General features: G+C 41.4%; 102 protein-coding genes, 5 tRNA genes, 3 pseudogenes and 1 riboswitch. Of the genes and pseudogenes, 21 read left to right on the top strand and 89 right to left on the bottom strand.

The window, feature by feature from the left end:
• Window positions 1–120: 120 nt before the first annotated feature.
• The 18 genes from IEW82_RS12975 to IEW82_RS13060 form a co-directional block, all read right to left on the bottom strand.
• Window positions 121–1,005: a polyprenyl synthetase family protein gene (locus tag IEW82_RS12975; RefSeq protein WP_188694937.1), complete on the bottom strand. Its 885-nt coding sequence runs from the start codon at window positions 1,003–1,005 to the stop codon at window positions 121–123.
• Entirely contained in the window at window positions 1,002–1,265 is a 264-nt protein-coding gene (gene xseB / locus IEW82_RS12980) for an exodeoxyribonuclease VII small subunit (RefSeq protein ID WP_188694940.1), read from the bottom strand. Before xseB ends, IEW82_RS12975 begins: the two co-directional genes overlap by 4 nt.
• Complete coding sequence (gene xseA / locus IEW82_RS12985; RefSeq protein ID WP_188694943.1) at window positions 1,258–2,613, bottom strand: exodeoxyribonuclease VII large subunit; 1,356 nt, start codon at window positions 2,611–2,613, stop codon at window positions 1,258–1,260. Before xseA ends, xseB begins: the two co-directional genes overlap by 8 nt.
• 55 nt (window positions 2,614–2,668) lie before the next feature.
• Window positions 2,669–3,079 carry a transcription antitermination factor NusB gene (gene nusB, locus IEW82_RS12990; RefSeq protein ID WP_188694946.1) on the bottom strand — a complete coding sequence of 137 codons (411 nt, stop codon included), beginning with the start codon at window positions 3,077–3,079 and terminating at the stop codon, window positions 2,669–2,671.
• Window positions 3,080–3,267: 188 nt separating this feature from the next.
• Window positions 3,268–3,654, bottom strand: a complete 387-nt coding sequence (locus tag IEW82_RS12995; RefSeq protein ID WP_308422164.1) for an Asp23/Gls24 family envelope stress response protein — start codon at window positions 3,652–3,654, stop codon at window positions 3,268–3,270.
• A 48-nt stretch (window positions 3,655–3,702) separates the two neighbouring features.
• On the bottom strand, window positions 3,703–5,070 hold the full coding sequence (accC, locus tag IEW82_RS13000; protein ID WP_188694950.1) for an acetyl-CoA carboxylase biotin carboxylase subunit: 1,368 nt from the start codon (window positions 5,068–5,070) through the stop codon (window positions 3,703–3,705).
• Window positions 5,071–5,081: 11 nt separating this feature from the next.
• The gene (gene accB / locus IEW82_RS13005) at window positions 5,082–5,570 is read right to left on the bottom strand and encodes an acetyl-CoA carboxylase biotin carboxyl carrier protein (protein ID WP_188694953.1); all 489 of its coding nucleotides are present in this window, start codon (window positions 5,568–5,570) and stop codon (window positions 5,082–5,084) included.
• A 476-nt stretch (window positions 5,571–6,046) separates the two neighbouring features.
• Window positions 6,047–6,574 (bottom strand): SpoIIIAH-like family protein, encoded by a 528-nt coding sequence (locus IEW82_RS13010; protein WP_188694957.1) that lies wholly within the window; start codon window positions 6,572–6,574, stop codon window positions 6,047–6,049.
• A 3-nt stretch (window positions 6,575–6,577) separates the two neighbouring features.
• Complete coding sequence (gene spoIIIAG, locus IEW82_RS13015) at window positions 6,578–7,252, bottom strand: stage III sporulation protein AG (RefSeq protein WP_188694960.1); 675 nt, start codon at window positions 7,250–7,252, stop codon at window positions 6,578–6,580.
• Between the two features lie 3 nt (window positions 7,253–7,255).
• Window positions 7,256–7,918 (bottom strand): stage III sporulation protein AF, encoded by a 663-nt coding sequence (spoIIIAF, locus tag IEW82_RS13020; RefSeq protein ID WP_188694963.1) that lies wholly within the window; start codon window positions 7,916–7,918, stop codon window positions 7,256–7,258.
• Window positions 7,919–7,931: 13 nt separating this feature from the next.
• Window positions 7,932–9,125, bottom strand: coding sequence for a stage III sporulation protein AE (gene spoIIIAE / locus IEW82_RS13025; protein WP_188694967.1), 1,194 nt, complete (start codon window positions 9,123–9,125; stop codon window positions 7,932–7,934).
• 15 nt (window positions 9,126–9,140) lie between these two features.
• Window positions 9,141–9,530: a stage III sporulation protein AD gene (spoIIIAD, locus tag IEW82_RS13030; RefSeq protein WP_188695223.1), complete on the bottom strand. Its 390-nt coding sequence runs from the start codon at window positions 9,528–9,530 to the stop codon at window positions 9,141–9,143.
• 12 nt (window positions 9,531–9,542) lie between these two features.
• Window positions 9,543–9,749, bottom strand: a complete 207-nt coding sequence (gene spoIIIAC, locus IEW82_RS13035) for a stage III sporulation protein AC (protein WP_188694970.1) — start codon at window positions 9,747–9,749, stop codon at window positions 9,543–9,545.
• A 70-nt stretch (window positions 9,750–9,819) separates the two neighbouring features.
• Window positions 9,820–10,329, bottom strand: a complete 510-nt coding sequence (spoIIIAB, locus tag IEW82_RS13040; protein WP_188694973.1) for a stage III sporulation protein SpoIIIAB — start codon at window positions 10,327–10,329, stop codon at window positions 9,820–9,822.
• A 4-nt stretch (window positions 10,330–10,333) separates the two neighbouring features.
• Complete coding sequence (gene spoIIIAA / locus IEW82_RS13045) at window positions 10,334–11,257, bottom strand: stage III sporulation protein AA (protein ID WP_188694977.1); 924 nt, start codon at window positions 11,255–11,257, stop codon at window positions 10,334–10,336.
• A 1,076-nt stretch (window positions 11,258–12,333) separates the two neighbouring features.
• The gene (gene efp / locus IEW82_RS13050; RefSeq protein WP_188694980.1) at window positions 12,334–12,891 is read right to left on the bottom strand and encodes an elongation factor P; all 558 of its coding nucleotides are present in this window, start codon (window positions 12,889–12,891) and stop codon (window positions 12,334–12,336) included.
• 73 nt (window positions 12,892–12,964) lie between these two features.
• Complete coding sequence (gene aroQ / locus IEW82_RS13055; RefSeq protein ID WP_188694983.1) at window positions 12,965–13,399, bottom strand: type II 3-dehydroquinate dehydratase; 435 nt, start codon at window positions 13,397–13,399, stop codon at window positions 12,965–12,967.
• Window positions 13,400–13,448: 49 nt separating this feature from the next.
• Complete coding sequence (locus tag IEW82_RS13060; protein WP_188694988.1) at window positions 13,449–13,961, bottom strand: YqhR family membrane protein; 513 nt, start codon at window positions 13,959–13,961, stop codon at window positions 13,449–13,451.
• Between the two features lie 252 nt (window positions 13,962–14,213).
• Between IEW82_RS13060 and IEW82_RS13065 the strand changes: the two genes are divergently transcribed.
• Window positions 14,214–15,113 carry a DUF1385 domain-containing protein gene (locus IEW82_RS13065; RefSeq protein WP_188695226.1) on the top strand — a complete coding sequence of 300 codons (900 nt, stop codon included), beginning with the start codon at window positions 14,214–14,216 and terminating at the stop codon, window positions 15,111–15,113.
• 28 nt (window positions 15,114–15,141) lie between these two features.
• Window positions 15,142–15,531, top strand: a complete 390-nt coding sequence (locus tag IEW82_RS13070; RefSeq protein WP_188694991.1) for an SA1362 family protein — start codon at window positions 15,142–15,144, stop codon at window positions 15,529–15,531.
• Window positions 15,532–15,748: 217 nt separating this feature from the next.
• On the opposite strand, the gene IEW82_RS13075 is transcribed toward IEW82_RS13070, so the two are convergent.
• The 3 genes from IEW82_RS13075 to IEW82_RS13085 form a co-directional block, all read right to left on the bottom strand.
• Window positions 15,749–16,636, bottom strand: coding sequence for a patatin-like phospholipase family protein (locus IEW82_RS13075; protein WP_188694997.1), 888 nt, complete (start codon window positions 16,634–16,636; stop codon window positions 15,749–15,751).
• 511 nt (window positions 16,637–17,147) lie between these two features.
• A complete protein-coding gene (gene mntR / locus IEW82_RS13080; RefSeq protein ID WP_188695229.1) occupies window positions 17,148–17,567 on the bottom strand; it encodes a transcriptional regulator MntR in 420 nt (139 codons plus the stop codon).
• Window positions 17,568–17,851: 284 nt separating this feature from the next.
• Window positions 17,852–20,413, bottom strand: a complete 2,562-nt coding sequence (locus IEW82_RS13085) for a vitamin B12-dependent ribonucleotide reductase (RefSeq protein ID WP_188695002.1) — start codon at window positions 20,411–20,413, stop codon at window positions 17,852–17,854.
• Window positions 20,414–20,899: 486 nt separating this feature from the next.
• Between IEW82_RS13085 and IEW82_RS13090 the strand changes: the two genes are divergently transcribed.
• Together IEW82_RS13090 and IEW82_RS13095 are read left to right on the top strand one after the other, a co-directional pair.
• On the top strand, window positions 20,900–21,289 hold the full coding sequence (locus IEW82_RS13090) for a rhodanese-like domain-containing protein (RefSeq protein WP_188695005.1): 390 nt from the start codon (window positions 20,900–20,902) through the stop codon (window positions 21,287–21,289).
• Window positions 21,290–21,424: 135 nt separating this feature from the next.
• Window positions 21,425–21,501: transfer RNA gene (locus IEW82_RS13095), tRNA-Pro, on the top strand.
• A 593-nt stretch (window positions 21,502–22,094) separates the two neighbouring features.
• Here the strand turns inward: IEW82_RS13095 and gcvPB are convergent.
• From gcvPB to gcvT, 3 genes are read right to left on the bottom strand one after another with little or no spacing between them, the layout of a single operon-like run.
• Complete coding sequence (gcvPB, locus tag IEW82_RS13100; RefSeq protein ID WP_188695008.1) at window positions 22,095–23,558, bottom strand: aminomethyl-transferring glycine dehydrogenase subunit GcvPB; 1,464 nt, start codon at window positions 23,556–23,558, stop codon at window positions 22,095–22,097.
• Window positions 23,551–24,906, bottom strand: coding sequence for an aminomethyl-transferring glycine dehydrogenase subunit GcvPA (gene gcvPA / locus IEW82_RS13105; protein ID WP_188695012.1), 1,356 nt, complete (start codon window positions 24,904–24,906; stop codon window positions 23,551–23,553). Before gcvPA ends, gcvPB begins: the two co-directional genes overlap by 8 nt.
• Before the next feature lie 15 nt (window positions 24,907–24,921).
• Complete coding sequence (gene gcvT / locus IEW82_RS13110) at window positions 24,922–26,019, bottom strand: glycine cleavage system aminomethyltransferase GcvT (protein ID WP_188695015.1); 1,098 nt, start codon at window positions 26,017–26,019, stop codon at window positions 24,922–24,924.
• Between the two features lie 371 nt (window positions 26,020–26,390).
• Window positions 26,391–26,484: riboswitch (glycine riboswitch) on the bottom strand.
• 213 nt (window positions 26,485–26,697) lie between these two features.
• Between gcvT and IEW82_RS13115 the strand changes: the two genes are divergently transcribed.
• Window positions 26,698–28,383 carry a DEAD/DEAH box helicase gene (locus IEW82_RS13115; protein ID WP_188695018.1) on the top strand — a complete coding sequence of 562 codons (1,686 nt, stop codon included), beginning with the start codon at window positions 26,698–26,700 and terminating at the stop codon, window positions 28,381–28,383.
• Window positions 28,361–29,158 (top strand): YqhG family protein, encoded by a 798-nt coding sequence (locus tag IEW82_RS13120; protein WP_188695021.1) that lies wholly within the window; start codon window positions 28,361–28,363, stop codon window positions 29,156–29,158. Before IEW82_RS13115 ends, IEW82_RS13120 begins: the two co-directional genes overlap by 23 nt.
• A 78-nt stretch (window positions 29,159–29,236) precedes the next feature.
• On the opposite strand, the gene IEW82_RS13125 is transcribed toward IEW82_RS13120, so the two are convergent.
• The 10 genes from IEW82_RS13125 to IEW82_RS13170 form a co-directional block, all read right to left on the bottom strand.
• Window positions 29,237–29,443 carry a YqzE family protein gene (locus IEW82_RS13125; RefSeq protein WP_188695024.1) on the bottom strand — a complete coding sequence of 69 codons (207 nt, stop codon included), beginning with the start codon at window positions 29,441–29,443 and terminating at the stop codon, window positions 29,237–29,239.
• Window positions 29,444–29,480: 37 nt separating this feature from the next.
• Window positions 29,481–29,996, bottom strand: a complete 516-nt coding sequence (locus tag IEW82_RS13130) for a shikimate kinase (RefSeq protein WP_188695027.1) — start codon at window positions 29,994–29,996, stop codon at window positions 29,481–29,483.
• Complete coding sequence (gene comGG, locus IEW82_RS13135) at window positions 29,996–30,388, bottom strand: competence type IV pilus minor pilin ComGG (protein ID WP_188695030.1); 393 nt, start codon at window positions 30,386–30,388, stop codon at window positions 29,996–29,998. Before comGG ends, IEW82_RS13130 begins: the two co-directional genes overlap by 1 nt.
• Window positions 30,361–30,798 carry a competence type IV pilus minor pilin ComGF gene (locus IEW82_RS13140; RefSeq protein WP_188695032.1) on the bottom strand — a complete coding sequence of 146 codons (438 nt, stop codon included), beginning with the start codon at window positions 30,796–30,798 and terminating at the stop codon, window positions 30,361–30,363. Before IEW82_RS13140 ends, comGG begins: the two co-directional genes overlap by 28 nt.
• Window positions 30,783–31,112 (bottom strand): competence type IV pilus minor pilin ComGE, encoded by a 330-nt coding sequence (gene comGE / locus IEW82_RS13145; protein WP_188695035.1) that lies wholly within the window; start codon window positions 31,110–31,112, stop codon window positions 30,783–30,785. The genes IEW82_RS13140 and comGE overlap by 16 nt, the downstream gene beginning before the upstream one ends.
• Window positions 31,096–31,575 (bottom strand): competence type IV pilus minor pilin ComGD, encoded by a 480-nt coding sequence (gene comGD, locus IEW82_RS13150; RefSeq protein ID WP_188695038.1) that lies wholly within the window; start codon window positions 31,573–31,575, stop codon window positions 31,096–31,098. The genes comGE and comGD overlap by 17 nt, the downstream gene beginning before the upstream one ends.
• Complete coding sequence (comGC, locus tag IEW82_RS13155) at window positions 31,538–31,855, bottom strand: competence type IV pilus major pilin ComGC (protein WP_229672602.1); 318 nt, start codon at window positions 31,853–31,855, stop codon at window positions 31,538–31,540. Before comGC ends, comGD begins: the two co-directional genes overlap by 38 nt.
• Before the next feature lie 21 nt (window positions 31,856–31,876).
• Window positions 31,877–32,908, bottom strand: coding sequence for a competence type IV pilus assembly protein ComGB (comGB, locus tag IEW82_RS13160; protein ID WP_188695040.1), 1,032 nt, complete (start codon window positions 32,906–32,908; stop codon window positions 31,877–31,879).
• On the bottom strand, window positions 32,895–33,974 hold the full coding sequence (gene comGA, locus IEW82_RS13165; RefSeq protein WP_188695043.1) for a competence type IV pilus ATPase ComGA: 1,080 nt from the start codon (window positions 33,972–33,974) through the stop codon (window positions 32,895–32,897). The genes comGB and comGA overlap by 14 nt, the downstream gene beginning before the upstream one ends.
• 328 nt (window positions 33,975–34,302) lie before the next feature.
• Window positions 34,303–34,470, bottom strand: coding sequence for a hypothetical protein (locus IEW82_RS13170; protein ID WP_188695252.1), 168 nt, complete (start codon window positions 34,468–34,470; stop codon window positions 34,303–34,305).
• On the opposite strand from IEW82_RS13170, the pseudogene IEW82_RS13175 reads away from it, so the two are divergent.
• Window positions 34,403–34,546, top strand: a pseudogene (locus tag IEW82_RS13175) (IS1380 family transposase); the annotation flags it as partial. The gene IEW82_RS13170 and the pseudogene IEW82_RS13175 sit on opposite strands and share 68 nt — an antisense overlap.
• 664 nt (window positions 34,547–35,210) lie before the next feature.
• Here the strand turns inward: IEW82_RS13175 and IEW82_RS13180 are convergent.
• Entirely contained in the window at window positions 35,211–35,594 is a 384-nt protein-coding gene (locus IEW82_RS13180; RefSeq protein ID WP_188695047.1) for a Spx/MgsR family RNA polymerase-binding regulatory protein, read from the bottom strand.
• Between the two features lie 289 nt (window positions 35,595–35,883).
• On the opposite strand from IEW82_RS13180, the gene IEW82_RS13185 reads away from it, so the two are divergent.
• Complete coding sequence (locus IEW82_RS13185) at window positions 35,884–36,123, top strand: DUF2626 family protein (protein ID WP_188695049.1); 240 nt, start codon at window positions 35,884–35,886, stop codon at window positions 36,121–36,123.
• An 88-nt stretch (window positions 36,124–36,211) separates the two neighbouring features.
• Here IEW82_RS13185 and IEW82_RS13190 read toward each other — a convergent pair whose 3' ends face one another.
• The gene (locus IEW82_RS13190; RefSeq protein ID WP_188695052.1) at window positions 36,212–36,928 is read right to left on the bottom strand and encodes a class I SAM-dependent methyltransferase; all 717 of its coding nucleotides are present in this window, start codon (window positions 36,926–36,928) and stop codon (window positions 36,212–36,214) included.
• Window positions 36,929–37,013: 85 nt separating this feature from the next.
• Window positions 37,014–37,646 carry an MBL fold metallo-hydrolase gene (locus IEW82_RS13195; protein ID WP_188695054.1) on the bottom strand — a complete coding sequence of 211 codons (633 nt, stop codon included), beginning with the start codon at window positions 37,644–37,646 and terminating at the stop codon, window positions 37,014–37,016.
• Window positions 37,647–37,823: 177 nt separating this feature from the next.
• On the opposite strand from IEW82_RS13195, the gene IEW82_RS13200 reads away from it, so the two are divergent.
• Window positions 37,824–38,009, top strand: coding sequence for a DUF2759 domain-containing protein (locus tag IEW82_RS13200; RefSeq protein ID WP_188695057.1), 186 nt, complete (start codon window positions 37,824–37,826; stop codon window positions 38,007–38,009).
• Between the two features lie 137 nt (window positions 38,010–38,146).
• Here the strand turns inward: IEW82_RS13200 and IEW82_RS13205 are convergent, their stop codons facing one another.
• From IEW82_RS13205 to IEW82_RS13215, 3 genes are all read right to left on the bottom strand, one after another.
• Window positions 38,147–38,479 (bottom strand): hypothetical protein, encoded by a 333-nt coding sequence (locus IEW82_RS13205; RefSeq protein WP_188695060.1) that lies wholly within the window; start codon window positions 38,477–38,479, stop codon window positions 38,147–38,149.
• 632 nt (window positions 38,480–39,111) lie between these two features.
• Entirely contained in the window at window positions 39,112–40,302 is a 1,191-nt protein-coding gene (locus IEW82_RS13210; RefSeq protein ID WP_188695063.1) for a M14 family metallopeptidase, read from the bottom strand.
• 88 nt (window positions 40,303–40,390) lie between these two features.
• Entirely contained in the window at window positions 40,391–41,365 is a 975-nt protein-coding gene (locus IEW82_RS13215; protein WP_188695067.1) for an ROK family glucokinase, read from the bottom strand.
• 217 nt (window positions 41,366–41,582) lie between these two features.
• On the opposite strand from IEW82_RS13215, the gene IEW82_RS13220 reads away from it, so the two are divergent.
• Complete coding sequence (locus IEW82_RS13220) at window positions 41,583–42,464, top strand: hypothetical protein (protein WP_188695070.1); 882 nt, start codon at window positions 41,583–41,585, stop codon at window positions 42,462–42,464.
• Here IEW82_RS13220 and yqgO read toward each other — a convergent pair.
• The 4 genes from yqgO to rpmG all read right to left on the bottom strand — a co-directional run bounded on the left by yqgO (window position 42,461) and on the right by rpmG (window position 44,978).
• Window positions 42,461–42,664 (bottom strand): protein YqgO, encoded by a 204-nt coding sequence (yqgO, locus tag IEW82_RS13225; protein WP_188695073.1) that lies wholly within the window; start codon window positions 42,662–42,664, stop codon window positions 42,461–42,463. The two genes, IEW82_RS13220 and yqgO, sit on opposite strands and share 4 nt — an antisense overlap.
• Before the next feature lie 44 nt (window positions 42,665–42,708).
• Window positions 42,709–43,506, bottom strand: a complete 798-nt coding sequence (locus IEW82_RS13230; RefSeq protein ID WP_188695076.1) for a DUF92 domain-containing protein — start codon at window positions 43,504–43,506, stop codon at window positions 42,709–42,711.
• Window positions 43,494–44,057, bottom strand: a complete 564-nt coding sequence (locus IEW82_RS13235; protein ID WP_188695079.1) for a 5-formyltetrahydrofolate cyclo-ligase — start codon at window positions 44,055–44,057, stop codon at window positions 43,494–43,496. The genes IEW82_RS13230 and IEW82_RS13235 overlap by 13 nt, the downstream gene beginning before the upstream one ends.
• Window positions 44,058–44,828: 771 nt before the next feature.
• Window positions 44,829–44,978: a 50S ribosomal protein L33 gene (gene rpmG, locus IEW82_RS13240; protein ID WP_188695082.1), complete on the bottom strand. Its 150-nt coding sequence runs from the start codon at window positions 44,976–44,978 to the stop codon at window positions 44,829–44,831.
• Window positions 44,979–45,236: 258 nt separating this feature from the next.
• On the opposite strand from rpmG, the gene IEW82_RS13245 reads away from it, so the two are divergent.
• Both IEW82_RS13245 and IEW82_RS13250 read left to right on the top strand, forming a co-directional pair.
• Entirely contained in the window at window positions 45,237–45,428 is a 192-nt protein-coding gene (locus IEW82_RS13245) for a hypothetical protein (protein ID WP_188695086.1), read from the top strand.
• Window positions 45,429–45,442: 14 nt separating this feature from the next.
• Entirely contained in the window at window positions 45,443–46,000 is a 558-nt protein-coding gene (locus IEW82_RS13250) for an endolytic transglycosylase MltG (protein ID WP_188695087.1), read from the top strand.
• Between the two features lie 233 nt (window positions 46,001–46,233).
• On the opposite strand, the gene IEW82_RS13255 is transcribed toward IEW82_RS13250, so the two are convergent.
• The 8 genes from IEW82_RS13255 to IEW82_RS13290 all read right to left on the bottom strand — a co-directional run bounded on the left by IEW82_RS13255 (window position 46,234) and on the right by IEW82_RS13290 (window position 53,010).
• Window positions 46,234–48,375: a peptidoglycan D,D-transpeptidase FtsI family protein gene (locus IEW82_RS13255; protein WP_188695090.1), complete on the bottom strand. Its 2,142-nt coding sequence runs from the start codon at window positions 48,373–48,375 to the stop codon at window positions 46,234–46,236.
• Window positions 48,376–48,548: 173 nt separating this feature from the next.
• Window positions 48,549–49,841: an MFS transporter gene (locus tag IEW82_RS13260; protein WP_188695093.1), complete on the bottom strand. Its 1,293-nt coding sequence runs from the start codon at window positions 49,839–49,841 to the stop codon at window positions 48,549–48,551.
• 158 nt (window positions 49,842–49,999) lie between these two features.
• Window positions 50,000–51,283 carry a methyl-accepting chemotaxis protein gene (locus IEW82_RS13265; RefSeq protein ID WP_188695097.1) on the bottom strand — a complete coding sequence of 428 codons (1,284 nt, stop codon included), beginning with the start codon at window positions 51,281–51,283 and terminating at the stop codon, window positions 50,000–50,002.
• Between the two features lie 253 nt (window positions 51,284–51,536).
• Entirely contained in the window at window positions 51,537–52,145 is a 609-nt protein-coding gene (locus IEW82_RS13270; protein ID WP_188695100.1) for a superoxide dismutase, read from the bottom strand.
• Window positions 52,146–52,372: 227 nt separating this feature from the next.
• Window positions 52,373–52,447: transfer RNA gene (locus tag IEW82_RS13275), tRNA-Met, on the bottom strand.
• A 280-nt stretch (window positions 52,448–52,727) separates the two neighbouring features.
• Window positions 52,728–52,804, bottom strand: a tRNA-Ile gene (locus IEW82_RS13280).
• A gap of 2 nt (window positions 52,805–52,806) precedes the next feature.
• A tRNA-His gene (locus IEW82_RS13285) sits at window positions 52,807–52,882 on the bottom strand.
• 51 nt (window positions 52,883–52,933) lie between these two features.
• Window positions 52,934–53,010, bottom strand: a tRNA-Met gene (locus IEW82_RS13290).
• Between the two features lie 257 nt (window positions 53,011–53,267).
• Here IEW82_RS13290 and IEW82_RS13295 point away from each other — a divergent pair.
• On the top strand, window positions 53,268–53,795 hold the full coding sequence (locus IEW82_RS13295) for a DUF1189 family protein (protein ID WP_188695102.1): 528 nt from the start codon (window positions 53,268–53,270) through the stop codon (window positions 53,793–53,795).
• 55 nt (window positions 53,796–53,850) lie between these two features.
• Here IEW82_RS13295 and IEW82_RS13300 read toward each other — a convergent pair whose 3' ends face one another.
• Window positions 53,851–54,483, bottom strand: coding sequence for an NfeD family protein (locus IEW82_RS13300; RefSeq protein WP_188695237.1), 633 nt, complete (start codon window positions 54,481–54,483; stop codon window positions 53,851–53,853).
• 155 nt (window positions 54,484–54,638) lie between these two features.
• Here IEW82_RS13300 and yqfZ point away from each other — a divergent pair, with 155 nt between their 5' ends.
• Together yqfZ and ispG are read left to right on the top strand one after the other, a co-directional pair.
• Entirely contained in the window at window positions 54,639–54,968 is a 330-nt protein-coding gene (yqfZ, locus tag IEW82_RS13305) for a protein YqfZ (protein WP_188695105.1), read from the top strand.
• Window positions 54,969–55,139: 171 nt separating this feature from the next.
• On the top strand, window positions 55,140–56,249 hold the full coding sequence (gene ispG, locus IEW82_RS13310) for a flavodoxin-dependent (E)-4-hydroxy-3-methylbut-2-enyl-diphosphate synthase (protein WP_308422162.1): 1,110 nt from the start codon (window positions 55,140–55,142) through the stop codon (window positions 56,247–56,249).
• Window positions 56,250–56,304: 55 nt separating this feature from the next.
• On the opposite strand, the gene IEW82_RS13315 is transcribed toward ispG, so the two are convergent.
• From IEW82_RS13315 to IEW82_RS20060, 3 genes are all read right to left on the bottom strand, one after another.
• A complete protein-coding gene (locus IEW82_RS13315; protein ID WP_188695108.1) occupies window positions 56,305–56,880 on the bottom strand; it encodes a nitroreductase family protein in 576 nt (191 codons plus the stop codon).
• Window positions 56,881–57,513: 633 nt separating this feature from the next.
• Window positions 57,514–57,957 (bottom strand): DUF4190 domain-containing protein, encoded by a 444-nt coding sequence (locus IEW82_RS13320; protein ID WP_229672604.1) that lies wholly within the window; start codon window positions 57,955–57,957, stop codon window positions 57,514–57,516.
• Between the two features lie 84 nt (window positions 57,958–58,041).
• Window positions 58,042–59,415: a two-component system sensor histidine kinase NtrB gene (locus IEW82_RS20060; protein ID WP_229672606.1), complete on the bottom strand. Its 1,374-nt coding sequence runs from the start codon at window positions 59,413–59,415 to the stop codon at window positions 58,042–58,044.
• Window positions 59,416–59,620: 205 nt separating this feature from the next.
• Here IEW82_RS20060 and IEW82_RS13330 point away from each other — a divergent pair, with 205 nt between their 5' ends.
• Complete coding sequence (locus IEW82_RS13330; RefSeq protein ID WP_188695113.1) at window positions 59,621–59,890, top strand: DUF2624 family protein; 270 nt, start codon at window positions 59,621–59,623, stop codon at window positions 59,888–59,890.
• A gap of 257 nt (window positions 59,891–60,147) precedes the next feature.
• Here IEW82_RS13330 and IEW82_RS13335 read toward each other — a convergent pair whose 3' ends face one another.
• Complete coding sequence (locus IEW82_RS13335) at window positions 60,148–61,041, bottom strand: deoxyribonuclease IV (RefSeq protein WP_188695115.1); 894 nt, start codon at window positions 61,039–61,041, stop codon at window positions 60,148–60,150.
• Window positions 61,042–61,238: 197 nt separating this feature from the next.
• Here IEW82_RS13335 and vrrA point away from each other — a divergent pair, with 197 nt between their 5' ends.
• Together vrrA and IEW82_RS13345 are read left to right on the top strand one after the other, a co-directional pair.
• Complete coding sequence (vrrA, locus tag IEW82_RS13340; protein ID WP_188695118.1) at window positions 61,239–62,030, top strand: VrrA/YqfQ family protein; 792 nt, start codon at window positions 61,239–61,241, stop codon at window positions 62,028–62,030.
• Window positions 62,031–62,119: 89 nt separating this feature from the next.
• On the top strand, window positions 62,120–63,085 hold the full coding sequence (locus IEW82_RS13345; protein ID WP_188695120.1) for a 4-hydroxy-3-methylbut-2-enyl diphosphate reductase: 966 nt from the start codon (window positions 62,120–62,122) through the stop codon (window positions 63,083–63,085).
• 272 nt (window positions 63,086–63,357) lie between these two features.
• Here IEW82_RS13345 and IEW82_RS13350 read toward each other — a convergent pair whose 3' ends face one another.
• From IEW82_RS13350 to ccpN, 8 genes are all read right to left on the bottom strand, one after another.
• Complete coding sequence (locus tag IEW82_RS13350) at window positions 63,358–64,479, bottom strand: Nif3-like dinuclear metal center hexameric protein (protein ID WP_188695123.1); 1,122 nt, start codon at window positions 64,477–64,479, stop codon at window positions 63,358–63,360.
• Window positions 64,476–65,180, bottom strand: a complete 705-nt coding sequence (locus IEW82_RS13355) for a tRNA (adenine(22)-N(1))-methyltransferase (protein ID WP_373285723.1) — start codon at window positions 65,178–65,180, stop codon at window positions 64,476–64,478. The genes IEW82_RS13350 and IEW82_RS13355 overlap by 4 nt, the downstream gene beginning before the upstream one ends.
• A gap of 149 nt (window positions 65,181–65,329) precedes the next feature.
• Window positions 65,330–65,698 carry a c-type cytochrome gene (locus IEW82_RS13360; protein WP_188695129.1) on the bottom strand — a complete coding sequence of 123 codons (369 nt, stop codon included), beginning with the start codon at window positions 65,696–65,698 and terminating at the stop codon, window positions 65,330–65,332.
• An 825-nt stretch (window positions 65,699–66,523) separates the two neighbouring features.
• Window positions 66,524–67,642, bottom strand: coding sequence for an RNA polymerase sigma factor RpoD (gene rpoD / locus IEW82_RS13365; protein WP_188695131.1), 1,119 nt, complete (start codon window positions 67,640–67,642; stop codon window positions 66,524–66,526).
• 31 nt (window positions 67,643–67,673) lie between these two features.
• Window positions 67,674–69,461: a DNA primase gene (gene dnaG / locus IEW82_RS13370; protein WP_308422163.1), complete on the bottom strand. Its 1,788-nt coding sequence runs from the start codon at window positions 69,459–69,461 to the stop codon at window positions 67,674–67,676.
• A 14-nt stretch (window positions 69,462–69,475) separates the two neighbouring features.
• The gene (locus IEW82_RS13375; protein WP_188695136.1) at window positions 69,476–69,976 is read right to left on the bottom strand and encodes a YaiI/YqxD family protein; all 501 of its coding nucleotides are present in this window, start codon (window positions 69,974–69,976) and stop codon (window positions 69,476–69,478) included.
• A 177-nt stretch (window positions 69,977–70,153) separates the two neighbouring features.
• On the bottom strand, window positions 70,154–70,966 hold the full coding sequence (locus IEW82_RS13380) for a pyruvate, water dikinase regulatory protein (RefSeq protein WP_188695249.1): 813 nt from the start codon (window positions 70,964–70,966) through the stop codon (window positions 70,154–70,156).
• A 35-nt stretch (window positions 70,967–71,001) separates the two neighbouring features.
• On the bottom strand, window positions 71,002–71,625 hold the full coding sequence (gene ccpN / locus IEW82_RS13385; protein ID WP_188695141.1) for a transcriptional regulator CcpN: 624 nt from the start codon (window positions 71,623–71,625) through the stop codon (window positions 71,002–71,004).
• An 833-nt stretch (window positions 71,626–72,458) separates the two neighbouring features.
• On the opposite strand from ccpN, the pseudogene IEW82_RS20430 reads away from it, so the two are divergent.
• Both IEW82_RS20430 and IEW82_RS20435 read left to right on the top strand, forming a co-directional pair.
• Window positions 72,459–72,668 (top strand): annotated as a pseudogene (locus IEW82_RS20430) (IS1380 family transposase); the annotation flags it as partial.
• Window positions 72,664–72,879: pseudogene (locus IEW82_RS20435) on the top strand (transposase); the annotation flags it as partial. The pseudogenes IEW82_RS20430 and IEW82_RS20435, both read left to right, overlap by 5 nt.
• Window positions 72,880–73,330: 451 nt before the next feature.
• Here IEW82_RS20435 and recO read toward each other — a convergent pair.
• The 15 genes from recO to IEW82_RS13465 all read right to left on the bottom strand — a co-directional run bounded on the left by recO (window position 73,331) and on the right by IEW82_RS13465 (window position 84,841).
• Complete coding sequence (recO, locus tag IEW82_RS13395) at window positions 73,331–74,089, bottom strand: DNA repair protein RecO (protein WP_188695144.1); 759 nt, start codon at window positions 74,087–74,089, stop codon at window positions 73,331–73,333.
• A 16-nt stretch (window positions 74,090–74,105) separates the two neighbouring features.
• Window positions 74,106–74,246 (bottom strand): YqzL family protein, encoded by a 141-nt coding sequence (locus IEW82_RS13400; protein WP_188695148.1) that lies wholly within the window; start codon window positions 74,244–74,246, stop codon window positions 74,106–74,108.
• 93 nt (window positions 74,247–74,339) lie between these two features.
• Window positions 74,340–75,251, bottom strand: coding sequence for a GTPase Era (era, locus tag IEW82_RS13405; protein WP_188695150.1), 912 nt, complete (start codon window positions 75,249–75,251; stop codon window positions 74,340–74,342).
• On the bottom strand, window positions 75,244–75,648 hold the full coding sequence (gene cdd / locus IEW82_RS13410) for a cytidine deaminase (RefSeq protein WP_188695153.1): 405 nt from the start codon (window positions 75,646–75,648) through the stop codon (window positions 75,244–75,246). The genes era and cdd overlap by 8 nt, the downstream gene beginning before the upstream one ends.
• 19 nt (window positions 75,649–75,667) lie before the next feature.
• Window positions 75,668–76,030: a diacylglycerol kinase family protein gene (locus IEW82_RS13415; protein ID WP_188695156.1), complete on the bottom strand. Its 363-nt coding sequence runs from the start codon at window positions 76,028–76,030 to the stop codon at window positions 75,668–75,670.
• Window positions 76,031–76,033: 3 nt separating this feature from the next.
• Complete coding sequence (ybeY, locus tag IEW82_RS13420) at window positions 76,034–76,504, bottom strand: rRNA maturation RNase YbeY (protein WP_188695160.1); 471 nt, start codon at window positions 76,502–76,504, stop codon at window positions 76,034–76,036.
• A gap of 22 nt (window positions 76,505–76,526) precedes the next feature.
• On the bottom strand, window positions 76,527–78,719 hold the full coding sequence (locus IEW82_RS13425; RefSeq protein WP_188695163.1) for an HD family phosphohydrolase: 2,193 nt from the start codon (window positions 78,717–78,719) through the stop codon (window positions 76,527–76,529).
• A gap of 39 nt (window positions 78,720–78,758) precedes the next feature.
• The gene (locus IEW82_RS13430) at window positions 78,759–79,721 is read right to left on the bottom strand and encodes a PhoH family protein (RefSeq protein ID WP_188695167.1); all 963 of its coding nucleotides are present in this window, start codon (window positions 79,719–79,721) and stop codon (window positions 78,759–78,761) included.
• A gap of 154 nt (window positions 79,722–79,875) precedes the next feature.
• The gene (gene yqfD, locus IEW82_RS13435) at window positions 79,876–81,108 is read right to left on the bottom strand and encodes a sporulation protein YqfD (RefSeq protein WP_188695171.1); all 1,233 of its coding nucleotides are present in this window, start codon (window positions 81,106–81,108) and stop codon (window positions 79,876–79,878) included.
• A gap of 6 nt (window positions 81,109–81,114) precedes the next feature.
• The gene (gene yqfC, locus IEW82_RS13440; protein ID WP_188695174.1) at window positions 81,115–81,402 is read right to left on the bottom strand and encodes a sporulation protein YqfC; all 288 of its coding nucleotides are present in this window, start codon (window positions 81,400–81,402) and stop codon (window positions 81,115–81,117) included.
• Window positions 81,403–81,672: 270 nt separating this feature from the next.
• Window positions 81,673–82,104, bottom strand: coding sequence for a hypothetical protein (locus IEW82_RS13445; protein ID WP_188695177.1), 432 nt, complete (start codon window positions 82,102–82,104; stop codon window positions 81,673–81,675).
• 14 nt (window positions 82,105–82,118) lie between these two features.
• Window positions 82,119–83,102 (bottom strand): flotillin-like protein FloA, encoded by a 984-nt coding sequence (gene floA, locus IEW82_RS13450; RefSeq protein WP_188695181.1) that lies wholly within the window; start codon window positions 83,100–83,102, stop codon window positions 82,119–82,121.
• Window positions 83,103–83,534: 432 nt separating this feature from the next.
• Complete coding sequence (locus tag IEW82_RS13455) at window positions 83,535–83,978, bottom strand: GatB/YqeY domain-containing protein (protein WP_188695183.1); 444 nt, start codon at window positions 83,976–83,978, stop codon at window positions 83,535–83,537.
• A 16-nt stretch (window positions 83,979–83,994) separates the two neighbouring features.
• Window positions 83,995–84,168: a 30S ribosomal protein S21 gene (gene rpsU, locus IEW82_RS13460; protein WP_188498124.1), complete on the bottom strand. Its 174-nt coding sequence runs from the start codon at window positions 84,166–84,168 to the stop codon at window positions 83,995–83,997.
• A 274-nt stretch (window positions 84,169–84,442) separates the two neighbouring features.
• Entirely contained in the window at window positions 84,443–84,841 is a 399-nt protein-coding gene (locus IEW82_RS13465) for an acyl-CoA thioesterase (RefSeq protein ID WP_188695186.1), read from the bottom strand.
• Between the two features lie 74 nt (window positions 84,842–84,915).
• Between IEW82_RS13465 and IEW82_RS13470 the strand changes: the two genes are divergently transcribed.
• On the top strand, window positions 84,916–85,839 hold the full coding sequence (locus IEW82_RS13470) for a Na/Pi symporter (protein WP_188695190.1): 924 nt from the start codon (window positions 84,916–84,918) through the stop codon (window positions 85,837–85,839).
• A gap of 105 nt (window positions 85,840–85,944) precedes the next feature.
• On the opposite strand, the gene mtaB is transcribed toward IEW82_RS13470, so the two are convergent.
• The 9 genes from mtaB to lepA form a co-directional block, all read right to left on the bottom strand.
• On the bottom strand, window positions 85,945–87,291 hold the full coding sequence (gene mtaB, locus IEW82_RS13475) for a tRNA (N(6)-L-threonylcarbamoyladenosine(37)-C(2))-methylthiotransferase MtaB (RefSeq protein WP_188695193.1): 1,347 nt from the start codon (window positions 87,289–87,291) through the stop codon (window positions 85,945–85,947).
• Between the two features lies 1 nt (window position 87,292).
• Window positions 87,293–88,063, bottom strand: a complete 771-nt coding sequence (locus IEW82_RS13480; protein ID WP_188695197.1) for a 16S rRNA (uracil(1498)-N(3))-methyltransferase — start codon at window positions 88,061–88,063, stop codon at window positions 87,293–87,295.
• Window positions 88,064–88,073: 10 nt separating this feature from the next.
• On the bottom strand, window positions 88,074–89,012 hold the full coding sequence (gene prmA, locus IEW82_RS13485) for a 50S ribosomal protein L11 methyltransferase (protein ID WP_188695200.1): 939 nt from the start codon (window positions 89,010–89,012) through the stop codon (window positions 88,074–88,076).
• A 19-nt stretch (window positions 89,013–89,031) separates the two neighbouring features.
• Complete coding sequence (gene dnaJ, locus IEW82_RS13490) at window positions 89,032–90,165, bottom strand: molecular chaperone DnaJ (RefSeq protein WP_188695203.1); 1,134 nt, start codon at window positions 90,163–90,165, stop codon at window positions 89,032–89,034.
• A 179-nt stretch (window positions 90,166–90,344) separates the two neighbouring features.
• Entirely contained in the window at window positions 90,345–92,183 is a 1,839-nt protein-coding gene (dnaK, locus tag IEW82_RS13495; RefSeq protein WP_188695206.1) for a molecular chaperone DnaK, read from the bottom strand.
• A gap of 158 nt (window positions 92,184–92,341) precedes the next feature.
• The gene (gene grpE / locus IEW82_RS13500; protein ID WP_188695209.1) at window positions 92,342–92,953 is read right to left on the bottom strand and encodes a nucleotide exchange factor GrpE; all 612 of its coding nucleotides are present in this window, start codon (window positions 92,951–92,953) and stop codon (window positions 92,342–92,344) included.
• 168 nt (window positions 92,954–93,121) lie between these two features.
• On the bottom strand, window positions 93,122–94,162 hold the full coding sequence (hrcA, locus tag IEW82_RS13505) for a heat-inducible transcriptional repressor HrcA (RefSeq protein ID WP_188695211.1): 1,041 nt from the start codon (window positions 94,160–94,162) through the stop codon (window positions 93,122–93,124).
• A gap of 86 nt (window positions 94,163–94,248) precedes the next feature.
• On the bottom strand, window positions 94,249–95,382 hold the full coding sequence (gene hemW, locus IEW82_RS13510) for a radical SAM family heme chaperone HemW (protein ID WP_229672615.1): 1,134 nt from the start codon (window positions 95,380–95,382) through the stop codon (window positions 94,249–94,251).
• Window positions 95,383–95,561: 179 nt separating this feature from the next.
• Window positions 95,562–97,391 carry a translation elongation factor 4 gene (lepA, locus tag IEW82_RS13515; protein WP_188695217.1) on the bottom strand — a complete coding sequence of 610 codons (1,830 nt, stop codon included), beginning with the start codon at window positions 97,389–97,391 and terminating at the stop codon, window positions 95,562–95,564.
• Window positions 97,392–97,571: the final 180 nt, after the last annotated feature.

The following is a 97,571-nucleotide window of genomic DNA, read 5'->3' on the forward strand; positions in this document are numbered from 1 at the left end:
TACGATGTATTTGCTCTGGTAGGCATACATTTATGATAGAGTGCCTCTTCTTTTTTGGCTAGGATTTTGTAGAAATACCACCGAGAACTATTTTACACATACTATAAATTGGACTAAAGATCAATAGTGACGCTCAATAATAAAATGAGCGATCCCCTCTAAGACATCATGTTGAATTGCTGTCGACTTCAAGGCATCAAGAGCTTTTTCAAAATGCGCTTTGAGCTGTTCCTTCGTTCCTTCAATGCCAAGAATGGCTGGATACGTATTTTTTTTATTTTCAATATCACTGCCAACAGGCTTACCTATTGCCGCTTCGTCTCCTTCAATATCTAAAATGTCATCTTGGATTTGAAAAGCGAGACCTAAATGTCGGGCAAATAACTGCAATGTGTCCTTTGTACTTCGATCAGCCTTGGCTATTGTCGCCCCGCCCATGACCGCAAACTCTAAGAGACGTCCGGTTTTTTTCTGATGAATTTTTTCTAAGGCGATTAGATCCAATGCCTTTCCTTCCGCTTCAAGATCATCCATCTGTCCACCCACCATTGCCGAAGGACCAGCAGCATTAGCTAATTCTTGAATCAGCCAGAGCTTGGTCTTAGCATCTATATAAGGCGCTTGTGATAGGCAAGTGAAGGCGAATGTTAGCAAGCCATCTCCTGCAAGAATCGCTGTGGCTTCACCAAACTTTTTATGATTGGTTGGAAGACCTCTACGAAGATCGTCATCATCCATAGCCGGCAGGTCATCATGAATTAAGGAATAGGTGTGAACGAGTTCTAGAGCACTAGCCGGCTGCAATCCATACTCAGTTTTGGATTCTAAGGCCTCAACAACAGCTAGCATTAAGATGGGACGCAAGCGCTTGCCACCAGCCTCAACGGAATAGAGCATGGATTCCTTGAGACGATCAGGGGCTTCCATCCTTTTCAGTAGCTGAACAAGATGCTGATCGATGAGTGCCTTTTTTGTTTCTAAGTACGCTACAATATCCATGGTCATGTGCGGTCTTCCTCGTCTAAACGAAAGGCTTCTTCAGTGCCATCTTCACGTAAAATTTTATCCATTTGATCTTCTACTCTTTGGAGCTTTTGGTGACACATTTTCGAAAGCGTCACACCCTTTTGGAAGAGATTAATGGCTTTTTCGAGGGGAACTTCATTTTCTTCTAATTGCCTGACAATGGTTTCCAATTCCTGCATAGCTTCCTCAAAGCTTTGATCTACATGCTCTTCAATTTGTTCCGTTTGTTTTTCACTCATTTTTTTCACCTTCCTCTATCCCCCATACCTGACAATCCACTGTCCCGTCTTTCAAACGAATGCTTAAGCTGTCCCCTGGAGTCACTTGTTTTACTGATTTTACGAGCTGCTGTTCCTTACTATAAGTTAACGCATAGCCTCTTTCCATAATGTTAAGCGGGCTAAAGGCATTAAGTTGGCTAATGGATTGCTTAAGCATGGCGGCCTTTCGCTCTTTATGATGGGTAAAGGCCCGTCCAAGCCGCTCGAATAGGGCACTTCTGTCCTTTTCCGCTCTCTTTAATTGCTCTTCAGGATGATGCTTGTAAATCAAACGCGCAGCATGTTCTGTACGTTGTCTCCATTGCTGCATCATGCGTTTAGACTGACTCACCATGCGCTCATAAGCCCGATCAAGCTCCTGTTCCTTCTGGCGGATCAATTGCCCAGGATATTTAAATGCATAAGCGTTCTGAAGGGTTGTGAGATGCTCCCTATCCTTTTCAAGCCGTTTCTTCATGACAGTCTGCAAGCGATGGTAGCGCTCTTGGATGCGTTCTTGAAGTTCCATGATATGTGGTACAACCAGTTCAGCAGCTGCCGTCGGTGTCGCCGCACGGATATCAGCAACAAAATCAGCGATGGTAAAATCTGTTTCATGACCGACTGCCGAAACAATCGGAAGAAGCGACGCATGAATGGAGCGAGCTACAATTTCCTCGTTAAAAGCCCAAAGCTCTTCAATAGAGCCCCCGCCGCGACCGATAATCAGGACATCGACCTCTTGGCTTTCATTGGCACGTTCTATCGCCCTGGCAATCGATGATGCCGCATATTCACCTTGTACTAATACAGGAAATACCGTTATCATTGCAGCAGGGAACCTTCTTTTAATCGTGGTAAAGATATCACGAATCGCCGCTCCTGTTGGCGAAGTCACAACCCCTATGTTACGTGGATAAGCGGGAAGACTTTTCTTTAATTCTTGGTCAAATAATCCCTCTTGAGCTAGCTTCTTTTTTAGCTGCTCAAACGCCAAATGAAGATGCCCCACTCCGTCAGGCTGCATCTCTTTAATGTAGATTTGATACTGCCCATAGGGCTCGTAAAGTGAAATTTCTCCTCGCACAAGGACCTTCATACCGTCCTCTGGTACAAAGGTTAACCGACGATTATCGGCTGCAAACATCACAGCTGAAATCCTTGTCTGCTTATCCTTCAAGGTTAAATACATATGGCCTCGACTATGCCGTTTGAAATTAGAAATTTCAGCTCTGAGCCAGACATCTTGAAGATGACGATCTTTTTCAAATAGTCCCTTAATGTATCGGGTTAATGCGGTAACCGTAATGTACCGTCTTTCTGCCATGCTATCCTCCCCCTTATCTCCTCAGGATGGCGAGGCGGATCCAGACTGCGCTCCGCTATTCTCCCTGCGACGTGTCGTTTTGCTCCTGATTAGCAAGACGGGATAACACACCATTTGTAAATCTCCGTGTATCATCATCACCAAAAATCTTAGCTAATTCTATGGCTTCATTTAGACTGACCTTAACAGGGATGGCATCAAAATATTTAATTTCACAAACCGCCAGCCTCATGATGGCCTTATCGATATTACCCAATCTTTCAAACGGCCATTTGATCAAGTATTTTTTAATGGTCGCATCAATATCTTCTTGATGAGCCAAAGTTGTTGTAACGAGTTGTTTGAAAAAGGGATCGAGCGCCTTTTCCTCTTCCTCAGTGCTCAGCACTTCATCTAGCTGATGCTTCCCCACATCAATTTGAAAAAGAGCTTGTATCGCCTTTTCACGCGCTTTTCTTCGGTTCATTATTAGCCTTAATCCTTTCTCTCGCTGTATTCAATAAAACTCGGCTTACTCTACTTTGCTAAATTCATCCATTCATAACCCATAACCCCAAGTCTGCTTATTCCCATCGTTTTAGCGAAGAGTTAATTATGCTCGCAGTAAACTTGTCCCACAGACATAGGAAAAAATCAAAGGGTTTCCCCTTTGATTTAACCATTTTCAATGCTTGTATTGCTTTCTTGCTCAAATTCGATACCAACAACATGGATGTTAATGGCGTTGACTTCTAAGGCTGTCATCGTCCGAAGCGTTTGTGCAATATTATCTTGAACACAACGACCGACATCCGGAATGGAGACTCCAAATTTCATGTGCAATTGCACATCAATGGTTATCCCCTCTTCTGTTAAATCAACCTTGATGCCTTTTCCATAATTTTTACGGCCAATGCGTTCAGCGACACCTGTCGCAAAGCTTCCATGCATAGCAGCGACGCCATCTACCTCATTTGCCGCCATGCCAGCAATCACTTCAATCACTTCTGGTGAAATTTCTACCTTCCCAAGATCCGTATTATTGTCGTCCACTTCATACATCGGTTCAGCCTCAATATCATCATAGAAAGAATGGTTATCTTCCATGAATTATTCACCTCCAAGGTTTTCTTGCGTTGCGATCGGATATTTCTCCAAAAACTTCGTATTAAAATCTCCTTTTACGAAAACCGGATGATTAAATAGATTGAGATGGAACGGAATGGTTGTGCTAATCCCATCGATAACCGTTTCGCCAAGCGCGCGCTTCATCTTTGCAATTGCGTCTTCACGCGTTTCTCCATAAGCAATGATTTTCGCCACCATTGAATCATAATAAGGTGGAATACGATAGCCTGGATAAACAGCAGAATCCACACGGACGCCTGGGCCACCAGGAGGAAGATACATCGTGACTTCGCCAGGTGATGGCATAAAGTTCTTCGCCGGATTTTCTGCATTGATACGGCATTCAATCGCCCAACCATTAAACGTTACGTCCTCTTGCTTTATGGAAAGGGGTTCCCCTGAAGCGACGCGAATTTGCTCCTTAATCAAGTCAATCCCTGTCACATATTCTGTTACAGGATGCTCAACTTGAATACGTGTATTCATTTCCATGAAATAAAAATTACCATCAGCATCAAAAATAAATTCGATGGTCCCAGCCCCTGAATAATTCACAGCTTCAGCAGCGCGTACCGCCGCTTCCCCCATTTCCTGACGCTTCTCAGGTGATAATGCAGGTGATGGGCTTTCTTCTACAAGCTTTTGCAAGCGTCTTTGGATCGTACAATCACGTTCACCCAAATGAATGGTATGACCATGCTTATCGGCAAGCACCTGGATTTCCACATGACGAAAATCCTCGATGAATTTTTCAAGATAAACACCTGGATTACCAAAGGCAGTTGCCGCTTCTTGCTGAGTGATGGACACACCTTTTTTCAGTTCCTCTTCATTTCTGGCGATACGAATGCCTTTACCACCACCACCAGCTGTTGCCTTAATAATCACAGGATATTGAATGGTTTCAGCCACCTTTACAGCATCTTCAATGGTTTCAACGATGCCCTCAGAGCCAGGAACAACAGGAACACCTGCCGCCTTCATCGTGCTTTTGGCAACATCCTTAATGCCCATTTTACTGATAGCCTCTGGGCTAGGACCGATAAACGTGATATTACATTCTTCACAGAGTTCAGCAAAATCGGCATTTTCCGCTAAAAAGCCATAGCCTGGATGAATGCCATCTACACCTGTTAAAGTGGCAACACTCATGATGCTCGTTAGATTCAAATAACTATCCTTAGAGCTTGTCGGTCCAATACAATAGGCTTCATCAGCAAGCTGAACGTGCAGAGCTTCTTTATCCGCTTGAGAATAAACCGCTACGGTTTCAATATTCATTTCCTTGCACGCGCGAATGATGCGAACGGCAATTTCACCACGGTTTGCAACAAGTATTTTTTTTAGCATACATAAAACCCCTATTCTGTCTTAACAAGGAAAAGTGGTTGACCATATTCAACGAGCTGTCCATCTTCAACAAGAACATCGACAATTTCACCTTTAACATCTGCTTCAATTTCGTTGAATAGCTTCATCGCTTCAATAATACAAACAACTGTGTCATTGGATACCTTCGATCCGACCTTTACAAAGTTGTCTTTATCCGGAGATGGTTTAGCATAGAATGTCCCCACCATCGGCGAGACAATTTTATGTAACTCTTCTTGCTGACCTCCATTTTCAACCGCTTGCCCATTAGCCGCTTGTTGCGCTACTACAGGTTGTGCTTGTGGCTGTTGGGCCACCGGGGCCTGAACGGCTACCTGAGGAGCCGCTGCTTGAGCGACAACGCCTTCTTTATTTTTTCTTAAGGTTACTTTTGAATTTTCAACTTCGTATTCAAATTCATCGATAGATGAGTCATCAATGAGTTGGATGAGTTCTTTTAGTTCTTCAACTTTAAGCAAAGTTTCGCACTCCTTTAAGCTTTCATATAAAATACACGACAACCTTATACTACTATATCATTAATTTTTATAAGTGAAAATGTCCGTGTATTTCTATTGATAATATAACCTTCTTTATTTTAATAGAAGTCGCTGAGAGTTGCAAAGAAAAATCGGCTTTGAATGTTCTCTCCATTCATTTTTACATAGAAAAACCGGGCGAAAAACATGTCAGGTCCTTGTCCTTAGTATAGGGCATCATCCAATATGAAAGAGGCTTCGTTGCCTGGTCAAGTGGAATGGAGCGCAAGGCGAGAGACTCCTGCGGGAAGTGGGAGATCGGTAAGACCTTAGCAGCGCGAAGGCGCGAGGAGGCTTAGGAAAGCGAGCGACCTGGAGCGGAAATCCGCACCGTCCTCATGACCAGAAATTTTATACTTTCTGATCTTTAAAAAAAGGACTGCGGCTACGCCAGCAGTCCTTCATCAATAGACCTATTATTTTACAGGCTCGCGTTCCACGCTAACATGAACATCTCCCAGTTCACTATTAACCATGCGCATAATCTCATTGGCTTGTTTATTAGATATGCTACCAGCTTTGACATAGACATTGACATCAGATCCTGAGGCACTAACGACTGCATCATCAAACCCTTTTGACTTAATTTCTCCTTCTAATAAGGATTCCTTTTGATTCATGGTTTCTATGGATTGCAATTTATCCTGGGCCTCGCTTACTTGAACAGCTGTACTTTTATCAGAGTCAATCACTTTTTCATATTGTTGGGCTTGTTCTTTATCTGCTTGTTGTTTTTGTAAGCGATAATCCGCTAAGGCATCATCATTGACAATATGACTTGAAGCCATACCATCCTTGGAATCCTTATTCGCCTCACTTTGCTTCGGCGTTGCGGACTGCGAAGTCGGTGTGTTGCTTGGTGGTGTTGAAATATAGTATACGGACAAGACGACGATAAGGCTTAACATTGTTAACAACCATACTGTTTGTTTTTTAAGTACCATGTGTTACTCCTCCTTTGATTTACCTTGTGTCACTGACACTTTATATGAAGGGATTCCGAGCACAGAGCTCACGGCATCAACAATCCATGACTTGATCGTTGGATTGTCCACCCCATCCGCCACGACCCAAACACCTTTGACTACAGGACTTTTCTTTGTGATAATGAGGGGCTCTTTGGTATCACCTCCATCAATAATGACGACATCTTCTTTTTTGTTCTGCTCATTAGATTCTCGCGTTCCACCATCTTTATCCTCCTCATTGGTATGATTATTTTGGGTATCCGAATTTTTCCCATAAACATTTTGAACTGTCGTATCGACGACCACCATAACGTGAACGTTCGAGACCCCACTTACCTCATTTAATATCGATGTGAGATGATCTTCATAATAAGCTGCGTAATCTTCAAATGAGGAAAATGTATTTTTTTTATCGGTTTTAAAGGTCTCCATATCCTGACTGGCGGTTTCCCCTGAGGTTTGGACGGCCTTTGTCTTCGCCGCATCGCCTTGACTTGCCGTTTGTGAACTATAGACCCGGCTAAAGACCATCAAAGCAACACCGATGATAAGGAGAATGACTAATGGCTGTAAGGGAGACTTTTTTTTCTTGTTGTCGGTTTTTTCTGTTAAAAATAAATCCTTTAAGAGTTGTAAGAGCTTGGACAGCGACATGACTTAAGAACCGCCTCCTTCAAGCTGGAGTGTTAAACGGCTTTGAGGAATCTCCCATTTTTTTGCTAGGAATGCTTTAACAGCCTTAAGCTCTTTGGTTTCTTGTGATGAGGATTGCCTGTCTGTTTCTGTATCATCGATCCTCACTTGAATATCGACCTTTTTAACCGGCTGAATCTCCTTAGTCTTGTCGGAACGCTCTTGATTGTTCTTCGCCGCCTTTTTAGCTTCATCCGCTTGTCCTAAAACGACAACAGCATGTTTAACTTTTGGACTTTTTGCGCTATCATCAATGTCTAAATGAATATCCCCGACAATGGTGAGACCAAATTGCTCTCCTAACGCCTCCTGTACATCGTTTTTCATGTAGACAGCCACTATGTTAGATTTATATGCAGCTTGTTCATGTTCTATTTCATTTTTATGCTGATTTATTGAATTTTTTAACGCATCCTCTTCTTTAGGAGGATTCAGCTCATTTAATATTTTTTCAACGGGCATGTGCAGCACTTTAATGACGGGACTCAGCAAAGCAACGATCAGAACGAGTCCGACGACGAGCTTGACATACTTTTGGAAACTATCATTGGGTAACAGGAGTTCAAGCACGATGGCTAACAGGATTAATAACACGACTTGAGAGATCCAACTTGAAACAGCTGACAATCGTCTGTACCCCCTATCGCACCATCAAAGATAAATTACTAGAGGCTATGATGATGGTGATTGCTAAGAAAAACATAAGTGCAACAATGGCTAGACAGGCAAACACATAAATCATACTGCGGCCGATAACCGATAGGCATTCAATGATAGGCCCTCCGCCTAATGGCTGAAGAATGGCTGAAGCGAGGTTATAAATAAATGCTAACGCCAATACTTTCAACACCGGAAAAATAACAATGGCAACGAGTATGACCAGCCCAGCAATACCAATCGTATTTTTTACTAGAGCAGATGCATTTAGAACAGTATCTGCAGCATCAGTAAACATCCTGCCAATCACAGGAACAAAATTCCCCGTAATGAATTTAGCTGTTCGCACAACCAGTCCATCGGAAATGGCTGTGGCCGCTCCTTGAACCGAAAGTACACCTAAAAAGATGGCAAAAAAGACGGCAAGTATCCCAATCCCGATACTGCGCAACAGCTTAGCCAGCTGCGTTACCTTATAATGCTCTGATAGTGCGCTAACGATCGATAGAAGTGCCGATAAAAATAAGAGTGGCAATACAATCATAGAAATCAACCAGCCACTGACATTAATAAGGAATACAATGATTGGATGAAAAAAGGCAACTGACGTTAACCCCCCCGAGGTCGCCATTAACGCCAATATAAGGGGCATCAGCGCCAGTAAAAAGTGGCTCATATCATTTATTGCTGTTGTGGTATAAGAAATCGCTACCTTAAATGAGTTAAGTGCCAGGATAACGAGAACCATATACACAACAGCATAGGCTACCTTAGAAACTGTGGGATGCTCAAAGGCATTTTGTATATTCTGTAGGATCATCGAAAGTACCGTCAGTAAAATCAACGTTCCTAATAACTTGCCGTTGACCAGTAATTCATGAAATAAATAATGCAGGAGACCTGCAATCCATTCCTTAATCAAATGATTCTTATCAGAGGTAAGAAATTCTTTAAAGTCCATGTCCTTGCTTTCTGGGAGAAAACCATTATATTGGGTCACCACTTTATCCCAATAGGCTTTAATATCATCTGTATTTATGCTATCAAGCTGCTTGTCCACCACTTTGTCGGTCACAGTATCTGCCAAGGTAATTGAAGGGCAGAGCATGAGGATAAAGCAACAGAGTGCGATGACCCGTACAGTATTTTTTGTCAAGCGTTGAGAGAGAAGCCACATAGTGCATCTCCTTTATTATTTGGGAATAAGCCCCAATATTGTTTTGATAATTGCCATGATGATGGGAATCGCCATCACAAGAATAAGTATCTTACCGGCGAGTTCTATTTTTGACGCCAGGGCACCTTGTCCAGCATCCCGGGCAATTTGTACACCAAACTCTGCAATATAGGCAATGCCGATGATTTTAAGAATCGTTGTCATATAGACAAGATTGAGGTTAGCATTTACAGCCATGCGTTCAATCATTTCTATGATCTGCTGAATTTTTCCGATAAGCAATAAAAAGATAGAAATTCCAACAAAGACTATAAGGAGAAAAGCAAAAGCCGGTTTTTGCTCATTAAGTATTAGTGCTAAGAAGGTAGCGATTAAACCGATGCCGACAATTTGTAGGATTTCGATCGTGCATTCCCCCTACCCTTGAAACAGGAAGACGTCCTTGATCTTATCAAAGAGATTACCGATTAAGGAAGCAACCATATAAAGGATGACAACAAAACCAATAAGCGTGACCCATTGGGCCCAATCATCCTTTCCCATTTGTTTAAGTACCGTTTGAATCATAGCGACGATAATCCCAATCCCCGCAATTTGAAAAATTGTATTCACATCTATTGACATGGTGCTTCCTCCCCTATAGTTAACCAATAAAAATGACTTAAAGCCTCTCCTTACTGATTGAGCTCACGCATCAAATTAATAGAAGGACAATTAAAAGTCCGGCCAAAAACCCCATGGTATTCCACAATTTTTCATAGGTAGCTTGAGCCTCGCGTGCTTCAGACTCCTCACGCTCTAAATGCGTCAGGGCTAAATGAATTTGTTTCTCTTGGTTCTCCCGATCGGACTGCCCTAATGTCACGCCAAATTGAAGCAAGATATCCTGCTCATTCTTTTTCAGTGCAGTGTTTGGCCAAAATTCGCCGACGGCTTCCTTCCATGCCTCTTGCAAGGTCAGCCCCTTCTCCAGCTCATCCGTCAATAATTTAAAGAACTGGTTTACAGGTTTTGGGATTTGGTGGACAAGTTTTGCGGCAACTTCACCAATCGGCCTAAGGCTATATGTGATTTCGGTTTCCAGCACCTGAAGCGCTGAACGCAACTGCCTTAACTGGCGCGGCCGATCGCGATAACGCTTGGCATACATACGACCAATAGCTGTTGATGTCAGAATAATGAGAAGAGAGCCTATGAGCTTCATCTGTCTAAACAAACTCTCTTTTTTGCGATATAAGTGAGCCTTCTCCGTTATAAATGGCTTCAATAACGCCTGGACCTCTCTGTCTCGAGAGGACAATAAACCGATCAAACAGCCGATGCTCCATAAGAACATGAATATTTGGCCGTCTAAGGATTTGCTCATAGCTGTAACCATGCGCACTCGCAATCACATTAACACCGGCATTTAGGGCTTCAAGCAATGCATGACTATCCTCTTGACGGCCAATTTCATCAACGATAACTAATTCGGGGCTCATTGATCGGATTAACATCATCATTCCTTCGGGTTTTGGACAAGCATCCAAGACATCAATCCGCGGCCCAAATGCATGCTGAGGAACACCTTTCACACAGCCCGCAATTTCTGAACGCTCGTCCACAATACCTACCTTTGTAGAAGGAATGGGCGCTTCCCCTTGACTGGCTATCCTAGCAATATCCCGCAATAGCGTGGTCTTTCCTGCTTGTGGTGGACCTATAATTAACGTGTTATACCAGCGATGCTCTTGATAGAGAAAAGGCATCATTGAATGTGCAGCCCCAAGCTTTTGCCTTGCGACACGAATATTAAAGGAGCTGACATCTCTTATGCGCTTCACTTGGCTCTCCTCAGTAATCACCTTTCCAGCAAGCCCAATTCGATGCCCTCCACTGATCGTGACATAGCCTCGCTTCAATTCTTCTTCCAGTGTATAGAGAGAATACTGACTGAGTTTTCCTAGTAAAGCTCTTGCATCTTGGAAGGTAAAAATAAGCTTGTCTAAAAAACGCGGCTTTCCACCCAGCACTAATTCAACCGGGCGCTCGATACGACATCTAATCTCTTCAAGCTGATCCAATAGATGCGCTGGCAGTTGGAGGATCTCTTTCGCTATATGTTCAGGGATAAGGGCTAATACGTCATCCATTTTTTCTCACCCTTTTCAGGCTTATTACTTATCATCAATATATGCTGGCCTGTACACTTTATGCTTTTCTTCACCCAATATAAAAATCTTAAATAGATGAGGCTATAAAGAAAATGAGCCTCTCAATTTATTCACATTTATGAAAAAAGTTAGCTGGTAACCACGTCCCAATGACAAAGTCAAAGCCTAATCTTATCCATCATCCTTAGAGAGTATAAGCGAAGGAATAGACTTTCTGACAACATAAGAAAACGGCACCTCCAATTGTTATATGTGTCTTACAATCGAGATGCCGTTCAGAGGGCCCTATCTTTTATTGAATTAGTGATTAAATTAAGAGTGAATCTGAGAGACTCGTTCCTCTGCCCCTCTCTGTTGTGGCATGACTCCCGTGTGAGGGGAAACTTCGCCTCCTACTAGACATCGGCACAGAACAAATAGAATGGGAGCGAAAAGTGCGAACCGCCAATAGGAAAGCTACACGATCGAAGTGCACGCAAGCAGACTACAAAAGAACTCGGCTACAATCATACGACAATGCCAATGCGGGCACATGGTTATAATACCGATGGCATTAGAATGCTTGGCTTGCACCACTTCGCTGGTACTCCTGATGTGATTTTTGCCAATCACACACTTAGGGTGTCCGCAAGCCTCAGGTGGCGAAAGTCAAAGCCCGAACTTATACTCTCTTCCTTTATGCGCGTCAGCGAAATTATACATTCTGATAGTATAAGAAAAACCGGGCGAAAAGCATGCCCGGTCCTTGTCCTTAGTATAGAGCATCAGCCAATATGAAAAAGGCTTCATTGCCTGGTCAAGTGGATGGGAGCGCAAGGCGCGCGATTCGTAACACTCTAAAATCATGTAGTCCACGGGCGCCGTTGACTCATGATGCGATACTAGAGTCCAGCGGGAAGTAGGAGATCGGTAAGACCTTAGCAGCGCGAAGGCGCGAGGAGGCTTAGGAAAGCGAGCGACCTGGAGCGGAATCGCGCATCGTCCTCATGACCAGAAATTTTATACTTTCTGATCTTTTAAAAAAAGGAGCCTAGCAATAAGCTAGACTCTCTTGATCAGGCACGGGATATATAGTTTCCAGTACGTGTATCAATAATGAGCACATCACCTTGATTAATGAAGAAAGGCACTTGAACGGTATAACCCGTTTCTAGAATCGCTGGCTTAGAGCCACCGGAAGCCGTGTCTCCTTTAATTCCAGGTTCAGTTTCCGTCACTTCTAATTCAACGGTATTAGGAAGTTCAACACCGATCGTTTCACCTTCAAAGCTTTGAATATGAACCTCCATATTCTCTTTTAAAAAATTTAATTGATCAGCGATTTGTTTAGCATTTAATTCGATCTGTTCATAGCTTTCTAAATCCATAAAGGTATGTTGATCTCCGTTAGCATAGAGATACTGCATGCGGCGATTTTCAATGTGTGCTCGATCAACCTTTTCTCCACCGCGAAAGGTTTTTTCTTGAATGGAGCCTGTGCGTAAATTACGCAATTTGGAACGCACAAAAGCCGCTCCTTTTCCCGGCTTCACATGTTGAAATTCTATGACTGACCAAATATCCCCATCCACTTGAATCGTTAACCCTGTGCGAAAATCGTTAACTGAAATCATGATTGACGTATTCCCCTTTCATCTCTTACATGAGGCCACTCGCGATCTGATATGGTTTGAATCGTTTATCCTCTTAATTAACGTGTGCTTCTAAATAAGTCAACGCCAATTGATAGCCGTGAAAACCAAGTCCGACAATCTGCCCGATAACAACCGGCGCAGTAACAGACTGATGACGAAAAGGTTCTCTTTTATGAATATTCGATAAGTGAACCTCTATAACCGGTAGACTTTGCCCTGCGAGTGCATCTCTAATGGCATAGCTATAGTGTGTAAAGGCTGCTGGATTTATGACAATGCCGTCATAATCTGAGGACGCTTCGTGTATCCAACCAATGATCTCTCCCTCATAATTGCTTTGTTTACAAGTGACAGCAAAGGACTGCTGCTTGGCAAACTCTTCAATAAATGCGACGAGATCATCGAGCGTCTCCTTGCCGTAAACATCTGGTTCTCTTTTTCCTAATTGATTCAGATTAGGTCCATTAATAATCAGATAATGACGCATCGGCTTCACCCATTTCAGAATGTTTTCCCTTAGCTATTCTACCATAGGCTTAGTCATTTGAGTAGTCGGCATTTTCGCTTTCTGACGAAGTAAGATCAAAGGAGATGGAATAGCCTACAAAAAGACCATACAAAATATATAAGCAAAGCGTTGTGGTAATCGTGTTCTTACCGAGCTCTGTCACAGGCTTTAAATGGGGAATCCAAGGCTGAAGCACATAGAAAACGATCACCCATAAAGCGAGGCCAAATCCGATGCTAATCCACATATTTTTCATTCGCCCTAAGGTGAATTTATACGCAAACGCAAGCAAGATGGAAACGATGCAAATCATGAGGAGTCCTAAAAATTGTTTGCCAACAGATTCCTTCCAATCATACGAAGGAAAGGGTGCCAAGATAAGTGCAGGACCATATCTACAAAAATTAAGCTCATAAAATAAAAAACCGAGCAAACCCCAAAGCGCTCCACCCACAAAGCCAATTAAAACTGTCCTTCCATTTGAAGAAACCTTGCTATAGTCGTTCTTGTCTTCCTTTGTTAACACAAATTCGTCACTCATCTTATCACCTCCAAGGATTAGTATGACCTAGTCTTATTCATTTTCTTCATGCACATACGTTCACAAATAAATTCACTTTCTTTTGAATAAAATGTGTATAAATTGTTATTTTGGGTAAATTATTAATATAGAACATATCTTAATGTGGAGACTTTTGAACTTTTCTAGTAAAATAAGAGAAAACATCAAAGTTGGTGATCTCTATTGAAAAAATTACCTGTGTATGGCGGTCAGGCTGTCATTGAAGGGGTGATGATGGGCGGTAAGCATACCACAGTAACTGCTATTCGCAGAAAAGATGGAAGTCTTGAATACTATGAAGTTAAAAAGGAACCGACACCTGTTTTAAATAAATTAAAAAAAATTCCTTTCGTTAGAGGGATTATCGGAATCATTGAATCCAGTATTGTTGGGACAAAGCATTTGAATTTTGCCTCAGAAAAGTATGATGTCGATCCCGCAGATGATGCGGCTAATGAGGCTCAGGAAACTGAGGAAAAGGGAAAATGGGCCATGATTCTTGGTGTGAGTGTGATCGCAGTGCTTTCTTTTTTATTCGGGAAGTTTGTATTGACACTCGTTCCTACTCTACTTGCTGAAGCATTAAGCTTTCTCTTTCCAGGAGACGTTGCGCAAATATTACTAGAAGGATTGTTTAAGCTTCTTTTTATTTTTGGCTATATCTACTTTATATCTTTGACGCCAATGGTGAAACGTCTGTTTCAATACCATGGTGCCGAGCATAAAGTAATAAATACGTTTGAAGTACGCGAAGCTTTAACGGTCCAAAATGTTAAAGCCCAATCCCGGCTCCACTATCGTTGCGGAAGCAGCTTTATCCTATTTACTGCGATCATCAGTATCTTTTTATATTTTCTCGTTCCCGTCCATCCTTTTTGGTTGAGACTTGTCTCACGGATTTTGCTCATACCAGTAGATCTAGGCATCGCTTATGAAGTCTTACAGCTGACCAATAAATGTAGGCATATTCCTGTCTTACGCTGGCTTGGCTATCCAGGTCTTTGGCTACAGCTTCTGACAACTAAAGAGCCAAAAGCAGATCAGATTGAGGTAGCTATTGCCGCTTTTAATGAAATGAAAGATAGAGAAGCACGTTATATTGCGAGTGAGAAACAAACCGTTGTAAGCTAGAAAAACGCTGAAATGGGAGGTGTTGAAAGTGAGAAAATCATGGTTTAATATTGTTTTTTATGCCATTATTTTACTGGGACTCATCGGCTTGGCGTTCCACCCACTAAGCCTGTTGAAAAACATTGCTATGATCGCTCTGGTCGTCGGGCTTATCTTTGTCATTTACAAGCTGTTTATGAACCGCTCGTCAAGTGACACCGCTGCCTATCGTCGTGCAGTCAAGCAAACCAAGAAACGCAAAAAAGAGCGACACCATCATCGCCCTGTTTCTCAACCTTCACACTTACATGTGATCCAATCACAAACTGTTGTAAAGAAAAAGGAACCCATCGCAAAAGGACAGAAACGCAATCACCACCATCTTACAGTCATCGACGGCAAAAAACGGCGTCGAAAAAAGCTGTTTTTTCTCGAATAACAATAAGCTGCCAAAACGACAAGTGACGCTTAATCCACTTGTCGTTTTTATACTATCAGGATGTATAACTTTACTGACGCGCATAAAGGAAGAGAATATAAGGCGGGCTTTGACTTTCGCCATCTGAGGCTTGCGGACACCCTAAGTGTGTGATTGGCAAAAATCACATCAGGAGTACCAGCGAAGGGGTGCAAGCCAAGTTTTCTAATATAAATTTTTAATAGGTCCAATGCTTCAAAAACTTTGTTGTCCTTTTACGCCCCACCTCCACTAAATGATCAATATTTTCCTTTGAAAGCTTAAAATTAGCGGTTTCAATATTTTCAACGGGTAGGAAGACAATATTGGATGCTGCATATTTTGAAATATATTTCGCATCATGAGCCTCTTTCATCGTTGTAAAAATGCCGTGAAATAAATCAACTGCGTTTTTTATGCGGCGAGGGGCTGCACTATCCGTTCTTGAGCTCAATTGAAATCCCAAGAAAGGACGTGAAGGCAGATCTTGTTGATCATCATACAACCAAACTGGAAAATTACTCAACACCCCTCCATCAACGAGAATACATTTCTGATTCTCTTTATCATATAGGGAAATCGGCTCAAAAAAGAATGGAAGACTACAACTGATGCGGATGGCGCGCGCGACAGAAAAATTCTCCGGATGAATCCCATATTCAACAAGGTCATCGGGGATAACAATCATTTTTCCTCTGGATAAATCAGAGGCAATGATCTTTAATGAATCCGGAGGCAGATCACTAAAGCGCTCCACGCCTTTGGCCTTAAGAACCTCCATCAACCATTTCTCAAACGTATTTCCTTTATAGAGCCCCATGCGCCAATAAAGTGTTAGCCATTTAATAAATGGAAAATGATGAATAATTTTGGACTGATCTAAAAATAGAGAGGGTTGCAGCTCTTCCATTAATTTATAAATATCCTTGCTATTGTACCCAGATGCTATAAAAGCGGCGATAATGGAGCCCGCACTCGTTCCTGCGACCCTGCGAAATCGATAGCCATGCTTTTCAACAATTTCATAAGCTCCCACAAAAGCAAAGGCTTTCACCCCACCCCCAGAAAATACACCATCAATCCACATCGTCAGCCCTCCCCGCTGCGTTCTCGGTACCGTCCTGCAAAATAGTCGCCGTGATTCCTTTGGTTATGAGTAAATGTCACTGGACATCAACTTGTCTTCTTAATAGAAAAAGCTCTAAACACTCTTTATAGCTATCTTAGTTAGGGAGGACAGAAAATAGAACACCAGCCAAGCAAGAGTTTCTATGTCCCTAAGTGTCAACCTCATTCAAATTAAATAAGGATGTATGATTAGGCTTATTTAATGCCTTGAGATGTTCACAGTGAAATTGAGAAAACTTGGCTTGCACCGCTTTACTGGTATCCCTAATGTGTATTTTGCCAATCACACACTAAGAGTGCCCGCAAGCCTTAGATGGTGAAAGTCCAAGTGACACTGATACTTTCTTCCTTTATGAATGTCGAAGAAGCTATACATTCTGATAGTATAAAAAACGCCCTACTGCGTCATGTTGACGCTGCAAGGCGGTTTATTTTTCATTTTAAAGTTGAAGTCGTTCCCAAGTGAACATTTAATCACGATTGCGATTTCGGATGATAGTTAAGTCCTCAACGCGTTGTGGATCCTCTTCAAAATACTGCACTAAATCCCCAATTCGATCGATGGCATCCCAGCTTAAATGGTGCTCGATCCCTTCGACATCCTCATAAATATGTTCATTATGTACGCCAATGATTTTCAAAAAATCTTCTAATAAAGCATGACGAAAGACAAGACGCTGACCTAATTTTTTCCCTTTTGGGGTTAAGCCAAATCCTCTATATTTCTCATAAACGAGATAATCATCCTTATCTAACTTTTGAATCATTTTCGTTACGGAGGAGGGGTGTACTTCTAATGCCTCAGCAATATCAGACACTCTCGCATAACCCTTATCTTTTATGAGCAAATAAATACGCTCAATATAATCTTCCATGCTAGGTGTTGGCAGCATGTCATCCCTCCTATTTTAAAGGCTTCTCTGTTTACACAGAGGCATTAACTATATATTTAAATCCATGTCATCTGCACAAAAAGACACACTATAAAAATCATACACTAGAAAAAAATGAATGACAAGTCATCACTTTGACAACACTCCCGTACGACTATCATTAAGATCACTTCAATAAAGCTTTTCTCCTTAAATAGCATTAGTGAAGGCTTATGATTCCTGATAGTGTCAAAGCAAGAAAAAGGAATAGCCCGTTTGAGGCTATCCCCTTTTACCCTAACTTATAGACCACATTTCAGCTGTGCATTGCAATTTGTACAGGTGTTACAACCGCCAATTTCTTCTACCGTTCCTTGGCGACAAATCGGACAAGTATCCCCAACTTCTGATCCATAAGTGACATCTGTTTTATCCAATTCATTAATCGTATCAACAAGAACAACCTTGGCCGTTGAGGCTTCTTCGGAAGGGCTCACCTCGTTATCTTCAAAAGAATTCTCTTCTGCCTTTAATGTAAGCACCTGTGCATCGCGGCTCCCATCAACATAGACGGTCCCCCCTTTAGCTCCCCCTTTAAAGAGACGCTCATAAACCTTCTTGACCTGCTCCACAGTATATCCCTTCGGTGCATTGACGGTCTTACTAATCGAGCTGTCTACCCAGCGTTGAATGACGCATTGTGTATCAGCATGCGCTTCTGGTGAAAGCTCCATAGCTGAGATAAACCAATGAGGAAGATGCGCGCTGTCCGCTTCGGGATGTTCTTCTAGATATTCACGCACAATATCTGCCTTCACTTCAATGAACTTGCCTAATCTCCCACTTCTAAAGTAGGAAAATGAGAAATAAGGCTCTAGACCTGTTGATACACCTACCATCGTCCCTGTTGACCCGGTTGGCGCTACGGTCAAGAGATGGGAGTTGCGAATGCCATATGTCAAAATGCCTTCACGAATATCTTCAGGCAGTGTCTGCACGTAACCACTATTAATGAACTTTTCTCGCAAGCGCCGCTGTTCTTCAGCAGACTGACCTTCTAAGAATGGGAAGCTCCCCTTCTCCTTAGCCAATTCGATCGACGCACGATAAGCCGTCGTCGCAATGGTTTCGAAAATCTGATCAACTAAGCGATTGCCTTCAGGTGTACCATACTCAGTTTCACAATAAATCAAGAGATCATGAAGCCCCATTACCCCCAATCCAACTCGGCGTTCTCCCAAAGCCTGAATACGATTTTCCTCTAGGAAGTACGGTGTAGCATCAATGACATTGTCTTGCATGCGCACGCCAACTTCTACCGTCTCTTTGAGTTTAGCGAAATCGATGTGCTTATTCTTTTTGTCGGCCATTTCAGCAAGATTTACAGCTGCTAAATTACAGACTGAGTAAGGTGCTAGTGGCTGCTCACCGCAGGGATTCGTCGCCACTACCTTTTGACCATATGCCTTGGCATTGGTTTTTTCGTTGGCATTATCTATGAAAAAGATACCTGGCTCAGCTGAATACGTTGCGCACACATTAATGAGATTCCATAATTCGCGCGCTTTAATATGACGATAAGTCCGTACACCAAAGCCCTTGGCTTCCCATTCTCTTACATCACCACATTCGTGCCATTCACGATTATAGATCGCCATTTCTTCAGAGCTATAGTGCTCAACATCAGGAAAACGAAGGGCAAAGTCTTCATCCTTCTCAACCGCGTCCATGAAATCCTTTGTAATACAAACAGATATATTGGCCCCTGTTAAAAATTCAGGATTATTCACAGAAAAGTGTCCGCCTTCGCGAAGTTTGAGCTCGGCCTCTCTTAACGCTTTATCAGTAAAGCCGCCTTGACCAGGAAAACTTTTATAATTTAATATACCTTGATACATATCTCTTTCTGTCTCAGTGAGTGGCGTAAACTTGAGCTTATCTTTGGCGAGCTGTTTGATCTGCTCATCCGTTGAATTTTCAATTAAATAGCGTAAAATCCTTGGATTTTGCATCTTGGAGATAATAAATTCAACGATATCAGGATGAGAATCCACAAGCATGATCATCTGCGCTCCGCGTCTTGATCCCCCCTGCTCAACGAGATGAGTCAGCTTGGCAACATCATCAAGCCATGATACGGAACCAGAAGATTTACCATTCACACCTTTTGCAAGTGTATTCCGCGGGCGTAGTGTAGAGCCATTGGTCCCAACGCCTCCACCCCTTGACATGATTTCCATGACTTTCTTACGATGCTCTGCAATGCCCTCACGTGAATCCTTAACATAAGGCATAACGTAGCAATTAAAATAAGTGACTTCTGTATCAGCCCCCGCACCGTAAAGCACCCGACCAGCCGGAACAAAATTCATAGAGACAAGCTGCGCATAAAACTTATCAAATGATTCCTTGCGCCTTTCTTCCGTTGTCTCTACAGCTGCCAATCCTTTAGCGTTTCTTTTGGCAATTTGCTCATAGAAAATTTCAAGTGGCTTATCAATAATATCCAAAGACCGGCGAATAAGGCCTTGCTCTTGTTCCTCGGGTTCCAGCACATGGCGATACTCTTCGTCAACACGCACCGTTGCTTCGTTCGTCTCCCAATGAATAGCTTCGATTTTTCCTAAGCCTCTTGCTGGAAATTTCGGGTCCGACTTAACTGTCAGTACAACAAAGTCTCCTGGTTTGATGGTCTTTTTCTCTGTATCTTTAAAAGCATAGCGATCCAACATGACAAGGCGAGAGACGCCTGATTTCGTAATGGACATATCCTCGGTAATTGGAAAAACCTGAGGAAATTCTGTAATGTCGGCATTCAAATCCGCTATATTGATCTGTTCACGTGTTTTGAACGTCACACTCATTGTATTGCCTCCCAAAATTTCATATTTTCATAGACTCGATAACAGCTGTCAGCTCAGAATAACAAGAGGACAAGATGTATGTATCTAATCATCGGTTAATCTTTTGTTCTAAATTCTTCTATGTATGTCGATCAATGGTGCCATAATTCTATGTCTCTATTGTAGCGCTCATTTGCCAACAACACAATATATAGTATCATAAATTTAATCAAAATCCAATATATTGTGCCTAGAAGCAAAAGTCATTAAAATTGTCAAAAGCAAAATTCGATAAATTTTAGCGATAATTGAAGAAAAAAAGAGAATAAGGGTCAAAATTTTACCACAACTAATAAATTCATGTCTTGATTTTTTCATAATGGAAATATAATACAAATCATATCCCTTTACGATTTTATTTGAAAAGTCTATTCTGTACAGGTTATAATATTTATAGTCATTTTGCTATTTTTAAAAGTCAATCAAGACAAAAGGGGTTTGGAAAGCATGCTTTGGCAATGGATTATTGTAGGAATTATCATCGTCGGATTTATCGCTTATACGGTGGGGCGTTCCTTATATCAAAGAAGTTATTTAAAGGAATTAACACAAGATGAATTCATTCAAGGCTATCGCAAAGCCCAGCTTATTGATGTTCGTGAACCTAATGAATTTGAAAATGGACATATATTAGGGGCAAGAAATCTTCCTTTAACTCAGCTGAAAATGCGCAAGGGAGAGGTTCGAAAAGATAAGCCAGTCTATCTCTACTGTCAAAATGGAGTCAAAAGCAGTCGTGCGGCTGCCATGTTAAAAAAGCATGGCTGTAAAGAGCTTTATGTTTTAAAAGGCGGCTTCAAAAAATGGACAGGAAAAATTAAAACAAAAAATGCATAAATAAAAACATTTGCAACGGTTTATAGTCATAGCGCATCTGGATATTTTTATTGACAATGACTCTAAAAATGAGTATTGTAATAAAAGAGCCCATGCTCATAAGGGGCTCTTTTATCTGCCTTACTTAATCACGATCGGGATGTAGCTCAGCTTGGTAGAGTGCAACAATGGGGTTGTTGAGGTCGCAGGTTCAAATCCTGTCATCCCGACCATTCTAAAACAAGCATACACCAACCACTTTTCTCAAATTAGAAAAGTGGTTTTTTGATGCACTCACGCCACAAGTGGATTTATTTATAGAATTAAGAAAAGCCAAGCAAAGTACACCCAGTCCTTGTCTTGGCGTAGAGCTTCATCAAATATGGAAGAGGCTTCATTGCAAGGTCAAGTGGATTGGAACACAAGGCGCGAGACGCCTTCGGGAACGGGGCGAATGACTTCACGAATTGACGACGCGTTGTTCCAAGGAAAGCAAGTCTAGCAGACGCAGGAACAGGGGCTTCTTAGTCTAAGTCTCTTACATTTTCAAGGCACTTCGGCTAAGTGCGTCACATCCATGTGATAACGCCGAAGCTAGCACCTCAGGGCCTCCAAAAAAGCAAAGAACACTTTTAGGGGACCCCGATGGTACGTACGTCGGAGGCCGTGCTTAAGGAAAGCGAGCGTTCTGTAGCGGAAATCAACATTGCCAATTCCGATGCCAAACAGACTTTTATACTTTTTAATTCAAAAGAGTAGTACCCACCAATTTTTGGTAGGTACCACTCTTAATTTATTGGGTTTTGTCCCAGCCCCGTCCTTAATTTCACTCAACTTTTTCATATTTTAAAACAGGCTGACGGGCCGCGAGGGTTTCATCTAAACGACTGATTACTGTGTGATGTGGTGCTTCCTGAACCACTTCAGGAGTCTCCTCTGCTTCCTTGGCGATTTGAATCATCGTCTCTGCAAAGGCATCTAGCGTTTCTTTTGATTCCGTTTCTGTCGGCTCAATCATCATGGCCTCATCAACAATTAACGGAAAATAAATGGTGGGTGGGTGGAAATCGAAATCAAGCAATCTTTTGGCAATATCCAATGTCCGAACGCCTAATTTCTTTTGACGTTTCCCAGAAATAATAAATTCATGCTTACAATGATGATCAAACGGTACGTCATAATATGGCGCTAATCTTCTGAACAAATAGTTTGCATTTAATACTGCATCCTGTGAGACTTGAGCCAATCCTTTGGGTCCCATCGTTCTGATATACGTATAGGCACGAACATTAATGCCGAAATTGCCATAGTAGGGCTTCACTCTACCAATGGCATTAGGACGATCCTCGTCAAAGCGATAGCCTTCCTCTGTTTTAATAACTTGAGGTTTTGGCAAGTATTTGGCTAACTCCTTCTTGACACCAACGGGTCCAGATCCAGGTCCCCCCCCACCGTGTGGGCCTGTAAAGGTCTTATGCAAATTCAAATGGACGACATCAAAGCCCATGTCCCCTGGACGGGCAATGCCCATGATGGCATTCGTATTGGCGCCATCATAATACAGCTTGCCTCCAGCGTCATGAACGATCGCTGCCAATTCCACAATTTCCTCTTCAAAAAAGCCTAATGTATTCGGATTTGTCAGCATGAGTGCAGCTGTATCGTCCCCGACGACACGTTTAAGATCTTCTAAATCTACAAGCCCTTTTTCATTTGACTTAACAGTGACCGCCTCAAAGCCAGCAACAGTTGCTGAGGCGGGATTCGTTCCATGAGCCGAGTCCGGTACAATGACCTTTGTCCGCTGAAAATCACCGTTGGCTTCATGATAAGCACGGATGATCATAAGTCCCGTCCATTCACCATGGGCACCCGCAGCAGGCTGTAAGGTCACTTCATCCATACCAGTAATCGCTTCAAGATTCTTTTGCAGGCGATACATAAGCTCCAAAGCCCCTTGCACCGTTTCCTCACTTTGATAGGGATGAATGTGGGCCAATCCTGGGAGCCTCGCTACATCTTCATTGATTTTTGGATTGTACTTCATCGTACAAGAGCCTAATGGATAAAAGCCGGAATCAACCCCATGATTGCGTTTGGAAAGCGCAGTATAGTGGCGCATGATTTGCAATTCTGAAACCTCTGGGAGTTCAGCTGCCTCTGTACGAATATAGTCTTCTGGCACTAACTCAGTCACGGCAACTTCAGGAACATCGAGATCTGGTAAGCTATAGCCAATGCGACCAGGTTTACTATACTCAAAAATTAACGGCTGATCAGTTTTAGTCATGGAGCACGCCTCCTAATGCATCTACAAATGCTTCAATCTCTTTGGCACTTCGCTGTTCCGTTACGGCAACGAGCATATGATCTTTATAATCAGGTTCTGTTCGTCCCAAGTCATAGCCACCTATAAAGCCTTTGTCCAACAGCTGTCGATTCACCTCAGTGATCGGCCGTCCACAGTAAACCACAAATTCGTTAAAGAAAGGCGCTTCTAACTTGACATCCAATCCTTTTTCTTTCATAAGCTTGACAGCATAATGTGCTTTTTGAAGATTTTGATGTGCCATTTCTTGAAGTCCATGTTTACCTAAAGCAGTCATCGCAACGGATGATGCCAAAGCATTCAATGCTTGGTTCGAACAAATATTGGAAGTCGCTTTGTCCCGACGAATATGCTGTTCACGCGCCTGTAAAGTTAAGACAAAACCGCGCTGTCCTTCTTCATCAACGGTTTGACCGACGAGTCGACCAGGAACTTTACGCATATTTTTTTTCGTCGTCGCAAAATAACCACAATGTGGGCCGCCAAATGAAGCAGGAATCCCTAAAGGCTGACAATCTCCGACGACAATATCTGCACCCAATTGTCCAGGAGGTGTTAATAGCCCCAGTGCTAATGGATTGCTTGAGACAACAAGCATCGCTTTTTTACTTTGGTGAGTCAGTGCTTCGATCTCCTTAAGCGGTTCGATGTGTCCATAAAAGTTTGGATACTGGATCAACACAGAAGCAGTCTCCCCATCCACAAGCTGTTCCAATGCTTCAAGATCAGTACAGCCATCTTTAATTGGCACCTCTATCACTTCGAGATGCTGCCCCGTGGCATAGCTTTGGACAACTGCCCGCGCTTCTGGGTGGACGGCCTTTGAGACCAGGATCTTTTTCTTTCGCGTTGTACCAGCTGACATTAAAGCTGCTTCTGCTAATGCCGTTGGACCGTCATACATTGATGAATTGGCCACATCCATGCCCGTTAATTCACAAATCATCGTTTGAAATTCAAATATCGCCTGCAATTCCCCTTGAGAGATCTCAGGCTGATAAGGCGTATATGCTGTATAAAATTCCGAGCGTGAAATCACGTGATTCACCACAGAAGGAATGTAGTGATCATAGACACCTGCTCCTAAAAATGAGGGGGTCTCTTTTGTATTCACATTTTTATTGGCGAGCTGTGACATAAACTTAAAAAGATCACCCTCAGCCAACGCTTCTTCAACATCTAATTCCCCTTTAAACCGCACAGAAGCAGGAACATCAGAAAAAAGCGCCTCTGTCGAATCAACACCGATAACCTCAAGCATTTCCTTTCGATCTTGTTCGGTAATGGGTAAATACCTGAATTGATTCATGTCTGTTTCCCCCTTCTATCCCCTTTTATAAAAAGGCGCTTTGATGATTTTTGCCTTACGTCGTTTCCCGCGTATATCAATCTCAACTTCATTGCCAATCTTAGCGAACTCACGGTCAATCAAACCAAGCCCTAAATTCTTTTTTAAAGTGGGCGATTGCGTTCCAGTGGTTACTTCGCCTATTTTATTTTCATCAGCATAGATCTCATAATGCGTGCGAGGAATGCCTTTATCAATCATCTCAAGACCAACAAGTTTGCGTGGAGCGCCATCTTCCTTTTGTTTTTTTAAGGCGGCTTTGCCGATAAAATCTGCCTCTTTATCCACTTTTACAGCAAAAGCAATCCCGCCTTCAATCGGGCTGATTGATTCTGTTAGCTCTTGTCCGTAAAGGGCAAGCCGCGCTTCAAATCGTAAGGTATCACGTGCCCCTAAACCACAAGGAAGGATGCCTTCTTCTTTCCCTGCTTCTAGTAAACTCTGCCAAAGTCCTTCTGCCTCATCCCATGGACAATAAATCTCAAAGCCGTCCTCTCCGGTATAGCCTGTGCGTGAGACGAGACTTTTTACCCCGTTGACATCGACAGGTTCTCTGAATGTAAAAGGCTTAATGGTGCTAAGCGTTTCAGCTGTGAGCTTCTGTAATATTTTTTCGGCTTGAGGGCCTTGAATGGCTAATTGCGCAATACTCGTCGAAACATTGCGAACTTTCACTGTCTCAGAGACATGAGAGTCTATCCATTCAAAGTCTTTTTCTGTATTTGATGCATTGACCACGAGCAAGAAGCGATCAGACGCTTGTTTATAAATGATTAAGTCATCCACAGTTCCGCCTGTTTCATAGCACATCGCTGTATATTGAGCATCGCCTACCTCAAGCTTCGAGACATCATTAGTAACCAGATATTGAAGCAATGCTTCAGCCTCTACACCTGTAATTTCGATTTCTCCCATATGAGAGACATCAAATAAACCGGCACGCTCTCTAACAGCCTGATGCTCTTCCTTAATGCTAGAAAATTGCACAGGTAACTCCCACCCGCCAAAATCAATGGTTTTGGCACCACATTGCTGATAGACTTTGTTCAATGGTGATGTCTTTAATCCACTCACACAGTATCCTCCCTTATATTCTCTATATATAAATGCTAATAAAAGGCGCTTAAGCCTCTTACTAGGTCAACCCTGGGTATACCGTCCAAACATTAGAAAACTTGGCTTGCACCACTTCGCTGGTACTCCTGATGTGATTTTTGCCAATCACACACTTAGGGTGCCCGCAAGCCTTAGATGGCGTAAGCCAAAGTGACACTTACACTCTCTTCCTTTGAGAGCGTCAGCGAAATTATACATTCTGATAGTACAAAAAAAGACAGTAGGAAACAAACCATTCGTTTGTTCCTCTGTCCTTAAACCGGAAAGTTTACTCCAACCTTCTTCGTCGGGCCTCGTCGGTGGCTCTTTCTAAGCACTCTCCAGAGGTGCGTCTAGCAAGAGTCTTTTTGCCTGAGAGATTCGCTATTTACGGCTTGCTCCTTCGGCGTCGTCAACATACACGCTCTCTCCCCATGCTATCATCCGCAGCTATTCAATTTATCGTAATAAGGTATCTTAAATTCGTTTATACTAACTAACAATATCCTATCATTACAACAAGCTTTTCTGCAAGAGTATTTTTTACTCTAGGACGAGATTGCCTTAAAGAAATCAAGCCTTGACTTAGCAGCAATCTATAAATTGTGTAAAAAGCGAGATTTAAACATTATAAAGATTTGTATTGGAGGGAACATCATGTTTCAGCACCCTGAAATAAGATTTGATCGCTCTTGGTATGATTCTTTTATAAAAAGAATCGAACAGGATGGCCCGTGGGCAGATTGGCAGCTTTTTCAGCTGGCTTATACATCTGAACAGCAATTGGCCATTCCCGAATTTCAAGGGCTTGTCGCACCGCAGCATCTTCCTGAATTAAAATTGCTCCCTCATCAAACAGATACCGCAGAAAAGGTCATTGAACACATGCACGGCAAAGCCATTCTTGCAGATGAAGTTGGCCTCGGAAAAACCATTGAAGCTGGTCTTATTATGAAAGAATACATGATTCGCGGATTAGCAAAAAAAATATTGATTCTCGTCCCTGCCTCACTTGTCCTGCAATGGGCAAAGGAATTGAATGAAAAGTTTTATATTCCGGCAGTTCCACAGCGAAAAGCCTACGTTTGGGAGCAATGTGATGTCGTTATTTCGTCCATCGATACGGCCAAACGCCAGCCTCATGCTGATATTATCTTGCAGCAAAACTATGATCTTGTCATCATCGATGAAGCCCATAAACTAAAAAATCATCGAACAAAAAATTATCAATTTGCTAAAAAAATTAAGAAAAAGTTTTGTCTGCTGTTAACAGCGACACCGGTACAAAATCGCTTAAGTGAACTTTATTATTTAGTGACTCTATTAAAACCGGGGTATTTGGGTGATGCTGACTCTTTCTTTCAAGATTATCGTTCTGGTAAGAACAAGGTAAAAAACGAAGAAAAATTAAGAGAATTAATCAACCGCGTCATGGTTCGAAACCGTCGCAGTGATACAGAGATGGATTGGCCAAAGCGTCACGTTGAATCGATTGACATCCCCTTAACACCTGAAGAGAGAAGACTATATGATTCTCTCCTAACATTAAAGGATACCGATATTGTTCAAGGCTTTTCGCTCATCACTTTACAGAGAGAGGCTTGTTCAAGCCGTGAAGCCTTGTATATGACTATAAAAAAACTGTTGGCATCAGCCAATAGCCAATTTATCCAGGAAACCTTACAGCCGATCGTTGATAATATCCAGGCAGTAGAGGTCAATTCAAAGGCACAAAAGGCGCTTGAGCTGATTCAAGCGATTGATGATAAAGTGATCATCTTTACTGAATATCGGGCAACACAGCTCTATTTACAATGGTTTTTACAACAACATGGGATATCATCTGTTCCTTTTCGTGGTGGGTTTAAGCGCAGCAAAAAGGACTGGATGCGCACTCTGTTTCAAAACAATGCTCAAGTCTTGATTGCGACAGAAGCCGGGGGCGAAGGCATCAATCTCCAATTTTGTCATCATGTCATCAACTATGATCTTCCTTGGAATCCTATGCGAATCGAGCAGCGTATCGGTCGAATTCATCGCCTTGGCCAAGAACATGATGTCCATATTTATAACTTTGCCACCAAAAATACGATTGAAGAGCATATTCTGCATTTACTTTATGAAAAGATTCATCTCTTTGAACATGTTATTGGTGAACTTGATGAAATTCTCACTCGACTTGAATTAAAAAATATTGATCAGGAGATTGCTGAGATCTTTGAGAGCTCCGATTCTGAAGGAGAGCTCCGCATTAAAATGGATAATCTCACCAGCGTTTTAAACGCAGAACGCTTGGAACAGGAAGGAGAGGACGCATGGCGTGGAACAGGCAGCGATACATGATTACTTATATCACTATTTCAAAGCAGGTGGCTGCGATATACTCGAAAATCGCCCAGGATTTTTAAAAATCAAGCTGACAGTAGAGCTTGATAAACTACTCATGAATCGTCCCTTTTACTGGCATTACATCGAAAAATTAGGCCAACAAGGGGACACACAGGTATTAGCCCTAAAGACCAATTCCGAAGAAGAGGAAGGTGAATTCATCCATTTTGGCTCACCACGTTTACATCAAATTTTTCAATCAGCCAAGACACTATCACCCTCGATTCGTTTATATGAGGCGCTCACGCCTAAAAGCGGCCAGACCCCTCTATATCCTTGGCTAGGATTAAATGTAAAGGTCAGCTATTGTTCCGATTGGAAACGTGACTACATTCTTTCACTAGGGATCAATCTGGTGAATGGGGCCATTGTTAAAGCTTTTCAAGAAAGTGTAGCTGCCTTGTCCTTAACACCTAAAATTCCTGACTTTTGTTACACCCTTTCCCCCATGATCAAGCCCATCAACGGGCTCTATCGTCTTGAAAGGGTTGTTGAAGGTCTTATTCTAGATGATAAGCATGATTGGGCAACAGACGCCATGGAGCGCTGGGAAGCCGATCTGCAATTACTCACACAATTTTATGAGGATTATGAGGGCGAAGAGGATATAACCGCAGTCTTTGAACAAGAAAAACAAGCACTTAAAGAGCAGTACGAACCCTATGTCAAGGTCAGCATCATTAACGGCGGACTCTTTTACTTAGGTCCAGACGCTATTGTTCTCCATTAGTCTTTTAAGAGGAATTGCCAGTTGGTAAACGGCTTTTATAAATGAGCAATGACCGCTAGAGAAACTAGCGGTCATTGCTTACATACGGCGATGCTTTGGTTTTGCTCTTTTGAATTTCTTTATATAATGTGAAAAAGCATAGGGAATCATACCAAAGAGATGATAACGCACAGGTGGTCTTGCTCCTTTTTTTTCCTGGCGAAGAGACTGTCGCTCCGTTCGTGGCTGATTCATATACTGCACGAATTGTTCAGTTAAATATTTGACATAATCGTTGGAGTTCATCTTTCTCACATCCAAATTGAAATATGTTTTACTCCTATTATGCCCTAAACCGTCTGTCTCTAGCCAAAAAACCAGCAATTTCTTCAGTGATGGTATCCACTGATTTCATTGATGTATTGACAGTGTAGTCTGCCTCTAAGTATTGCGGGAGCCGTTCATTGAGAAGGCGCGTGATTCTCTGCTTGCGATTTTGCGCTAATAATGGGCGAGAATCATCATCCGCCGTTCGCTCTAATACCACACGAGGATCTGTATGAAGGTAGATCACAATACCCTGCTGATGCATAAATTGTCGATTTTCAGGGTTTTTAATAATACCGCCTCCTGTAGTCACGATTGTCTCCGGCCAGGACAGCTCTTTCAAAATGGTGCTTTCATGATGGCGAAAAGCCTCCTCGCCTTCTTCTTTAAAAATGTCATTAATTGTTTTTTGACACACCTTCTCTATCATGTCGTCGGTATCAACAACGTTCATCGAAAGACGTTGGCTTAGGTTTTTCCCAATAGTTGTTTTTCCAGCTCCCATAAACCCGATTAAAAAAATCGTATTCATTATTGTACCCACCTTATTATTTTTTGCTTTGTTTTGTCATAATAAAATATGAGTTGCCCTTGATGGTCCTTATCGACTGTTAAGCTTGCAGTCACCTGAGCAACATCTTGATTATTCTCAATACTATACTTTACCGATCCTTGAGTGTAGTGAAGGTTCCCCTCCGTTAAATCCTCAGATGACTGAATTTTTCTTATGATATCTGCAGCCGCCATTTTCTTGATTTGGTTGTCTTGTATAAAGCGGTGACGCTCGTTTAAAAAGGCTGTATCTAGCTGCATTTGTTCAATTTGAAAAAGAACAAAGGATGTAAAAAGAAAGAGGACAATCATGACAATGGGTAAAATAAAGCCACCCTCTTGCACTATTTTACCATGTTTTCTACAGACCAACGATAAACCGTTCCTTTCTTATCTCTCACTTTAACGTTTATGAGTGAATGGTAAGACGCACAGGTCCATTCCGTGATGTCATTAAGAGCAATTTCATAGCCACTATGATTTAGTGTCCTTAACACTCGCATGCCACTCTGGCGATAATCAATCAGATCTTCATCTTTTTGAAAGCTTATGTCATTGGGCTCGCATTGTATCTCCTGACCACTTTCCAGCTCTTTTTGAAATTGATGCATGAATAGCCAAATATCCTTACGGCCCCATCGTTCAGCGGGCGCTTCATGAAAGGTGATAGTAGCTAGTAACATAATAAGAGCCGAGATCATATATAACAGGCTTAGGGCAATCATGGTTGACAACAGAGTATAACCTTGTTGCTGTTGCCATATGTTTAGCGTTCGCCGCATAGTGGTTGCCTCCGTTTTATTTTAGCCTGCCACCGCAAGCACACTCTTACATGTCCACGTTCTAGCTCACTCCATGTCAACGTGAACCGCTGTGCGGATTGCTTCATCACTGAGGGCCGTTTTTGGTGATTAATGTGCCACTCATTTAACGCTTGATTCATTAAAGTTAACGCCGTCTCTTCCCTTTTTATTTCTTTTCGCTCTTCTAGTGTGTGGATGTAAATGGGGACAATAAAGCTTGTGCAAACCATTAAAATGGAAAGTGCTGCCATGGTTTCTAATAGCGTGAATCCTTGCTCATTTGGCTTCAACATAAAATCTCCCTTGTCCAAGTAAAAAAGTGAACTGATAACGATAGTGCTTGGAAGAAATAAAGAGCGTTCCCGCCTGATCGATATTCCCTTGTCGATTAAAACTCACCTTGAGAGTATGTGTCCCCGAAGCAACCGTGATGCCTTGTGGAATGGCTATCCTTTCTATTTTATTCCCGTTTACACTAGAATCAACAGTGACAAAGTGAGCATGCGTATTAAAATGAATTGTAATATAATGCTCCCGAGCTAAAGCCGTCATTTGAGCAAGGTACATGAGTTCCTCGATATTCCCCTCAAATTGCTGAATGACCTCATGTTCACGAATATCGCTTATTTTCATGAAGATAAGTGGGAACACACTTAACATGATGGACATGACAATCATCACCTCTATTAAAGTATAGCCCGCCTGCTTATGCATCTCTTCAATGGCTCGCTGATCCAGCTTGGACCACTTCACCATCGCTGTTCAATGCTAATGTTGCACCAGGACAGGTCACACTTTCTACATACCCCTCTTCTTTTAGATCCTCCAACGTCTCTGGTAAATGGCCCGTATCCGCTTGATAAGCAGCCACTTGGCTTTGCAACAAATTAACGGTGGTTTGACAGCTTTTATGACTTGCCACTTCATGGCTTTTCGTCATGTTCGGAATAACAATCAATAACAATATGGAAATAATCGACAAAACTATCATCATTTCGATTAATGTGAAGCCTTCATTCTTTCGTAAAATGTTCAATAGAACTCTCCTTTCCGTTATTTAGATCCCATCGATCATGTGAAAAATTGGGAGCATAATTGATAGAAAGAGCAGAATAATCAACCCTGCAAATAAAACAAAAAATACAGGCTGGATCATGGCAAAACATTTCTTAATGCCAAGATCCATACGCCTTAAAACAAGCCCACTGTAATCAAATAACATCGCACCTAAACGCCCGTAAGATTGGCCATTATGAATGACAACGGCTAACTCTTGTAGATAATAAGAGCGATTAGCAATACTATCTGTAAGAGCTATCCCTTGGTGTAATTCAAAGCTCACTTGTCGCGCCTCAGATTGTATAAATGGCTGATAAACCTGCTCTGCCATTAAATCAAGAGCTTGATTAACAGACATACCCAGCTGAAGTAAACCACCGAAATGGAAAGAAAAAAGATAAGTAAGATATACCTTAGTAGGTTTGGATGTAATGGGAAGCCGAAGAAGAAGAGAGAGCTTCTGACGTAAGGAAAGTCTCTTTTGCAAGGCGAAAATGAGGAAACATATCAAGAGGCAAACCAAGATTAAGAAGAGTGAGAGAGGGAAAAAATGACCACTCAATGCTAAAAGGACTTTAATCAAAAAAGGGGTTTTTATTGATAGGGAAGTATAGATTTGTTCGAAGCTTGGCAACAGGTGATTAACCATCACATAAACCATGACACCGAACACCCAGAGGAGAACGAATGGATAACGCAGCACGCGGTCAAGCGTTTGCTTTTGTTTTTCTCGAAAGTGAAGCAAATGCCCAGCTTCCATAAAACCGCTTGGTAAATCTCCTTTCTTTTCTGCAAAATACAAAAAGCTACAAACATCCTTGGAAAAATTATTTTGTGCAAACACTTCTGAAATGGCTTTTCCCTGAGAGAGCTCATTCAACAGTTTATCTATACAATCTTGGATAAATGCTTTTTGTTGATAAGATTGGAGGTTGATAGCCGCAGCCAGTGAATAGCCTCTTTCTAAGCACTTTCCAACTTCAGTCAAAAATGAGGCTTGATCTTTGAGCTTCCACTTATGAATAAACATGTGATGAAACCCCTAATTGATCCGATTCATTCTCTGCAACATACCCAAGAGTAAGAGCTTGTCGGTAATAGTCCTCTAGTCTTTTGTATGCCCGCGGCTGTTTGCTTTCAGCCTGAAGCATATCATGAAGCGGTAACCCCGTAAGAATTTCAAAAATTGCCGTCCGTTTTATTGATTTGAGTGGTATTTTGGATACATATTTCTGATGATGGGCATCACCCTCTTCAATGGGATGATGAATATTAATTAATCTTTGAGCGACCACACCGACAAGCGTTTCTTTTAAATCAAATCGGGACATGCCTAGTTCAAGCAAGCGTTGAATGGTTTGAGCAGAATTAGAAGCATGAATCGTAGAAAAGACAAGATGCCCTGTTAAGCTGGCCCTCACAGCAATGCGCGCTGTTTCTTGATCGCGTATTTCGCCAACCATAATAATGTCTGGGTCATGTCTCAAAATTGCTTTAAATCCAGCATCATACGTCAGCTCTGCCTTTTCATTCACTTCCATTTGTAAAAAATCTTCAGTGCTTTTCTCAATGGGGTCTTCCAATGTTACGATGCGAGAATTGAAACGTTTCTTAGCTGCGTTTAACAATGTGTACATCGTCGTGGTTTTACCCGAGCCAGTCGGACCAGAAAATAATAGCAATCCACTTTCTAAATTTAAAAAGGTGAGCAACCGGGCCGTTGCATCTGAAAAAATAGAAAGATCACTCATTTGGGTATCCATCGCTTGGGGCAGTAAGCGAATGACAAAGCTTTCACTATATTTAGTGGGAAGGGTAGAAAAGCGAAGATGAACGCGTTGGGCTTTAATCCTCACGTCGAGCGCACCGTCTTGTGGCTTGCGTTTATCACCAATATCCATGCCTGCTCTAAATTTGAAATGAGAAATTATTCGTTCAGAAAATGATGTGGGAAGCGTTGTAAGATCGTAAAGGTGTTGGTTTATACGGAGCTCAATCAACATATCTTCTTTCCTTGGAACAAAGTGGATATCAGAAGCGTTTAATTCGAAGGCTGTTTGCAAAATCTCCTCACTCTTTTTTTGGACAACATTCAATCAACCACCTACTTTCTAATAAATTTGGTTTGCCTATAAGGATTTCGACATATTTTTTCAAATTCCTGCAACATTATAAATTTTTTATTTAAAACCTAGATTATTCATAGAAAATCCGTAATGAGATAGAAACTCTCATACATCAAGTGATTTCGCTAAAATCATAACACATCAAATAAATGAAAAAAGAAGCCATTTCTGATAAGGTTAAAGCGTCGAACAAATAACCATCAGATGGGATTCTTATAATGGCTCCTTTACCGCAAATAACGCTTGATTTCAATCGTCAAATGATGGAGGTTCACTCTCCTCTGATACCGGCGAGTTCTTATTTCGAGAATTTGACGTTTATCTCGCTTCTTTCGTCGATCTGATGACCAATCGATTGAAGGATTAAACCAAGCCAATCAAGAGCTTTTAGAAAAAGTCCAATACGGACAAGGATCATTAAAGTGGCCAGCAAATGAGTAAAGTCAGGGCGATCTTTGTACTTCAAATGTTCTTCCAGTTTCGTGTATCAAACGTTTTTTTGGGACATACTTCAACGCATTCAAGCATTAAAACTCGAGTGATTGGAGCGTATGGCGCGAGACTCCTGCGGGAAAAGTGCGTCCAAGTGAGACCCCGCAGGAGCTTGCGACGAGGAGGCTCACGGACCGCCCGCGGAAAGCGAGTGCCAGAAGCGGAAATCACCTGCTGATGCCATGCCTGACTTCAGAGGGCAAATAGAAAACTCCCTTTCAGGAAAGAGCTTTTAAAACTTTTTTAGGCACCAAGGGTGGAGTATGCCCAAAAACAGGTGATCGCACAGTGCCTAATTATTTTTATTTCTTCATCGCAGTGTATAACGCCGTCCTTTTCCTAATAAAGGAATGAAAAGTATGGTTTTGTACTTAAACCTCGTTTTCTTTGCAGGTATGAATAAATCAGGTAAAAGTCTCTCATCATATGATAAAAATACCGTACTGGTGAAATTTGCATCGGATTTAAGAAAACATACAGGGCTGCCACATCGCTTAAATTTTTATCGTGCGCAAGGAAGATTGGGATCTGATTCCATTTCAGACACTCGTTTTCCGTGAAGAGTGGTAAACCCTTCAAGCTGCTGCATCTATGTCTTCCAATCAATAACACTTAAGAAATTGATTCATATAATAAATGAACCCTCTAGGCAGACTTTTTAGTGTCCACACTATAGGGTTCATCTCACTGACGCTTTACTTGGTTACTGTTGGTTCAAGACACATGTTTGGCTGATATGGAGTGCTCATCCCTTAGCTGTTGTAAGCGTGTCCGATTAAAACCAACAATGAGCTTTTCACCATCCGTTAAGATGGGGCGTCTCAATAATTTTGGTTCATCATGAAGCAATTTTAAAACCTCACTGACTTTTAGCTCATCAATATTCACATCTAAATTTTTAAAGGTTTCGCTTCGGGTAGCCAAAATCTCTTTGATCCCATCTGTAGTTAGCTGTATAATCTGCATCAGCTCATCAATATTAGGCGTTTCCTTAAAAATATGACGTTCTTCATAATGAATGTGATGCTGTTTGAGCCATGCTTTCGTCTTCCGGCACGAGGTACAGCTCGGGTAGGTGTAGAAAATCATTTGCGTCATGTCTCACCCTCCTCCCTTACGTGATCCTTACCTCAATTGTTTCCCTATTCTTATTATTTATAAACACGCTAAGGAATAATTATTGGGAATTTTTTTAAGTATGTTTTGAGAAGGATTATTAAAACAGGTATGAGTGTTCCGCAAGAATGCTTTAATAAGTTGGGATAAAAGTGTTATTTTTTAGCTATAATAAATAAAGGGTTTACATTTTGTGCTTTTAGAATATTTACATTTCTTGATTGATTGCATATAATGACTATATGTACGAAATGCGTCAGGAGGGATCTTAATGCCTAAAATGTACAGAGTGATGGCGTTTTGGACTGCGGCCTTCGCTGTAATGGCTCTGGCAGGTGGCCTTGTACCCATGGCCCTCATCTTTTTTGCTAATACGGTTTTCTTTGTCGCAGTGAGCTTTTTGAACTTATCCGAACGTATGTACATTTATATTTTCGGAGCTTATTTAACACTCTTCTTTATTTTATTTACATACTGGTCCGCCTTTATGATGGATCCAGGAAGCAGCTAATAGCCGGCTACTAGTTTAGGCTATCTATCCTCAGAGAAACGCATAATGACCAACAAACGTCAGGAGATTTTTCTCCTGACGTTTGCGCTTAAGATCTTGCCATATAAATGCGATAATTCAAAGCTTGATACTTTTCCATAGTTTTAATGTGTTCCAACCATATTTCAAAAGCTTCAGCATCGAAGCCTTGTGACAGTTCAATTGCTGGTACACTAGGGAGCTCCGTCATGCTTTGCAGGAAATCCAAACCATTATATACCTTAACCTCTTTGAAGCCTGTCTGTTGGAGCTGCTCCACCCACTCCTCGGTGGTCAACACATTGTGAACCCCATAAACCCTTTTAATCTCCGCAATCTCTTCTGGCCTTAATTTATAATCAGATGTCATTTCAATATCTAATAAACAGCCCTTCGGTTTTAAAACTCTATAATACTCTTGGAGTGTCTGTTCAATATTTGTGAATACCGTTACCGATTCTGCAATGACTTTATCAAACATCTCACTGGATAGGGGGAGATGTTCTACATCAGCTTGTAATAACGTAATAGGCGCTTGTTCCCAGGCGGCGCGTTTTTTTGCATGCTCAATCATAGCAGGATGCTTATCAACAGCCACGACATTGCACTTGAAATGTTTCGCTAAATATACGGAGGTTTCCCCCGTTCCACACCCAACATCTAATACATGCTCTGCGGCATTTGGCTTTATCGAATCAAGCAAGGCTTTGGTTAAAGGAAATCCACCGGGATGGGCACTTGAAATCCCCAGTTTTGCTAAAAAATCCAGATATTTTTGATCGTTCACCTCTGTCTCCCCTTTTTACATAATCACCCTATCTTATGTCAGGATTAGAAAAGGGGTTCGAAGGTTCGCACTCAGAAATAAGAACTTATGTAAGAAAGGGATTCATCGCTTGTTCCTCACCAATGGTTGTTTCAAAGCCATGCCCTGGGGCGACACGGGTCTTCTCTGGCAGCGGAAGCAGCTTATTTTCTATGCTTTCAAACAGCGTCAGCTGATCGCCACCATAAAGATCAGTCCTTCCAACACTTCCCTTAAATAAAACATCTCCCGAGAAAATGACATGATCATCCGGAAAATAGAAAGAGACACTCCCAGGAGAATGGCCAGGTGTTTCGAAAATGGTAAACTCAAACCCCCCTATAACCAATGCCTGCTGTTCTCCAATTATAATTCTTTCCGCAGGCTGACAGTGACATGCTGAAACCATAGGAAAATGCGCTGACCCATTTTTATCGGGATTACTGAGCCAATCCGCTTCATTTTCATGTAGGTACACAGGAATGGTGTACTTTGTTCTAACCGTTTCTAAGGCGCCAATATGATCAAAATGCGCATGGGTCAATAAAATAGCTAGTGGCTGGGCTCCACATTCCTCTATGTATTGGAATATTGCCTGTGGCTCTTCCCCAGGATCAATGATGAGAGCTTCCTTTGATTCGTTGGTTAAAATATAGGCATTGGTTTGTAAAGGCCCTAATGGCATCCGCTTCCACTGCATCGCTTTCACCTTCCAAAGTATGAATAGTTTTTCTTAAGTATATCCTAGAATAGAAGGGGAACAAAGCCCCTTCTTTTGCGCCATTATTTGAAAAAGTCTCGACAAATCGAGTGGGTAAAGGTACAATGTAAGTGGATACATAAGGATATGAACATTGTTTTGAGGAGGAACGTGCTCATGGTGATTGGCGTTATTTTTCTCATTATTGCCATCTTGTGTTTATTGGCTATTTTTAGAGAAGCCAAAAGACGTAATTTTTTTGGTGCAGGATACGCCCTGATTACTTGTGTCGTCTTAGGGTGGTTTTCCATCATGACAATTATTGATGTCCTGAACGGCGGCGGGGTTGATGTCGGGGGTTGATGTGCCAGGTCAACCTCCTTTTATTATGATCACCAGCGCTACTCATGCATAGCATTTTATACCATTTACACATTCCACGACTCTTCTCAAGATTTTTTTCAAAAAAAAGAAGGCAGCTAAGCTAACCTTCTTTTTCACTAATCATCTTCGATCTCTGCAATATTTTTAATTTTGTCTTTTACACTAGAATAGCGCTGTTTACTTATAAAAAATGTATGTTGTTTTAGCTCGAACGGTATATTTTGGTCAGTTAAATAGTGCTTGATCTTGATACAATCATCCCGGCCATTTTTTGCATTAAAATGGACCATTTCCATTTCTTCAGGAAGATGCTCACGACACCACTTACGAATACGGGATCGTAATTGATTCGGGTCACTTTCATTAAAGAGATGGATGCCCTCTGATTGATCTGGATCGACTTTATACACTCGATAGATACCCTCTTTGTTCTTTACTGCGATAATCATGACGTCATATCCTGTATCTGTTCGCATAAAGCAATAGTCCAATTCATACACCCTCTCTTATCTAAGCTATCACTGATTATTTCATAAGGCGTGAGACATACATGGCTTATATAAATTTTTTACCCCATTCATTAACGGCTCTAACCTTAATAATCTGTGATAATAATCTTATTATATCAGTTTTTTCTTATAAAAGTAAGCGTTTTCAAAATTTGTTACCTCTTTGTCACATTTGTAGCTAGTCCTTTACCACAACAGCCTCTAAGTATCCAGTCATCGCGTAGAGCTGCTCTATCTTAAAATCGATGCTTTCACAATGCCTTCCCTCACATCTGTCCCATCATTTAACCTATAATTTGCTATGAAAGCAAAAACTCAAGTGACAAAAACCAAAGGCCTATGGGTCGGACACCAACAAAGCGCTGTTTGATGTAAGCCCAAGCGGTCCCTTGAGCGCTGTGGAAAAATCAACAGCAGAAGTCCCCTCCTCAAGATTGCAAAAGCTTGGCTTATCCAAACAGTTTCAGGGGGCAAAAGGGAAAGCCTGAATTTCTATCCTCTTCCTTAAAAAGTGTTTGCGAAGATCATGCTTTCTGATAATAGAAAAAAGAAGGCCCTTTGCCTCCTTTTCGCTACATGTAAAAGTTCGCTAAAAAAATCCCTAAAGCTTTTTGATAAATCTCAGCAAATTGACTGAGCGGCACAGGATTCTTCTCCCGTCCTAGTTCAACAGTAAAGCCAGGTTTTCGCCACTCGTTAATAAACCAATCTTTATATCCTGCGTAGCTGTCCACATACTGAATAGGCTTATATCCGCTCACACGAGCAAATTCTGTCGCAATGTTTTCAGCTTCTGGTGGTTCCTTTTTTTCAAACCCCCAATAAAATTCCTCACCCTGAGTATGAAAAGCTATCACACGCTCGAAGTCTCGCTGCTTCGTTAATTCTGCTATTGCTTTGGCTTCTGGCTCACTCAATGGATGTGCACCTGGATAATCAGCAGGACCAGGTGATTGCTCTCTACGTTGTTGTTCAATATCCCACCCTGCCGGAAATTGATCATTTAAATCGACCCCGTGAATATTGGCCTTCCACTGAGAAAAATCTGATTGCCCACCGTTCATTTTTAAAACATCTGCTTTTCGCTCCTCTGCAGCGTCTGCCCCGTGAATGACAAGATCTACCCCATCAACATTGACCATCGGGACAATGGACAATGTGGTTGTTTCATAAAATGGGGCCATACTCAATCCACGAAGCGTCCGGCGATTTGTCAGGGAAAGAAGGTAGTCATTTAAAAACGTCATAATGACTGGCGTTGTAATCCACTCCCGTGCATGAAACGCACCATTGATATGCAATTGCTTCTGTCCCTGCCCAATCTGTATTTCTGGAATCTTCTTCCCAAGCACAGACTGTCCCACGGTCTGCTGGCGGATAAAGGGATAAACAGCAGACAAACGATTGATATCCTTGATCATCGTCTGGTAATCATAAGCTTGATTTCCTTTAATAATTGATTTTGTCATGCGAATCGGAATAGAGACCGAATCTCCAGCATTCAAGTGATAGGGATCAAGCTTTGGATTCATCAATAACAATGCATCTAAAGGGAGCTGGCGTTGGGTGGCAATGCGCCATAAAGAATCCCCAGGCCCTATTTTAACTGCATGCTTAACATATCCTGGAATCGAGACCTGTTGCTCCGGCTGGAGTTGCTCAGCATCTAATTCACGATTACTCGCTAAAATTAACGCCAAAGGAATGTCGAATAATTGGCTGTAATAAAAGAATGTATCGCTCTCTCGAACAGTTACTTTCATTGGGTTCCCCTCCTGTTCCTCTCCTTACTCCATTCTATGAAACAGGGGGTACAAAATATGTGAAGGTGGTGTTATTGAACAGGCGGATTTAAATTCGCTTGAGTTGTTTATTAATCAACCAAGCTCCGCCTATGACACCTGCATCGTTTCCTAGGGTTGCTTTACAGAGCTCCAATCCCTCATAGACACCAGGTAAGGTAAAGGCTTTGATATAGTGATCAACCGGTTTTAACAGTGTCTCTCCAGCTAAAGAAACACCACCACCAATCACAATTTTTTGTGGGTTTAGCAGGATAGCTACATTGGATAGTGCCTCCCCAAGATATCGAGCAACTTCATCCACAATCGATAGCGCAAAAGGATCTTCCTCTTTTGCCGCATCAAAAACATCCTTAGTTGTCACATCCTGTTTGTCCTGATAGATTGCATACAATTTGCTTTCTGGATGATTTTGATAGTCTTTCAAAGCCATTCTTTTGATTGCTGTGGCAGAGGTCACGGTTTCCAAACAACCTGTTCGTCCACAATTGCAAAGATAGCCCCCTTCTGAAACTGCGGTGATATGACCAATTTCTCCAGCCATTCCACCTATCCCATGAGCAATTTGTCCGTTAATAATAACCCCTGCACCTACACCTGTGCCTAGCGTAATACAGATAAGATCGATGGCTCCTTCCCCTGCCCCCTTCCACATTTCCCCCAATGCCGCTAAATTGGCATCATTATCTACTGCCACAGGCAAAGCCGTTGCTTTTTCAAGCGCTGCTTTCAAAGGGAAATTCTTCCATCCAATATTAACTGCTTCAAAGACTGAGCCATCTTCAAAATTAATAAATCCTGGAGCACCCATGCCGATGCCAATAATCTCTTCCTTCGCATGCGCATGTTTCTGCAATTGTTCATCAAGGCTATTTGCAATATCACGCGTAATATTTGCTCCATTATCCGTCAGATCTGTACCAATTTCCCATTTATCAATAATGGCTCCCGTCTCATCAATAAAAGCCATTTTTATCGATGTTCCCCCTAAATCTACACCAACAGTCCACTTTTTCTTTTCCATATACTTTCCCCATCCTTCGGTTATTTCACCCGCTGACATCCTACGATGTAATCGATTGCGAAAGCGGTTGTTTTTTCTTATTGTCTCAAAAGTCAACGCATCTGTCTAATATCTTATGACTTTTATTTTGAAGTTTTTCCAAAGTAATTGCGCATAAAAAACTCACCCTTATGCATAAAATGGGACAAATCCTAGCTTTATTAATGAGGCGATGAAAATGTCCGCACAAAACAATACAAAGAAGTCATTATTGATTTGGGTGATCCTTTTATCGTTATTAACCGCCATATTTTTATATTTTTTAAACCATCGGTTAGATTCAGAAGAAAGCATGATCTATTTTCCCGAGGATACGAATCTGCATTTTAGTAAAAAACAAACAACACTTGCCGTAAGAAAACAAGCGCACACAGCAAAACTTCTTTGGACAACAGCCTCAAAAACAACTGCACCGTCTTATTTAAGGCAAGATGTCTCGTTATTATATAGAAATGGACAATTAGTCAGCATCATGAATAAATGGCAGCAACAGATTGATGCGTTAGAACAAAACAAAGAACTCACATTGAAACAAGCGGGATATTATGAAGGCATAACGGCCCATTATGCCGAAGCCCACTATCCAAGTGATATTATAAAATCCAAAACGCGAATGTCCTATGATCATTTATCAATCATGGGAAAAAGCATGCAAAGTTGGGACAGCTTTCAAATTCCTGTCACTCAATCAGAGATCGAATGGAATGATCAATTCACACGAGCACAGCAGGAAAAAAATCGGGCTTTACTGAAGCAAGCGGAACGAAAATATCAAATCCCTGTGCAGGAATACGACGTTTTTCCACTGACTTATTTACATATTTTCGATTACAATACACTACCGGGGTTAAACAAAAAAACGACCCATAGAGTCGTCAGTCAACTATGGGAAGGTCTTTATAATCATTATATTCTTGGTGTCGAACCTGCCAGCCATGAGAGAGAAAGCGCCTTAGGGAGCCAGATGCCTTTGATTTTATATCACAGAAACGCTGATGAAATTCTTGTTGTGATTAAGACAGCCGAAGGAGACCTTGCTCTTCTCAAGCAAACCTTCTAGGCTTCTGTTTGGACAACCTTTTTTAGAAGCGTGTTAAAGAGAAATGCACCGCGCCTTTTAACAAGAGCATTGTCAAACGGAGCCATAAGTTGACGAATGATCATGATACCCATCATAAGTTTTAAAAGCTTAAAACGATTCTTATATAAAAATAAGCAAAGGATCATTAGTACAAAAAGTCGGATGACCATGCCTCTCATCAAATCCCTCCACATCTTTTAAAAATAGTATGTGGAAGAGTCAGTTAGTTTATCCAAAATAAAAATATGCTGCCACCAAGCGCACCTGCAAATAAACTCGATAATCCATTTACAGCATTATTCGTCATCCATCGCAGACCACCAACATGATGTGCTGGTTTGTCACAATGATGGGATTTATCTGTAAAACAGTCACAAACCGTACAGTGATACCGCGCTTGACCATACGCACCTAAAAGCGTATCAACAAATTGCCCGATCCAGCCTAATAGTGCAATTGTACAAATCGTGATGAGGGTATTTTTAAACGAATCATGGGGAATAAGTGTCAGGCTGTCTAATGCAATGATCAGGCTGCCGAGCATTCCTGCCAATGATCCTATTCCTGTCATCGCTCCTGAAAGGCCTTTAGGCACCCGCCGCCATAATCTGAGATGAAAAGGCGCTTTTCCTAGCGTCGAGCCAACCTCTGACGCCCATGTATCAGCTGTTGCCTCAGTGATTGACACGATATAAAACCCTAACCAAAATGGTGAGGGTAATAGGATCTGACCAAGGGCTGCAAGGAGTGGCCAGCCACCATTAGCAAGGACTTGAACAAGATTTCTCTGTTCGGGAGATGGCTTTGTCGTTCGTTGGTTACGCCGAATAACTGAAGTCAGCAGGTTAGATGATATAAAAAAGAGAAAAATAGCAATTAGACCAGCAATATGGAAAGCATACACTATTGCAATACCCATGATGATCATGCCAAGTGCTCCTGCAAGGGTTAGCCAGCGTTTATATAACGAAAGAAAACCTATGAGGATTAATCCAACCATAGCAAGACTTAAACTGAGCATTTCATCACCTCAGAAGGGGTGACAATCATGTCAACTGCAATATCGTGCGACTCTGCTGGCACTTGATTACAAACTTGACAGTCTACAGCTTGTGCCACCTTCACTGCCGAACATGACGCAAGAAATCGATCATAATAGCCCCCACCAAAGCCAATACGATAGCCACGGGGATCAAAAGCAAGACCCGGAACAATGATGAGATCCATCTCTTTTTTTGGCACAGACATAGTGAGAGCAAGCTTGGGCTCATGCAAATTATAAAAAGATTTTTCTACCTGATCCCAGCGAGTGATTTCTCGAAAATCCAAACGTCTTTCCTCAGGGAAACATTTTGGAATGACCACACGCTTATGGGACTGCCATGCCGCTTCAATAAGTGCTGTAGTATCAAGTTCATTAACCGTTGACACTGTTACAGCCACAGTTTCAGCCTGTTGCCACCAACTTTGCTGATATATCTGTTGATGTATTTTACTTGCCTCTATATCTAAATTTGTTATCTCTTGCAAGCAACGTTTCATGTTTTTCCTTAATTCTTTTTTTGATAACACCCGCATCTCTCCTCTTAATCCCCCAACCAAAAAAATTGCCATCAAAGCCTGGTCCGAACGCACTCAGATATTCCATGCTCCCGCTATTTCTTTTGGATAAGCTCCAAGATTCCTCAAAGAATAGCTTAGCTTTTACTCCTAACCGAAGTTAAAGTCCTCTTGAATTTTTACATATCATTTGCAAAACGCCTCAAGGGGTTACCGTTTAGAGGCCCTATCCTATACCTTCTAAAAGTTGCACTTATAAGGTCTCCCGCAACGTTATAAATTCTGATATTATTAGAAAACTTGACTTTTACGTTTCGGCATTCCTGATGTGATTTTTTTCAAACCACACACTAAGGCATTACCATGCTTTAATGATGAAAGTCAAAGCCCGAACTTATACTCTCCTCCTTTATGAGTGATAGAGTATAAGAAAAACCGGGCAAAAAGCATGCCCGGTCCTTGTCCTTAGTATAGGGCATCGTCCAATATGAAAGAGGCTTCATTGCCTGGTCAAGCGGATGGGAGCGCAGGGCGCGAGATTCGGAACACTCTAAAAACGTGTGTTCCTCGGGCGCCGCTGACTCATGCTGCGGATACTAGACTCCTGCGGGAAGTGGGAGATCGGTAAGACCTTAGGACCTTAGCAGTGTGAAGGCGCGAGGAGACTTACCACTCCCCCGCGGAAAGCGAGCGGCCTGGAGCGGAAATCCGCATCGTCCTCATGACCAGAAATTTTATGCTTTCTTTTCTTTTAAAAAAATAAACAGTAGGCGTGCCCACTGTTTACTTCGTTTCCCTATGCAACGTATGTCTCCGCAAACGCGGGGAGTATTTTTTTACTTCAATACGTTCTGGATTTGTACGTTTATTTTTGGTTGTAATATAATTACGGTCACCAGTTTCGGTACATTCGAGAATAACTTGTACACGCATGGATTATCCCTCCACTTCTCTAACATTCTACATACCATATTATGATAACAAATGTTGGTTCAACAGGCAAATAAAAAATTTATATTCGGATGATCCTTAAATTTTCTTTAATAAAGAGATTTTACCACACAAGGAAATGATTACAGTGTTTTGTCGAAAAAAGATTACAATTTCCTTTCTTTTTCTACAAAACTCTTTTTATCCTATACTAAGTTATGTTATAAGTAATGGAGAGAGTAAATAACTAGGAGGATCATTATGGGATACATACTACTCGTTTTGGTCATCATTGGTTTAATTGTTCTAGCCCTTTCCTTTTTCAAGCAAGACAGTGTTAAACAGCTTGAGGAACAAATTGAAGGCACGTCAATTACAATGATGCAAGAATTATACAAAGTGAAAAAGAAAATTCGTGTGTTAGAAGAAGAAATGATGATTGATGATAAATAGAAGGAGGATCACACATGACTAGAAATGGCATGCGCGCTTTTGCTGCCGGTATAATTATCACATGTGCTGTTATTGCCTTTTTCTATTATTTTATATTTAATGATGCAAAAGGCTCTTCAGAGAAGGCAACCAATAAGTCGCTTACTGACAGTGCGGTTGAAAACTACTTGAATAAAAAAGGTCAAACAGCCATTGACCAAGCCACTTATGACAAATGGCAAGCTGAGGATCGTCAGCTTCAAGATGGGAAAAAGACAAGCGACGATAAGAAAAGCAGCTCTGATAGTGCAGCATCCGATTCAGATAAAAAGGATGATCAATCTAAAGCAGCTAGTGATAAGAAAGAGGAATCTGAGTCAAAAACCGTCACTATCAAGGTAAAATCCGGCATGACATCTACTGACATTGCTGATCAACTGCAATCTGAAAAAATCATTAAGGATAGCCAAAAGCTTGTGGATTATATCGTTGGCCACGACCTTGAAAAGTACATTCAACTCGGTTCCTACAAGATTAAAAGTGATATGACCATTCCACAAATCGCTAAAGTCTTAAGCACATACCATCGATAATCCATTAATATTGAAACAGGTCTACATTCTAAGAACATAGAATGTAGACCTGTTTTTATCTGTATTAATGTATCAATACATTGACTTATCCCGCTTCGCTTGGTAAGTCTGATCTGATCATTAAAAATTGCACATTAAGAGGACCGTCAAGCCTCATTTAACAAAATACACCAATAGGCTAAGCCCAACCCGTCATGCTGGTTGACTTAGCCTATTTTCATAAAAGCATAAAATTATTTTGGTGTTTCCTTAACGACATGATCAAAATAATATTTGATTATGTCGCCGGCGATGGTTGAGTTAATGCTTGATTTGCGCATCTTCGGTACAACGACAGAAACAGCGATTTGTGGGTTATCATACGGCGCATAACCAATGAAGGTTTCATTGTATAATTGTAAATCATTTTGATCAATTTGCGCCGTTCCGGTTTTACCGGCGATCTTATATTTATTGTAGTTCACATTAGGATATGGACCGACGTATCCTGAATTCGTACTTCCTAAAAAGCTTGCCGTACCACCGGTATGTGTTACCATTTCCATCCCCTTATGCACGACATCCAATTGGCTCTTCGTATTGGGAATCGTATTTAAAATCTTCGGCTTATATGTTTTAACCGTTGGCCCAAGTTGGGTGGGATCCTTCCCAGGGGCATGGACAGAATCTAAAAGATGTGGTGCAATACGGTAGCCTCCATTTGCAATCGTGGACACGTATTGAGCCATCTGTAAAGGCGTATATTGATCATACTGTCCAATTGCAAACTGGTGAATAATACCGAAATCTGTTGGGATTTTCCCTTGGTATCCTGTAGATTCAAACGGAAGATCAATCCCTGTATGGACACCGAGCCCACAAATAGCATAACCATCCCGCATAATCTTAAAGGCATTGACAAATCGCGGCCCTACACTCCCTGTCGCTAGATATGAACTGCCGAGATCCTGATAGTGAACCCCAGCAATCAACCCTGCCACATGGGCCATGTAAACGTTCGAAGACTTTTGCAAGGCCGTTTCAGGCGTCATCGTTCCCAGTCTTTCATACGACTTAAAAGGCGGTCCAGCTTTATAAGTAATCGGCTTATCGACAAACGAACTTGGAACAGCATTATTACGATAACCCGTGAGCAATGTAGCTGGCTTTGCTGCTGACCCTATTTCAAAGCCGTTAAGAATGGTCGCAGATGAAGTATCTGTAAACTTACCTGTGTTAGGATCTAAAGTCCGCCCCACCATGGCTAAAACAGCGCCTGTATTAGGGTTCATGACAACAGCATAGGCACTGGTCAATTCTTTATTTCCAAAGGAAGGTTTCTTAGCAAATCGAATGCTTTTTTCTATAATATCCCCGGCTTTTTTCTCTAGATCACCATTGACGGTCAATTCAATATCATTGCCGCGCTGCCCCTCTTTTTCTGTCGGGTTGCCGACCACTTGTCCTTTACTATTTTTCGTAAACTTATAAGTGGTTGGAATTCCCCGAAGGACAGACTCATATTCCTCTTCCAGGTTACTCGTTCCGACAAGATCGTTGAGATTGTATCCAATGGCCGAATAATTATCCTCTTGGTGCGCTGGAATCGTCTTGACGTTACCCAAAAAGAAATAATGGCCTTCAGGATAATCTCTTGTTGATGCGATCGATGTATCTATCATACCGTTGAATTTACTGAGGTTCTCCCCAAGCCTTGCCAGCTCTTTGTCGGATAAATGAGAGGCAATAATGGTTGGGGTCAGATTTTTTGCTTGTACTAGCTCACGCCAAATCGCAATGACCTTCATTTCTTTCTCATTAATCGTGCTTAAATCCTTGTCAGTAATTCGATCAAGCACCATATCATAGGCTGTATTCGCTGTCTTTCCTTTATCTTTTGCTGCTTTATCAGCATTATCAGCTTTTTCTATTTCTTTTTTTGTCAGCTTGTCCTTGTAAATCGTCTCTTGATGCTTCGTAATATAATAATCCTTCATATCGCGTTCAGTCACGTCTTGCGTGGTTATGATGCCATTCTCGACATCCTTTTTCGTACTGACATCAATATATTGGCTCAGCTTTTCAGCCAAATCAATGAGCTTTGTATTATCCTGATTCGGCTTACGCGTAAAGACAACCGCATAGCTGCTTTTATTTCCAGCCAAAACCTTGCCCTCAGAATCGAGAATCAAACCTCTTGGGGAATTAACGGTTGTTTCTACTTTGCGCATACTATTTAAATCAGAGGTATATTCCTTCCCCTTAACGATTTGCACATAGCCTAAGCGCATGATCAAAACGGAAAATGCAAAAAAGATTAAAAGGAACAGTATATTAAGACGAAAAGGAATGTGATTCTTTTTCTTTTTTTTCTTTCTTATCTGTTTATCATCCATAAGGCTCACTCCAAAAGAAAATTACTCCGATATGTACATCCGTCTTACTTAAATGCTCACCATCCAAAACAGCAACCATTAATTAAGCGAAAAGAGACACCCATGACAAGGTGGTGTCTCCTTATTGTACTATACTTTTAGTAGGTTTGGTAAGACATATCTTGTCAAATCTTTTAAACCGTAGAGCCGCTTTCTCCATCGTGGAAGCGCCGCGCCTCATGAGCATCATTTTTCGCCTCTTCTGGATGCTTAACGACAAAATGAATGTGTCGCAAACAAAAATAAATGACCAGATGTCCAACTCCCAAAACCATCATGAGATAGCGAATGCCATCCTCATTATTCTTAAATGCCCAAACTGTCAATAAAAATAATAAAATGGAGGCAATTCTTCCACCATTATAATACAATTCACGCACAACAATATATTCAATCCGCATTTCAGCAGCCTTCCAGCCCCTGCCGATCACATCAAAGGTAATAGACATATACGGCACTGAAAGTAATGGAAAAGCTGCCGAGGCAATGATCCCATATAATATTAATAACGTGAAGTTGAGTTTAAATAAGATAATAAAAATGGAAAAATAGAGAAACAAACCGCCCAACAGAATAGAGGTCTTTCTAAAGTCTTGTTTGATTACCCTAGAGACAATATAAAAAGAAATAAACATCACTCCAGATTCAATCAAACCAAACTTTCCAAGTGCAAATTCACTCTTTGTTGTCAAAAAAACCCAAATGGTGATAACAAAAGCGAAGGTTCCCTCTTTTAATCCCTGAAAAAAATGCGCATAGAGAACGCCCTTCCAATTCGGATTATTCTTACGTTCTGCCATAATGCGTTGAAAAATAAAATGCCCTTTAGCAGGTCGGCGCTCTAAAAACCAGCTCATCACAATCGCTACAGCAAATAAAAACAAGGAGATGCCAAAAATGATCTTATACCCTGTATAATTCGACAAAGAAGCTATGAGCCACCCGGCAAAGATGGGACCTATCATTCCCGCTAGAGAGGAGAGTATCCCTTGAAAGCCATTAAAAAAATCACGCGTCTCAGGCTCAGTAATTTCAAAGGTCAAAACATTAAATGCCAGCCAGTAAAACCCATAGCCGACACCGAGCACCGCACCAAATAAAAGCAGATATTCTTTTGTATGGGAACCAAAAAGCAAAACACTAATAAAAAAAAGGGCTAGAAATATCACACCCAATCTAAGCACAATGACGCGGTCAACTTTTTTTGCCCATCGTCCTGCAAGCAGAAAGGTGAGTGGTTGAAAAATAACAATCATTAGGTTATACAAAGCAATATCGACAAAACTATTCGTATGCTTCCATAGAAAAACATTAACAAAGGTGTTTGAAAGAGCAATGCCTAAAAAATAAAGACCACTGATAACTAACAACAATAGAAGATCTTTTGGGACCTCTTTTTTATTAAAAAACAGACCTAATGCTTTCATAATCTATAACTCCCCTGCTATCCCATTCGCGTGAGCAATGGTGCATCACGCACTGACAGTCCCCTACTCCCTCTCATCTCAAGAGGCAGCGGGATATTGACCGATACAAACTTTCATTTTTCATCTGTAGTTTGTGTAAAAGCAAGGGAGATATGCGTTTAAACTTTTAACTTGTCCGTGTGCTGCTTCAGGATTTGAATTTGATTCAAAATATCTTCCACACTTGTTGTGATTTCCACAATATCTTTCGCGCTCTCTTGAGAGCTACTGGCCACTTCCTTAGCTGCTGTAGAGGTTTCAGAAGTAATAGCATTTGTTTCTTCAGCATCGCGAACTACTTCATTCATATAATTTTGTTGCTCTCCAGCCTTGTTATATATACTTTCAATGCTTTCAATAATATGATGAACATTTGTCATCATCTCCGTTAATTGTTCTCCCGTCACCTGTGCTCTTTCGATTTCTCTATTTCCAACCTGGACTTGTACTTGGTTATATTCGACAGCTAAATCCACATTATTTTGTATTTCTAATACAGTATCATGTATATCATTGACAGCATTAGCACTCTGATTCGCCAATTCTTGAATTTCATGCGCAACAACTGCAAAGCCTTTGCCTGCTTCACCAGCACGTGCTGCTTCAATTGATGCATTTAAAGCTAACATATTTGTTTTTTCCGAAATTTCAGCAACTATCATCGTCACCAACCCGATTTTCTCTGCTTTTTCTTGTAAAGATTGTGCTGTCTCTGATGCTCTATTATTTGTTTGACCAATTTCTTGAATCCCTTCTATCAATTCCTTTAACGCTTGACTGCTACTCGTCAAGTTACCCATAGTTATTTTCGAAAGACCGTCTGCTTCGCGCGCCTCTTCTTCAATCTTTGTCGCCAGCTTCAGTCCCTTCTGAACATGATCCAGAGAAGCTGCAGTGGATTGGGCTTGTCTTTCCGATCCTGAAGCAATGTCTGTCATCGTGGCGCTCACTTCTTGGACTTGACCTGAAAGTGTTACCATCACCTGTTTCAGTGACGTGATCCGCTCCGAGGTGACTGCCACATATTGTTGAATATCAAAAATAATTGTTTTTAGCACTTTAACCATCTCTCGAAAGCCATTAGCCAAGCTCTCGATTTCATCGCGCGTATGTATGGGTTCGATATCAACTGACAGATCACCTTTCGCCGCTTCTGTAACTCCTTTTTGTAATGGTTTAAGCGCTCGCGTAAAATATATAGCGATAAAATAACCCAAAATACCTGACCAGATGATTCCTAATAAAAGCGTTGCTAAAATAAAGAGCCATTGTGGAAGATAGTCGCCCAACCATTGAGAAACATAAAAAATAAATAGTGCACTAATCCCATAAGTGATCAAGGCAACTAAGCTCATTCCTGCCACTAATTTCTTAACAATACCTATTGTCTGCGTGTTCTTCATTCTTCATCCTTACCCCCTTTTTGGTAATTATCGACTTATTTTGCTTTTAAATATAGTTAAATTCATCACAAAATTTATGATTTTTTTGTAAAAAATGTGATAATACGTGCGACACCCCAGCAAAAATAGCGCTTGCATTATTCGCTTTATTTAATACTCCTTCAAATAGGATTAACGAAGATTTATGCTTTCCAAGCATACAAAAAGCCCGCATGCACAATAGATGTGCTTTGCGGGCCCCTGCATTTTAGGCTTATTTTGCTGCTGCAAATCGCTTGTTTACTTCATCCCAGTTAATGACATTGAAGAAAGCGTCAATATATTCTGGACGACGGTTTTGATATTTGAGGTAATAAGCATGTTCCCAAACATCCAAGCCTAAAACAGGTGTTTTACCCTCTGAAAGAGGTGTATCCTGATTAGGTGTACTGGTGATTTCCAGTTCGCCATTATTAACGACTAACCATGCCCAACCTGATCCGAAACGTCCAGCAGCAGCATCGGAAAATTCATTTTTAAAGGCTTCAAAGCTGCCGAATTTAGCATTAATAGCATCTGCTACAGCGCCAGTTGGAGCTCCGCCACCATTTGGACTGAGGAGTTGCCAGAATAGGGTGTGGTTGACATGTCCACCACCATTATTTCTTACAGCAGTACGAATGCTTTCAGGAACTGCATCCAAATTGCTCATCAAATCCTCAATGGATTTGCTTGCTAAATCATCATGTCCTTCAAGCGCCGCATTAACCTTACTTACATAAGTGCCGTGGTGTTTATCGTGATGAATGCGCATTGTTTGCTCATCGATATGCGGTTCTAATGCGTTGTAGTCATAAGGTAATTCTGGAAGTTCGTAAGCCATGTGAATCTCCTCCTATATGTAGATAGATTTAGACAAAATTTCTATTGTCTTTACACTGCTTACATTACCAAAAATCGCGTCAGACTTCAATTTAAATACTCTAAGTCCCTAAAGATTATAATCGACATTTTTTTCACGATAAATACTTGAGCCAATATTATAATTCTAGACATAAGCACAAAAAAACCTGCCCGATCGACAAGTTACATTAGCAGTCATATTAAAATTGGTTGCGGGGGCAGGATTTGAACCTGCGACCTTCGGGTTATGAGCCCGACGAGCTACCCCTGCTCCACCCCGCGACGATAAAAACCACCGTTATTAAGAACCCTTAAAAATATGGGAAACTGTCCCTGCGTCTACATGCCTTGCTACGTCGCCTGACTTCCTCGGGACAACTCGCTGTCCTTCTCTGACGCCAATGCTCGTTGCTCCACCCCGCGACGATAAAAACCACCATTATTAAGAACCCTTAAAAATATGGGAAACTGTCCCTGCGTCTCGTTCTCATGAGAACTTACTCTACTATAGTATCACAACGAACCACATATTATTCACAAATAACAAAATAAAAAGGGTAGGTGGTGGACCCTGTAGGACTCGAACCTACGACCGGACGGTTATGAGCCGTCAGCTCTAACCAACTGAGCTAAGGGTCCAATGGGGCGATTAATGGGGATCGAACCCATGTATGCCGGAACCACAATCCGGTGCGTTAACCACTTCGCCATAATCGCCATACAAATGAAAACGAGGTTAGCATATAACCCCTAAAAGATTGTTCAATATGGTAGCGGTGGAGGGGATCGAACCCCCGACCTCACGGGTATGAACCGTACGCTCTAGCCAGCTGAGCTACACCGCCATAAAATCTTGTTTCATTCGCTTAGCGACAAAAAATATTATATAATATATTTCCCGTCACGTCAACAGTTTTTTTGTAAAAGTTTTTTTCTACTTGCTCTATGTATTGCTGCGACGACATTTAATATAACATGTAATATGATCCATTTCAATACCCTTTTTAAATTTATAATAATAAATCATTAAATCATAGACTTGAACACGTCTCTCAGATACAATTATTTCAGAAGGATATATTGAGACAAAAGGTGATTGTCCATGAAAATCTCTTTACTCAAGCAGTTGCAAAAAAATCTTTGCCATCCAAAACAAGCGACGATGTTCCGCTTTCTTAAAATCGGCTACAATATTTTTTATGCCTTTTTCTTGGCCCTACTAAGCGCTCTATTATTTTCACCTTCAATCATCAATAGAAGCATTGAAACAAGTAAAGATCTTTCCATCCTGTTCATCCCTTTGATGTTTGTTCTCTATTATATATTGTTAGCAGCTATTTTCTTTTTTTATCTTTCACTACTCGCGTGTCTCGGTATGGGCATCAAACAGCTCATTCCCAGACGCTTGAATTATCAACAGCTCTGGTCACTCTCAGCAAATAGCTGCACGTGGCCGACACTTGCTCTCGCTGTCCTCAATTTGATTGTTTCTCTTCCTAATCAGATTATTTGGCTATATATTTTAGCATGTATTGGCATGACCACCTATATGATCAGCAGCATTCCAAAGCCAAAGCCAAGACCTACCACCAAACCTCGTCCATCAGGCGAGCTACACAACAAAAGATGAGCCCGCAACCACTCTGCGGGCTTTTTTCCTTCTTAATAAATAAATCTTCTTATCCCTACTCTTCATCAGCCTGAATAACGATCCGAGTACCATCTACAGAAAGAACTTTGATCTTTTGATCACTTTCTAACCATGTCCCATTAGTGATCGCACTATAGGTTTTCCCTTCAATCTCAATGGTTCCAACAGGACGAAACGGCGTTACGCTCTTCCCTCTTTTTCCAACCAAAAATTTATATTCCTCGTTCATCGAATTATAGCCTTGTTCACTTGAAAGCTGGTCTAAAAGCGTGATCTTTGACCAAAATGCCCGAGCTGGAAATACTTTTAAAAAAGCAAAGGATAGCGCAATACCTAAAATAAAAGCAGCAGCAACAACTGTGCCGTAACCAATTGAAGGTGTGGGCAGTGCGACAGCTAATAGCATGAGGATAAGCCCTAATATTGCGACAGAACCATGATTAATCAGTTTTCCGTCTAGAAGAATCAAGGCAAAGCCCACAACCAAGAGCGTAAGCATTAAAGCGGGAGAATACTCGGCCATTCGATGGATAAAGTAAAGTAAAAATAAGATAAAACTAATACAGCCAAATACGCCTTTAACTCGAACCAGCACCTCTCCAAACATTAATAGAGAAGCTAAGAAAATCACCACAAAGCTAACCATTACATTATCCAGAGCATTCATTTTTGTCACCTCGTTTCCACTATATATACGACTGAAAGCGAATGAAGTTTCTAAGCCTTTAAACGCTCTTCAAAAAAATAAATCTAGTAATATGGCATAACTCTATGAAACAAAACATAGAGTGATACAAATACGCTTTTAGAGGAGACGTCGCAATGAAAAAACTTATCGTTTATGGCTTCATTGCATTAATCGGTTGGACATGTTTTTATGACTTAACAAATGGCGCACTCCATTTTCTTAATATAGATGAAATCAAAGCTGCAAAAGCAGAAAATACAACCCCTTCTAAACCTAAGCAAACAAGTCATTATAAAAAGGTCACTGTAGCGTCAGGTGATACGGTGTTATCCATCATGGAGTCCATCAATCCACATCAAGATGAAAATATCACAAAAATGATCAATGATTTCCAAGCTTTGAATCCACATGTTGACCCCAATGCTATCAAAATCGGGCAGACATATCGCTTTCCTGTGTATTAACAAGATCGGCATGGCTTCACAAACTTAACTTGATTATAACAAATATGACACAACATTATTTTTCAACACGACATAATCGTGGTAAAATGAATGGTGATAGTATAGTATTATTACTTAGGCACAGGTTTTAAACCTTACTTATTTTTTTGCTATAAAAAAGGAGCGATCGGAATGGCAAATATAACCCACCGAACCAAGACAAGAAAAGTGAAGGTTGGGGATGTAACGATCGGCGGTTCCAACGAACTTATTATTCAAAGCATGACGACAACAAAGACTCACGACGTGGAAGCAACCGTTGCAGAAATCCATCGTTTGGAAGAAGCCGGATGCCAAATCGTCCGTGTAGCTTGTCCAGACATGCGTGCAGCTGAGGCGATTCCAGAGATCAAAAAGCAAATCAACATTCCTCTTGTCGTTGATATTCACTTTAATTATAAATTAGCGCTAAAAGCCATTGAAGGCGGTGCTGATAAAATCCGGATTAATCCAGGGAATATCGGTAGCCGAGAAAAGGTTGAGGCTGTTGTCAATGCCGCAAAAGCGAAAGGGATTCCCATCCGCATTGGTGTGAATGCTGGCTCACTCGAAAGAAAGCTTATTGAAAAATATGGTTATCCAACAGCTGATGCCATGGTAGAAAGCGCCCTCCATCATATTAAGATCTTGGAGGATCTTGATTTTCACGACATCATTGTTTCGCTAAAGGCTTCTGACGTCAACCTAGCTGTTGAGGCCTATGAAAAAGCCGCACAGGCCTTTGATTATCCGTTGCACCTGGGTATAACAGAATCTGGAACAAAGTTCTCTGGTTCTATTAAAAGTGCTGCTGGTCTAGGCATTCTTCTTCATAAAGGCATCGGTAACACAATGAGAATTTCCTTATCCACCGATCCGGTAGAAGAAGTGAAGGTTGCTCGAGAACTACTCAAATCATTTGGTTTGGCAGCAAATGCTGCAACCCTTATTTCTTGTCCAACCTGTGGGCGTATTCAAATGAATTTATTCAAGGTTGTCGATGAAGTTGAAGAATACATTCAACAAGTCAAAGCACCGATAAAAGTTGCCGTACTTGGCTGTGCAGTCAATGGGCCAGGAGAAGCAAGGGAGGCAGACATCGGTATTGCTGGAGGTAAAGGAGAAGGACTCCTCTTTAGACACGGTGAAGTTATTCGCAAGGTTCCTGAAGATCGTATGGTCGAAGAGCTAAAAATCGAAATCGACAAGCTTGCTAAGGAACATGCAGAAAAGCAAGCCAAAGAAGCCAAAGTAACCTCATGATCGTGCAATAATAAAAAAACAACCATCAGATCGCTGATGGTTGTTTTTTTATTGTTTAGTCACTTACCCATGTGACTAGCTTATTCAACGGTGGCTTTTCTGGACTTTGCGGCTCTATTGCTGGATAGCCAACGTAAATGTACCCCAGGACTAAGCCTTCCTCAGAAACATCAAACGCTTTCTTCATGATGGGGTGATAACTAGGATCTCCCGAGCGCCAAATCGCTCCTAAACCTAAATCAGTGGCAGTTAACAGTATATTTTGCACCGCACAAGCTGTGGCAGCAATTTCTTCGGCAAATACGACTTTAGCTAATGAGCTAGGCTCTAAACGAACAACAATGACATAAGGGGCTCGCTGCGCTTTTTTTATTCCCTTTTCGTAAGCAGCCTGTCTTTCCTCTTCAGAAGCCGTATCCTCTAATGCCTCCTGATTAATTCGTCCATAAGCATCGCCTAATCTATCTCTTCCTTTTCCTGATAAAACAATAAAGGAATAAGGTTCTGTCCGATAATGATTCGGTGCCCAACGTGCAGATTCGAGCAATTGCTCAATCACCTGTCGATCAGGTACTTGCTCTGTAAGCTTACCTATAGAGCGTCTTTTTTTGATCACATCATTTAATTCCATCACATCACCCCTCACACAATATTCACCTTTATTATAAACTTAATTGATAATTATTTTCAATGACCAACTCCGTAGTAAGAAAAACCAGGCGAATACTCGGTGCTTTGGAATAAAAATTAATAGGAGCAGCCTCTCATACTGTGGTGGCTTATTATCATTGTGTTGATGAGGGCTCTTTGTTTTAAAATAACCTTCTTTTTGATCAATTTGACAAGAACTTTTGTTAAAAATACCTATGCTTTTTTTGTTACGCTCGTGCCTAGATTCGGAAACTTGACCCGCAGATTCGTTCTCTTTTTTGAAAGCGTCGGGTCAAATCCTAATTCTATGTTTGTTAAGAAAAACCGGGCTTAAAAGCGTGCCCGATCCTTGTCCTTAGTATAGAGCATCATCCAATATGAAAGAGGCTTCATTGCCTGGTCAAGTGGATGGGAGCGCGAGATTCGGAACACTCTAAAATCATGTGTTCCTCGGGCGCCGCTGACTCATGATGCAGAGACTAGAGTCCTGCGGGAAGTGGGAGAGCGGTAAGACCTTAGCAGTGCGAAGCCGCACCGTCCTCATGACCAGAAATTTTATACTTTCTTTTCTTTCAAAAAAGGCAAGCTGCCAAAAGCAGCTTGCCTTTTTTTGTTAAAAAAATGGTGCTGTAAACAGCAGGATGACAATCGCGGCAATCCCGACACCAATCGCCCAAGCACCGAGCGTACGGGCGCCTTGTCTTCGTGCAATGATGCCGACTATAATGCCAGCAGCCCCCATGATAATGGGTAAGAAGAATAGACCGATTACGGATAATACTAAGGCCAGCCAGCCTAGCCCTACCCCTTCAGTTTCATCTGCATCATCATCACGCACATTATCGACTAAGGAACGGTCAACCGCGGCATCAGCAGCATACTCCTCTTTATAGTCCTCATCATCTGAGGCGCTATCTAAAGGATCTTCAAATAACTCATCAACAGCTTCATCGCTATCTTCTTCGCGAGGATAGTCTGTTGCATTATTGCCATACCATAATGAGTTCACTTCGTCATGCTCACGCTCATCATGAGAGTTCTGATCCTTATCGGCCATAACGATCCCCTCGCTTTCATTTTAGGATCGTTATTATTTTGGCATGATAAGAGAGGAATTATTGATGCAATAGTTGGAAAAGCATTAGAGCGTTTGCTCCAAAGGAAGTGAAATTTTAATGGTTGTGCCACTGCCCAGCTCACTGCTGATTTCAAAGTGACCATTATGCTCTTGAATGATTTTTTTACATAATGGCAAGCCTATTCCCGTCCCCTTTTCTTTAGTTGTAAAAAATGGTTTGCCTAATTGATCGAGCACTTCTCTTTCCATACCAGGACCGTTGTCCTCAACTGTAATAACATAATATTTATCAACGACCCTTCCTTTTAAAGAAAAACGTTTATCGGTTTGGTTATCATCAAAAGCCTCGATTGCATTACGCAATACATTTAAAAATACTTGTTTGATCATAGAACGATTCAAAAGCAATTGGGCAGACACCCTCTGAAAATCATGAACTAATTTAATATTTCTCAACAAGCATTCTGAGCGGATGAGTGAAACGATCGATTGGAAAAATTCATAAGGCTGTTGCGCTTCCCTTTCCGGAGCCTTTCTCGATAACGATAGGAAGTCGTCAATAATGTCATTCATACGATCTAACTCAGAAAGAATGGTTTTATAATATTTTTCAATATCATCCGTCAAGGCTGAGAGCTGAATGAAACCTCTAATGACAGAAAGTGGATTTCTCAATTCATGTGCAAAGCCTGCCGCCAGGTGAGAAACAGATTCCATTTGCTGCTTATAAAGCAATAAGTTATCGTATTCATCTGAACCAGCGCGATCATCAATAATAAAGGTGATCATATCTGTATGATTATTATAAATGCCATAAACGCGATAGAGGGTTTTATCATAAAGATGATAGCGCCGCACATCCTTTGAAGATTGACGGATATCAGCAGCCATTTCTTTCATGACGCGAATGATGGGTCTCCCGCCAAGCTTAGTGAAATTCCGACGGAACCGCCCCTCTTTTTTTAAAACATCATTATAATAAATAACATTATTATGCCTATCAAGAATAAAAACGGCTATATTTAGCGCATTGAAAATACTTTCGGCTATGCTTTCAAGGCGATCAAAGGACGATTGCTTCAGCGAATGATGGGTTTCTAATCCAACCAGATATATCCCTTCTGCAGCTGACCGACCTCGAAAAGAGTATTCCTTAATCTGACCTTCAGTTTTTAGATGAAATCGTTTTTCAATGAGTGAATTACCCTTCGTTAACTCATGGAGCATTTGTAGAAGTGAGTGCCTGTGAGATGGAATACAATGATCATAAAAATACTTTCCATTTTGTTCAAGCAATTTCATTCCTCTCTGATTCACTTTCAATATTTCTCCATCAACTGATAACAATAACCGCACCTCATAGGTGATTTCTTCAAAGACTTCATTATATGTACTATTGTTCGTTAACATTGGATAAACGATTGTCCCTCCTTCCACGATTCATCCAGAGTATACACCCATTATTATATCGAAATTTGTTCTCTATATATAGGATTTCAAGAAGGGTTTTCATTGACATAGTTCGTCAAAAAATGCACTTTTTCCGCGAATTTTATCGAATTTCATGTGGTTACATAGCATATTTTTGGAACATAAATTGACTCCCTTAATATATATAATCACAGTGGGAGGGAATGCTTTTATGAATAATATCATGAAACAATTCATTAATCTAAAAATGAATACACTCACACCTCAAGAGCTGCTTCGCTTAGGAAACAAATATCAGCTTCACTTATCAAAGCAACAAGCAGAAAAAATTGTTGGTCTAATTAAGGAACAAAAAATCAATGTCTTTAATAAATCAGAACGAAGCCAACTGCTTCAAAAGATTGCCCTTGTAACCAATCAACAAATCGCGCAGCAAATGGAATATATATTTTCTACATTCATTGGCGGCAATGCCCATTAACCAGTGGATGAGCAATAACTGCTGTTAGACAAATTCAGCTTGTGCTTATGGCCATTTTCTTTGTACCCCTGATGTAATGCGTCCTTAACACTATGTTCTAATGGCGAAGGCGGCTTATACTCTCCTCTTTAAATTCATGTGAGTAAAGTGGTTATATACTTCCTGACAATCGCCAAGCATTAATGACGAAGGTCAAAGTTGCTTTTATACAGCGTTAGTGAAGTTATAAATAAAGAAAAAAACGAGGATATCCTCGTTTAGACATTCATAACTTCTTCTTTTAAATTGGCGTTAAACTGCCCTTGCTTTAACATTTCAATTTCTAATTTATAAGGTGGCTTTTTATTGGCTTTATCTTCTCCTACAAATGGAGTTTCTAAAATCTTCGGTAGATCCATAAAGCGTTCATGATGAACAATACGATTCAATGCTTCAAACCCAATATGTCCAAATCCGATGTTTTCGTGACGATCCTTTCGTGCGCCACAAGGATTTTTGCTATCATTGACATGCACCACTTTTATACGGTCAAGACCAACAATTCGATCAAACTCTTCTAACACGTCATCAAACCGATTGACAATATCATAGCCCGCATCATGAGTATGACACGTATCAAAGCACACGGAGAGCTTTTCATTATGCTGTACGCCAGAAATGATTTCGGCTAAATGTTCAAACTGATAGCCACATTCAGATCCTTTTCCAGCCATCGTTTCCAAAGCAATTTGTACTTTATCATCCTTGGTGAGGACTTCATTCAATCCTTCAATGATCTTTTTTATACCCTTCTCGACACCCTCTCCAACATGCGCACCAGGATGAAGTACGATTTGTTTGGCACCTATTGCTTCTGTCCGATCGATTTCTTTTCGTAAAAAATCCACACCGATTCGAAAGGTCTGTGGTTTCGTCGTATTCGCGATATTAATAATATAGGGAGCATGAACAACAATGTCTGTTAATCCATGTGCCTCCATATAAGCCTTCCCAGCTTCTATATTTAATTCCTCAATGGGTTTTCTTCTTGTATTCTGTGGTGCTCCTGTATAAATCATAAACGTGTTTTCACCATAGGCAACGGCTTCCTCTCCAGCACCTAATAACATTTTATCGCCCTTCATAGACACGTGTGAGCCAATTTTCAACATTCTTTTTCACGTCCTCTCTCTCTTCATTTTACACATTTTATCATGTGTTGGACAAGTGAAAGCCTAAATAAACACTCTCAGAAAATGACATAAAACGTGAAGGTTTGGCACACAGTCTACACTGCGCGCATAAAATAATGCAGATATCTTCGTTCGTTATTCTCATAATGCCTATGACAAACAAAGGAGTGATAGCCATGTTCCCGTTTCAACAAGGTTCAAACGCAGGACTCGGTGCTGGTGGCGGTTTTACACCACCCCCTGGCCCTTTCTCTGGTGGTGGCATGTTCCCCCCCACAGGAATGATGGGGCCTCCAATGACTCAAGGTGGGGGTGGATCCGGAGGCGGTGGTATCGGCCGCTTACTAAGCGGCCTGTTCAATAGAGGGAGTTCAGCGGCTGGGGCTGCCACTAATGGCGCAGGAGGCATGATGAACCCTGGTGCATTTATACCAAACAACATGGGGGGACTTGGAACCCTAGGTAATGCTGCAAATGCGATCAGCTCAGCAAGTGGTGGATCTGGTGGCATTTTAGGAACGATCCAAAATATACAAAAGGTCGTTCAAGTTGGTCAACAAATCATGCCAATGGTTCAACAATTTGGTCCATTGGTCAAAAACGTTCCGGCAATGATTAATATGGTCAAAACCTTAGCTGCTGCCACTGGAGCAGAGGAGGCTGAAGAGGCCGAAGAAGCAACAGAAGAGACAGAGACTGAAGCAACCTCTGACGAAGAGCCGGAGGATGATGAAGAAGCAAAAGAACAGAAATCGGCGACTAAGAAAACTTCATCGTCTTCCGAATCCAAAAATAAAACAAAAACATCCCAGCAAAAGTCTACAATTAAAAAAGAGCACTCATCCAAACCCACTACACAGCGTCGAGGGAAAACAGTAAAAGGAAGCGCGATTAGGGAACCACGAACGACCTACGAATTTAACGAATCGGATGACTTCAAGTCCTCAACTCCCACGCTCTATGTTTAATCCTGTCACTGGAGTGTCACTAGCATTTCATTGTGTTCATTCTTCTCCTCCTTTATAATGAATGTAGATGTTATGAAGGAGGCTTTTTCATGGAGGTTATTAAAGTCGCTCCCCGTGGCTATTGTTATGGTGTGGTTGATGCCATGGTCATTGCGCGCAAAGCCGCAATGAGAGAGGACTTGCCACGACCTATCTATATTTTGGGAATGATTGTTCACAATCATCATGTTACTGACGCCTTTGAAACTGAAGGCATCATCACTTTAGATGGAAAAACGAGGCTTGAACTCTTAAATGATATAGATCACGGCACTATCATTTTCACTGCTCACGGCGTTTCCCCTGAGGTCCGCGCCTTAGCTGAAAAAAAAGGCTTAACGACCATTGATGCAACCTGTCCAGATGTTACCAAAACACACGATCTTATTCAGGATAAACAAAAGGAAGGCTTTGAAGTCATCTATATTGGTAAAAAAGGCCATCCTGAGCCTGAGGGGGCAATGGGAGTTGCACCAGATATTGTCCATCTCGTGGAAACGGAAGAGGATGTCGACCGCTTAAATGTCCAAGCGAAAAAAATCATCATCACCAATCAAACAACCATGTCACAATGGGACGTTGCAGACATTATGAATGCAATTAAGGAAAAGTATCCACACGCTGAAATCCATAATGAAATCTGTCACGCAACACAAACCCGACAGGAAGCCATCGCTGAGCAGGCTCGCGACGCAGACCTGACCATTGTTGTAGGCGATCCAAGAAGTAATAACTCTAATCGCTTAGCTCAAGTATCTGAAGAAATTGCGGGAACCAAAGCCTATCGTATTGCCGATCTCTCAGAGCTAGATATTAACTGGCTGAAAACCGGCGTTAAAAAGGTAGCGATCACGGCTGGGGCATCAACCCCTACCCAACTCACCAAGGAAGTCATTTTATTTATCGATCAATTTGATCCGGATAATCCAACAACTTGGAAAAAAGAATCAAAATTAAAAAAACAGGATATCCTACCAAAAATCAAAATCAAAAAGAAAAAAACCGAAGCCAGTTGAGTTCAGTTCACAATGACTTATTTAAATAAAGTTAACCATACTAAAATGACCGACTAAAAAGAAGCATTGACCTGTCTATGTTAAACAAAATAAAAAGATAGGGCTGAGACAGAAGCATTCAGCCCACATAGAGAATCCGAACGCATTCACAACTTTGAAGGCATGCGTTCGGGTTTTTTTAGTAAGTCATGAAGCGCCCCGTCAAAAATATTTCGCTTTCCCTGGCTCCTTTTAAAATCTTATCATTTGATATTAGGGCAATTCTCTTCTTTTTATAAAAATGTAAAAGGATTGGTATTAACCTTAGATAAGAGGACTTCTGTATCATAGCGCTGCTGTGTAAGAAACGTCTTAAAAAAGTCTCCCACTCCTTTTTTCATAACTTTTTCAATGTGATGACCTGCATCAACCAAGGATAATCCATCCAAGAGTGCATCGTGCCCTGTATGATAGTAAACATCTCCAGTCACCAAAACATCGGCCCCTTTGAACACGGCCTGTTTATAAAAGGAATTGCCATCGCCACCAAGAACAGCTACCTTCTTAATTTTACGCTGCAAATCCCCTACAACACGAATGCCGTCTAGATCGAAGATACCTTTAACCTGTTCGGCAAATGCCTTCAGGGACAGCTCTTCTTCTAAATAGCCAATCCGTCCTAACCCATAAACTTTTCCTTCGTTCTTCAATGCATAAATATCATAGGCGACTTCTTCATAGGGATGGGCTTGAAGCATGGCACGTGTCACTTTATTTAAGAGTCGTTCTGGCACGACTGTTTCAATTTTAGTTTCTTTTACCCTTTCCAAACGTCCTGCCTCTCCAATAAAGGGCTGGGCAGTGTTTGAAGGCATAAAAGTCCCTTCTCCTTGACTATTAAACGTACAGTGACTATATTCACCTAATGCCCCAGCTCCAGCTTGACCCAAAGCTTGACGCAATGCAACGGCATGTGTTTCCGGGACATAAGCTGCTAGTTTATAGAGTGTTTCGGATTGCTGAGGAACGAGAATCTCCACTTCTTTAAGCTGTAAAGCACTCGCAAGCCAATCGTTCATTCCACCCTCGGCATTATCAAGATTTGTGTGCGCAACGTAAACAGCGATATCATGTTTGATGCACTTAGCGACAATTTTACTTTGCCCTTCATCCGTCCGCATCGTTTTTAAAGGACGGAAAATGACGGCATGGTGGGCAAAAATGAGATCGACCTCATTTTCAATGGCTTCATCCACGACATTTTCAAGAACATCTAGTGTGACCATCACCTTTTTTATTGGTTTATTCAAAGTCCCAATTTGCAGACCGATCTTGTCTCCATCAAAGGCTAATGATTTGGGTATCCATTGTTCAAAAGCCTGAATAAGCGCTTGACCATGAATTGGTTTCGTCATGTGATCACCTCTTCTATTAATGCTATTTCCTTCTCTAAAGCTTTTCTTTTTTCTTTAACCTCATCAGCATTTTGAGCATTGGCCAAAGAGGCTAAGACGCGCCTACGCTTCTGAAGCTCAGCCTGCCACTTTTTCTTGAAGATTGCCGATGAATGCTGTCGTAAATATGGTCCAAACCATAAATCCTCTAGTGATAAACGCGCAGGTGTAAAGGCATGGCGCTTGGCAATCAGCACTTCATAAATATGTCCCTCTTCTTCAAGGATCTCCTCATCAGTAATCCACCATTGTTCCTGCTCCAACCATTCCCTTAATCGTTTTTCACCAACGTTTGGCTGTAGGATCAGTGTCATTCGAGGGTTTAATTTATGCTTCCCCTCTTCTAAAATCGTGCGAATTAATTCGCCGCCCATACCAGCGATGACGACGGCATCTACTTGATCATCGCTAGTTATAACATTTAATCCGTTACCACGGCGAACCTCTATCACCTTTTCCAATTTATACTGCTTAACCGTCTCCTGTGCAGACCGATAAGGTCCTTCATTGATTTCTCCTGCAATCGCGCCTACAATGTGGCCTTTCATAGCGGCATAACACGGCAAATAAGCATGATCTGAACCAATATCAGCTAAATATGCCCCACTCGGAATATAATCCACAAGACGCGCTATACGCTTGGATACTACTAACTCTTTCACATACATCACCATTCATTTTATAATCAATTTCTATGATACGTTGCTTGGTCTTTTTTCGCAAACGAAAGCCGTCTCCATAACTGCTAAAAACATGATCAAAAAACAAAGCGCCTCTCATTACAAGAGCGCACTTTGTCAAAAAATAACCGTTATTTCTTTTTCGCTAACCATGTAGCTACCTTATCAGCCGCATCACCAGAAATGACATTTGGTGGCATTCCACCGCCGCCATTTTTAATCTGATTGAGAATGGCAGCCTTATCCATACTGCTGCCAACCTTTTGAAGATTCGGCCCGATACCGCCTTCAAGGTTTTCTCCGTGACAAGTTGAACACTTCTGACCAAAAATCTTATCCGCCGATAGGCTCGCCAAATTTGCAGTGTCCTCTGTAGACGGCGCATTTTTCTTTGCCGCACGATCCTGTACGATGTTCCCTCCCCAGACACCGATAACAATCATGAGGATGATCCCGAGTACTACAATGATGCCAAAAGGAACGAGTGGATTTCTTTTCATCAAATGTTCCTCCTTATGTATACGGTTTCTAAGATGTATAAATATAATTGTTCGCTAGAAGTAGACCACTTTAATTTTACTTTATTTCGGTCCAGTTGAAAAGGGAAAACAGAAGTTTCAAAATTTATTCACATTTATGAGTAAAGCAGCTATCATCATTGCAGGAAACATACTTTACACAAAGTTTTGAATAAAAGCCCTTTCATTATAAACAATAGCTTTTTCCAGCCAGAACGTCAAGTTATTGGTCAAAGCAAGACGTCACTCAACATCATTATATGTTGAACATTATTATGGCTTCATAATTCCACTGCGTTTAGCGACTGGTTCAAAGCGAAATGCTCCATTTGTCCTTCACACCATTTTCAGAACTTCAGAAATATGGTATAATCCCATTGGAAACGTTTGCAGAATTCTTTAAAGTTAAGTCTTTTTATTCACACCACTTGATTTTTCAAAAAAGTATTTATATTCTATTTGCAATACGTACAAAAAGTCAGTAAAATAAAAGTTAACCATTGCACTCTTCAATTCCCATAATCGTTGCCACTACTCATTCTGCTTTACATGTAGACCGTTCGCCTTCTCATTCCATTGTATATCATTTTTAAACAAAACTTAAAATAGCTCGATTTATATGTTATACACATTGCTTACTGTCTAACTGAAGAATGATTGATAGTGAAGGATCTGATGATTCACATGAATTGCGGAAGCATAAGAGCTCGCCAAATTAAAACCTGCTTTTATCTGTAAACACCTTTTCTTAAAGAATAAAAAGAAAAGTTTACTTCAAACGAAGTAAACTTTACATAGGTCAGCGATTTATTCTAAAAAGTCTTTAAGCTGTTTACTGCGGCTAGGATGTCTGAGCTTTCTGAGAGCCTTGGCCTCAATTTGGCGAATCCTTTCGCGCGTTACACCAAATACTTTACCCACTTCTTCAAGTGTTCTTGTACGACCGTCATCGAGTCCGAAACGCAATCTTAAGACATTTTCTTCACGGTCTGTTAATGTATCTAGAACATCCTCTAGTTGCTCTTTTAACAATTCATAGGCAGCTGCGTCTGAAGGAGCTTGCGCATCTTGGTCTTCAATAAAATCACCAAGATGAGAGTCGTCCTCCTCACCAATTGGTGTTTCTAAAGACACAGGCTCTTGGGCAATTTTTAGAATTTCACGTACTTTATCTGGCGGTAGTTCCATTTCTTTCCCGATCTCTTCAGGCGTTGGTTCTCTACCAAGATCTTGGAGCATTTGCCGTTGAACGCGAATGAGTTTATTGATGGTCTCTACCATGTGAACTGGGATACGAATGGTTCTCGCTTGATCAGCGATCGCTCGTGTAATCGCTTGGCGAATCCACCATGTCGCATAAGTACTAAACTTGTAGCCTTTTCTATAGTCAAATTTTTCTACAGCCTTAATCAGACCCATATTACCTTCTTGGATGAGATCTAAGAAGAGCATTCCACGCCCCACATATCTTTTGGCGATGCTGACCACAAGCCTTAGATTTGCTTCTGCCAATCGACGCTTAGCTTCTTCATCATCTTCTTCAATGCGCTTGGCTAAAGCAATTTCTTCGGCTGCAGATAACAGATCTACACGACCAATTTCTTTTAAATACATTCTTACTGGATCGTTAATCTTTACACCAGGTGGAACGCTCAAATCATTGAGATCAAATTCTTCTTCTTTGGTCTCACCATGAACACCATTGGGGTCATCATTTACCCCCTCAAGGACATCGATGCCTTGATCCCCAAGGAATTCATAAAACTCATCCATTTGCTCTGAGTCTTGATCAAATGGCGCCAATTTCTCGGCGATCTCTGAATAGGTCAACATCCCTCTTTTTTTACCAAGCTCCACCAGTTTTTCCTTTACCTGATCAAAACTTAGCTCTTGTTCAGTCTGTTGTTTACCTGACTTTTCAGCCATTTGATCCCCCTCCTTCCAAAACTCTATTTCATTAATGTCTCTCCAGCTGCTTCTTCATGAATATGATTTCTGCAAGAATTTGTGATGCTTTCTCAAAATCCTGATTTCTTTCAGCAGCCTTTTTTTCTTCCTCTTTTGCGGTGATTTCAGCCCATTTAGTGTGCTGAATAATCTGCTTAATATAATCGTCAATTTCCTGAGACGTTACATCCATATTGACAGACATCATCGCAATTTCAGTTGCTGCTGCCTTAATTTCCTGATCCTCAATGCTCTGTATGAAGGATGCAATATCAGGTACATGTCCTTCAGAGTAAAAGCCATATAAGTAGGCAGCTAATGCCTGATGAATCACATCATTAAAAGCTCCACCGATTTGTTCTTGAACCAATTCCGCAATTTCAGCATCATGCATCATATGTGCCAATAAACGCCGTTCTGCCATTTGATAGGCAGGGAGCAATGCCCGCTTATTCTGTGTGAATTGACTTTTGCGTTCTCGGCGGCTATTCGGCTGTTTCTGCTTACGATAATATTGATACTGCTGCTGCTTAAGCGCATCAAGAGAAATAGAAAACTCATCTGACAACTGGCGTAAATAATGATCGCGTTCAACAGCTTTGGTTAATTGCGCAACCTCCTGTAATACTTTTTCGATGTAAAGGAGCTTTTCTCCTTCATCATTTAAATTTTTTCCTATTCGAAGGTATTGCATTTTAAATGCCATAATTGTTAAACTAGCCCCTAATACATCATTTTTAAACCGTTCTCCACCGTAACGACTAATGTAATCATCGGGGTCCATGCCCTTGGGCATTCTAGCGATTTTAATGGTTTTTCCGTACTGTTTAAGCATTTCTGCGGCACGAAACGCCGCTTCGGTTCCAGCATGATCTGAATCATAGCAAATGATAATTGACTCGGTATTCCGGGTAAGCAGTGATGCCTGATCCTCGGTTAATGAGGTTCCCATTGAAGCGACGACATTGGTGATTCCGGCCTGATGCGCTTTAATCACATCCACGTACCCCTCAAATAAAACCACTTCGCTCGTTTTTTTTATGGCAGCTCGAGCTAAATGATAGCCATAAAGTATTTTCCCTTTATGAAAAAGATGGGACTCGGGACTATTTAAATACTTTGGCTTCTGGTCATCCAGCACCCTCCCTGCAAAAGCAACGGGACGACCGCGATGGTCATGGATAGGAAAAATGACGCGATGGCGGAATCGATCAAAGATCTTGCCATTCAATTCTCGTTTCGAAAGAAGGCCAATCTTTACAAATTCATCGAGATTAAACCCTCGCCGCTCTAAGAACCTCGTTGCCGTTTCCCAAGCATCAACGGCATAGCCGATTTGAAAGGATTGAGCGGTCTTACTTTCAAAGCCACGGCTTTGTAAATACTGTTGGGCTGGTCCACCATAGCGCTGGTCCATCAAAAGATACTGATAGAATTTGGATAAAAGCTCCATCCCATGATATAATGAGGTCGAATTATCATTCTTTTTGAGCGATGAACCACGACTATCTGGTACGTCAATACCCGCTTTTTCACCCAAAATAGCGACCGCATCAAGAAAATCTATGCCCTCGATTTCTTGAATAAAGGAAAAAAGATCCCCACCTGCTTTACAACCAAAACAATGGTAAATTTTTTTATCTGGCGACACAGAAAACGAAGGCGTCTGCTCATTATGAAATGGACAAAGGCCAACATAATTACGTCCCTGCCTTTTCAATTGAACATATTCACCAACAATCTCAACAATGTCCAGAGACTCTCGTATTTTTTCGATGGTTTCTTCACCAATTCGCACGATAAGTCCCCCTTTCATTCATTGAGTTGTGCCTGTTTCCGTCGAATCAATGCAGTTAGTCCTTCAACAAAATAATGACGGTCTACGTCTGTAAAAGGCTTAGGTCCTTTAGTATGTTTATGCGCCATTCGCTCCATTTTAGCCAGATAGCGGAAATGCAGAATCTCAGGCATTTGCTCTTCTTCAATAACTTTCCCGTTTGGAGTAATGACATAAACCCTACGATTGGTTAATAAGCCTGCCAGCCCCATATCCCACGTCACAACAATATCGCCCGCTTTGACATGATTGACAATATAGAGATCAGCAGCCTCACGATCTGGATCTACCATGATCCAATGACCTTTATTATTACTGGAAAGATGATTATAAGAAGCAACATAAATGACATCAATATTATATGCATGAGCCACTTTAGAAATTTCATCTTTCACAGGGCAAGCGTCAGCATCCACATAAAGAAAACATCGATCATCCTTTGTTTTTAAATCATTTTTGGCTTTTGTTTCTACCATAATTAATAATTCGATATCTCCTTACAAAATTCCTGCAACTAAAATCATGTTTTAATTTTTAGAAAGTTGTCGAATGCTTGTTCGAAAACCATATATCCGTTATTTTTATCACAAATATGTATTATAATACATTAAAAACGTAACATTCAACACTTTTTTGCTCAATCAGACATTTTTTTAGCGTTTTTGCACTTTGAAAAAGATTTCCATAATGCGATTTGCTGTTTCTTCAACTGCTCGGTTAGAAACATCTATCACAGGACAACCGATTTTCTCAATCACTTTTTCAAAATATTGGAGTTCTTCTTCAATTCTTTCAAGCTGGGCATAATTGGCGTCTGAATTCAATCCCAGTGCTTTAAGGCGCTCGCGACGGATATAATTCAGTTGTTTTGGACTGATGCGCAGCCCAAAGCATTTATTCGGATTCACCTTAAATAATTCTGATGGAGGATCAACCTCAGGAACAATGGGGACGTTGGCTACTCTTAATCGTTTTAAGGCCAGATATTGGGACAAAGGTGTTTTTGAGGTTCGCGATACACCAACCAAAACGATATCTGCCCGTAGTATTCCCCGCGGATCACGCCCATCATCGTATTTTACCGCAAACTCAATAGCCTCTACTCTTCGAAAATAATCCTCGTCCAACTTGTGCACTAAACCAGGTTTATATGTTGGCTTCATTTGAAAGGTTTGCTGCATTTTATCAATAGTCGGCCCCATAATATCAATATATTCCACATGTGCATTTGTCGCTTGCTGAATTAAATAATGCTTGGTTTCTGGAACAACTAAAGTAAAGGCCACGAGCGCTTGATTTTCTTTTGCTGAGGTAATAACTTCATCGATTGTCGTTTTATCATTGACATAAGGCACGCGTTCTATATCAATGGTTGTGGATTGGAATTGACTCGCTGCCGCTTTTACAACAAGCTCAGCTGTTTCTCCGATTGAATCTGAAATAACATAGATTAACTGTGGTTGCATCTGTTGACTCATTGTTCAGTCCCTCTCCTCTACGCCTAATCACCTTCAGAAAGCTCAACAAAAGCTTTGGCAATTGTCGTTTTTGTTATTCTACCTACGACCTCTAAACCCTCTTCGGTTTTATTCACGACTGGAACGCCATCAATTTGCCTCGTGGTTAACAGTCGGGCAACATCTACGATGGCATCTTCTCCTTCACAAACAGTGATGTTAGGCATGCGTGTCATAATGACGCTCACAGGCACTTGATCTAACTGGCGATTGCCTATTGCCGCTCTCAAGAGATCTTTCCGTGATAAAACACCTTGCAAAAAGGCGTTTTGATCAACAACAAACAGCGTTCCGACATCCTCTAAAAACATTGTGCAGATCGCATCATATGCAGAGACCTTTTCTTGAACGACAATAGGAATTGACTGATAATCCTTTACGACCATGGTTTTTAATTTGGTATTCAGTAGCTTTGAAGGCGTCTTCCCTGTATAAAAATAACCGACCCTTGGACGCGCATCTAAAAAGCCAGACATGGTTAAGATAGCAAGATCTGGGCGCAATGTTGCGCGTGTTAGATTTAATTGTTCTGCTATATGTTCTCCCGTAATAGGACCTTGATCTTTAACAATTTCAATAATCTTTTTTTGTCTTTCATTGAGCTCCATATATGCACATCCTTTAAACACTCACCGCGAACGAGAGGAAATTAAGATCGAGTTATACTCAAAGTCCACTCTATAAAAACACATACCTTTTTTATATTTAACACCCACAATGAAAACTCCTCTTTTTAATGAAATTTTTTTATAACTATTATTTTAAAAAGAGCCTACTCTCTTTTATTTTCACTTATTTCCTATAACAGGGCATTTCATCCATACACTGCTTACAGACCCGGAGCCTTCAAAACATAAAAAGAAGGTGCCTCCCCGAATCTCAAAACAGAGATTGTGGAATACTCCCTATATATTATAATTCGACAAGGAAACGCATTTGACCTGCAAGCTGTCCACATTTAAAAAATGAATGCAGCATTGCCAGCAAACAGATTAGATCAAAAGACGTGCGACTCTTGACAAAAAAGACACACGTCCAAAGCTCCCATAAGGATGAAGCGACAAAAGAGCTTTGGCAAAAAGTGCGTCACATCCATGTGACAACATCGAAGCTCGCACATCACTACTCCCCCAAAAGTAAAAAGCACTTTTCGGGGACCCCGATGGTGCGTCGAACGCTGAAGCTAACACAGTCTGCGCGTCGAAGGCCGTCCCCCGAAAAGCGAGCTGCCTGGAGCAGAAACGTGCACTATTCACTCCATTTATACCCAAAAATTTTATACCTTCTCCTAGATTATTCATAGAAGGTGCCAAAACACAGTAAAAAGGCTTATCTATCAAGTGCTTTATTCTGAATTTCAACGCATCAAATAAATGAAAAAAGAATCCGTTTCTGATAAGGTTAAATCACCACAAAATAACCACCGGAAAGGCTTCTTATAATGGCTCCTTTACCGCAAATAACGCTTGATTTCAATCGTCAAATGAAATTGTCAAATGATGGAGGAGCCCTTTCCTCCGATACAGGTGAGTTCATATTCCGAGAATTCGACGAAAAAATTGGTTTTTCACAAACTCTGATTCAGCATCTGCAGTTAAATTCGGTGTTTTACATCATTCGATTGAAATTCAACGTCATTTTACAAAGTCTCGCAAAAGAGCTACACCCTAACTCGATGCCATCCGATGTATCAAAGACGAAAGAATATGCAGATTCAAACGATACGGACAAAGATCATTAAAGTGGCCAGCAAATGAGTAAAGTCAGGTCGATCTTTGTCCTTCAAATGTTCTTCCAGTTTCGTGTATCAAGCGTTTTTTTGGGACATACTGCAGCGCATTCAAGCATTAAAACTCGAGTGATTGGAGCGGAAGGCGGGAGACTCCTACGGGAACAGCACGTGTCCGAAGATCCACTTGGGAAAACAGATCGTCAAATTCCCAAGTGAGCTGAGGCCGTGGAAAGCGAGCATCCTGGAGCGGAAATCACCTGCCCATGCTATACCCAATTTCAACATTTATTTTCGCGCCAAGGGAAAAGTATGCCCAAAAACAGATAACTTTTTAGTGCACGATCATTTTATTGCTTCATCGCAGTGACTTTCTCAATATTATTCCTAATATAGTTTGGTCTTGAACTGAAATCTCGTTTTTCTTTGAAGGATGAATAAATCAGGCTTCTTTTTATTCTTAAGAAAACTTGGGCCTAACGCCAAGCCTCAGATGGCGAAAGCCAAAGCCCGAACTCATACGGTTTTCCTCAAAGTTATAAATTCTGCCGTTATAAAAAAACTTGCCCTAAAAGAGCAAGAAATTATGTTTCTTTAAATGGATCCAAGCCTTGCAGTTGATCAATGAACCTTTTCGTTTTGAGATTTAGACCAGAATAAGCCTCATAATAGGCATCAATAACCGTTTTTATCTGCTGCTTCGTCTCTTCTTTTAATGCAATCTTGCCGATACGATCAACCTGGATATGCTTAAACATCCGCAAAAGCTTAGCTGATGTAGAAGATAGTGGCAGTGCATTAGGATCAGAGGAGTGACAGCGTTGACAGAGAATGCCGCCTTGGCTTACGGAAAAGGCGACTCCTTCTTCAGCTTGACCGCACCTTACGCACCGATCAACTTCAGCCTCAATTCCCAATACTGGAAGCATTTTGATCTCATAAATAAAGGTGAGCACTTGGGGATCCAGTCCTTCATCCATGTACTTGAGCAAATGATAGACCCACTGGTAGATCGCTGCAAAATGTACATCTTTATCTGATAGCTTGTGGATGACATCGACAATATAGCTGGCATAGGCCATCTTCTCAATATCTGCTTTTATGTATCTGAAAGGGTCGATAGGATCCGCTTGTTGTAGCGTGCCTAACCCCTTTCCCTTTGTAAATAAATAAAGGCCATAGGTTAAAAATTGTGAACCCGCAGATAGCTTGCTTCGCGGTTTTTTCGCCCCTCTCGCCATCACGCCGACCTTGCCAAGCTCTTTTGTATACAGCGTTACTATCTTGTTTGTTTCACCATAATCCGTTGTATGGATCACAATGCCTTCGACTTTGTGTAGCACATTTGATCACTCGCATTCAATGCGTCGGTTGCTGTTCATCCTCTTGACTGCCTTCTTCAAAATCAGGCACTTCATCCTGTTTCTCTACTTCTTTATAAAGCAGGTAGGTGTCCACATTACCAGTCATACAAAAGACCTTCCATGTAAAATCTAACATGGGTTAACCACCTTTCTCACTTTATGATGTTATAGATTTAGGATTCTCTATTTTGCCTAAAACATGATAAGGAAATTATGTCAATCGAACGCATCAATAGTCCTCTTCGTTAAAACCATAATCACGTAAATAAAAAGCTTTATCCCGCCAGCCTTTTTGTACCTTTACCCATAAGTCTAAATAAACTTTTGACCCCAGTAAAGCCTCTATATCCTTTCTAGCCCTAGAACCAATTTCTTTCAGCATTCGCCCTTGTTTCCCGATGATAATCCCCTTTTGCGAATCGCGTTCCACGATAATAGCCGCATGAATGTCTACCATATTTTTTTGCTTTCTCCGCTCTATGGCATCGATGGTAACAGCGATGGAATGAGGGACTTCTTCTTCTGTCAAATGCAGAATTTTTTCCCGGATTAATTCAGACATAATAAACCGCTCAGGGTGATCGGTCACCTGATCATCTGGATAATATTTTGGTCCTTCCTCCAGATAACGACTGATCTCTCGTAGCATTGTATTCACATTATTGCCTTCACGTGCAGAAATGGGAATCGTTTCAGCAAAGGAAAAAGCGTTCCGATACGTCTCAATGAGCGGTAAGAGCTGGTCAGGATGAATTTGGTCAATCTTATTCAAGATCAAAAAGACCGGAGAGTGGCAAGACTTTAACCGTTCAATGATGAATTGATCACCACGCCCATACCCTTCAACGGCATCCACCATAAATAAAACAAGATCCACTTCATTTAAAGTTTGGACAGCAAGCTGAGTCATAAACTCCCCAAGCTTGTGCTTCGGCTTATGTATACCTGGTGTATCAATAAAAATTATCTGTTCATTTTCAGTGGTATACACACCTTGAATCTTATTACGCGTTGTTTGTGGCTTATCGCTCATAATAGCAATTTTTTGCCCAATTAAGTGATTGAGCAGCGTCGATTTCCCGACATTTGGGCGGCCGACCAATGCAACAAATCCTGATTTAAAACGATTCTTTTCAGTCATTTCCCTTCATATCTCCTGACTTAAAGGCACCTGGCAACAATTCCGCAACTGTTGTTTCCAACACTTCACCCTTTAAATTCGTTAAATAAACAGGCATATCTGCAGGACAAAGTTCCGCCATGACTTGGCGACACGCACCACAAGGTGAAACAGGGCCCTCGGAATCTGCAGCAACAGCTAAAGCCGTGTATTCACGGTCTCCCTCAGAGTAGGCTTTAAATAACGCTGTTCTTTCAGCACAGTTACAAAGTGAATAGGCAGCATTTTCAATGTTTACTCCTTTATACACTTTTCCACTTTTAGAAAGGAGGGCTGCGCCTACTGCAAAGTGAGAGTAGGGAACATAAGCAGCGTCCCTTGCTGCGACAGCTGTCTGCATTAAGTGTTCTTTATTCATAGCTGACCACACATCCATTTCATATGTATTTCGATAAAATTAAGATCCCGATAATGACCGCAGCGATTGCCGTAACGACCACAGCACCGGCTGCAATATCCTTCGCTTCCTTGGCTAAAGGATGTTCATCAAGAGTGACTAAATCTACAACCCGCTCAATAGCCGTATTGAAAAGCTCAGCAGTAACGACCAGTGCCATAAGCAATATCAGGATGGTCCAATCCATTCTCGATATATGAAGGAAAAACGAAACGGCAACAACACAAAAAACAGCCAACGTGTGATAGCGCAGGTTTCTTTCCTTCTTAAACGCCTTCCCAATTCCAGAAAAGGCAAAACCAAATTTCTTGATTAATGATTGATCCCTGCTTCGCTGTTGCATTAGCTAGTTCCTCTTTAAACCATAGGAGGAAAGCAGCTCTTCCTGAAGAGAAAACATTTCCCTTTCGTCTTCAGGAGTCATATGATCATATCCAAGTAAATGCAGCAAGCCATGTATGGTTAAAAATCCAAGCTCTCTCTCGAAGGAATGCCCATGTTCCACGGCTTGTTCCTTAGCTTTTGGAATTGAAATGATGATATCTCCTAAAATCCTTGGCATATCGCTGTTAACGATGACTACCTCATCCTCACCCATTTCCTCTAGCGCAAAGGAGATAACGTCTGTAGGCTGATTTTTATCGCGGTACTGATGATTGATCTCCTGAATACGGTTATTATCAACAAAGGTAATGGAAAGTTCAGCTTCACCAATATCCAGCTTTTCCGCCGCATGATTTAACACACCGTTTAGAAGATCATAGTCTGCCTTAGATAGAGCGTCTAACTCATCTGTATAATCAATCGTTAATCCCATTCTCTTTACACCTCGCTTTTCATCACAATGAGCTCTTTTTGTCGTTGACCTCGTCAGGGTACTCAATACGAGAATGGAAAATACCATTTAGCGTTTCAATGATGGAGTGTCTCACCTCATGAAGCTCCTTCATCGTCAAATCACATTCATCGAATTGCCCATCCTCAAGACGATCATTAAAGATGCTTTTAACCAGCTCTTCAATTTTTTCCGGCGTTGGCTTTGGCATGGATCTGACAGCTGCTTCCACACTATCAGCTAGCTCGACAACAGCGGCTTCCTTGGTCTGCGCCTTTGGTCCCGGATAGCGAAACTCCGACTCCAAAACGGCATCCCCCATGTCCTCACGTGCCTTATAATAAAAATATTTTAATAACGTTGTGCCATGATGTTGTTCAGCAATATCAATGATTTCTTTTGGGAGCTTATGTTCCTTAAGAATTTCCACCCCATCATAAGGATGGGCAATGATCACCCGCTTACTCAATTGCGGTGAAATGCGATCATGTGGATTTACCCCGTTAAACTGATTCTCAATGAAAAAGCGCGGGCGTTTCGTCTTCCCAATATCATGATAATAAGCAGCGACTCGAGCCAGTAGCCCGTTGGCTCCGATCACTTCACACGCTCTTTCGGCTAAATTAGCGACCATGACACTATGATGGTACGTTCCAGGTGCTTCAAGAAGAATTTTTCGCAATAATTCGTGATTGGGATTCGACAGTTCAATGAGCTTCATCGTCGATAAAATGCCGAAAGCCGCCTCAAAAAAGGGCAGCAACCCAATCGTCAGCACAGTTGCTAAAAAGCCTGAAAGAACAGCATAGCCTGTTTCTTCACCTAGGTTGATAAGATTAATGGTGCCGTTTTTAATCAGCATAAGTCCAATCACACTCAAAATATTAACGCCGGTAATAATCAACCCCGTCTGAATCAATCGTGGTCGCGAATAATTGCCTCTTAATACGAGAGAACCGGCCAACGCTGAAAACATGACATATAATGCAATCCGATAATCAAAGGTGACCGATGACAAGCCATCGGTTTCATAAATAAAACCGCTGCATATTGCAAAGATAATGCTGGAAACCATTGCGATCCGCTTGTTCATTAAGATAGTGATCAATAGCGGTCCTGCAGCAACAGGTAAAACCAAACCGATATTTTCAAGGTGGGTCGCTTGAATGACATTGCCTAAATTAATAATGATCATGGTCATGAGGAAAATGCACAGGTAAATGAGATACGCATTAGGTGGTGACTTTGCTTTACGCTTCAGCTCATTAAATTCAAGTGCAATTAATGCCGTCAGGAAAAACACAAGGATGGCTAGACCAAAAAAAGGGAGAACGTTAAAATGGTTATCCATCAATCCAACGACCTTCAGTTTATGAAGGACATCACTCGTAATAAGATCTCCTTTTTTGACAATCACTTCCCCTTGTCTAATGACGACAGGCTCAACAGTATTCAGTGCATCCTCTTTATTTCTCTTAGTTGTTTTTGCATCAAATACATAATTGGGTACAATATATTGATTCAGTATTTCCTTTAAGACGTCATGTATTTTTTGTGAAACAACAGTGGTCGGTATGGAATCAATAGCCTTTTGCTGGGTGGCTTCTAAATCACTCCACTTAATCTTATTGCTCATTGTTTCGTATATTGTTGAACTCGTGATATCTCTCGTCCTTGAGAAATCTTGCTCAGAAAAACTCAAGAGGCTAGAAATGACCGCTTTTGGTAAGTGATTATCGCTTGCCTCATTAAGTTTCTTTTCAGCCTGTTTAATTTGATCATCTAATGAAAGGGGTTTGTTCTTATCCGGGTCATCTGTATCCGAGCGATTGCTGTCGTCTTCTTTCCCCTCAGATTTGGCAGCATTATCCTTGCGTATTTCTTGCAGGACATTAAAGAGGTCATTGGCTTTCTCGACTTGAATCAATGCCGCATCTTTATTATATGTATAGGAAGTTGGCGCCTCTGCAATCGCTTGCTCACGAAGATCCTTCGTCGCCTGCCTGTCAACAATTTCTATAGGCGATTGGATATCTTCCTTCGCGATTTGATGCAGCTTGATATCAAGGGTATCTGGAAGTACGACTCTAATCATGCCAACATACATAATCACGCCCAATAACACAAGGATAAGTGACGAAAATAATGAATGTTGTTTTAGCTTGTCCCAATATTTCGACCAATTTGTTAGACGCATTATGATTGATCCCCTTTTATCCTCTAACACGTGATTCGATTATTGCTTTTCTTCATAAGCCTGAATGATTTTTTGTACAAGTGGGTGTCTGACAACATCCGTCTTTTCTAAGAAGATCAGACCGATACCTTTGATTCCTTGCAGGGTTTCGCAAGCAATTTTTAACCCAGATACTTTGCCTTTAGGTAGATCCACCTGAGTGACATCTCCGGTTACAATCATTTTCGACCCAAACCCCAATCGCGTTAAAAACATTTTCATCTGTTCATGAGTTGTATTTTGCGCTTCGTCCAATATGACATAAGCGTCATCCAGGGTTCGGCCCCTCATATAAGCCAAAGGCGCAATTTCTATGGTGCCACGGTCTATCAACCTCAATGTATGCTCAGCACCTAATACATCATGTAAGGCATCATATAGTGGACGTAAATAAGGGTCAACCTTTTCCTTCAAATCTCCAGGTAAAAAACCAAGGCTTTCTCCAGCCTCTACAGCAGGGCGTGTGAGCACGATCCGTTTGATATGACCTGCTTTCAAAGCGGATACCGCCATCACGACAGCTAAATACGTTTTGCCCGTCCCTGCAGGACCGATGCCAAATACCATATCATTGGTTTTCATTGCTTGAACATAGTGCTGCTGTCCCAATGTTTTGACACGTATCGGTTTTCCTTTTGCATTAACTGTGATTTCTTCATCATATAAAGCATCAAGTGTCTCAAGCTTGTCCGCCTCAGCGAGCTGAATCGCGTACACTACATCCCTCTCTCCAAAGTGAATGCCTCTTCGGATCAAACGTAACAAAGCATGAAGCACATTTTCAACAATCTGAATCGCTTGGTGGGAACCTGATACGGACACTTCCTCACCACGAGTAACAATTGAAAGACCGAGTTTTTCCTCGATGATTTTCAAATGGGCATCCCCAGGGCCAAATAAATTAATAGCCTCATTGGTATTTTCTAATTTAAAGTTGATTGTCTCTAAAAGGTGTTCTGACAAATTGACTCAATCTCCTTGATTCCAATTGTTCTTACTCCTAATTAGTGTACCATACTCCTAAAGCTTAATTCCATTTTTTATCTATAAAAAAGAAAACTTGCCGATTGGCAAGTCAGTCCTCTAAATATATTTACTGTTTTAGCTCTCATTTCTTTCACTCTTCACTGTCCTCTTGATTTTGTTTCTCAATCTCTTCTTTTCTCTCCTGTGTTGAAAATGCTCTTGGTTTAGCGATATCTTCTTCCACTATGAAAAAGATTTTTAGCACCAACTTGCCGTCGACAATTTGCTGAGATTTCACGTTTTCTTGTAGCACCTTTGACTTTTCTGGCAATTGTCTTAATAAATGGTCCCTTGCATCCACTTTACCAATAGCCAATGCTTGTGCCTCACTCAGCTGTCTATTCGTATGATCATACTGTCGATAATCAATTTTTTTATAAGCAATAGGTAACTTCCAGAATAAAAAGCGAAAATTCTTGGTTGACCGCTCATGCTTTTCATATTTAAAAGGCTGCTTTTGAAATCCCCATATAGGAACATCCCATCCAAAAAAACTGAGCTCATGTTTGGTATAGGTCGCCCCAGTAAAGGTTTCATAATCAGTTTTTAATGGTACCGTAGTCGTGGCATGATACCAGGTCTCGCCTATGACTTCTCCTTTTGCTGAGACGAAGCTCGGATCCTCTGTCTTGCCAATCGTTCCCGATACCAATAAATCGCCCTTTTGTACAACCTGATCTGGAGAAACAACAGATTGTCCTTTTTCTACATAAACATGATGGATGGTCGCTTCCTTAGTGGCGATAAGATCACGCGGCCCTGTTACTTTTTCTTTTTTTGGAAGTTCTTTTTGCACAACATCAATCCGGTAAGTTGTCCCTTTTTTCGACACACCCACCCATGTCACTTTCGGCAATTGGCTACTTAAATCCGTCTCAATGGTATTTAAAGATGGGAGTAAGAATTCAAGAGCGCCGACATGGATATGCTTTTTCTTCAAAAGTTTTTGTATCTGTTCTTCAACCTTTGCATCAGCACCATTAATTTCAATATGCCAAACCATATTTGACAGGATGAATACGATTGCCACACATAAGATAATACCAATGACAATTCCTGAACGTGCCATTAATCTCTTGATGAGAAATGGGAACCCATAACGCTCGTTGAAATGAATTTTACATGATGTTTTTTTCAAAATAGGCTTAATGCGTTTAATGTCCTGAAGCATCATGGAACAGACTAAACGCTGTTCGTCCAATCGTTTGACATCCCAAATCTGTATGCCTTCGCGCACAGCTTGATTAATAAAGGTTTCTGTTAGTTGTCCTGTTATAATGACCGAGACATGGCCAAAAAATGCTTCATTCCAATTTTTTCTCAATGCGCCTCACCCCGATTCAATAAATTCCACTTTTTTTATCGTGCCTTCCAGTAAGATTTCCTCGGGTAGTATGGTTTTTAGAACAAAGTGTTGCCCATGTATAAGGAGTTGCCCCGTTTCGAGTGACAGCCTTAATTCTGTATTCGAAAAAGCGAGAACGCCTCTATGATTCTCAATATAGATGTGCAGTTGGCCAATCATCGTAATTCTTGGTAAGTCTAAAACCACATCAGAAGGTAAATCTGTATGATTAGCAAACCATGACTTTAATTGGTTCCCCCATCTTTTCGCCAAATCCACCACCTCTATACCCACTTTATGTATCAACACAATGAAGTATCACTGAACCGTACAGAAAGGTAACCGACTTTAAATTCTATGATTTAAACGCTAAAAATATTAATCGTGGCATATATGCATCCATAGTAAAACGGCCGAACCTTTTTATCTTCAAAAAGCGCGCCCTCTAAAGCCCACCAATCTATAAAGAATAATCTTAAAAAAAGCCAACTCATTCACCTTTTTAAAGGCTCCATGAGTTGGCTTTTAGCATTACTAAACATTCTATTTTCGCTGATATTCCTTTGCTAAAGGATGTGGTCTTAAAGCACGGGGTTTATCTATACACTCAGAAATTATGAAGCTCTCAGCTATTTTTCTTTTTGTAAGCCTATAAGGAGAGGCTGCTATCGACTTCATCGGATAGGAAGCTTGCCTCGTAACGACATTTTGAAGTCCGCGTGCTTCCTGAATCCATTCTCTTTGAACATCGCGCTCTTTTCTTAATTGCTCCTCGTTAATATCCTTTGCATCCACTTTTTCTACATTCTGTGTGGTGCGGGACTCCTGTCTAGCCATGGGATTGTGACTCTGACTCACAGGCTGAGAAAGACTAGGCTTGACTGGGGAATGATCCTGCTTGCTTTTGATCGCCTGACTCCCCCCTATGAATGCCCATATGACAACGAATATAGCGATTATAACAAAGGTTATCATCTCAGACCCCCTTATTATTCGTCGTTCTGATTGATGTCGCCGACTGCATTACGCATTTCGGTATCGGCTTTTATATTATTATAATTCATATAATCCATAACACCCATTTTTCCTTCGCGTAAGGCTTGAGCCATCGCCATTGGCACTTCTGCCTCGGCTTCAACCACCTTCGCACGCATTTCTTCAACGCGTGCCTTCATTTCCTGCTCTTGCGCAACAGCCATTGCCCGGCGTTCTTCTGCTTTCGCTTGAGCAATATTTTTATCGGCTTCTGATTGCTCTGTTTGTAAATGAGCCCCAATGTTTTTACCAATATCCACATCAGCAATATCTATTGATAAAATTTCAAAGGCAGTGCCTGAATCAAGGCCTTTTTTCAAAACAGTCTTAGAAATTAGATCAGGATTCTCCAGCACCTTTTTATGGCTATCAGACGAACCAAGCGTACTGACAATCCCTTCACCAACCCTAGCAATGATCGTTTCTTCACCGGCACCACCGACAAGACGATCTATATTCGCACGCACGGTAATACGAGCCTTCGCCTTTACTTCAATACCATCCATGGCCACACCTGAGATAAAAGGTGTTTCAATGACCTTCGGATTAACACTCATCTGAACGGCTTCTAAGACATTCCGTCCAGCAAGATCGATGGCGGCACAACGTTCAAAGGATAGTTCAATGTTTGCACGATGCGCAGCAATAAGAGCATTGACCACGCGATCTACATTCCCACCAGCGAGATAATGACTTTCTAACTGATTGGTATTAAGCTGTAGTCCGGCTTTTACGGCTTTAATGAGCGGATTAATGACTCTTCGAGGAATAACCCGTCTTAAGCGCATGCCCACGAGCGTAAAGATGCCGATACGCACCCCTGCAGCAAGTGCTGAAATCCACAACATAATCGGAACAAAGGTAAAGAAAATAGCAAGTACAACAATAATAATCAGGGCAATAATCAATACGATAGCTGCCTCTGGTATACCTCCCATACACATCCTCCTTTAATCTTTCTAATAAGTATTTACGTGTCACGCTTAAAAAGGTTTCATTTTGTAAATGCTCTCAAAACATTCCACATTTTCTTCTTAACCATTCCAACTTCGCCTATACTAAACACCTTTCAGTAGGAAAACCTATCCTTATCAGAAAGGGATTCTTTTTTTCATTTATTTGATGCGTAATCACTTGGACGAAAGCGCTTGATGGATTAGTGTTTTGACCTCATGATAAATTTTCTATGAATAATCTAGATATTATTTATTCCGCTTAGGCCTCTTAATGTCGTGGTTTTAATCCCCATCAAAGGAGTCCAAGCCTGAATTTCAACCACTCTTCCTTAGAGTGGTTATACATTCTGACACTAATAAATTAAAAGACCGCCGAAATCCGACGGTCTTTACTTCACTTACATTTTCGTATCATTATGATAAGCGCGCTTGTACGAGGTTTTTAACCTTGCTCCCATCAGCTCGTCCTCTGACTTGAGGCATGATCACTTGCATGACCTTACCCATGTCAGATTTAGATGAAGCGCCAACCTCTTGAACGGCTTGATCAATCATTTGGCTTAATTCATCATCAGATAATTGCTTAGGCATGTAGCCTTCGATGACTTTGATTTCATTTGTCACCTTGTCAGCTAAGTCTTCACGCCCAGCTTGCTCAAACTCTTGGAGGGAGTCTTTCCTCTGTTTGAGTTCTCGGGATAACACAACGAGTATATCATCCTCAGAAAGATCCTTGCCTTGATGAATGGCTTCGTTTTGAAGAGAAGATTTGAGCATGCGAATGGTCGACAACCGCTCTTTGTCCTTCTGCTTCATTGCTTGTTTCATATCTGTAGCCAATTGATCTAAAAGAGACATCAGTACACCCCTTTAATTATTTACGGCGTTTCCGCGCAGCCTCAGATTTATGCTTACGCTTAACACTTGGTTTTTCATAGTGTCGGCGTTTTTTAACCTCGGCCATGGTGCCTGACTTAGCTACTGAACGCTTAAAGCGACGTAGTGCGTCTTCAATGGTTTCATTTTTGCGTACCTTTGTTTCAACCACCTGTGTTTCCCTCCCTCCAAAAAGCAAACGCTTCTAAAAGGATGCGGCTTCTCCGCTAACGGTACTCCCGTTATTCCTTTAGTAACCGTATTTTTCTACAAGAGCACCCCTCTTGAAGAAATACGATGTCGATTGCCATTATATACGAATCCCGGCTATTGGTCAACTGAATCACATAAAATGGTACATCTCATATCCTATTTTTTCACAATTTTTTTGCTGTAAATCCGCTCTTGATTTTCTTCTCATATGTCTAAAAGCTACTGCCTCCCCATTATTCCTGATGACAACGCAATTTTTCTTTCCAGCCTGCATTCAGAGGAACTGCCTTGTTCTTCTCTCTATCTAAAAGGACTACAACCGATTGCCCTACTGCAATCGTATCATCGGTTTGCTTTTCCTTCATCGTATGTTTTAAAGTAAAGCTCTTACCGCCTATATCAGTCACCGTCGTTTCAATAATAAGGACCTGATCAAAAAAAGCTTGACGAATAAAATCACACGTCATAGAGACCACTGCCAAGAATAAATCGGGATGCTCACGATCAGCTTGCAAGCTTTTAATAAAATCGACGCGTGCCTGCTCTAGGTAAATAAAATAACTAACATTGTTGACATGTCCAATAGCATCTGTCTCAGAAAATCTCACCTGCACTGTCGTCAGTGAAGACACCCTACCCTCACCCTCCCGCCTGAAATTAGTCATGATCTGAGTTCTTGTCCAATAGAATAACATTGGGTGATAAAATGATCCAATTATTCACAACCTTCATTATTTATATTACGATATTCTTGTTCGGAATGACAGTCATGAAGATTGGTTTTAAAAATGTCGCCGAACACCGCTTAAAACATATACTTAGAATCATGACCGATCGGCCGCTGAAGGGGATTATTGTCGGTGCAGCCGCCACAGCCCTCCTCCAAAGCAGTTCAGTTGTGACTGTCATCATCATTAGCATGACAGCTGCCGGGCTCCTTAGCTTTAGACAAACTGTTGGCATTATACTGGGGGCGAATATCGGCACAACCATCACTGGATTTATCGCGACATTTAATCCTGGTCAATTGACTTTTATCTTACTAGCCCTCGGGATTCTATTGCTTTTTCTTCCTTTTCAAAAAACCTTTGTCTTCGGCACAGTCAGCTTTGGTATCGGCTGCGTTTTTATTTCTATGGACGGTTTCAACGCCTTAGCAGAACCTTTAAAAAGTATTGGGATCATCGATACCATTCTGCACACTGCCAATCATTCCAACGTATCTAGCCTTATTTTCGGTATTATTTTTGCAGGGATTATTCAATCAAGCTCAGCCACCTTGCTCATTGCCATGGGATTCCTTAATAATGACACATTACAGCTTGTCGCAGCCATTTGTATCATGCTGGGGGCAAATATAGGTACAAGCACAACCGCTTTGATCGCCTCTATACACTCAACTGTTTCAGCCCGCTGGGTTGCTTACACACACGCCTTATTTAATCTGTTTGGATCCTTGCTTATCCTACCCTTTCTTAATGCCTTTACTCACCTTATACAAAGCATTGCGAGCGCTCCGGATCGGCAGCTGGCCTATGCTTCTTTTCTTTTTAATCTTCTGTCCACTATTGTGGCATTACCGTTTGTTAACAAATATGCACATTGGGCCGAAAAGAGAATCCAACGCTAACGCATACACTTCACATCATAGAAAAAACCACGGAGTGCGAAAAACTCCATGGTTTTTTTATCAGTTTCAGCCCATAGCCTTGTGGGTCTTGCACAACACAACCTTTTAAATGACTTGTTGCTGATGCGCTTCATCCATAACTCTGACAAATTGCCCTTTGCTGTAGGGATACCCTGCTTGGGTAATTTTCACACGGACAAGCTGCCCTTCCATTTCTGGACGCGCAGGGAACCGCACTTTCAGATAATTATCTGTATAGCCCACCCATTCACCTGTTGTTTCATCTTTTTTGAAGGGCTCTTCCGGAATCACTTCAAGCACTTCATTTTCATATTTGGACGCATATTCTTTCGCTAACTGATTGGATAAAGAAATGAGCTTGCGAACGCGCTCATGCTTCACCTCATCTGAAATTTGATGATCCATCCGCGCCGCTGGAGTCCCCGTTCGTTGAGAATATGGGAAAACATGAAGCTCAGCAAATTTAAGCTCACGAATAAAGTCATAGGTTTCCTGAAACTCTTCTTCGGTTTCTCCTGGAAAACCGACAATCACATCTGAAGTTAAAGCAAAATCAGGCAACGCCTTTTTCAATTGCTTAATTTTCTCCGCATAAAAGGCAGTGGTATACTTTCTGCGCATTCTCTTTAATACCGTATCAGAACCCGATTGTAATGGAATATGAAGATGACGGGCAATCACTTTAGATTGATTAATGACTTCAACGACTTCATCAGTCACTTGACTCGCCTCAATAGAAGAAATGCGCAAGCGTTTTAAGCCATGGACCTTTGCTTCGAGATCTCTTAAAAGCTGGGCAAAGTTATAGTCCTTCATATCTTCACCATAGCCTGCTGTATGGATCCCTGTAAGAACAATTTCTTTATAACCGGCATCAACGAGTTTCTGTGCTTGCTCAAGCACAGCTTCGGGCTTGCGAGAGCGCAAGAGACCTCGTGCCCATGGGATGATGCAAAAAGTACAGAAGTTATTGCAGCCCTCTTGTATCTTAAGGGAGGCACGGGTGCGGTCTGTAAAAGCTGGCACCTCTAATTCTTCATAGACCTTTGCCTTCATAATGTTCGAAACCCCATTAATGGGTTCACGTTCTCTTTGGTATTCTTCAATGTAACCGAGCATCTTTTCACGATCCTGCGTCCCTACAACAATATCAACGCCTGGAATCGCCATGACTTCCGCTGGCGATGTCTGCGCATAGCATCCTGTGACACAGATGACCGCATTTGGATTTTTTCTAATCGCCCGGCGAATGACTTGACGACTTTTCTTATCTCCTGTATTCGTTACAGTACATGTATTAATCACATAGACATCGGCCGTGGTTTCAAAATCTTTTCTTTCATAGCCATTGGTTTGAAACAGCTGCCAAATGGCTTCTGTCTCATAATGATTGACCTTACAGCCAAGTGTATGAAAGGCAACAGATGGCATGTCATTTCACCTCTTTTAGAAGTTCAAAATAAAATGATAGAGTGGATAATAAATACAGTGGTGCAGTTTCCGCGCGTAAAATGCGCTTACCTAGTCCACAGGAAACAAACCCATGCTCCAAAAAAGCAGCTATTTCAGCCTCGGATAATCCGCCTTCAGGGCCAATAACCGCCAATACAGTAGCCCCTTTTGGCATTGTATCGAGCAGCTTAGGCAGGCCACTTTGATTGCCTTGTTTGGCTTCTTCTTCATAGGCAACAAGACAATAATCAAAGCCGTTGCTTTCGTTGAGGATCTCTTGAAGGGTCTTTGGCGCCTGAACAGCCGGAATCGTCATGCGATGGGATTGTTCAGCGGCTTCCTTAGCAATCTTTTCAAGTCGCTGACGCTTGCGTTCAATTTTAGATGACCCTTCCCATTTTACCACAGAGCGTTCAGCTACATAAGGAATAAAGCTTCTTGCTCCAAGCTCTGTTCCTTTTTGGACAATCCAATCAAGCTTGTCCCCTTTCACAAGTCCCTGCGCAATGGTCACCTGAACAGGTAACTCCGTATCCGCAGTTAATTGCTCGACAATCTCCGCCGTGACAGTTTTCTCTTGCTCGGCTATGGCCGTAATTTGGCAGTCATAAGCCCTCTGCTCTTGATCACATACGATGATGTGATCGGAAGGCAGCATACGCATCACTTTATAGATATGGTAAGCATCGTCTCCAACGATCTTAACGCAGTTTTCATTTATATTTCTATCAGGAACAAAATAGCGTTGCATGAGACTCTCCTTACCGTTTACAGGCGACGACAGCCACCCATTCTTCATCCTGAACGGTTTTCTCTATAGTAAAGCCATCTGCCAGTAAGGCCTTTTCTACTTCAGGATATTTGCGCTTGATAATACCAGAGCCAATGAAATAACCACCTGGTTTAAGCAGGGCGAAGGCATCATGGGTAAACTTTAAAATAATCTCTGCTAAAATATTAGCAACAATCACATCATAATTTCCTTCCAAGCCTTTTACAAGATCGTTTTGCTGGAGAGAGACTTGCTGCTGTACACTATTTTGCTTAACATTTTCCTTGGCCACACGAATCGCTACATCATCCAAATCAACAGCTTTGACTTTACTTGCTCCTAGTTTCGCCGCAGCAATGCTCAATACCCCAGAGCCTGTACCAACATCTAGCACCTTATCACCAGGTTCTAAATAGTTTTCTAGCATGTCTAGGCAGAGTACCGTTGTGGGGTGTGTCCCTGTACCAAAAGCCATACCTGGATCCAATTCGATGATCAGTTCATCTGGACTTTCAGGCTGATACACTTCCCAGGTTGGACTGATCGTTAAACGCTTTGTAATGCGTGTTGGTTTATAATATTTCTTCCATTCGTCAGCCCATTCCTCTTCACTGACCTCGCTCAGAGTGACACTATGGGCACCGGTATCAATCCCATGGAGTTTCAACTCATTGATGGCACCTTTAATCTGATCGACCTTAGCAACAAGCCCCTCATTTACTGGTAAATATGCCTTGATATTCACACCATGCTCAGGGTAGTCTTCAGGGTCAAGTTCATAAATTTCCCCGTATTCATCGTTCCAGTCCTTGATCAGATCCTCTTGATCTTCTATAACGACCCCACCAGCACCGGCTTCATGCAATATATTAGAAATTGCCTCAACGGCATCCCGTGTTGAATGAATGGCAATCTCAGACCATTTCATTGACTCTTCCACTCCATTTCTAGTCAGCCTTAAAGGCACGCTTCACTTTCGAAAAAAAGTTTTCATTGTGGATTTCTGTCAGCGGTGTACCACTTATGTCTGCTAATTCTCGGAATAATTCCCTTTCTCTATCTGACAGTTGTTTAGGTGTAACAACATTCACAGTGACATGCTGATCTCCTTGGCCGTAGCCACGCACATTTTTTATGCCTTTTCCCTTTAAACGGAAATGCGTTCCTGTTTGAGTACCTGCTGGAATTTTTAATTTAACTTTTCCATAAAGCGTCGGTACCTCAATCTCATCTCCTAAAGCAACTTGAGCAAAGCTCAATGGGACAGTACAAAAGACATCATCGCCATCTCGTTCAAAAAACTTATGCGGCTTTATGTGAAAGACGACAAACAAATCCCCTGCCGGTCCCCCATTGCTTCCCGCTTCGCCTTGCCCTGATAAACGAATCTGCTGACCTTCATCAACACCCGCAGGAACTTTAACGTGAATGGTTTTATTCGTTTTGACTTTTCCATCGCCACCACAGGTGTTACATTTTTCTTTAATGATTTTACCTGTTCCTTGGCAATAATGACATACACGACGGTTGACAATCCGACCAAACGGGGTGTTTTGTTCAACATTAAGCTGACCTGAGCCTCCACAATGGGAGCAGGTTTCTGGGTGGGTTCCTGGCTTTGCTCCACTTCCATGACAGGTCTCACAAGTTTCTTCTCTTGGAATTTTAATATCTGTCTCTTTCCCAAAGGCGGCTTCTTCAAATTCCAATGTCATCGTATACTGTAAATCCGCACCTTGTCGCGGAGCATTGGGATCACGCCGACGTGATGACCCACCACCAAAAAACATATCAAAAATATCTCCGAATCCACCAAAGTCCGCACCATCAAAGCCTTGGCCCCCTCCAAAACCTTGATTAGGATCCGTATGACCAAATTGATCATAATGCGCTCTTTTTTGATCGTTATTTAAGGTTTCATAAGCTTCTTTTACTTCCTTAAATTTATCAGTAGCTTGAGGATCATCTTTATTGACATCGGGATGATACTTTCGGGCAAGTTTTCGATACGCCTTTTTTATGTCTTCCTTGGAAGCATTTTTATCAATACCAAGTACTTCATAATAATCTCGCTTGCTCATTTTATTCACTCCCGGTTATATCTTCACATAAGGTTAATCATATCATCTCTCGCCATAAATGCGCAACTTGCATTCACTTGACATAGAGTAAAAAAGTCAAAGCCAAGCGAGGCCCGGCTTTGACTTTAAAGAATGTATCGAACGGTTGGTCATTCAACCTCATTACCGTCTACTCTTATTTATTTCTTGTCGTCATCATTAACTTCTTCGTACTCAGCATCCACAACATTATCGTCTTGCTTACCTGCTTGCTGTTGCTCCGCACCTTGAGCTTGTTGCGCTTGTTGCGCCGCTTGTTCATACAGCTTCATAGAAAGCTGCTGTACGATCTCCTGAAGGCTTTCTTTTTCCTTTTTAATGGCTTCAAGGTCACTGCCTTCAAGGGCTTTTTTCAGGCCTTCCTTCGCTTCTTCAGCTTTTTTCTTTTCAGCCTCATCCACTTTATCGCCGAGATCCTTTAATGTTTTTTCTGTTGTGAATACGAGCTGATCTGCCTCGTTGCGAAGATCGACTTCTTCCTTACGCTTTTTATCGGCATCAGCATTTTCCTCAGCTTCTTTAACCATCTTTTCAATTTCTTCATCACTTAAACCAGATGAGGATTGAATGGTGATGGATTGCTCTTTATTTGTTCCTTTATCCTTTGCCTTAACATTAACAATACCGTTAGCATCGATTTCAAAGGTCACCTCGATCTGTGGGATGCCTCGTGGTGCTGGCGGAATATCTGTTAACTGGAACCGACCGAGCGTCTTGTTGTCAGCAGCCATAGAACGTTCACCCTGTAATACATGGATGTCTACAGAGGTCTGATTATCTGCGGCCGTTGAAAAGATCTGTGACTGACTTGTAGGAATGGTTGTGTTCCGTTCAATAAGCTTTGTGAATACCCCGCCCATGGTTTCAATACCAAGGGATAGCGGTGTAACATCAAGCAAGACAACGTCTTTAACATCACCAGAAAGAACACCGGCTTGGATAGCTGCACCTAACGCAACCACTTCATCAGGGTTAACGCCCTTATGAGGTTCTTTTCCTGTTAAACTTTTGATAGCCGCTTGTACAGCAGGGATACGTGTCGATCCCCCTACCAGAATGACTTTATCAATGTCATTTGAAGAAAGACCAGCATCTGAAAGCGCCTGGCGGGTTGGTCCCATTGTTCTTTCAACAAGATCAGCGGTTAATTCATCAAATTTAGCACGTGTCAAATTCACTTCAAGATGCTTAGGACCTGAAGCATCAGCAGAAATGAATGGAAGAGAAATCTGGGTCTGTGACACACCAGATAAATCCTTCTTCGCTTTTTCAGCAGCATCCTTTAAACGCTGTAACGCCATTTTATCATTGGATAGATCAATGCCGTTTTCTTTTTTAAACTCTGCAATCAAGTGGTCGATGATTTTTTGGTCAAAATCATCACCACCGAGCTTGTTATCACCTGCTGTAGATTTTACCTCAAATATGCCGTCACCTAACTCGAGAACAGATACGTCAAAGGTACCGCCCCCTAAGTCATAGACTAAAATGGTTTGATCTTCATCTGATTTATCAAGACCATAAGCAAGTGATGCAGCGGTTGGCTCGTTAATAATCCGCAAGACTTCAAGACCTGCAATTTTACCAGCATCTTTTGTCGCTTGACGCTGTGAATCATTAAAATAAGCTGGAACAGTAATAACAGCTTGACTTACTGTTTCACCTAAATAACTCTCAGCATCAGATTTTAATTTTTGCAGAATGATCGCCGAAATTTCTTGTGGTGTATATTCCTTGCCTTCGACTTCAACCTTATAATCTGTTCCCATATGACGTTTGATGGAAATGATTGTATTTGGATTGGTAATCGCTTGACGCTTGGCCACCTCACCAACTTGACGCTCACCATTCTTAAAAGCAACAACAGATGGTGTCGTCCGGTTTCCTTCAGGGTTAGGAATAACCGTTGCTTCTCCGCCTTCCATGACGGCAACACAAGAGTTTGTTGTTCCTAAGTCAATACCAATAATTTTACTCATCGTGACAACCTCCTAGAGTTCAATTAAAAAGTTTTTTGTAAATACATATACTGCTTAAATCTAGCGCCCTAATCACTTTTCTTCTTAAAAGTGAAAAGAGTATCTTTTTAACGTAGCCTCTTACACATATTGGGGTACTAAGGGTTTAGCTCCTTGCCTTACGCCCGTACCTTCACCATAGCTGGACGAAGGACTCGTCCGTTTAGCTTAAAGCCTTTTTGTAAGACCTCAGTTACCGTATTGGGCTCATGATCGCTCTCTTCATCTTGCATAACTGCTTGATGATCATTGGGATCAAATGGCTGATGAAGCGGTTCAATCGCTTCAACACCCTCTTTTTCCAAAGCGCTCATAAACTGTTTAAAAACCATTTCCACACCTTGTTTAAACGCTTTGGTTTCTTCAGATTCCGCTTCGCTTTGCAGAGCCCTAGAGAACGTATCTGCAATTGGCAATAGATTTTCTACAAGCTCTTGCGCACGAAATTGACGATCTCTCGCCTTCTCTTCGCGGCTCCGCCTTCTAAAGTTATCATAATCCGCTTGTACACGAAGCAGCTTATTATTCAAATCTTCCTTCTCTGCCTCAAGCCTCTTGATTTTTTCTTCAAGCTCTTCAACCGTAACAGTTGACTCTTGATCCTCTTTTTCATTATGTACATCCACTTCTGCTTGATCCTCTTGATCATGAGAAGCTTCATTGTTCACTTCGTTTTCAACTTTCTCATTTTCCACTTCTTCAGTTGCTTGTTGTGCATCCTTTTCCGTCATGATTGTCACCTCCATACCATCGTTACAATTGATTACATGGGAAAACAACATCCACATAATCCACGTTTGTGGATGCTGCTTCACCCATGTTTAATGAAACGCCATTGCCGGCAGTAAGTGAAGAAACCTCTTCTACTTAAAAATACACTATTATCTACACTATAACCCCTATGAGTATCCTTGATACCGGAGAGTTAATGATTTGGATAAGCTTTTTGAAACGACATCCAACAGCGTGATGACTTTTGGATAGGTCATGCGTGTTGGTCCAATGACCGCAACAGTCCCTATATGTTCATCACCAATGGAATAAGAAGCTGTAATCACACTACAATCCTTGATTTCATTCAAATGATTTTCTTGCCCTATTCTTATTTGAATGCCTGGCTTATTATCCACTGGTTTTAAAAGATCGTGAACGATTTCTTTACTCTCTAGAACATTGAGTAACGGCAACACTTTATTGATATCTTTAAATTCAGGCTGAGAGAGAATATTTGTCTTACCACCAAAATAGATCTGATCAAACGGGTGGTATTCTAACGCCACATTGAGCATTTTAATCACCTGTTTGTGATGAGAAAGATTTTGGCGAAGGACGGCTTTTAATTCACGATCAATGGCTGATGTCACCTTATATAAAGGCGTACCTTTTAGCCGGATATTAATGATATTGACCAGCTTTTCAACCTCTTCTGCCTTAATCCCTTTAGGGAGTGTCACTGTCCTGTTCTCAACATGTCCAGTATTAGTAATGATGATCAAAACAGCGACGTCCTCACTTAACCGGATGATTTGGATGTGCTTCAGCTTGGTTTCCAAAAGCTCCGGTCCCAATACTATAGAGGTATAGTGAGTAAAATCAGATAAGATATCAGCTGTTTCCTGGATCAATTTTTCCAGTTCATAATACTGATCATGAAAAGCGCGTTTGATATTCACCATCTCTTGATGTGACAACATCACAGGTGATAACAAATGATCGACATAAAAGCGGTAGCCCTTTTCAGAAGGAACGCGTCCTGAAGAGCTGTGTGGCTTCTCCAAATAACCGAGTTCCTCCATATCCGCAAGTTCATTGCGAATGGTTGCTGAGCTATATTGAACATCATCACGTTTGGATATCGCTCTTGACCCAATGGGTTCAGCAAAGCGAATATAATCGTTAACAAGAAGCTTAAACAAAAATAATTGGCGTTCTGTTAACATCACCAATCACCTCTGTTAGCACTCTATGATGCTGAGTGCTAATTCTATTCTAAAATTTATCAATGTTTGTCGAGTTTGTCAATGAATTAGGCTAAGAATGCCTCAAATACTTCATTTCCTAGAAAAATGCCCTGTCGACTCAGGCGAAGCCAATCATCCTTTTCTACTAACAAGCCTTTAGCAACGAGATCATCAATTGTCTCTCTATAATACTGATCGATAGGGTGATGAAATTTCTCCAAAAAGTGTTGCTTATTCACCCCTGCAATTTTCCGCAATCCTAAGAACATTTCTTCTTCGATTTTCTCTTGAGCGGTCACAGGATGACTTTCGATCCGAGCATGGCCTTGTTCCGCGATTCGCTGCATATATCCTTTCACAGCACGGGCATTCACTACTCTATTCCCGTGAATATAGCCATGTGCCCCTGCACCAAAACCGTAATATTCCTCATTGTTCCAGTAAATCAAGTTATGCTGACTCTCATAACCAGGAATGGCAAAATTGCTGATCTCATATTGCCGAATCCCATGCTGGCCCAAAAAATCAATAAGATATTCATACATATCGGCTTCAATATCCTGACCGGGTAAGGTCAGCTTTCCTTTTCTTAACCGATTGTAAAAAATCGTTCTAGGCTCGATTTGTAAAGAGTAAATAGATACATGCTGCGGCTGGATAGCTAATATCTCATCCAAAGATGCCTCTAATTGTTGCTTAGTCTGACCCGGCAGCCCAAACATAAGATCAATCGAGAGATTGTCAAACCCATACCGTTTTGCCAGACTGATGGCTTCAATAGCTGATTGCCGCGTGTGCTTGCGACCGATTTCCTGAAGCAAACGATCATCAAAGGTTTGCACACCAATGCTTAAGCGATTCACACTCGCACGCTTCATAGCTTCCAGCTTTGAGGCATTGAGATTTTCTGGATTGATTTCTATTGTAAATTCCTTCGTATGATCTTCTTGAAAAAGACGGCTATGCACACTATTCATTAAGAATGTAAATGCTTCATCGTCCAAAGCTGTAGGCGTTCCCCCGCCAATGAACAGCGTTTCCGGCCTCGAGAATGGGGCGTGTGATGTTGCCTCTGCCATTTCATTATCAAGTGCCTTAAGGTAAGCCGTGATAGGCTGGTTTTTTATAAAGTATTTATTAAAATCACAATAATAACAAATATGCTCACAAAAAGGAATGTGTACATACGCACCTTTAATCATAAATAGCCTTCCTTTATTCAAACCACTTGGCTTGCACTAATTGCCCTAAGTCACTCCCTAAGGATTGGTGCTACCAAGCACTAAGGTAATATTAAGTCTTAATTCTTCTTTAGAACAGTAAAGCTCATGTCCAGGCCTATTGATCAAATGGATTTATGATAAGAAAAAATGAACGATTAAGAATTCGTCGTGTCGTCTAAACGCAATACCGCCATGAAAGCCTCTTGAGGGACTTCTACTCGTCCGACAGTTTTCATGCGTTTTTTACCCTCTTTTTGCTTCTCTAGCAATTTTCTCTTCCGCGAGATATCACCGCCATAGCATTTGGCCAACACATTTTTTCTAAGGGCTTTAATCGTAGAACGTGCAATGATTTTTTGCCCAAGTGCTGCTTGAATCGGTACTTCAAACTGCTGACGTGGGATCAACTCTTTTAGTTTTTCGACAATCGCTTTGCCGCGGGCATAAGCAAAATCACGGTGAACGATAATTGATAATGCATCAATTTTCTCGCCATTCAATAATATATCCATCTTAACGAGCTTGGAGGGTTTGTACCCTAACAACTCATAATCTAAAGAAGCATACCCTTTAGTATTGGATTTTAAGTGGTCAAAGAAATCATAAACAATTTCTGACAACGGGATATGATAGATAATATTCACCCGATTTTCATCTAGATAAACCATATCAATAAATTCTCCGCGCTTGGATTGGCACAATTCCATAACCGCACCAACGTAATCATTAGGCGTCATGACAGACGCTTTAACATAGGGCTCCTCAACCTGTTCGATCATCTTGCCTTCTGGCATTTTCGAAGGGTTATCGATTTCTTCAATCTCCCCATTGCCTAATTGCACATGATAAATAACACTTGGCGCTGTCGTAATGAGATCGATGCCAAACTCACGCTCAATGCGCTCTTGAATAATCTCCATATGCAATAGCCCCAAAAAACCGCAACGGAAGCCAAAGCCTAAAGCTTCAGAGGTCTCTGCTTCATATTGAAGAGAGGAATCATTTAATTCCAGACGTTCTAAAGCCTCACGCAAATCATTATAGTCATTTGAATCTATTGGATAGAGGCCACAAAAGACCATTGGGTTCATTCTTCGGTAGCCAGGCAAAGCCTCCGCAGTCGGATGATCAGCACTCGTAATGGTATCCCCGACCCGAGTATCAGAGACATTTTTTATTGCAGCTGTTAAAAAACCAACATCCCCCACAGTCAACTCCTCTTTATTGACAGGCTTTGGAGTGAAGACCCCGATCTCATTCACCTCGAATACTTTGCCCGTCGCCATCATTTTAATGCGATCGCCGACCTTAACGGTGCCATCGATAATTCGAATATAAGTGATGACGCCTCGATAAGGATCATAAAGAGAATCAAAAATCAAGGCTTTTAGTGGCGCATCTGGATCTCCAGTGGGCGCAGGAACTTTTTCCACTATTGCCTCTAGTACATCCTCTATGCCAATACCCGACTTTGCTGATGTTAACACGGCATCAGAAGCATCTAATCCTATGACATCCTCTACCTCTTGTTTCACACGCTCTGGTTCAGCACTTGGCAGATCAATTTTATTAATAACGGGAATAATTTCAAGGTCATTTTCCAAGGCCAAATAGACATTGGCAAGTGTCTGTGCTTCAATTCCCTGAGCAGCATCAACAATTAATAAGGCACCTTCACAAGCAGCCAAACTTCGTGAGACCTCATAGCTAAAGTCGACATGTCCTGGCGTATCGATTAAATGAAAGATATATTCCTCGCCATCCTTGGCTTTATAAGTTAATTGTACTGCATTTAATTTTATAGTGATGCCGCGCTCACGTTCCAAATCCATGGCATCTAGCATTTGCGCGCGCATTTCTCGCTTTGATAGGGCACTCGTGGACTCTAAAATCCGGTCAGCCAATGTCGACTTTCCATGGTCGATATGGGCAATGATGGAAAAGTTACGAATCCTTTTTTGTCTATTTTTACGATCTTCACTCATTGTCTTTCCTCCTGCCAATCTGCATACATCGAATTATATCAATAGCCCTATCCCTTTTCAATAAAAGCCTTCATGTGGTTTGTGTCAAACTTTTCTCGGTACCCTATTCATCCCAGTATTTCTGGCACTCTAAATTTGTACGCTTTTCCAGCTACCGCGCGAATGTCTTCGCTTGGTTCC

Origin of the sequence: Pullulanibacillus camelliae (genome assembly GCF_014642655.1) — a bacterium.
In the GTDB taxonomy this organism is placed as follows: domain Bacteria; phylum Bacillota; class Bacilli; order Bacillales; family Sporolactobacillaceae; genus Pullulanibacillus; species Pullulanibacillus camelliae.

What these genes read in the sequence shown, in the direction of transcription:
- cdd (WP_188695153.1), bottom strand. Translation starts at nt 75,648, where the DNA reads ATGAATAAAGAACACTTAATGCAGACAGCTGTCGCAGCAAGGGACGCT.
- ccpN (WP_188695141.1), bottom strand. Translation starts at nt 71,625, where the DNA reads ATGGAGCTCAATGAAAGACAAAAAAAGATTATTGAAATTGTTAAAGAT.
- accC (WP_188694950.1), bottom strand. Translation starts at nt 5,070, where the DNA reads ATGCTAAAAAAAATACTTGTTGCAAACCGTGGTGAAATTGCCGTTCGC.
- gcvPB (WP_188695008.1), bottom strand. Translation starts at nt 23,558, where the DNA reads ATGACTAAAACTGATCAGCCGTTAATTTTTGAGTATAGTAAACCTGGT.
- IEW82_RS13210 (WP_188695063.1), bottom strand. Translation starts at nt 40,302, where the DNA reads ATGAAAGTAACTGTTCGAGAGAGCGATACATTCTTTTATTACAGCCAA.
- IEW82_RS13270 (WP_188695100.1), bottom strand. Translation starts at nt 52,145, where the DNA reads ATGGCTTACGAACTTCCAGAATTACCTTATGACTACAACGCATTAGAA.
- IEW82_RS13380 (WP_188695249.1), bottom strand. Translation starts at nt 70,966, where the DNA reads ATGCAACCACAGTTAATCTATGTTATTTCAGATTCAATCGGAGAAACA.
- IEW82_RS13455 (WP_188695183.1), bottom strand. Translation starts at nt 83,978, where the DNA reads ATGTCTCTTTTAGATCAATTGGCTACAGATATGAAACAAGCAATGAAG.
- IEW82_RS13130 (WP_188695027.1), bottom strand. Translation starts at nt 29,996, where the DNA reads ATGAATACGATTTTTTTAATCGGGTTTATGGGAGCTGGAAAAACAACT.
- floA (WP_188695181.1), bottom strand. Translation starts at nt 83,102, where the DNA reads ATGGGAGGTATACCAGAGGCAGCTATCGTATTGATTATTGCCCTGATT.
- gcvPA (WP_188695012.1), bottom strand. Translation starts at nt 24,906, where the DNA reads ATGAATCAATTCAGGTATTTACCCATTACCGAACAAGATCGAAAGGAA.
- spoIIIAG (WP_188694960.1), bottom strand. Translation starts at nt 7,252, where the DNA reads ATGTCGCTGTCCAAGCTCTTACAACTCTTAAAGGATTTATTTTTAACA.
- xseB (WP_188694940.1), bottom strand. Translation starts at nt 1,265, where the DNA reads ATGAGTGAAAAACAAACGGAACAAATTGAAGAGCATGTAGATCAAAGC.
- IEW82_RS13265 (WP_188695097.1), bottom strand. Translation starts at nt 51,283, where the DNA reads ATGAAGAACACGCAGACAATAGGTATTGTTAAGAAATTAGTGGCAGGA.
- IEW82_RS13125 (WP_188695024.1), bottom strand. Translation starts at nt 29,443, where the DNA reads ATGAACTCCAACGATTATGTCAAATATTTAACTGAACAATTCGTGCAG.
- IEW82_RS13375 (WP_188695136.1), bottom strand. Translation starts at nt 69,976, where the DNA reads ATGGTAGAAACAAAAGCCAAAAATGATTTAAAAACAAAGGATGATCGA.
- IEW82_RS12995 (WP_308422164.1), bottom strand. Translation starts at nt 3,654, where the DNA reads ATGTATGAAGTGGACGACAATAATACGGATCTTGGGAAGGTAGAAATT.
- dnaK (WP_188695206.1), bottom strand. Translation starts at nt 92,183, where the DNA reads ATGAGTAAAATTATTGGTATTGACTTAGGAACAACAAACTCTTGTGTT.
- era (WP_188695150.1), bottom strand. Translation starts at nt 75,251, where the DNA reads ATGACTGAAAAGAATCGTTTTAAATCAGGATTTGTTGCATTGGTCGGC.
- lepA (WP_188695217.1), bottom strand. Translation starts at nt 97,391, where the DNA reads ATGAGTGAAGATCGTAAAAATAGACAAAAAAGGATTCGTAACTTTTCC.
- IEW82_RS13345 (WP_188695120.1), top strand. Translation starts at nt 62,120, where the DNA reads ATGGAGGTTATTAAAGTCGCTCCCCGTGGCTATTGTTATGGTGTGGTT.
- mtaB (WP_188695193.1), bottom strand. Translation starts at nt 87,291, where the DNA reads ATGCCATCTGTTGCCTTTCATACACTTGGCTGTAAGGTCAATCATTAT.
- IEW82_RS13320 (WP_229672604.1), bottom strand. Translation starts at nt 57,957, where the DNA reads ATGGCCGATAAGGATCAGAACTCTCATGATGAGCGTGAGCATGACGAA.
- grpE (WP_188695209.1), bottom strand. Translation starts at nt 92,953, where the DNA reads ATGACGGAAAAGGATGCACAACAAGCAACTGAAGAAGTGGAAAATGAG.
- ybeY (WP_188695160.1), bottom strand. Translation starts at nt 76,504, where the DNA reads ATGGGATTAACGATTGATTATACAGATGAGTTAGACGCTCTATCTAAG.
- IEW82_RS13300 (WP_188695237.1), bottom strand. Translation starts at nt 54,483, where the DNA reads ATGAATGCTCTGGATAATGTAATGGTTAGCTTTGTGGTGATTTTCTTA.
- efp (WP_188694980.1), bottom strand. Translation starts at nt 12,891, where the DNA reads ATGATTTCAGTTAACGATTTTCGCACAGGGTTAACGATTCAAGTGGAT.
- spoIIIAC (WP_188694970.1), bottom strand. Translation starts at nt 9,749, where the DNA reads ATGTCAATAGATGTGAATACAATTTTTCAAATTGCGGGGATTGGGATT.
- IEW82_RS13060 (WP_188694988.1), bottom strand. Translation starts at nt 13,961, where the DNA reads ATGAGTGACGAATTTGTGTTAACAAAGGAAGACAAGAACGACTATAGC.
- dnaJ (WP_188695203.1), bottom strand. Translation starts at nt 90,165, where the DNA reads ATGAGCAAGCGAGATTATTATGAAGTACTTGGTATTGATAAAAATGCT.
- IEW82_RS12975 (WP_188694937.1), bottom strand. Translation starts at nt 1,005, where the DNA reads ATGACCATGGATATTGTAGCGTACTTAGAAACAAAAAAGGCACTCATC.
- rpmG (WP_188695082.1), bottom strand. Translation starts at nt 44,978, where the DNA reads ATGCGTGTACAAGTTATTCTCGAATGTACCGAAACTGGTGACCGTAAT.
- IEW82_RS13335 (WP_188695115.1), bottom strand. Translation starts at nt 61,041, where the DNA reads ATGTTGAAAATTGGCTCACACGTGTCTATGAAGGGCGATAAAATGTTA.
- IEW82_RS13200 (WP_188695057.1), top strand. Translation starts at nt 37,824, where the DNA reads ATGGTGATTGGCGTTATTTTTCTCATTATTGCCATCTTGTGTTTATTG.
- IEW82_RS13065 (WP_188695226.1), top strand. Translation starts at nt 14,214, where the DNA reads ATGATGGGCGGTAAGCATACCACAGTAACTGCTATTCGCAGAAAAGAT.
- aroQ (WP_188694983.1), bottom strand. Translation starts at nt 13,399, where the DNA reads ATGCGTCATTATCTGATTATTAATGGACCTAATCTGAATCAATTAGGA.
- IEW82_RS13085 (WP_188695002.1), bottom strand. Translation starts at nt 20,413, where the DNA reads ATGAGTGTGACGTTCAAAACACGTGAACAGATCAATATAGCGGATTTG.
- IEW82_RS13185 (WP_188695049.1), top strand. Translation starts at nt 35,884, where the DNA reads ATGCCTAAAATGTACAGAGTGATGGCGTTTTGGACTGCGGCCTTCGCT.
- IEW82_RS13230 (WP_188695076.1), bottom strand. Translation starts at nt 43,506, where the DNA reads ATGCTCAGTTTAAGTCTTGCTATGGTTGGATTAATCCTCATAGGTTTT.
- IEW82_RS13425 (WP_188695163.1), bottom strand. Translation starts at nt 78,719, where the DNA reads ATGCGTCTAACAAATTGGTCGAAATATTGGGACAAGCTAAAACAACAT.
- IEW82_RS13010 (WP_188694957.1), bottom strand. Translation starts at nt 6,574, where the DNA reads ATGGTACTTAAAAAACAAACAGTATGGTTGTTAACAATGTTAAGCCTT.
- IEW82_RS13250 (WP_188695087.1), top strand. Translation starts at nt 45,443, where the DNA reads ATGACTAGAAATGGCATGCGCGCTTTTGCTGCCGGTATAATTATCACA.
- rpoD (WP_188695131.1), bottom strand. Translation starts at nt 67,642, where the DNA reads ATGGCTGAAAAGTCAGGTAAACAACAGACTGAACAAGAGCTAAGTTTT.
- IEW82_RS13470 (WP_188695190.1), top strand. Translation starts at nt 84,916, where the DNA reads ATGATCCAATTATTCACAACCTTCATTATTTATATTACGATATTCTTG.
- hrcA (WP_188695211.1), bottom strand. Translation starts at nt 94,162, where the DNA reads ATGTTAACAGAACGCCAATTATTTTTGTTTAAGCTTCTTGTTAACGAT.
- IEW82_RS13075 (WP_188694997.1), bottom strand. Translation starts at nt 16,636, where the DNA reads ATGTGGATTGATGGTGTATTTTCTGGGGGTGGGGTGAAAGCCTTTGCT.
- IEW82_RS13090 (WP_188695005.1), top strand. Translation starts at nt 20,900, where the DNA reads ATGCTTTGGCAATGGATTATTGTAGGAATTATCATCGTCGGATTTATC.
- IEW82_RS13360 (WP_188695129.1), bottom strand. Translation starts at nt 65,698, where the DNA reads ATGAAAAGAAATCCACTCGTTCCTTTTGGCATCATTGTAGTACTCGGG.
- comGB (WP_188695040.1), bottom strand. Translation starts at nt 32,908, where the DNA reads ATGTTTATTCATAAGTGGAAGCTCAAAGATCAAGCCTCATTTTTGACT.
- IEW82_RS13255 (WP_188695090.1), bottom strand. Translation starts at nt 48,375, where the DNA reads ATGGATGATAAACAGATAAGAAAGAAAAAAAAGAAAAAGAATCACATT.
- IEW82_RS13400 (WP_188695148.1), bottom strand. Translation starts at nt 74,246, where the DNA reads ATGTTAGATTTTACATGGAAGGTCTTTTGTATGACTGGTAATGTGGAC.
- ispG (WP_308422162.1), top strand. Translation starts at nt 55,140, where the DNA reads ATGGCAAATATAACCCACCGAACCAAGACAAGAAAAGTGAAGGTTGGG.
- IEW82_RS13415 (WP_188695156.1), bottom strand. Translation starts at nt 76,030, where the DNA reads ATGCAACAGCGAAGCAGGGATCAATCATTAATCAAGAAATTTGGTTTT.
- spoIIIAE (WP_188694967.1), bottom strand. Translation starts at nt 9,125, where the DNA reads ATGTGGCTTCTCTCTCAACGCTTGACAAAAAATACTGTACGGGTCATC.
- IEW82_RS13215 (WP_188695067.1), bottom strand. Translation starts at nt 41,365, where the DNA reads ATGGAAAAGAAAAAGTGGACTGTTGGTGTAGATTTAGGGGGAACATCG.
- vrrA (WP_188695118.1), top strand. Translation starts at nt 61,239, where the DNA reads ATGTTCCCGTTTCAACAAGGTTCAAACGCAGGACTCGGTGCTGGTGGC.
- IEW82_RS13330 (WP_188695113.1), top strand. Translation starts at nt 59,621, where the DNA reads ATGAATAATATCATGAAACAATTCATTAATCTAAAAATGAATACACTC.
- IEW82_RS13220 (WP_188695070.1), top strand. Translation starts at nt 41,583, where the DNA reads ATGTCCGCACAAAACAATACAAAGAAGTCATTATTGATTTGGGTGATC.
- yqgO (WP_188695073.1), bottom strand. Translation starts at nt 42,664, where the DNA reads ATGAGAGGCATGGTCATCCGACTTTTTGTACTAATGATCCTTTGCTTA.
- IEW82_RS13245 (WP_188695086.1), top strand. Translation starts at nt 45,237, where the DNA reads ATGGGATACATACTACTCGTTTTGGTCATCATTGGTTTAATTGTTCTA.
- spoIIIAB (WP_188694973.1), bottom strand. Translation starts at nt 10,329, where the DNA reads ATGAAGCTCATAGGCTCTCTTCTCATTATTCTGACATCAACAGCTATT.
- IEW82_RS13260 (WP_188695093.1), bottom strand. Translation starts at nt 49,841, where the DNA reads ATGAAAGCATTAGGTCTGTTTTTTAATAAAAAAGAGGTCCCAAAAGAT.
- nusB (WP_188694946.1), bottom strand. Translation starts at nt 3,079, where the DNA reads ATGAACCGAAGAAAAGCGCGTGAAAAGGCGATACAAGCTCTTTTTCAA.
- IEW82_RS13350 (WP_188695123.1), bottom strand. Translation starts at nt 64,479, where the DNA reads ATGACGAAACCAATTCATGGTCAAGCGCTTATTCAGGCTTTTGAACAA.
- prmA (WP_188695200.1), bottom strand. Translation starts at nt 89,012, where the DNA reads ATGAAATGGTCTGAGATTGCCATTCATTCAACACGGGATGCCGTTGAG.
- yqfZ (WP_188695105.1), top strand. Translation starts at nt 54,639, where the DNA reads ATGAAAAAACTTATCGTTTATGGCTTCATTGCATTAATCGGTTGGACA.
- IEW82_RS13180 (WP_188695047.1), bottom strand. Translation starts at nt 35,594, where the DNA reads ATGACGCAAATGATTTTCTACACCTACCCGAGCTGTACCTCGTGCCGG.
- IEW82_RS13445 (WP_188695177.1), bottom strand. Translation starts at nt 82,104, where the DNA reads ATGATAACCTTTGTTATAATCGCTATATTCGTTGTCATATGGGCATTC.
- xseA (WP_188694943.1), bottom strand. Translation starts at nt 2,613, where the DNA reads ATGGCAGAAAGACGGTACATTACGGTTACCGCATTAACCCGATACATT.
- IEW82_RS13115 (WP_188695018.1), top strand. Translation starts at nt 26,698, where the DNA reads ATGTTTCAGCACCCTGAAATAAGATTTGATCGCTCTTGGTATGATTCT.
- IEW82_RS13140 (WP_188695032.1), bottom strand. Translation starts at nt 30,798, where the DNA reads ATGCGGCGAACGCTAAACATATGGCAACAGCAACAAGGTTATACTCTG.
- IEW82_RS13205 (WP_188695060.1), bottom strand. Translation starts at nt 38,479, where the DNA reads ATGATTATCGCAGTAAAGAACAAAGAGGGTATCTATCGAGTGTATAAA.
- IEW82_RS13295 (WP_188695102.1), top strand. Translation starts at nt 53,268, where the DNA reads ATGAAAATCTCTTTACTCAAGCAGTTGCAAAAAAATCTTTGCCATCCA.
- comGD (WP_188695038.1), bottom strand. Translation starts at nt 31,575, where the DNA reads ATGGTGAAGTGGTCCAAGCTGGATCAGCGAGCCATTGAAGAGATGCAT.
- IEW82_RS13480 (WP_188695197.1), bottom strand. Translation starts at nt 88,063, where the DNA reads ATGCAACGCTATTTTGTTCCTGATAGAAATATAAATGAAAACTGCGTT.
- spoIIIAA (WP_188694977.1), bottom strand. Translation starts at nt 11,257, where the DNA reads ATGGATGACGTATTAGCCCTTATCCCTGAACATATAGCGAAAGAGATC.
- comGE (WP_188695035.1), bottom strand. Translation starts at nt 31,112, where the DNA reads ATGTTGAAGCCAAATGAGCAAGGATTCACGCTATTAGAAACCATGGCA.
- IEW82_RS13315 (WP_188695108.1), bottom strand. Translation starts at nt 56,880, where the DNA reads ATGGAATTAAATGATGTGATCAAAAAAAGACGCTCTATAGGTAAGCTT.
- IEW82_RS13195 (WP_188695054.1), bottom strand. Translation starts at nt 37,646, where the DNA reads ATGCAGTGGAAGCGGATGCCATTAGGGCCTTTACAAACCAATGCCTAT.